This window comes from Streptomyces sp. NPDC058637 (assembly GCF_042717325.1).
GTDB lineage: Bacteria > Actinomycetota > Actinomycetes > Streptomycetales > Streptomycetaceae > Streptomyces.
The window spans coordinates 168,017-268,730 of the sequence record NZ_JBHXRD010000004.1 but is presented as its reverse complement, the minus strand read 5'-3'; the positions used below and the strand labels follow the sequence as shown (position 1 = coordinate 268,730).

The following is a 100,714-nucleotide window of genomic DNA, read 5'->3' as shown; positions in this document are numbered from 1 at the left end:
GGGGGGGGGGGGTGTGCGGTGCTGTTTTTTCTTTCTTCCTGTTAACCCTCTCCCGTGTTTCGGGGGGGGGGGGGCCCCCCCCGGGGGGGGGGGGGGCCCGCCCCCGCTGCCGTGGGTGCCCGCCCCCGATGCCGTGGTGCCCCGCATGCCCCATGGACGCGGATCACCGAGCGCGCGGCAGCACCCACATCGGTCACCGTCCTCGCCGCGTCCCTCGCACACGCCGGCGCCGCGGGGAGGGCACCACCGTCACGACCGTGGCGTACGCCGCGCACACGACGGCCCGTCCCGCGCGCCGCGCACACGACGGGCCGTCCCGCTCCCGGGTGGCCGGTTCTGCGTTCTCCCGCCTCCACGAAGCGTCGCCTCCCACGACCGGGGGACCGGTATCGGCTAGTCAGGGTACTTTTGCGCGTTTTCATGGTGTCACGACGCACTCTTCTGAAGATCCATGCCATTTCTTAGGCGATCAGGTGATCAGTACGACAATCATCTCGGCTTGAAGGAGCCCTTCATGCGCATTTCCGCTTCCACCCGCTCCCGTGGCGTCCGCGCGGGCACCAAGGTGGCTACCGCGGTGGCCGTCGCCGGCGCCGCCCTGACCGCCGGAGCCCCTGCCGCGTTCGCCCTCGGGGAGAGCGGCGACATCGACATCCGCTCGGTCAGCTGGCACTCCCGTGGCGAGCGCGAGGGGGTCGAGGTCTGCAAGTTCGTGCTCGTGGCGAACAACTTCGACGCGTTGCAGTTCGTGACCTGGTCGATCATCGAGCAGCCGCCGACGGTGCCCCCGGGGAACACGCTCACTGCCTCCCTCCCGCTCATCCAGGGCAAGGCCCGCAGCCAGGAATACCTCCTTCCCGAGGGCACCTACCAGCTCACGTGGACGGCCGGGGCGGCCCCCCTGAAGAACAAGAGCTTCGAGGTCGACTGCTCCCGGCCCGCCCGGGGCGGCGGCCAGGACGACAACCGTCAGGACGACAACCGTCAGGACGGCAACCGTCAGGACGCCGGCAGCCAGGACTCGTCCGCGACGAGCGGCGAGGCGGACAAGAGCACCGGGAAGAGCACCGCCGAGATCTACGACAAGCCGTCCGGCGCGGTGCCCGCGGGCGGCGGCGGCGTCCCGGACATGGAGGGCGTCAGCTCCGAGAGCGAGTCGAACCTCGGGACCTCGGCCGCGTTGGTGGCCGGCGCGGCCGGAATCGCCGGGCTGATCATGGTGCGCCGATCCGCACGCCGCCGTGCCCGCAACGAGGCATAGCGCGCGCAGCCGACGGCGACCGAGCCGGGCGTTCCGGCTCACGACGACCCTGTGCGTGACCTTCTCGCTGGTGGCCGGCGTCGTGTGGGCGAGTTCCGACTCGCCCGAGGACGCCTCGTCGGTCACCGCCGCCCGCGGCAGCGACGCCGCGGGCGGCGGGGAGCCGCCCTTCCGGAGGGCACCGCACAAGGCGCAGAAGAAGGTGCCCGCCTCGCACGCGCCGCTGGTGCACTCCCGCCCGGTGAAGGTCGCCATCCCCGCGATCTTCATCGAGGCCCCGGTCACCGGCCTCGCCCTCGACAAGAAGGGCAGGCTCCGTGCCCCTCCGCTGAACAGGCCCGAACTGGTGGGGTGGTACCGCAAGGGCCCGTCCCCCGGCGAGGCAGGAACGTCACTGCTCGTCGGTCATCGTGACACGGCGACCGGACCGGCCATCTTCCTCAACCTCAACGTCCTGCGCCGCGGTGACACCGTGAAGGTCACCCGGGCGGACAAGCGGACCGCGGTCTTCACCGTCGACAAGGTGAAGACCTACACGAAGGAGAAGTTCCCGGACGAGAAGGTGTACGGGGCCACCGGCCGTCCGGAGCTCAGGCTCCTGACGTGCGGCGGACGCTTCGACAAGAAGGGCGGCTACTCGGCCAACGTCGTCGTCTTCGCCCACCTCACGTCACTCGGGAAGAAGGCGGCCTGATTCACGGCACGCCGCACGGAACCGGCCGGTACCTCGGGGGCGAGGTACCGGCCGTTCGTGCTGCAGGACGCCCTCGCCCGACCGGGAAGCGCGTACCGGTCCCTCCCGCGACCGATGAGTTTCCGCCAGGCCGGTGGTCTATCAGTCAGAATTCGCGTACGGCAGCCGCACGAACGGCCGAAACCGGTCGGTGGACCTGCCGGAACCAGCACACGAGTTATCGGGAGATCTTCGATGCGCACCCTGATCAGCACCGCCTTCGTCTCGCTCGACGGGGTCATGGAGGCCCCCGGCGGGGAACCGGGGTACCGGAACTCGGGCTGGACCTTCAAGGACGTGGAGTTCCTCCCCGAGGCGTTCGAGATCAAGGGCCGGGAGCAGCAGGAGGCCACCGCGATGCTGCTGGGCCGGGCCAGCTACGAGGCGTTCAGCCCCGTCTGGCCGGGCATGGAGGACTTCGCCGCGTACAAGGACATGCCGAAGTACGTCGTCTCCACCACCCTCACCGAGGACACCCTGGTCTCGGACTGGGGCCCGACGACGATCCTGCGGTCCCTCGACGAGGTCGCCGCGCTGAAGGAGACCGACGGCGGCCCGATCATCGTCCACGGCAGCACGTCCCTCAACCGGGCCCTCTCGGACGCCGGCCTGATCGACCGTTACCACCTGCTCGTCTTCCCGCTCCTGCTCGGCGCGGGCAAGCGGCTGTTCAGCGACACGGACAAGGACACGCAGAAGCTGAAGCTCGTCGAGCACGAGGCGTACGCCAACGGCCTGCAGAAGAACGTCTTCGACGTCGTCCGCTGACCCCTGGCGCACTCCGGCCGGCGCGCCCGCCGCGGACAGCACGCCGTGGCCGTCGGCGGTCGGCACCCCGGGGCGGGGTGCCGGCCGCTTCACTCACCCCACGACGCAGTCGAGCGCCAGTGCGGGGTCCGGGGCGCCGCCCGCGGTGACGTAACCGAAGTCCGTCGATTCACCAGGGTCCAGCGAACCGTTCCATTCCGCGTTGTGGACCAACGCTGCGCGGGGCACGGGTTCACGCTTACCCGTCCGGGTGACGCGGGCGGATACACGCATACGGGGGCGGGGTAACCCGCTACGTTCCGCACCATGCCGCAGCCCAAGGACCTCGACCCGTACGCGAACCCGCGCATCTTCTACGGCGCGGAGCCGCGCCGCCTGCGGGAGGCGGCGGGACTGTCGCAGAACCACTTGGGCGAGCGGGTGTTCTGCTCCGGCACGTACATCGGCCTGTTCGAGGCGGCGGAGCGGAGGCCGCGGGTGGAGCTGTCCCGCGCGCTGGACGGACTGCTGGGCAGCGGCGAGCATCTGGAACGTCTGAGCTGGCCAGGCAGTCAAAGGTCGCGGACTATGTCGCGGAAGCCGCCGAGCTGGAGGCAAGGGCCACGAGCATCCGCGGGTACGCGCCGATGCTCGTGCCGGGCGTGCTCCAGACACGTGAGTACGCCAAAGCCGTGACCCGCGCTACCCAGCGGCTGGCCTCCGAGGAGACTGTGGAGCGTCAGGTCAGCGCACGTATGGAACGTGCCGGGCTGCTGTTCCGCCACGCTCCGCCGACCTTCTGGGCAATCCTGCACGAGGCCGCCCTACGCGTACCTGTCGGCGGCTCCGACTCCATAACCACGCAACTGACACGCCTGGCCGACGCGGCCCTCGCCTATCCCCACTTGTCATTCAGGTGTTTCCGTTCACCGCGGGGGTTCACCCCTTCATGAACACCATGGTCTCGCTCATGTCTTTCGCGGACGCTCCGCCCGTGGCGTACACGGAGGGCGCGTACTCCGGTCAACTCACGGAAGAATCGGGGTGGGTGGCCGATATCCAAGCCGCATACGATTTCGCTCGGGCCTTGGCTCTGTCGCCGGAAACCTCGCAGGCCAAGCTCGCATCGGAAGCGAAGGAGCACGCAAATCATGGGAACCAACCCTGATCCGCGTGCGGTGGGATGGCGCAAGTCGTCCTACAGCAACGGCGGCAGCTGCGTCGAGATCGCCGACGGCTTCCAGTGCCTCGCCCCCGTCCGCGACAGCAAGAACCCGGACGGTCCCGCGCTCATCTTCACCACCGCACGCTGGACCCCGTTCGTCGACGCCCTCGGGCGCGGCGAACTCGGGCGCGGCGAACTCTGACGGGGCCTGCTCGTCGCTCCTGGCCGGGAGGCCGTCGGTGGACGTTCACCGTGACGTGGGCTCCACCCGCGACGGCCCGCCCCCGCGACCCCGACGGCCGCGGTGGCCTCCGCGTGGCCGGTCAGCGCCAGGACGGCGGCGGCCACGATGGACGGCAGGCCTGTGACGGGTGACTGGTGCTTCTCTCGGCCGTGATCCGGCTGAGGTGCCGCAGGACATGGTGGGGCGAAGTTCCCGCCCCTCCGCGACCGCCCGCCCGCCCTCAGGCGCAGGCCACCCCGTACAGGCTCTCCGGCAGTGCGACGTTCAGCGCCGTGATGACCGGCTTGCCGTGTTCCGTGCCGAGGCGGGAGACCGCGCCCGTGGCCAGCTGGAACAGGGCGCCGCTCGCCGGGGTCAGCCCCAGGTAGCGGGCGACGAGGACGCGCAGGAAGTGCGAGTGCGCCACCAGGACGATGTCGGTGTCGCCGAGGCGTGAGGCCGCTGCCCGGACCTCGGACAGGACCCGGTCGGCGCGCGCGCCGACCTCGGCGGGGTCCTCCCCCGGGTTCGCCTCGGGGCCGAGGGCGACGCCGTCGGTCCAGAGGTTCCAGTCGGGGCGGGTGACGCGGATCTCGACGGTGGTGACGCCCTCGTACGCCCCGTAGTCCCACTCGTGCAGGTCGGGGGTGATGCGGGGGGCGAGCAGCCCGGCCAGTTCCGCGGTGCGTCGGGCACGGAGCAGCGGGCTGACGAGGGTGAGTCCGATGTCGCGTCCGGCCAGGACGGGGGCGAGCGCACGCGCCTGGCGCTCGCCCAGGTCCGTCAGGGGCAGGTCGGTGTGGCTCGTGTGCTGTCCGGACCGGGACCATGCGGTCTCGCCGTGCCGGATCAGGATCAGCTCACCCATGGACTCCACCTTCGCGCCGAGGAGCCGGCCCCCGGGCAGGGGCCGGCTCACAGGGTCTCAGCCTACGACCGTGACCCTGTACGGCCGGTCCGTGTCCGCCGTGACCCGGACCTCACCGCTCTCACGGACCACCTGGTACGTCGCCGCGGGGGCGCCCGTCAGGTCGGGGACCGTCACCGTGCGGGTGAAGTCGCCGGTTCTGGCCGGGGCGAACACGCGGAGTTCCAGGTCGTCGAGCCACTCGCCGTCCGGGCGGGACTCGTCCGCGCCGAGCGCCAGTACGGCACCGGGGCGGACCAGGAGGGGCAGGCTGTCGAAGCCGTGGGTCTCGCGGCGCCAGCCGGGGCCGGTGACGGTGTCGCCGGTCAGGAGATGGGTCCAGGTGCCCTCGGGGACGTAGTACTCGACCTGCCCGTCGTCGGTGAAGACCGGCGCGACCAGGAGGTCCGGGCCCAGCAGGTACTGGCGGTCCGCCGTGCGGGCGGTCGCGTCGTCGGGGAACTCCAGCAGCATGGGTCGCATCGTCGGGACGCCCGTGCGGTGGGCCTCGACCGCCGCCCCGTAGAGGTACGGCATCAGGCGGTGCTTGAGCAGGGTGAACTGCCGGGCCACGTCCACCGCTTCCTCGCCGAACTCCCACGGCACCCGGTAGGACGACGAGCCGTGCAGCCGGCTGTGCGAGGAGAGCAGGCCGAAGGCGAGCCAGCGCTTGAAGACCGCCGGGTCGGGGGTCCCCTCGAAGCCGCCGATGTCGTGGCTCCAGAAGCCGAAGCCGGACAGGGACAGGGACAGCCCGCCGCGCAGGGACTCCGCCATGGCCTCGAACGAGGACCAGCAGTCACCGCCCCAGTGCACCGGGAACTGCTGGCCGCCCGCGGTGGCCGAGCGGGCGAAGAGGACGGCTTCGCCCTGGCCGCGCTCCTTCTCCAGGAGGTCGAAGACGGCCTTGTTGTACAGGTGCGTGTAGTAGTTGTGCATGCGCTCCGGGTCGGAGCCGTCGTGCCAGACGACGTCCGTGGGGATGCGCTCGCCGAAGTCCGTCTTGAAGGCGTCGACGCCCTGGTCGAGCAGTCCCTTGAGCTTCCCCTGGAACCAGGCGGTGGCCTCCGGGTCCGTGAAGTCGACCAGCGCCATGCCGGCCTGCCACTTGTCCCACTGCCAGATGTCGCCGTCGGTGGTCTCGACGAAGTAGCCCTTGCGGGCGCCCTCTTCGTACAGCGCGCCCTTCTGTGCGATGTACGGGTTGATCCAGACGCAGATCCGCAGGCCCTTCTCCTTGAGCCGGGCGATCTGGCCCACCGGGTCGGGGAAGGCGGCCGGGTCCCACTCGAAGTCCGACCACTGGTACTCGCGCATCCAGAAGCAGTCGAAGTGGAAGACGCTGAGCGGGATACCGCGTTCGGCCATCCCGTCGACGAAGGAGTTGACGGTCTTCTCGTCGTAGGAGGTGGTGAACGACGTGGACAGCCAGAGGCCGAACGACCAGGCCGGCGGCAGGGCCGGGCGGCCGGTGAGCGCGGTGTAGCGGGCCAGGACGTCCTTGGGCGTGGGGCCGGCGATGACGAAGTACTCCAGCGTCTGGTCCTCGACGCTGAACTGCACCTGGCCCACGGCCTCGGAGCCCACCTCGAAGGAGACCTTGCCGGGGTGGTTGACGAAGACGCCGTAGCCGCGCGAGGAGAGGTAGAACGGGATGTTCTTGTACGCCTGCTCGCTGCTGGTGCCGCCGTCGGCCTGCCAGATGTCGACGGTCTGGCCGTTCTTGACGTACGGGGTGAACCGCTCGCCGAGGCCGTGGACGGTCTCGCCGACGCCCAGCGCGAGCTGGGCGAACATGTGGTGGCCGCCGCCGTCGACGGTCGCGAACGCGGTGCCCTTGCGCCCGGCGGAGGTGAGGGTGCGGCCTTCGCCGTCGAGGAATTCCAGGCCGAAGGCGCCCTCGGTGGGCAGCCGCAGGGTCAGCGGACCGCTGGTGAGCTCGGCGGTGGTCCCCTCGGTCCGGACCGTGGCCGCGGAGCGCGCCGAGGCGCCCGGGAGCTCGAAGTCGGGGCCCTTGGGCCGCTTGCCGGAGTGGTGGCTGAGGCGCACCGCGATGACACCCTCGGCCGGCGCGTGGGCCTCGACGGTGATCAGCGGCGCGTTCAGTGTGTCGCCGCGCCGCTGGACGCGCTTGACGGCGGCGTAGGCGGCGAGACGGTCCTCGTCGAGCCGGACGTCGCGGACTTCGGTGGCGTACGAGGCGTGCACACCGCTGCGCAACTGCCAGAAGCCGTCGGTGAACTTCATGGGGGTGGTCCTTAGCCGTCTCGGAAGTCGGTGGTGCGGGACGTCAGGGCGCCTGCGACAGACGCGGCGACGGGTCCTCCCGATTTTGATCGTACACAAAACAAATGCCACGAGGCCGGGCGCGTACACGACAGGAGCGACCGGATTGCCCGATTATCCGAACCCCCGACAGGACCGGCAGATCGGCCACATTGACACCGGGTGAACGAAACATCACGGAAACGGTCTGGAAACCAACGCCGGGATGGAGTATTAGTACTGCAAGCAAACAAATTGGTCGGTCGGCGCGCAGCCGTCCGTGACTTCGTCGACAAGAGGCTGATCAATGTCGGACCGCTTCACTCCCACCGCTGCGGACAAGTTCACCTTCGGTCTCTGGACCGTCGGCTGGCGCGGCAACGACCCGTTCGGTGACGCCACCCGCCCCGCGCTCGACCCGGTCGAGTCCGTCGAGCGGCTGGCCGAGCTCGGCGCCCACGGCGTGACGTTCCACGACGACGACCTCATCCCGTTCGGCTCCTCCGAGAGCGAGCGCGCCACGCACATCGCGCGCTTCAAGGAGGCGCTGGAGCGCACCGGGCTGAAGGTCCCGATGGCGACCACCAACCTGTTCACGCACCCCGTGTTCAAGGACGGCGGCTTCACCTCCAACGACCGCGACGTCCGTCGCTACGCGCTGCGCAAGACCATCCGCAACATCGACCTGGCCGTCGAGCTGGGCGCCGAGACCTACGTGGCGTGGGGCGGCCGCGAGGGCGCCGAGTCCGGCGGGGCCAAGGACGTGCCCGTGGCCCTGGACCGCATGAAGGAGGCCTTCGACCTCCTGGGCGACTACGTCACCGAGCAGGGCTACGACCTCCGCTTCGCCATCGAGCCCAAGCCCAACGAGCCGCGCGGCGACATCCTCCTCCCGACCATCGGCCACGCCCTGGCCTTCATCGAGCGCCTGGAGCGCCCCGAGCTCGTCGGCGTCAACCCGGAGACCGGCCACGAGCAGATGGCCGGCCTGAACTTCCCGCACGGCATCGCCCAGGCCATGTGGGCGGGCAAGCTCTTCCACATCGACCTCAACGGCCAGTCCGGCATCAAGTACGACCAGGACTTCCGCTTCGGTGCCGGTGACCTGCGCCAGGCCTTCTGGCTCGTGGACCTGCTGGAGCAGGGCGGCTACGAGGGCCCCCGCCACTTCGACTTCAAGCCGGTGCGCACCGACGGCATCGACGGGGTGTGGGAGTCCGCGAAGAACTGCATGCGGAACTACCTGATCCTCAAGGAGCGCGCCGCGGCCTTCCGTGCCGACCCGGCCGTGCAGGAGGCGCTGCTCGCCTCCCGTCTGGACCAGCTGGCGCAGCCGACCGCCGCCGACGGGCTCAAGGGCCTGCTCGCGGACCGTTCCGCGTTCGAGGAGTTCGACGTGGACGCCGCCGCCGGGCGCTCCATGGCCTTCGAGGCCCTGGACCAGCTCGCGATGGACCACCTGCTCGGCGTCCGCTGATGTCGCGGGTGTCCGGCGGTCCGCCGCGGGACACCCGCCCCTCCCGCGTGCGGCCTCGCCGAATCCGCGCCCGGTCTTGACGAATCCCTCGTGGGAGCGTTCCCATGAGTCGGCCACCCTCTCACGCAAGGGCACCACCGTGACAGAACCTTCCCCGGACGGCCTGGTCCGAGGCCGCAGCCGCCGCACCAGGCGGATCGTCGTTCCTCTCACCGTCGTCTCCGCGATCGTCGCCGGCACCGTTCTGTCCGGGTGCGGGCAGCAGCGGGACGAGGACGTCTACACCGTCATGAACTCCTCGACCGACGAGTCGTACCACCGCTGGGACGGTGACACGCTCGCGCGCTGCAGCAAGGAGCTCGGGGTCACCATCGAGCAGCAGAGCGTGCCGGCCTCGCAGGTGATGACGAAGGCGCTGCGCATGGCGTCGTCGAAGTCGCTGCCGGACGTCCTCCAGCTGGACGCCTCCGAGATGCCGACGTTCGCCGAGGCCGGCGGGCTGATACCGCTCAAGGACCTCGGGCTGACCACGACGGACATTCCCGAGGGCATCGTCGACTTCGGTTCGTACGACGGGACGTACTACGGGGCCGCTCGCACGGTGAACACCCTGGCGCTGTTCTACAACAAGGACACCCTCGACGAGGCCGGGCTGAAGGTGCCCACCACCTGGGCCGAGATGCGGTCGACCGCCGAGAAGCTCACGCAGGGCAAGCGCTACGGCCTGGCACTGAGCGCGGGCGGCGCGGAGGACGGCGTCTTCCAGTTCACCCCGTTCATGTGGTCCAACGGCGGCGACGAGACGAAGCTCGACAGCCCCGAGGTCGCCGGTGCCCTCGACTACTGGAAGGGCCTGCTGAAGGACGGCTCGCTCTCCAAGTCCACGGTCAACTGGACACAGGCGGACGTGAACGACCAGTTCATGGCCGGCAACGCGGCCATGATGATCAACGGCCCGTGGCAGGTCGAGAGCCTGAACGCCAAGAAGGGGCTCAACTGGGGCATCGCCGAGATCCCGGTGCCCGAGGCCGGGGACGACTCGGTCGGGCCGCTGGGCGGCGGTGTGCTGACCGTGCCCAACACCGGTGACAGCGAGCGCGAGAAGATGGCCGCCGAGATCATCGGCTGCATGGCGGGCGAGCAGGAGCAGATCACCTACGCCCTGAACAGCTGGATGGTCCCGGCGAACACCGAGGCCGCCGCCGTGTGGCGCACGAAGGCCCCGGAGCTGGCGGCCCTGGCAGGACAGGTCTCGACGGCCCGTTCCCGTACGGCAAAAGTCGGCGCGCAGTGGTCGTCCGTGTCGCTCGCCCTGCAGAGCGCCTTCCAGTCCGCCCTCACCGGCGAGTCCAGCGAGGCCGCTCTGAAGCGTGCCCAGCAGCAGGTCACGAGCGGGAACTGAGGTACCGAACGATGTCATCCACCACAGCCTCCGCCGCCGCGCTGCGGGCCGACCCGGAGGCCCCCTCGGCCGGTACGGTCGAGAAGCCCGTGAGCCCGCGGCGCGCCGAGCGCCGCAAGCGGCTCGCCCAATGGGGCTTCATCGCCCCCGCCGTGATCTTCATGGCACTGTTCTTCGGCTACCCGCTCGTCCGCAACATCGTGATGAGCTTCCAGGACTACTCGCCGTCCACGTTCTTCACCGGTGAGGCGCCGTTCAACGGCACGGACAACTGGAGCAACGTCTTCAGCGACGGGCTGTTCGGCAAGGCCCTGTGGCAGACGATCCTCTTCACCGTCGGATCGCTCCTGGGCCAGTTCTGCATCGGTCTCGCCCTCGCCGTCTTCTTCACCCGCCGCTTCCCGCTGAACGGGATCCTGCGCTCGCTGATCCTGCTGCCGTGGCTCGTCCCGATGGTCGTCTCCGGCATCGTCTGGCGGCGCATCCTCGACCAGGACACCGGTGTCCTCAACTCCTTCCTGGGCACCATCGGCCTCAGCGGCGACACGCCCTGGCTGACCAGCACGAGCATGGCGCTGGTCTCGGTGATCCTGGTGAACATCTGGATCGGCATCCCGTTCAACATGGTGATCCTCTACGGCGGCCTCCAGGAGGTCCCCAAGGAGCTGCACGAGGCGGCAGCGCTCGACGGTGCCTCCGCCTGGCGTACGTTCCGCTCGGTGACGCTGCCGATGCTCAAGCCCGTCATCACGGTGGTGCTGGTCCTCGGCTTCATGTCGACGGTCAAGATCCTCGACCTGGTGCTCGCCCTCACCGACGGCGGCCCCGCCGACTCCACGCAGACGCTCGGCACGCTCACGTACCAGAACTCGTTCGTCCAGATGGACTTCGGGGCCGGTGCCGTGGTCGGCAACATCCTGATCCTGATCTCCGCCGTCTTCGCGGTGTTCTACCTGCGGGTCAACCGCAACGAGGGGAAGTGACCGGCATGGCGACCACCACCCAGATCCCCGCCGCTCCGGCACCCGCGGCCGTCCACCGGCCGAAGCGCCGCTGGGGTGCGACCGTCTTCGGCGTCGTCATCCTCGCCGTCATGCTGTTCCCGCTGTACTGGATGCTCAACACCGCCCTTCAGCCGGACGCGAGCCTGGTCGACGTGGGCCCGGTACCGACGGGCATCGACTTCTCCGGCTTCACCTCGGCCATCACCGACCAGGGCGCGAACCTGCTGACCTCGCTGGCCGTCGCCCTCGGCGCCGTGGCCATCTGTCTGGCGATCTCGGCCCCGGCGGCCTACGGCCTGGCGCAGTTCAAGCTGCGCGGCAGCAAGACGATCGTCTTCGGCACACTCATCACCCAGATGGTGCCGGGCATCGTCATCGCCAACGCCCTGTACAGCGCGTACGTGGACCTCGGCCTGGTCAACTCCTACTTCGGGCTGATGCTCGCGGACGCCTCGCTGGGCATCCCGTTCGCGATCGTGCTGATGCGCTCCTTCATGGTGTCCATCCCGCGCGAGGTCATCGAGGCCGCCGAGGTCGACGGCGCGGGGCGCATCCGGACGTTCGTCCAGGTCGTCCTGCCGATGAGCCGCAACTCGCTGATCACCGCCGGGCTGTTCTCCTTCCTGTACGCGTGGAGCGACTTCATGTTCGCGCTCACGCTGAACACGACGGACGACGTCAAGCCGATCACGCTCGGCATCTACCAGTACATCGGGGCCCACGTCGGTGACTGGGGCTCGGTCATGGCCGCGTCCGTGCTCTCCGCGGTGCCCGCGGCGGTCCTGCTCGTCCTGTCCCAGAAGTACATCGCCGCCGGGATCTCCGGCGGCTCGGTCAAGTAAGGGTTCACATGAGTGACTTCCCGGTCTTCCCGCCCGGATTCCTGTTCGGCGCGGCCACGGCCTCGTACCAGATCGAAGGCGCCGTACGGGAGGACGGCCGCGGCCCGTCCATCTGGGACACGTACAGCCACACCCCGGGCAGGACGGACGGCGGCGACACCGGCGACGTCGCCTGCGACCACTACCACCGCTATCCGCAGGACGTGGCACTGCTGCGCGACCTGGGGGTGGACTCGTACCGCTTCTCCATCGCCTGGTCCCGCATCCAGGCCGACGGCAGCGGGCCGGTGAACCCCAAGGGGCTGGACTTCTACTCCCGGCTCGTGGACTCGCTCCTGGAGGCGGGCATCGAGCCGGCCGCGACCCTCTACCACTGGGACCTCCCCCAGGCCCTGGAGGACAGGGGCGGGTGGCGGGTACGGGAGACGGCGGAGCGCTTCGGCGAGTACACGGCGATCATGGCCGAGCACCTGGGCGACCGGGTGCCGCGCTGGATCACCCTCAACGAGCCGTGGTGCAGCGCGTTCCTCGGCTACTCCGTGGGCCGGCACGCGCCGGGCGCCAAGGAGGGGCGCGGGGCGCTGGCCGCCGCGCACCACCTGCTGGTCGGTCACGGCCACGCGATGGACGCGCTGCGCGCGGCGGGTGTCCGTGAGGCGGGCATCACGCTGAACCTGGACCGCAACGTCCCGGCCACCGAGTCGGACGCCGACCTCGCCGCCGTCGTCCGGGCGGACACCCAGCACAACCTGGTGTGGACCGAGCCGCTCCTCGCGGGCCGCTACCCGGCCACCGAGGAGGAGACCTGGGGTGAGCTGATCACCGGTCAGGACTTCCGCCGCGAGGGCGACCTGAAGCTGATCTCGCAGCCGATGGACTTCCTTGGCATCAACTACTACCGGCCGATCGTGATCGCCGCCGCCCCGCACCGCGAGGCGGACCCGGCGCTGCGCGTCGCCACGGACAACCGGTACGCGGAGGGCAACTACCCGGACGTCCGCAAGACGGCGATGGGCTGGCCGGTCGTCCCGGAGTCCTTCACCGACCTGCTGACCGTGCTGAAGCAGACGTACGGTGACGCCCTGCCGCCGGTGCACATCACGGAGAACGGCTCGGCCGAGTTCGACAGTGTCGAGGCGGACGGTTCGGTCCGGGACGCGGACCGGGTGGAGTACCTGCGCACCCACCTGACGGCCCTGCGGGCGGCGATGGACGCCGGTGTCGACGTACGCGGCTACTACGTGTGGTCGCTGCTGGACAACTTCGAGTGGGCCCTCGGCTACGCGAAGCGGTTCGGGATCATCCGGGTCGACTACGACACCCTGGAGCGCACGCCGAAGGACAGCTACCGCTGGTACCAGCAGCTGATCGCGGCGCACAAGGCCTGATCGCCGCTCACGGGTGCGGGCCGGCCCGGCCCGCACCCGTTTCCGGCTCCCCCACGCCGCCCCGTCGGATCCGACCAGGCCGAACCGGTTTCCGTTCGGCCGTGGCGGTTACCGGACTCCCATGGCACGGACACCGGAACCACAGGCTCACCCCACCCGCGACGGCCATGACGCCGCCGGCCGCTTCGGAGACGGCGCGGACGACACCACCCGCAAGCCGGACCGCGTCGGGCCGGCCCCGGAGGTGGAGCGCGACGCACCCGACGGACCGGCCGGCATTCCCAGGAGGTCGTGGTGGGCGGTGCTGAGGCGCACCGTGCGGGAGTTCGTGGACGACGAGCTCAGCGACCGGGCGGCGGCCCTGACGTACTACAGCGTGCTCTCGCTCTTCCCGGCCCTGCTGGTGCTGGTCTCGCTGCTCGGTGTCGCGGGGAAGTCCGCCACCCAGAAGGTGATGGACAACCTCCAGGACCTCGCCCCCGGCCCGGTCCGGGACATCCTCTCCGACGCCGTACAGCAGTTGCAGGGCAACGGCGGCACGGGATCGCTGATGGCCGTCGTCGGTCTGCTGCTGGCGGTGTGGTCGGCCTCCGGCTACATCGCGGCGTTCATCCGCTGCTCGAACGCCGTCTACGACATGCCCGAGGGGCGGCCGGTGTGGAAGGTGCTGCCCCTGCGGCTGGGACTGACGGTGACCCTGATGGTGCTGGCGGTCCTCAGCGCCCTGATCGTGGTGTTCACCGGGCCCATCGCTGAGCGGGCCGGTTCCGCCCTCGGGGTCGGCGACCCCGCGATGACGGCCTGGTCGATCGCCAAGTGGCCTGTTCTGGTCCTGCTCGTCACGATCATGATCGCGATCCTGTACTGGGCCGCGCCCAACGCCCGGGGCCGGGGCTTCAGGTGGGTGACGCCCGGCAGTGTCCTCGCCCTGCTGCTCTGGATGGCCGCCTCGGCCGGTTTCGCGCTGTACGTGGCCTACTTCTCCTCGTACAACAAGACCTACGGCGCCCTCGCCGGCGTGATCATCTTCCTGGTGTGGCTGTGGCTCACCAACCTGGCGATCCTGCTCGGCCTCGAATTCGACGCGGAGATGGCCCGCCAGCGGGCCATAGAGGGCGGCCACCCCGCGGCCGAGGAGCCGTACGTGGAACCGCGCGACACCGCCAAGTGGACCGAGGAGGACCGCCGCCACCTCGGCTGAACAGCCTCGGGACGGCCCGTGGGGGCGTACGCGTTCACCGCAGCGCGTACGCCGCCGGGTTGTCCAGCACTTCGTGCACCACCCGGGCCGCCGCGCCCCGCGCCGCGTCACCGGACACGGAGGACGCCCGGAGTCTGCTGCCGTTCTCGTGCCAGCGGCCCGACACCACCCGTGCGGTCAGCTGGGCGTCGGCCGACTCCTCCAGCCAGGGCATCAGGCTGCGGTAGATCCCGCCCAGGACGACGGCCTCCGGGTCGAAGAGGTTCACCGCTCCGGCCAGTACCACGCCCATCCTGTCCCCGGCCTCCCGCAGCGCCGAGACGGCCCGCTCCTGACCGGCAGCGGCGCGCTGCTCCAGCTCGGCGATGCCGCGCACGCCCGTGTCCGGGTCGATGCCCGCCGAGCGCAGCAGAGCGGCCCGCCCGGCGTACTGCTCCAGGCAGCCGTGCGCGCCGCACCGGCAGAGCGGTCCCCGCGGGTCGACGACCACATGTCCGATCTCGCCCGCGAACCCATGGGCGCCCCGCAGCATTTCGCCGTTCACCACGAGCGCGCCGCCCACGCCGATCTCACCTGTGAGATAGAGGAAGGTGCGTACGCCGCCGAGTCCGCCGAACCACAGCTCCGCCAAGGCCGCCAGGTTGGCCTCGTTGTCCGAGCCGACGGCCAGCGCCCTCCCGGCCGGGCGCAGCGTGCTGAGCGCCTGCCCGAAGATGCCCTCGGCCGCGACCCTGCTCCAGCCGAGGTTGGGGGCCTGCCGGACGACGCCGCCGGAGACGAGGCCGGGCAGGGCCAGCTCGACGCCGACGACCCGCAGTTCCTGTTCCCGGGTGGACGTGATGACGCGGTTGGTGAGCCGGGCGGCGTGTGCCAGGACTTCCGCGGGCGGGACGTCCCGGTGGTCGGTGTGCTCGGTGACCCGGACCCGGTCGGTGCCGGTGAGGTCGACGGCGCACACGGAGACGTAGTCGATGTTGATCTCCACCCCGAGACCCGCCGGCCCCGTCCGGGAGAGCTTCAGTACGGTGCCGGGACGCCCGGCGGATCCGCTGGAGGTCTTGCCGGACTCACTGAGGCAGTCGAGCGCGAGCAGCTCCTCGACGAGCGAGGAGACGGCGGCCCTGGTGAGCCCCACGAGGCTCGCCACCCGGGCCCGGGTGACCTCGCCCTCGTCGCGGACGGTCCGCAGGACCAGGCTCAGGTTGTGGCGGCGCACGGACTCGTGTCCGGCCTTGGCCGCGGGCGTGGAGAGGGTGTTCTTCATCAGACCTTCGAGCCTAACGGCGAAGGGCCGCACCCCAGGGGTGCGGCCCTCGCTCACTTCGCGGTGCGCCTACTTGCGGATCAGGCTGCGCAGCACGTACTGGAGGATGCCGCCGTTGCGGTAGTAGTCCGCCTCACCGGGGGTGTCGATGCGGACGACGCCGTCGAACTCCACCCCGGTGTCGGTGGTGACCTTCACGGTGGTCGGCGTGGTGCCGTCGTTCAGCTCGGTCACGCCGGTGAAGGAGAAGGTCTCCTCGCCGGTCAGGCCGAGGGACTCGGCGGTCCGGCCCTCCGGGAACTGGAGCGGCAGGACGCCCATGCCGATGAGGTTCGAGCGGTGGATGCGCTCGTAGGACTCGGCGATGACGGCCTTGACGCCCAGGAGCGCGGTGCCCTTTGCCGCCCAGTCGCGGGACGAGCCGGAGCCGTACTCCTTGCCCGCCAGGATGACGAGCGGGGTGCCCGCGGCCTGGTAGTTCTGCGAGGCGTCGTAGATGAACGACACCGGCGCCTCAGCCTGGGTGAAGTCGCGGGTGAAGCCGCCCTCGGTGCCGGGCGCGATCTGGTTGCGCAGGCGGATGTTGGCGAACGTACCGCGGATCATGACCTCGTGGTTGCCACGGCGCGAGCCGTAGGAGTTGAAGTCACGGCGGTCGATGCCGTGCTCCGTGAGGTACTTGCCGGCCGGGGTGTCGGCCTTGATCGCACCGGCCGGGGAGATGTGGTCGGTGGTGACCGAGTCGCCCAGCTTGGCGAGGACGCGGGCGCCCGTGATGTCGGAGACCGGGGTGGTCTCCATCGTCATGCCCTCGAAGTACGGGGGCTTACGGACGTAGGTGGACTCGGAGTCCCACTCGAAGGTGTTGCCGGTGGGGATCGAGAGCGCCTGCCACTGGGCGTCGCCCGCGAAGACGTCCTGGTAGGACTTGTTGAACATGTCCTCGCCGATGGAGTTGGCGACGACGTCGTTGACCTCGGCCTCGGAGGGCCAGATGTCCTGGAGGAAGACGGGCTCGCCGTCCTGGTCGACGCCGAGGGCGTCCTTGGTGATGTCGACCTTCATCGAGCCGGCGATGGCGTACGCGACGACCAGCGGCGGGGACGCCAGGTAGTTCATCTTGACGTCGGGGTTGATCCGGCCCTCGAAGTTGCGGTTGCCGGAGAGCACCGAGGTGACGGCCAGGTCGTGGTCGTTGACCGCCTTGGAGACCTCTTCCGGCAGCGGGCCGGAGTTGCCGATGCAGGTGGTGCAGCCGTAGCCGACGAGGTTGAAGCCGACCTTGTCGAGGTACGGGGTCAGGCCCGCCTTGTCGAAGTAGTCGGTGACGACCTTGGAGCCCGGGGCGAGGGTGGTCTTGACCCACGGCTTGCGGGTCAGACCCTTCTCGACCGCCTTCTTCGCCACGAGCGCCGCGGCGACCATGACGTACGGGTTCGAGGTGTTGGTGCAGGAGGTGATCGCGGCGACGGTGACGGCGCCGTGGTCGAGCTCGTACGTCGTGCCGTCGGGGGCCGTGACCGTGACCGGGTTCGACGGGACACCGTTGGGCGAGACGGCCGGCGAGTCGGAGGCCGGGAAGGACTCCTTGCTCGCCTCCATGTCGTCGGTGACGTAGTTGCGTACGTCCTCGGCGAACTTGGCCTTGGCGTTCGCCAGGACGATGCGGTCCTGCGGGCGCTTCGGGCCGGCGATGGAGGGGACGACCGTGGAGAGGTCGAGCTCCAGCTTCTCGGAGAAGTCCGGCTCGGCGGCCGGGTCGAGCCAGAGGCCCTGCTCCTTGGCGTACGCCTCGACGAGCGCGACCTGCTGCGCGTCGCGGCCGGTCAGACGGAGGTACTTCAGCGTCTCGTCGTCGATCGGGAAGATCGCGGCGGTGGAGCCGAACTCCGGCGACATGTTGCCGATGGTGGCGCGGTTCGCGAGGGAGGTGGCGGCGACGCCCTCACCGTAGAACTCGACGAACTTGCCGACGACGCCGTGCTTGCGGAGCATCTCGGTGATGGTCAGCACGAGGTCCGTGGCGGTGGTGCCGGCCGGCAGCTCGCCGGTCAGCTTGAAGCCGACGACGCGCGGGATGAGCATGGAGACCGGCTGGCCCAGCATCGCGGCCTCGGCCTCGATGCCGCCGACGCCCCAGCCCAGCACACCGAGGCCGTTGACCATGGTGGTGTGGGAGTCGGTGCCGACGAGGGTGTCGGGGTACGCCTGACCGTTGCGGACCATGACCGTGCGGGCCAGGTGCTCGATGTTGACCTGGTGGACGATGCCGGTGCCCGGGGGGACGACCTTGAACTCGTCGAAGGCGGTCTGGCCCCAGCGCAGGAACTGGTAGCGCTCCTTGTTGCGGCCGTACTCCAGCTCGACGTTCTGCGCGAACGCCTCTTTGGTGCCGAACTTGTCGGCGATGACGGAGTGGTCGATGACCAGCTCGGCCGGGGCCAGCGGGTTGATCTTCGCCGGGTCGCCGCCGAGCTCCTTGACGGCCTCACGCATGGTGGCGAGGTCCACGACACACGGGACGCCCGTGAAGTCCTGCATGATCACGCGGGCCGGCGTGAACTGGATCTCCTGGCTGGGCTGGGCCTGGGAGTCCCACCCGCCCAGCGCACGGATGTGGTCGGCGGTGATGTTCGCGCCGTCCTCCGTGCGGAGCAGGTTCTCCAGCAGCACCTTCAGGCTGTAAGGGAGGCGCGCGGAGCCCTCGACCTTGTCCAGCTTGAAGATCTCGTACGACTCGTCGCCCACGCGCAGCGTGCTGCGGGCGTCGAAGCTGTTCGCCGACACGACAGTCTCCTTCTTCAATGTGCGCGTATCTCCGCGCCGCGCCTCATGGCGGCCTGCGCCGCTCGGTGCCGCCTGCGGCCCCCACCATCCGCTAAGGTAAGAGTTAGTTAGGTAACCCTTACTGAGCGGCGGCTGCGGTATGCCTCGGCAGATATCTCGATGTCGAGATAACTCTAGTACATAGCCGCCGCCCGGTCATGCGCGGGCGCCCCTGTCAGTTCCCGTCCGGCCGGGTGGTTCCCTCGCCGCACCCTCCGTTCCGCCGGGCCACGCCGTCCGTTCCGGCTCGGTACGCCGTCCGTTCCGGTGGACCGGCCGCGCAGGTGATCACACCGGAGGGGCCGGGCGCACCGGCATAGGGTGGCTCCCCGGCACGTCGAGGGGGCAGACCATGGAGATCACCGTCCAGTGGATACGGACGTCGTGGACCAAGCGGTCCCGGGGAGGGCCGGCCGCCACCCTCAGGAACGCCGCCCCGGCCGGCTTCGCCCTCCCGCGGGCAGGGACCGCCTCGGCGCACGTGATCCGCATGCGGGAGGACGACGGCTTCGTACCGCGCGAGAGCCACGAGGACCGTCGCACGGTCGCCGTCCGGCTCCGCGAGTCCGACGGGCGGCTGGGGGTCCTCCCCCGGGTGGAGCCCTTGTACGGCCTGCCGCCCAGGCCGCGACGCCCCCCGACGGTGCGGCTCGCCCCGGGCCAGTGGGTGCGCTGGCAGCTCAACTACCGCTTCAGCAGCATGGCGGGGGTCAGGGACTGGTCGTACTGGCTGGACACCTTCAACATCGCCTACGGGCCGGTGGACGCCGAGGTGTTCCTGTCCACGCCCACCGTGCTCGTCGACGAGCGGGGGCCGGTGCGCTGACCCGTCACACCGGCGTCACGCACTTTCGCCGGCCCCCGGGCTCCACCACGTCACGCCTCTTCGCCGGCCCCCGGGCCCGACACCCCCCGCCCGACCGGGTCACGCGCGTTCGCCGGCCCCCCGGGCCCGAGACCGCCCGGCCCACCGGGTCACGCCTCTTCGCCGGCTCCCCGGGCCGTGCGCTCCAGTCGGTCCCGGTAGGCCGCCCACCAGGCCTGGTCGCCCGGCGGCATGTTGTCGTTTCCTCGGTTCATCCCGACGGCGCCGTCCATGAGCTCCCGGAGGATGTCGGCGTGCCCGGCGTGCCGGTGCGTGTCGGCGATCACGCGCACCACGGCATGGTGCAACGTCAGCTCGTTCCGGCCGGCCGGCCACCACGGCACCCGGGCGCGGGTGTCCAGCGACAGCGCGTCGATCGTCGCGTCCGCGTGCGCCCACGCCCGGCGGTAGAGCGCGACGATGTGCTCGCGTGTCTCGTCGGCGGTGGCCCACATGTCCGCGTTGGGCTCGGCGTCCTCGTCGAGCCAGGGCTGCGGCTCGCCGGACGGCCGTCCGAACACCTCCCCGAGGTAGCCCAGCTCCGTGCCGGCCGCGTGTTTGACCAGTCCCAGGAGGTTGGTGGCGGTCGGCGTCATCGGCCGCCGTACGTCGTACTCCCCGAGCCCGTCGAGTTTCCACAGCAGGGTGTCGCGGGCGGACTGCAGATAGAAGTGGAGGTCGGTCTTCGGATCAGCTGCGCTCATGGCGCCAGTCTGCCGCCCGCGCGATCTTTGTCCACCGGCTTTTCGGGGGCGCCGTGGGGCGACGATCCAGCCCCGCGGCGCCCCCGGCAGTGCCTGGCCGCCCCGAAAGGTCCTGGTCAGGCGCCGACGTAGGCCGCGAGGTGCTCACCGGTGAGGGTCGAGCGGGCGGCGACGAGATCGGCCGGGGTGCCTTCGAAGACGATCTGACCACCGTCATGTCCCGCTCCGGGACCGAGGTCGACGATCCAGTCGGCGTGCGCCATGACCGCCTGGTGGTGCTCGACGACGATGACCGACTTGCCGGAGTCCACGAGCCGGTCGAGCAGGCCGAGCAGTTGCTCGACATCCGCGAGGTGGAGTCCGGTGGTCGGCTCGTCGAGGATGTAGACGCCGCCCTTCTCCCCCATGTGCGTCGCAAGCTTGAGCCGCTGCCGTTCGCCGCCGGACAGCGTGGTGAGCGGCTGGCCGAGACCGAGGTAGCCGAGCCCGACGTCGGCGAGTCGCTCCAGGATGCGGTGGGCGGCGGGCGTACGGGCCTCTCCGTCGCCGAAGAACTCGGCGGCCTCGGTCACCGACATCGCGAGCACCTCGCTGATGTCGCGGCCACCGAGGTGGTGCTCCAGCACCGAGGCGTGGAACCGCTTCCCCTCGCACTCCTCACAGACGGACGCGACACCGGCCATCATCGCGAGGTCCGTGTAGATGACACCGGCGCCGTTGCACGTGGGGCAGGCACCCTCTGAGTTGGCGCTGAAGAGGGCAGGCTTCACGCCGTTGGCCTTCGCGAACGCCTTACGGATCGGGTCGAGCAGTCCGGTGTACGTCGCCGGGTTGCTGCGCCGCGAACCGCGGATCGCCCCCTGGTCGATCGAGACCACGTCCTCGCCCGTGGGGATCGACCCGTGCACCAGCGAGCTCTTGCCGGATCCGGCGACGCCGGTGACGACGACGAGTACCCCGAGCGGGATGTCCACGTCGACGTCGCGCAGGTTGTGCGTCGTCGCGCCGCGGATCTCCAGCGTCCCGGTGGGCTTGCGCACCTCCTCCTTGGGGGCCGCCCGGTCGTCGAAGTGCCGGCCGGTGACCGTGTCGCCCGCCCGCAGTCCCTCGACGGTGCCCTCGAAGCAGACGGTGCCGCCGCCCGTACCGGCCCCGGGGCCGAGGTCGACGACGTGGTCGGCGATCACGATCGTCTCCGGCTTGTGCTCCACGACGAGCACGGTGTTGCCCTTGTCCCGCAGTCGCAGCAGCAGGTTGTTCATCCGCTGGATGTCATGGGGGTGCAGGCCGATGGTGGGCTCGTCGAAGACGTACGTGACGTCCGTGAGCGAGGAGCCGAGGTGCCGGATCATCTTCACGCGCTGCGCCTCGCCGCCCGACAGGGTGCCCGCCGACCGGTCGAGGGAGAGGTAGCCGAGCCCGAGCTCCACGAACGAGTCGAGGGTTCCGAGGAGAGTGGTGAGCAGCGGCGCGACCGAGGGCTCGTCCAGGCCCCGGACCCATTCGGCCAGGTCGCTGATCTGCATCGCGCAGGCGTCGGCGATGCTGATCTTGGCGATCTTCGACGCCCGGGCAGCCTCGCCGAGCCGGGTGCCGTCGCAGTCGGGGCAGGTGGTGAAGGTGACGGCACGGTCCACGAACGCACGGATGTGCGGCTGCATCGCCTCCCGGTCCTTGGACAGGAACGACTTCTGGATCTTGGGGATCAGCCCTTCGTAGGTGAGGTTCACGCCCTCGACCTTCACCTTGACCGGCTCCCGGTAGAGGAAGTCCCGCATCTCCCTCTTGGTGAACTTCCGGATCGGCTTGTCCGGGTCGAGCAGGCCCGACTCGGCGTAGACCCGCACCGTCCAGAAGCTGTCCGACTTCCAGCCGGGGATGGTGAAAGCGCCTTCGGCGAGCGACTTGGAGTCGTCGTAGAGCTGGGTGAGGTCGATGTCGGAGACGTTGCCGCGGCCTTCGCAGCGCGGGCACATGCCGCCGACGATCCGGAAGTCGCGGCGCTCCTTCACGGTCCGCCCGGCGCGCTCCATCGTGACCGCGCCCGCCCCGCTGATCGAGGCGACGTTGAAGGAGTACGCCTTGGGCGAGCCGATGTGCGGTTTCCCGAGCCGGCTGAAGAGGATGCGCAGCATGGCGTTGGCATCGGTGGCGGTGCCGACGGTGGAACGGGGGTCGGCGCCGAGACGCTGCTGGTCGACGATGATCGCTGTCGTCAGCCCTTCGAGTACGTCTACCTCGGGGCGTGCCTGCGACGGCATGAAGCCCTGGACGAAGGCGCTGTAGGTCTCGTTGATCATCCGCTGCGACTCCGCGGCGAGCGTGCCGAACACCAGCGAGCTCTTGCCGGAACCGGAGACACCGGTGAACACCGTCAGCCGGCGCTTCGGGATCTCGACGCTGACGTCCTTGAGGTTGTTCACGCGCGCGCCGTGCACGCGGATCAGATCGTGGCTGTCGGCGGCGTGCGGCGCAGGCGACTGCGGGTCCTTCTTCGTGGCCATGCTCGTCATGTCTCCATCTGTGGGGCGGGGCCGCCGGCGCGGCCTCCGTCGGTGTCGCCCGGCTCGGCCCGACCAGCTTCCGGCATTACGTCCGGCGGTACGTCCGGCACCTCGCGTCTGTGCCGGTGGACGTGTCAGCGGCGCTCGTTGACGCGGACGAGGTTGCCCGCGGGATCACGGAAGACGCAGTCGCGGACACCGTACGGCTGCTCGGTGGGCTCCTGGACGACGTCGGCGCCGCCGGACCGGACCCGCTCGAAGGTGCCGTCGAGGTCGTCGGTGGCCAGGATGATGTGACCGTAGGTGCCCTTGGCCATCATCTCGACGACGGTGCGCCGCTCGTCCTCGGTGATGCCGGGGTCGACGGCCGGCGGGGTCAGGACGATGGACGTGTCGGGCTGACCGGCCGGGCCGACCGTGATCCAGCGCATCTCGCCGTAGGCGACGTCGTTACGGACTTCGAAGCCGAGCGTGTCTCGGTAGAAGGCCAGGGACGCGTCCGGGTCGTCGTGCGGGAGGAATGTCGAGTGAATCGTGAGGTCCATGGGATTCACGCTAGCTTCGGCCCGGTGGCCGCGCTTCTCGATTCCTGACCGGTCTGGTCACCTGTTTCGCCACGCACGACGGCATGCCCGCGGTCGCCCGGGCAGCCTCGCGCCGGTAGGTGCTGGGCGGCATACCGACCAGCTCCGTGAAACGCGTGCTGAAGGTGCCCAGCGACGAACAGCCGACCTCGAAGCAGATTTCGGTGACGCCGAGGTCGCCACGGCGCAGCAGCGTCATCGCGCGCTCGATACGCCGTGTCATCAGATAGCCGTACGGCGACTCGCCGTACGCCCGCCGGAACTCACGGCTGAGGTGCCCGGCCGACATGTGCTCGCCCCGGGCCAGCGCCTCGACGTCCAACGGCTGCGCGTACTCCCGGTCGATGCGGTCACGGATCCGGCGCAGCCGCACGAGGTCGCTCAGGCGCTGCTCCGTGGTGGGTCTGCTGGTCACGTACGAGAGCCTACGACGCACCGGGGCCACCCGGCAGCCCGTTCCACCGAGGTCCTGCCGGGGTCCCACCCTGGCGGGGTCCAACCCCTGGGCCGCCCCGGCACCGACGCCGGGCCTGACGCCCGGACCGACGCCCGGACCGACGCCGAGCCTGACGCCGGGTCTGCACCCCACCGCACCCAACCATCACTCGATCGGCACACCCCGGCGCGGTCTTCATCTCATATCTGAGATAGCGTTCGGGCATGGAAGACGACTACCTCGTACGTATCGGCAAGCTCATCCGTGACGCCCGTCAGCACCGGGGCTGGACACAGACACAGCTTGCCGAGGCGCTCTCGACCAGCCAGAGCGCCGTCAACCGCATCGAGCGCGGCAACCAGAACATCAGCCTTGAGATGATCGCCCGTATCGGCGAGGCCCTCGACAGCGAGATCGTGTCGCTCGGCTACGCCGGGCCGATGCACCTGCGGGTGGTCGGCGGACGTCGGCTGTCCGGCTCCATCGACGTCAAGACGAGCAAGAACGCCTGTGTCGCCCTGCTCTGCGGCTCGCTGCTCAACAAGGGCCGGACCGTGCTGCGCCGGGTGGCCCGCATCGAGGAGGTCTTCCGTCTGCTGGAGGTCCTCAACTCCATCGGTGTGCGCACCCGTTGGATCAACGACGGTGTCGACCTGGAGATCCTCCCGCCCGCCGAGCTCGACCTGGAGTCCATCGACGCGGACGCCGCGCGCCGGACCCGGTCGATCATCATGTTCCTCGGCCCGCTGCTGCACCGCCTGGACCGCTTCACCCTGCCGTACGCGGGCGGCTGCGACCTCGGTACGCGGACCATCGAGCCACACATGATCGCTCTGCGCCGCTTCGGTCTGGAGATCGCGGCGACCGACGGGCTCTACCACGCACAGGTCGACCACGAGGTGCGGCCCGGCCGTCCCATCGTACTGACCGAGCGCGGCGACACCGTGACCGAGAACGCCCTGCTGGCCGCCGCCCGGCACGACGGCACGACCGTCATCCGTAACGCCTCCTCCAACTACATGGTCCAGGACCTGTGCTTCTTCCTGGAGGCGCTCGGCGTCAGGGTCGACGGGGTCGGCACGACGACGCTCACCGTGCACGGCGTCCCGGAGATCGACGTGGACGTCGACTACTCGCCCTCGGAGGACCCGGTCGAGGCGATGAGCCTGCTGGCCGCCGCCGTGGTGACGGAGTCCGAGCTGACGATCCGCCGGGTCCCCATCGAGTTCCTGGAGATCGAGCTCGCGGTGCTGGAGGAGATGGGCGTCGACTGCGACCGCACATCGGAGTACGCCGCCGACAACGGCCGCACCCGGCTGGTGGACCTGACGGTCCGGCCCTCCAAACTGGAGGCGCCCATCGACAAGATCCACCCGATGCCGTTCCCCGGCCTGAACATCGACAACGTGCCGTTCTTCGCGGCCATCGCGGCCGCCGCGCACGGCAAGACCCTGATCCACGACTGGGTCTACGACAACCGCGCCATCTACCTCACCGACCTCAACCGCCTCGGCGGCCGACTGCAACTCCTCGACCCGCACCGCGTCCTGGTCGAGGGCCCGACCCGCTGGCGCGCCGCCGAAATGATGTGCCCGCCCGCACTGCGTCCGGCAGTGGTGGTGCTGCTGGCGATGATGGCGGCCGAGGGCACGTCCGTACTGCGCAACGTGTACGTGATCAACCGGGGGTACGAGGAGCTGGCGGAACGGCTCAACTCGGTCGGCGCGCAGATCGAGATCTTCCGGGACATCTGAACAGCGCCGCGTCGTGCCCCTTGAAGGCAAGGGGCACGACACCTCAACATGCCAGCTGACCTGCGGATACGCACCTTCACAGCCCTCCACTGATCACTGTTGTCTTTCAGCACCTTGTGCAACGCACGTGCAAGATGATCTTGAATAGCTGATGATACGTCAGAGATGCCTGAGTATCTCAGCCATCACGGAGGGTTGTCGCCGAAGTGGCCTCGCAACGTCCGATGTCGGTCGTGCCACGCTGACCGCGTGTGGTCGACGAGGTGAACCGTCATCTGCCCGACGTCTCCGGCCTCGCGACGCAGCCCGGGGTCCGGCCGCGCATCCGAGTCCTCCGGCTGACCACTTCGCCACGCAGAAGAGGACCCGCACCACGTGGGCGCGGGTCCTCTGTCGTAGACGGGCGCCGTGTCACGGGTTGAGCCTGCGCCCACCTCGTGGGAGCGACAGGTCACAGCCTTCCGCTTCCGTGACAGACGCGCTCATACAGTTCCGGTGATCTTGAATGCGGCCCAGAACAGCGGGTTCTCGGCAACCTGTTGGTCCATGTAGCTTCGCCAGTCCGGAAGCACCGAATCAATGGCCGATTCGGCGGAGAGCACCGGCCCTGCCCAGGAGGGAGCTCGCCACTGATGTCGGCCATCTCCTCGAACGCCACGGCTGGGAGTACGAAATCTGGTCGGGCGCCGAGCCGACCCTGCTGGAGAACGCCCGGTTCCTGGCCGCCTACCGCCACCGTGGTGTCGTGCCCGACGCCGATGTGGAACGTGCGTGGCGGGAGATGGTCGACGGCGAGGCCCGGTCCCTCTCTCCGTCACCCGTGCCGGGCCGGTTCCGGCGGATCCCTCGCCGACCGCTGCGCCGATCCCTTACGGTGCCGTGCGAGCCGGGTCCACGCAGCCCCACGGGAAGCGGCTCTGCGGGGGCTCGGCGCACGTCACGTCATGGCCACGGGCCGGGCCCCTCCACACCACCCGGACAGCACGGGCGGGACCCGCCCCGGGCATGCGGTCCGTCTCAACCTCGCGGGCGAGCTGCTCGTGGACGAGGCGCTCAACACGGCCAGTCATCGGCGAGTTACGGCCAACTGTCCCGGACCGGCGTCTTCCGCACGGTGTGGCTGTGATGCTGATCGCGGCCCGCGGAACCGCTGCTCAGCGTCTGTCGCGGGTCATGCTGCTGCGCCCTGAAGGTCTGGTCGCGGCGGTGCACGCAAGGACACGCTCCTGGGGCGGCCTTTGGGATGCTGGGCCCGGATCGAGGGTGTGTCCCTGTTCGACCGCACCGCTGCCGGTCCCTCGGGTCCTTCGGACCCGCCGTCGGGGTGCGGGCCCTTCGAAGGGGAAGTCCCTTGATCCCTGCACCTGTCAGACCCCGCCGCGCGCTGCCCTCGTGGAGACGCCGGCTGACCGCCCTGACTGCCGGGAGCGCTCTGGCGATGAGCGGGTTGGTCGCGCTGGCCGCCCCGTCCGCGCAGGCGCTCGCGCCGGCTCCGGTGGCGTACGTCACCGACCTGATCACGAACAAGGTGTCGGTGCTGGACACCGCCACCAACACCGTCACCGCCACGATCCCCGTCGGCAGAAACCCGATCGGAGTGGTCTCCTCCCCGGACGCCGCACGCGTGTACGTCGCCAACAGCGGCTCCACCACGGTGTCGGTCATCGACACGGCCACCAACACCGTCTCCGCGACCGTTCCGGTCGGCGCCGGACCGATCGGCGTGGCCGTCTCCTCTTCCGGGGACAGCCTCTACACCGCCGACAGCGGCGCGAACACGCTCTCGGTGGTAGACACCGCCTCGAACACCGTCACCGCGAGCGTCCCGGTGGGCAGCCAGCCGTTCGGTGTGGCACTGTCCCCGGACGGGGTACGCGCGTACGTGTCCAACAACGGCGGCGATACAGTTTCGGTGATCGACACCGCCACCGCCACGGTCGTGGCGACCGTCGGCGTCGGACAGAAGCCCAACTTCATCGCGGTGACTCCGGACGGCTCCCGCGCCTACGTCGGCAACCAGAACTCGCACAACGTGTCCGTCATCGACACCGCCACCAACACCGTCACCGCCACGATCGCGGTCGGCATCGGCCCGTTCGGCCTCTCCCTGTCCCCGGACGGGAGCCGCGCCTACGCCAGCAACAACTCCTCCTCCTCGGTGTCGGTGATCGACACCGCCACGAACACGGTCACCGCGACCGTGGGCGTCGGCGACGGCCCGTTCCAGAGCGCTCTCACCTCCGACGGGACCCTCGCCTACGTACCCAACGGCTACGACGGCACCGTGTCGGTCATCGACACCGCCACCAACGCGGTCACCGCGACCCTCCCCCTCGGACCGTTCCCCTACTCGGTCGCCTTCCTCGGGGCAGGGGCCGCCGACCCGGCCGCGGACCTGTCGGTGTCCGTGTCCGACTCCGCCGACCCCGTCGCCCTCGGCGGCACCTACACCTACACCGCCACCGTGACGAACGGCGGCCCCGACGACGCCACCGGCGCCACCGCGACGACGACACTGACCGGCGCGGCCCGTACCATCACCTCCGCCACCAGCTCGCAGGGCACGTGCACCATCAGCGCACCCACCATCACCTGCACGCTGGGCGCTCTCGCTGACGGGGCTTCCGCGACGGTCACGATCGGCGTGGAACCGGCCGCGACCGGCAGCATCACCGCCACCACCACCGCCGCTGCCGACCAGGACGACCCGACGGCCGGTAACGACACCGATGCTGAGACCACCACCGTCAACAACGGCAACGGATGCACGATTACCGGCACCCCGGGCGCGGACACCCTCAACGGCACGAACGCCGCTGACGTGATCTGCGGGCTCGGGGGGAACGACACGATCGACGGGAAGAACGGCGACGACACCCTCTACGGCGGTTCCGGCGACGACATCATGGGCGGCGGGAACGGCGCCGACACCCTGTATGCCGGGGCCGGGAACGACACCAACTACGGTGAGACGCTCCTCGGCTCCCTGCTCTACCTCTTCGACAACGGCCAGGACCACATCTACGGCGGGCCCGGCAACGACGACCTCGACGGGCAGAACGGCAACGACGTCCTCGTCGACACCTCCGGCACCGACACCATGAGCGGCGCCCTGGGCAACGACAACATCAACGTCGCGGACGGCGCCGGAGGCGACACCGCCAACGGCGGCCTCGGCTCCGACACCTGCACCGCCGACACCGGGGACACCCTCACCAGCTGCTGACCCCATTCCACCTGGGGCTGCTGGGCGCCCGCGGAGCCACCGCGGGCGCCCAGCGGCCTCCCGTCAGATCCTGCAACTGAGGGGCGGCGTGGCCCCCGGCCCGGGGGCCACGGTGCCCGCGCCCGTTACAGGCCGCGCATCCGGTTCCAGCGGCTGATGTGCCGGGCGTAGAAGATGTTCCCGACGCCGTAGGTGAACAGGGCCAGCAGCACGTGGACCGTCACCGACTGTCGGCGCCGGTATCCGTATCCGCCGGCCGTCGCTGCGGCCGAGGCCGACGCGGAGGACGCGTTGTTGATCACGATGGTCGGCATCGGCCCATACGGCTGGGCGGGCTGCGGGTCGGCTGGAGTGCTCATGCGGTCCCTTGAGAGTTCGGTGTGCCAAACGCGCACGAACCATAGGGCCACCGCACCAGGGATCGCGCCCGAACCGGCTTCCTCCACCCGGGCGGGTGGTCAGACGTGCGCCCGTCCGAGTGCCTTCTCGACCTCGATGTCGACTTCGATCAACTTCGCTCGCCTCGAGGGAAGATGCGTGACGACCGCCACCGAGCCGCGGACATCATCCCGCGCCGGCCCGGCCGGTCTTTCCTCCCGCCCAGCCGATCCGCCGTGTGATCCGCGTTTTACCCGACCAGGTCTGGCACCCCGCCCGGGACCGGGGCGGCATCTTGCGGAACCTGTCGGAGACCCCGGCCCCGAGCGTCGGGCCCAAGCCATGCCCGCTCAGACGACCAGGGCCGACAGCACCAGTCCCCGCCTCCCGGCTCGACCCTTCGAGGCGGAACGGGGGAGGCTAGTTGTGGTCGCCGCCGCTGTTGCCATGGGGCTGTGCCCCCAGCGGGTTCCAGTCACGGGCGTACTCGGCCAGCTTCCGGAAGAACACCGGCGGCGGGACGACTTTGCCCACGTCCCCGATCGGTGACGGCTCCAGCGGTATCAGCAGGTCGGCATGGGACGAGTGCAACCACAGCGCGTTCTGATACATCGCCGGGATCCGTAGCAGCCGTAGCTCGAATCCGGCATGCGCGAGCTGCGGCAACGCTCGCGCCGCTTTCACCGCCGCCGCGGTGGACGCCACGATTTGTCCCTCGCTGAAGGACGGTGCCCCGGCTCCCTCCGGCTGGTCCGGGCCCTCAGGGCTCTCAGCGCTGGCGATCACTTCGCCCCCGGACTCCACCAGGAAGCGCCAGCCCGTCGGACGCGCCCGGTCCAGACCGCTGCCGGCCTCGGCGGCGTCGGGTCCCATGACGAACACCTGGTGCGGTGTGGACAGTTCCAGGTCCTCCACGCGGGCCGCGTCCAGCTTCTGCAGGCCGGCCCCGCGACCCTTCGCTACTACGCCGAGCGTCGAGCGCGTCTTGTCCCGCGTCCGTGCCGGCGGGTCAGGCATGTTCAGTGGCATGACGGCTCCTTAAGGCTCGGTGGTGTAGCTGTTGACCCATTCTCCGTTGCCGGAGTACCGCACGCAGAAGTCGGCGTAGGTGTAATTCTCGACGCTTCCGCCGTTTCCCGGGTCGTATATGACGACGCGATCCACTCCGCCGACGGACTGGTAGCCGTAGATGAGGACGATGTGGCCCGGCCAGAGAGCGCCGTCCACCCTCCAGTGCAGATCCACGAGGATCGGCCGGTTCTGTGCTACCTGCGCTCTTACCTCGGCGGCTGTCAGCGGGCGATTGAGCACCCGATGCGTGAGACCCATCAATTGCATGGGTCGGTCCGGCCACGATCCCTGGTTGCAGACACCGCCACCGCCTCCCGGCATCGCCGGCGCCGGACAGCATTGGGCACCCGCGTTCCCGCGGTCGATGGCCAGTGCGGTGGCCAGCCTGCACTGAGTCCACTCCGACTGCGGGCGATAGTAGCGCTCGACGCTGACCGAGCACGCGTCCCAGCACCAGTTGGTCCGCTGCTGGTGCTGGCCTTGGAAGCCGACCACCTGTTGGTCGACCTTCGAGAGGAAGAACTTCTCGTAGAGGCCGCCTCCGGTGGTCGTGCCGAACTGGCAGTTGACCGTCCCACCGGGCCCGGCGGCCATCCCGGAACCATCCATGCGCATGAAGGTTTTCGCGAAGGATGTGGATTCGAACGAGAACGAGCCGTCCGGCTGCTGGTGCAGCCGGAACTTCTCGTCCGAGCCGCCTCTGGCGTTGAACTGGCAGTTCACGAGCCCGCCGCCCTGACTGGAGGGGGCGGTGAACCCCGGGGCCGTCATGCGCAGGTAGACATTCGGGAATGCCACCGACTCCACGGAATACGACCCGTCGCCCTGGCGCCATAATCTGAACGCCTCGTAGGATCCCACCCCGGGTGAGCAGTTCACCGTCCCACCACCGTTGCCGGTCTGGGTGGTTACTCCGCTGCCGTCCATGCGCAGGTGAATGTCCTCGAAATGTGCCGACCTGATGATGATCGGCGAATCCCCGAGCGTAGCGAGATCAGCTTCGGTCAGGTTGGTCATCGACGATGCTCCCTCCTCATGATCGATCAAGCCACCGACGCCCGGAAGGCACGTGATGGGTTCTTCATCGTTGTACAGGTGACAAGATCGTCACAAGAGGTCAGAATCCGCCTTAATATGGCAATCAGCGGCCGAAATCCATAACTCCCTGCGCATGGCTCGCTGGTGTGCTGTAAAACGCGCTTTTCGGAAGGTCGATCTATCCTCAACCTTTCGTGACAGTCCGCCAGTGGAGCTGATGGACCGTTTCGTGCAATGGGCTGAGGCTGGGCAGGCCAGGAGCCCGAGCGTCCTCCCGGGGTGGCGCCAGTTTCCACTGCCCCGGGTGTTGAGCTGCTGCCGCAGGGACAAGGAAGCCGGTGGCTATCCGGCGGTTCGGAAGCAGTGCGAGCCGTTATTGACGACCCACCCACGCTGTCGAAGCCTGTCGGGCCGCAGTCGAGGACCGTCTCGCGGAACGCGAGTTGGCCGTCCGGGGTGGCACTCACGGGGCCTCTCCTCCAACCCGAGCCAACCGCGGTCCGGGAGGCGGGCACCGACCAGCACCCCCATCGCATGCACGATCGCTCTGGGGTCGACGCCACACGCGTACCGCATGCGCAAGCCTCGAGCGCCGGCTCCATGTCGGGCCCAGCATGAGCTGGGGTGGGATTCCGGCATTCAGCAGACGAGCAACCCGGCACCCTGACGCCCCATCAGGGCGAGCGTCAAATGAGCGTGTCGCCCTCACCCCTCCGAACCCTCTCCGGTTCACGTGGTGCACTTCGGGAAACAGGTCGAGCAGCACCGGCCACACCTGAAAACCCAAGAAAGTCGCAGGTCAGAGCCTCTTTGTGGCAGGCTCCAAAATCGCCACGCACACAAGTGCGAAGTCATCGGAAACACTTCGACGATTTCCACGGCCTCGCGGCGTAGGAGCCCTCTGTGGCGAGAGGGCTCCTACGCCGCCGACCGCATGCGTCGGGTCGTCCGCTCCACGGTGCTCACATCACAAAGGGCCGGGGTCGCATGTAGCCCGGAGAACGGTCGTGGACTGGAGGCACCCCTGGGACTTCTCTGGGACTTTCGGCCGCGTCAACCTGCACGCGCAGGAAACATCTGAAAGATGATTCACGCAGGTCAACGGCCTACGACCGCGTATCACCGCAGCTCACGAGACTGCGCGGTCTCTTCCGGGACATCTGAAAGCCTGCAAAAATGGCACCGTCACACCCCCTCTGACCTGCACAAATGTGAGTCGAGGCGGGGTGTGACGGAGTCTTTGGGACTTTTCTGGGACTTTGAACCAGGAGCGACGGCTTCCGTGCACCGCGCTCTTCACGTGATGAGCCATCGAAAAGATGTCGGTTCCAGCAGGCCCGGAAAAGCGCTGTTCAGAGCCTATTTAGCGGCCCGCTCTACCGTCTGCGGGCGTCCGGAGCGCCAAACGAGCGTCACGGCCAACAGCCACACCCCCGCTGTGGGAAGGGGACTCGACGTGAGTCACCGGCTCGGGCCGTGCGGTGCGGGGCCCGTTCGCAGGCGTGGGTGTACCCCGGACCCGGCGGCGGGGCAGTGCGTGCCGGATCCGGGGTGGCTTTGGGGTGTTGCGGGTGGGCTACTTGACGGCTCCGGCGGTCATGCCGCGGGTGAGGGAGCGCTGGAATATGAGGAAGAAGACGACCATGGGGACGATGCCGAGGAGGGCTGCGGCGCTCATGGCGGTGGGGTCGCTGGTGTATTGACCTTGCATGACGGACAGGCCGAGAGGGACGGTCTGGTTGTCGTTGGAGATGAGCAGGACAAGTGGGTAGAGGAACTCGTTCCAGCTCCAGACGAAGAAGAAGACGCACATCACCGAGAGGGTGGGCCAGCTCATGGGCAGGACGATGCGCCACAGGATGGTCCAGCGGCCGGCTCCGTCCATGGAGGCGGCTTCGATGAGTTCGCGGGGGAAGCTGGCAAAGACGGAGGAGAGGAGGTAGGTGCCGAAGGCGCTGTAGGTGATGCCGACGAGGATGGTGTAGCCGAGTTTCCCGTCGTAGAGGCCCATCTCCTTGAAGAGGTAGTAGATGGGGTATACGAGGCCCTCTTGCGGCAGGACGTTGACGCCGAGGAAGAAGATGAGGAAGGGGGTGCGCCAGCGGATGCGGCCGATGCCTATGGCGTAGGCGTTGAAGAGGGCGAGCAGGACGGCGATGAGAACGACGCCGAGGCTGATCTGGATGCTGTTGAAGAGTTTCTGGGTGAAGCCGACGCGGTCCCAGACTTCGGCGATGATGCTCCAGTTCCACTGGGCGGGCAGGGACAGCGACCCGTTGGTGCGGAAGTCCGCGCTGGTTTTGAACGAGTTGAGCAGGATGACGATGAAGGGTGCCAGGAACGCGAGGACGAAGACGGCGACGGCTGCCAGGACGGCGTAGGAGCCGGGGCTGCGGCGGTTGCCCGTCGCTTTGGCTTTACCCGCTTCAGCCTTGACCGCTTTGCGCCGGTGGCCGGGGGGTGCCGTGGGGGTGTGCGTGGTCATGGTCATCCGTCCTCGCGGGCCTGGCGGGTGAGCATCGTTCCGGCGATGATCAGCACGAGCAGGGTGATCGTGCTGGAGATCGCGGAGCCGTATCCGACGTCGGCGCGCTCGAAGAAGTTCTGGTAGGCGAAGTACGCGGGGACGAGGGTCGAGTTGCCGGGGCCGCCGCCGGTGAGGACGAAGATCTGGGCGAAGACCTTCAGGCCGGCGATGGTGGTGGTGACAAGGACGACGTAGACCTCGGGCCGCAGGATGGGCACGGTGATGCGGGTGAAGCGCTGCCACCAGGTGGCCCCGTCGAGGGAGGCGGCTTCATACAGTTCGGGGTCGATGCGCTGGAGCCCGGAGAGGAACAGCACCAGGGGGTAGCCGAGCTGCATCCAGACGAGGACGGCGAGGACCATCCATAGGGCGAGGTCGGGGTCTCCGAGCCAGTTCTGGGCGAGGGAGTTCAGGCCGATCTTTTCGAGGACGCTGTTGACGGCGCCTTCGGGGGCGAGGATCCAGCCCCACATCAGCCCGGTGACGGCGACGGGGATGACCTGGGGGAGGTAGAGGCCGGAGCGGAAGAGGCTGACGAAGCCGTCTCCGTGCTTCTTGCCGATGTAGTCGAACAGGAGGGCGGCGAGGAAGAGCCCGAGCAGGGTGGGGACGACGGCGATGCCGACGATGACGAAGGCGATGTTGCGGAACGAGGCCCAGAAGTCGGCGTCGCTGAACAGGCGGGTGTAGTTGTCGAAGCCGATCCAGGTGGGCTCTCCGACGCCCTGCCACCGGGTGAGGCTGTAGTAGAAGGTCATCACCAGCGGGACGACGAGGAAGAGCAGGCTCAGCAGCAGGCCGGGGGCGAGGAAGACGGCGTATCCCGTGGGCCGCGGGTGACGTGTGGTTTTCACTGTTGCTCCAAGAGGGGCGGGACGGCGGCCCTGTGCGGGCGGGCCGCCGTCCCCGGGAAGAAGGGACTGACGCGCGGATTCGGGCGGGTCAGTCTCAGCGCCGGGTGGCGGTGTACTTCTCGTAGGGGGCCTGGAGCTCGTCGAGGACGGCGTGGGGCTTGCCGCCGTTCATGAGGTTCTGGGTGGCGCCCATCCAGGTGTCGTAGTAGCCGGGTGCCGGCCAGTCCGGGTAGAAGGCGAGCCCCTTGCCGTCCTGGTAGGTGTTGAACGCGGTGATGAGCTCGCGGGACTTGGGGTTTTCGATGGAGTCCGGCTTCACAGCGAGCGGGACGTTGCCCTCTTCCCCGAGGATTTTCTGGATCTTGTCCGACATGGTGATGTCGATGAAGTCCTCGGCGAGCTTCTTGTTCTTCGCCTTGGTGGGCACGACCCAGTGGTTGCCGCCGGAGCCGAGGGTCTTCTTGCTGCCGGGGTAGGGGGCGGTGGACCAGGTGAAGTCGGTGATGTCGGTGGTCAGGCCGCCGAACCACCAGTTGCCGCCGACCATGATCGGGCGCTTCTGCGAGACGAACTGCTCTGTCATGTCGCTGCCCTTGAGGCCGACGTCCTTCTTCTCGAAGTAGCCCTTGTCGAGCCAGTCCTTGTACGTTTCGACCGCGTAGGTCCACTCCGGGCCGTGGAAGTCGACCTTGCCCTTGTAGAGCTGGTAGTCGTCGACCCAGGCGTCATTCGCCTTGGCCAGGGCCAAGAGGTAGAGCCAGTGGCCGGCGGGGTGGTCGTTGCCGGCGTTGGCGAGCGGGGTGATCCCGGCGGCCTTGAAGTCGGCCAGGGCCGCCTCGAAGCTCTGGAGGTCGGTGGGCCTGGTGATGTTGTGCTTCTTGAAGAGGTCGTCGTTGTAGTACGCGAGGACGAACTCACCGTAGTTAGGGACGCCGTACCACTTGTTGCCGCCCATTTCGCCGTTGGCGTCGTAGCGGGCGGTGACGGACGCGCTCTCGCTGATCTTCTTGTCCCAGCCGCGTTCCTTCGAGACGGAGGTAAGGTCGGTGAGCAGGCCCTGCTTGGCGAGCAGTCCGGTGGTGGCATTGCCCTTGTTGTACTCCATGACGTCGGGCGCCTTGTCGGAGTTCAGGATCATGCCGGCGTTCTGCTGTATCTGCTCGAACGTCTTGCGTTCGAAGACGACCTTCACGTCGGGGTGGGTCTTCTTGAACTCCGCGATGGCCGAGTCCCAGGCGTTGCTCAGGGCGCCGTCCTCCTGCTCGTAGTGCCACAGGCGCAGAGTCTTGCCGTCTCCCTCGGCGGTGTCCGATCCGCCGCCGCAGGCGGTCAGCGGTGCCACGAGTGCCAGAGCGGACACGGCGAGCAGAGCTCGTCGGGTGGTGCGGCGCGGAGCACGGAAGCGCATGTTCGTCATGAGGATTCCTTGGGTGTGCAGGGTCAGGGCGGTGCGGGGGGAGGCGGTACGGGTGTTCAGGTGGGGCTGGTCAGGTATTGCGGCGGTGGACACGGGCTTCCCAGGGCTGCAGGGTGTGCGGGGCCGTGAGAGGTGTGGAGGCCGGGACGTTGGCGATGAGGGTCTCGCTGTGTTCCCAGCCGTCGGGCAGGTCGACGGTGAGGTCGGCTCCGCTGAAGTTGGCGAGGACCAGCAGTTCGGTGCCGGATGCCGCGTCGTGGCGGGTGAAGGCATAGAGCTGCTCGTGGTCGGGGTGCAGCATGTGGAAGTCACCGTGGGTGAGGGCGGGCTCGGTGTGCCGCAGGGCGATCAGGCGGCGGTAGCAGTGGAAGACGGAGTCGGGGTCGGCGAGCTGGGCCTTGGCGTTGACATGGGTGTGGTCGGGGTTCACCGCGATCCACGGGGTGCCAGCGGTGAAGCCGGCGTGCTGGGAGGTGTCCCACTGCATGGGGGTGCGGGCGTTGTCCCGGCTGCGGTGCCGAAGTCCGGCCAGGACCTGTTCCTCGTCGACACCGTGGGCGGTCTGCTCGCGGTGGTAGTTGAGGGACTCGATGTCGCGGAAGTCATCGATGGAGGCGAAACGGCTATTGGCCATGGCGAGCTCTTCGCCCTGGTACACGTAAGGGGTCCCGCGGTGCAGGTGGAGCACTGTGGCGAGGAGCTTCGCGGAGCGGTCGCGGGAGGCGGGACTGTCGTCGCCGAAGCGGGAGACGGCACGGGGCTGGTCGTGGTTGTTCCAGTACAGGCTGTTCCAGCCGGTCTCGCCCAGGCCGGTCTGCCAGCGGCCGAGGCTGGCCTTGAGGGCGGTCAGCTTCAGCGGGCGGACATCGAACTTCCCGCTGGGTCCCTGGTCGAGGCCGACGTGCTCGAACTGGAACACCATGTCGAGCTCGCGGCGGGAGGGGTCGGTGAACAGCTTGGCGTCCCCGACAGTGACCCCGGGCATTTCGCCGACGGTCAGCAGGCGGCGAGGGTGGCCTTCGAAGACCTCACGGTGCATCTCCGCCAGGTACTCGTGGATGCGGGGGCCGCAGATGTAGTGGGGGCTGCCGTCCCCGTGCAAGGCACCCTCGTGCACGATGCCGTCGGGAAGGCCAGGGGTCTTGGAGATGAGGTTGATGACGTCCATGCGGAAGCCGTCGACGCCCCGGTCGAGCCACCAGCGCATCATGGCGTAGACCGCCTGGCGCACGGTGGGGTTCTCCCAGTTGAGGTCGGGCTGCTTGCGGGAGAACAAGTGCAGGTAGTACTCGCCGCTCTTCTCGTCGTAGGTCCAGGTGGGGCCGGAGAAGAAGGAGCCCCAGTTGTTGGGTTCCGCACCCGGGGTGCCCGGCTCCATGCCCTCGCGGGCGGGGCGCCAGATGTACCAGTCCCGCTTGCCGCCCTGCGGGCCTTCGTTGCGGGAGGCGGTGAACCAGGGGTGTTCGTCGGAGGTGTGGTTGACGACCAGGTCCATGACGAGCTTCATGCCGCGCTCGTGGACGGCGGCCAGGAGCCGGTCGAAGTCGGCGAGGGTTCCGAAGAGCGGGTCGATGTCCTGGTAGTCGCTGATGTCGTACCCGTTGTCGTCGTGCGGGGACGGGTAGACAGGGGACAGCCACAGGACGTCGACGCCCAGCTGGGCCAGGTAGTCGAGCCGTTCGATGATGCCTTGCAGGTCGCCGATGCCGTCCGCGTTCGAGTCTGCGAAGCTGCGGGGGTAGATCTGGTACACCACCGCCTCGCTCCACCAGGCGTCGGCGGGAGTGGCTTCGATTTCGGGCACGTCAAACCTCATAGTGTTCGCATGGTTACTTTTAGTGACTTTGCGGGTGGTGGATTGCCGCAGTATCGGCGGGCGCTGTGGGTCAGGAGATGGCCGCGCCCACGGTGTCGCGGATGACGAGGCAGGCGGCACCCCGGGCCCAGAGGTCGTGGCGGGCTGGGTCGACGTGGATGTCGCAGTCGGTGGCCGCGGTGGAGAACGCCTGGGCTTCCATCGCCTCGCTCATGTGCGGGCCGAACAGGTCGTAGGCGACCGCGCCTTCGCCGGCGATGATGATCTTCTGCAGGTTGAGCAGGTTGCACATGCCGGCCACGCCTCTGCCGAGGGCGGTGCCGGCTTCGGCGAAGGCGGATCGGGCCACGGTGCGGGCCGCCCCGGCTTCGCCTCGCGCGAGCTCGATGGCGTCGGTGATCGTGTCGCAGGGAAATCCGCCGTCTGCGAGGTGACGCAGGATGGCGCGGTCGCCCGCCAGGGCTTCGAGGCAGCCGCGTCGGCCGCAGCTGCACATGGGTCCGGAGGGGTCCAGGGGCAGGTGGCCGAGTTCGCCCGCGAGTCCGGTGGCGCCGGAGAACAGGGCGCCGTCCAGGAGCAGGCCGCAGCCGATGCCGGGGCCGACGGTGACCACGGCGAAGGAGTCGATGTCGCGGCCTTCGCCGAACCAGCGTTCGGCGACGACCAGGGTGTTGACGTCGTTGTTGACGACCACCGACAGCCCGGTCGCTTCCCGCAGGGGCCCGGCCACGTCGACCTTGTTCCAGTCGAGCAGGGCCGAGTAGCGGCAGATCCCGGCTGCCGAATCGACGTGGCCGCTGACCCCGACGCCGAGGCCGAGCACCCTGTCCGCCGCTTCGGGCGCCTCTGCGAGGAGCCTGCCGGTCAGGGAGGCGGCGGCGGACAGGGCGGTCCGGGGGGTGCAGTCGGCCAGGGGCTCCTCGTCCCGGGCCAGGACGTTGGCCGCCATGTCGGTGACGACGCCAAAGACCCGTCCGGGGGCGATCTTCATGCCGACGACCACGTGCTTGTCGGGATTGACGTGCAGCATCTTCTGCGGCCTGCCCCGCCCCTGGGCAACCGGGTCGCTCTCACGCAGGTAGTCATGCTCGAGCAGCGGCGGCAGCATGCGGGTGACAGAGGAGGGCACCAGGCCCAGGCGCTGGGCGAGCTGGGTGCGCGAGATGGGTCCTGCGGTGAGCACGGTCGCGAAGATCTCCGCCCTGGTCTGCTCACTGACAAGCTCCGAGAACCGGATCTTGGACGGGCTCATCACGCGGTGCCTCCAGGTAGTGGTCTGTCAGGGCCGTTGCATCAAGTTCAGCGCCATCGAACCCGATGCGGGTGGCGAGGGCTTCCCGTATGCGCGGGGCCGGTACTGCCAAGCGTTGCAGAGATCGTCATCGCGCCTCCTGCGGCTGGGACGCCATCGACCTGTGGAAGTCGGCGTCGCTACTTATGACGGGAGTGTGTCCCGCAGCCTTTAAGTGCGTCAAGGAAGAAAACATCGCGTTACGCAACCGTGATGGCCCACCCCAACCGGACGCTCGTAGTCGCTTTGCGTCTTTTGTGCATCTTGTTATGCACACGCTGGCCCCGCAGGTCGAAGAATCCTGTTCATTTCATTGACACGAGGAAGAAATGACGGGAAGTTAACCGGCAACCGGGGCGGAGCCAGGGCCTGTTGGGTCACAGGTCGCCGCCACATCTGCAGCCCCTCACCCCTCGGGGCGGGCAGGACCGGTTCGCTCCGCTCGCAGGACCGGTGTCCTGTGCTCCTGGCCCTGCGAATGATCCCCGCGTGGACTCCGTCAGCCGGCTCCCCCAAAGAGAGACGAACCGCCGACCAGGACGAGTGCCGCACCCCGGTCAGCCCCGGCAACGGGCGACCGCATGCACCGATGACTCCGCCACACAGCTGTTCCAGCTGTTCCAGCGGTGTCCGTGCCCGCCCCCGGGCGGGCGCCCTGGGGGCCATGCCCCGAATCATCAAGGAGAGGACATCATCATGCCCGCAGGAAGACTGCGACGGCTCAACCCGCTGGCGGCCATCGCCGCCGGCCTGGCCTTGGCGCTCGCCGGAGCCGTCATGCCGGCCAGCGCTCTGGCTTCGGTCACCCCCCTGCCTTCGGGCCGGCTCGTCCCCGCGGCAGCCCTTGCCGCCGCGGCCTCGGCACCCGCGGCAGGAGCGGCGGGAGAGACCGCGAACAGCGAGCAGCTGCAGACCTGGTGGCACGACAACCACGAGTTCAACACGAGCAGCCCGGTGGGCGGTGACAAGGTGCGGCGGTCCTCCTTCTACGACGTGAAGGTCGCCACGGCCGCGGCGCCGACTACGAAGTACGACTCGTTCGCGTACATGAGCATCCCCCGCAGCGGCAAGGGAAAGATCGGCTACACCAAGGAGGACGGCGCGGAGTTCTCCGCCTCGGCGAACCTCACCATGAGCTGGTCGTCGTTCCAGTACACGGCCGACGTGTGGGTCGACGTGTCACTGCGCACCGACCAGAGCATCTCCTCGGCCGACCAGGTCAAGATCAAGCCGAGCAGCTTGAACTTCGACAAGGCGCTGGTCAACAGCAAGACCGTCCGGGTCAAGGTGCCCTACAGCTCGAAGGGCTACCGGTTCTCGGTCGAGTTCGACCCGCAGCTGTACACGGCCTACAACGACATGTCCGGCCCGGCCAATGACGCCGGGAAGCTGACCACCACCGGCGGCGGCAACAACCGGGCCATCCACACCGAGCCCCGTAACTCGATGATGATCTTTGCCGAGCCGACGCCGACCGGCGCGGAGAAGGAGCGGCTGATCCCCACCGCCGCGTCGGGGAGCATCCACTACCCCGAGCCCGGCCAGGTCACGAACCTGAACAACATCAGCCAGGACATCATCTACTTCCGCCCGGGTACCTACACCATGGGCTCGAAGTACCACGCGGTGCTCCCGGCCAACGTCAAGTGGGTCTACCTGGCACCCGGCGCGTACGTGAAGGGCGCCTTCCGCTTCTTCCATGACACCCAGGGCCTGTACAAGGTGACCGGGTACGGAGTCCTCTCCGGTGAGCAGTACGTCTACGAGGCGGACACCAACAACAACTACGACCACCTCAGCGGGGCGTCGAACTGTCACGCCTCCTGCGTGAAGATGCTCCAGTTCCAGTCCGCCGACGCCCAGCAGTACCTCGATCTGCAGGGCGTGACGATCAACGAACCGCCCTACCACTCGTTCGTCGTCTACGGCAACGAGCAAACCTTCCAGATGCGCGTCGACAACTACAAGCAGGTCGGCTCCTGGTACTGGCAGACCGACGGCATCGAGCTCTACCGCGGCAGCACCATGAAGAACACATTCTTCAACGCCAACGACGACGTCCTGAAGATGTACCACAGCGACGTCAACATCGATAACACCGTCATCTGGAAGAACGAGAACGGCCCCGTCATCCAGTGGGGCTGGACCCCCCGCAACATCGACAACGTCCGGGTGACCAACACCCACGTCATCCACAACCGGATGTACTGGAAGGACGTCAAGTACAACACCTGCATCCTCAACTCCTCCTCCCACTGGGAGGACATGGGGTCCACCACCAAGGGCGACCCCAACACGAAGGTCCAGAACATGACCTTCGAGAACATCACCGTCGAAGGCCAGACCAACTGCGCGATCCGCGTCTTCGCGCTCTCCAGCACCGAGAACATCCACGTCAAGAACCTGAAGATCGACAGCTGGAACGGCCTCGACCCGGGCAGCCAGGTCAGCCTCCTCAAGCGCTACACCAACACCGCCGGCCAGAAGGTCACCCTGGGCAACGAGACGACCCAGAGCAAGGGCCTCAAGCTCGAGAACTACACCGTCGGCGGCACCGTCATCAACAAGGCCGGCACCAACTGGGGAGCGGACCAGCCCGGCCGCCTCGGCTTCGACGCGGAGACCTGGGACAACTGGAACGCCTGGGGCGCCGGCGGCAATCCCGATCCTGGATCCGAACCGACCACGGGCTCCGGCCGGATCGTCAACGGCGGCAACACCAAGTGCATCGACCGTGCCGCAGCCGGTACGGCCAACGGCACCGCGATCCAGCAGTGGACCTGCGCCAACACAGCCTCGATGACGTGGACGCTGGACGGCCAGCAGCTCAAGTCCGGCGGCAAGTGCCTGGACGTCGAGGGCGGCGCCACCGCCAACGGCACCAAGGCGCACCTGTGGGACTGCGGCGGCTGGGACAGCCAGAAGTGGGCCTTCCAGTCCAACGGCACCCTGAAGAACCTCAAGTCCGGCCGCTGCCTCGATGTCGAGGGCCAGAGCACTGCCAACGGTGCCCGCCTCCACCTGTGGGACTGCAGCACCTGGGCCAGCCAGAAGTTCAGCCTCACCTCCTAGCCACCTGATCGCGGGTGGCCACCACCGCAGCGGGCCACCCGCGACCGGGCCCAGCAGCACCCCAACCCCTCCTCCCGCGCAGAAAGGCATGCGGCACATGCCAGCAGCCAGGTTCGAACAGCCCATCCTGAGCCTCTTCCGCATGGTGACCGGCCTGCTCTTCGCCTGCCACGGAGTCGCCACCCTCTTCAACGTCCTGGGCGGCCCGCACGGCGAGATGCCCAGCACCGGGGAGTGGCCCAGCTGGTGGGCCGCGGTGATCCAGCTGACCGGCGGAGTACTCGTACTGATCGGACTGAGCACGCGCACGGCAGCACTTCTGTGCTCCGGATCCATGGCCTACGCCTACTTCGTCAACCACCAGGGCGACGGGCTGCTCCCCATCGAGAACGGCGGCGAGAGCGCCGCGCTGTTCTGCTGGGCCTTCCTGCTCATCGCCGCCCTCGGCCCCGGCCAGTGGTCCCTGGCCGCCCTGCTGAACCGGCTCGCGCGCCGGCGAGAGGAGGTGAGCACCCACCTGAGCAACGCCTGACCGCATCACAAGCTGTCATGTGCACCTAAATCACTGGTCGGGATCGACCTGTGATCTCCACACACACAGAGGAAGAGCACCATGAACCGCATACCCGCAACGCTCTCCCGCGTCGTCGCGCTGAGCTCGGCCTTACTGGCCACCGCACTCCTGGGCGTCATCCAGGCACCGACGGCCTCCGCACACGGCACCGTCATCACCCCCGAGACCCGCAACTACGGCTGCCTGCAGCGCTGGGGATACACCGAGCCCAACGAGTCCCAGGACCCCATGTGCTACCGGACCTACCACGAGAACGCGAACGCCATCGGCGCGTGGAAGGCCGTCTACGCCAACAACACCGGCGACAACTACAAGCAGGTCATCCCCAACGGCCAGATCTGCAGCGCCGGCGGCCAGGGCGAGACGAACTACCGTCCCCTCGACCGCCCCGGACCGTGGAAGATGACCAACATCGGCTCCGACTTCACCATCGACCTCTACGACGAGGCACGACACGGTGCGGACTGGCTCGAGGTCTACGTCACCAAGCAGGGCTTCAACCCGGAGTACCAGCTGATCGGGTGGGACGACCTCGAGCTGGTGAAAAGGACCGGCAGGTACCCCTACCAGCCGCACTACGTCACGGATGTCAGCACCTCCGGCTACAGCGGACGCCACGTCGTGGTGACCGTCTGGAAGGCATCGCACATGGACCAGAAGTACTTCCTGTGCAGCGACGTCAACTTCAGCTGACAGCCGGCTGACCGGGGCCCCGCAGGAGGCACTGCCCTCCGCGGGGCCCTTCCCCGTACGAAGAAGCAGGGGCCGGGCCGGCGGACAACCACCGCAGTCACGAGCCCAGCAGCCAGCACCCGTGATCGTCTCCAGCGGAGGAGATTGTCGATGACCAGCACCTCCCACCACCGTCACCCCGCCGAAAGCCCTGCCCTCGACGACCGGGCACCCGCCCCGGCGCTGGGCCTGCGGCAGACCCTGGGAAGCCGTGCAGCGGGCCACGCCCACCGCTACACGCGGATCAGCACCCTCGTGCTGCGCGTCTGCATCGGACTGGTCTTCTGCTGGTTCGGCGCCCTGAAGTTCTTCCCCGGCGCGAGCGCGGCCGAGGACTTCGCCATCAGCGCCATGACCGAATTGACCATGGGGTTCATCCCCGACCCGCTCTGCCTGCTCCTGCTCGCGGTTCTGGAGACGGGCATCGGGCTCGCGCTCCTGACCGGTTTCCTGCTCCGCTGGGCCCTGGCAGCATTCTTCCTCCACATGGCCGGAGTCTTTCTCTCGCTGCTCGTACTGCCGGACGCCGCCTGGCACACCGCGGCTGTTCCCACCCTCGAAGGCCAGTACGTCATCAAGAACATCGTCCTGGTCGCCGCCAGCCTCCACATCGCCGCCGACGAACTCACCCCCTGACCGGCCCTCTCTTCTCCCGCCAAGCGCGACTCGCACCAGGAGCACCCGTGGGCAGCACCATCACCCTGCACAACCTCGCCAAGACCTACCCCAACGGACAGAGGGCCGTGCACCAGCTCTCCCTGACCGTCCAGGACGGGGAGTTCCTCGTACTGCTCGGCCCCTCCGGATGCGGCAAGTCCACCCTGCTGCGCATGATCGCCGGCCTGGAAACCATCAGCGGGGGCGAGCTGCACCTCGGCGGAAGGATCGCCAACGATCTCCAGCCGAGCGAACGAGACATCGCGATGATCTTCCATAGCTTCGCGCTCTACCCCAACATGACCACAGCGCAGAACATCGGCTTTCCCCTCGCGGTCCAGAAAAAGGACCCCGACCAGGTGAGGGCACACGTGCAGTCCGTCGCCCAGACCCTGGGCATCGACCACCTCCTGAACCAGATCCCCGGCCGGCTCTCCGGCGGAGAGCGCCAGCGCGTCGCCATGGGCCGCGCAGTAGTCCGGCGCCCCTCGGTCTTCCTGATGGACGAGCCGCTCTCCAGCCTCGACGCCCGGCTACGTGCCCGCCTGCGCACCGAAATGCTCGCGGTCACCCGCAGCACCGGTGCGACGACCATCTACGTCACCCACGACCAGGCCGAAGCCATGGCGCTCGGCGACCGGGTGGCAGTCATGCGCGACGGAGTCCTTCAACAGGTCGACACCCCCCGCACCCTCTACGCACTGCCCGCCAACGCCTTCGTCGCCTCGTTCGTCGGCACACCGAGGATCAACCTGCTGCACGGCACGGTGTACGCCCCCGTCGACGGCGTCATGGCGCTCAACTTGGGGGCCCAAAAAATCACCCTCTCCTACCCGCTCACGCATGACCACCAGATGCTCCGCGTCGTCCAGGGACAGCCGCTCCTCATCGGACTGCGTCCCGAAGCCATCCGCATAGCCGACAAGACACACGCCACCGCCTCCGAACGAGCCATGACCGGGGTCGTCGAGCACACCGAGTTCCAGGGCCACGAAGCGCTGCTCCACCTCTCACTCGGCGGACAGCAGGCCGACGTACCTGCCCAGCTCTCCGACCACATACCCCACCACCAGGCCCGCACAAGCGCCGCCGACGTCCTGCGGCAACTCCGCCGCCGAATCAGCGTCTTCGGCCGCCACCCCGCGCTCCCCGGCGCCACAGAGCCTCCGGCGCAGTCCCCTACCCGCAAGGGCATCGGAGAACTCGTCATCCGCGATGAACCGGGCGCCCGTCATCGAAGAGGCCAGCACATCCCCCTCCTCATCGACGTACGCAACCTGCTCGTCTTCAATGCACGCGGCGAACGCATCAGCCCCGACCCCACCCAAGTGCCGCAACTCTGACTACAGCTAAAACACCCCACTCCAGCCCTGACCAGCCAGCCTTCCCCCGCCCGGGAGCAGGAACTCCTCTAAGCCGAGCGGCGGCGCCGGTGGCACGCGGCTATCGCACAGGCATGTGAGCAACAGATTGGAACCTGCGCGCCTTCGGATGTGAGACGGCGAAGTTGAACCGACGCGCCCAGGTAGGCCAGCAGACGTGCTTCTCCGCGCTAGCGGAGGTGAGCTGCCCATCGCGGCGGAGGAACAAAGGCCGACCTCCGCCCACAGCCCCGGCCCCGGCCCGCCACGCTGCCCCACGTCGAGTGAAGCCGAAAGAGCCTCCGTCAGCCGTGGGAGCGATCTGGGACTTTTCTGGGACTTTCGGTTCCATCAACTGGCACGAGCATGAAACAACTGAAAGACCATTCCCCCAGGTCAGCGACCGAATCCCTCTCATCGTCGCAGGCCACCTCGCTGGCTGGTTTCTTCCGGGACATTTGATACACGAGTGCCGCCGCACCCCATCCTGACCTGCTGCTTAGCCGGTCAGGATGGGGTGCGGCGGCACCTCTGGGACTTCTCTGGGACTTTGGGCCCGCAGCGGGCTACGGGCCACGCTTCACGGGCTCTGCCGACCGGCCGCGGCTACACGAAGATCGCGTCGATGGCGGCGCTGCCCCGGGCACCGGCTCGGGGCAGGAAGTGGGAGTACTTCCGCAGCGTGAACCCGGGGTCGGAGTGCGCCAGCCAGCGTGCCAGGGAGACGACCGATTCGCCAGCCTCCAGTTCCTCGGAGGCGTAGAAGTGGCGCAGGGCGTGGAAGCCGTGCTCCCGGGATGGCTCCCAAACTCGGGACCCACTCCGGTTGCCTTCTTGCAGCTGTGCGATCACGCCCGCTCCGGCCAGGGCTGGCTTCCAGACGTAGGAGTTGAAGAAGTTCCGGTTGATCGCCTTCCTCTCGCGTCCCGTCGCCAAGAGGTTGTACGTCCTCGGCCGCCGGTGTTTGGCTTCCACAGGCGTCTCAGGGGGAGTCGGGTCATCCCAGGGCAGAGTGACCGGTACTGGGGCGAAGAGTTCCATGTGCCGCTGGATGGTCAGGGCCACGCTCTTGGGCACGGCACGTCTCGGACCTTTCGGCCCTTGGGAAGCGCGAAGCACAGCTTTGTCCGCACCATCTTGACCTGGCGCCGGACATGGACGACTTCCTTGGCGAAGTCGATGTCCTCCGCGCTCAGCCCGAGCGCCTCTCCTTGTCGGAGGCCAAGGCCCGCTCCAATCTCGACGAGGACCCGATACCGTTCCGGCATCGCGGCACGCACGGCCAGCACGCGTTCGGGCGGCCACGCCTCGACCCTGCCGGGTGCGGCAGCCGGCGGACCGACCGTGCTGGAACGGCACGGGTTGCGTGCAAGGCGGCGATCCTCAACGGCAGCCTGGAGGACGCTGGACAGCGTTGCCCAGACAAGGCGGATCGAGGTTGGACCAAGGTCCTTCTCCAACCGCTTCTTCCAGTTGCGCAGCGCCTCGCTCTATGCCATTCAGCGGCTGGGCACCGAGATGCGGAAGGATGTGCCGGCGCACACGCTGCTCGATACGCTCGATGGTGGACGGGTCTCCGCTCTGGGTGGGCCACCAGTGCGTCTCGATGTAGTCCTTGAGGGAGATGGCCCCGTCGCGCGGATCGACGAACTCGCCACGCCGTGCGTCGGTCTGGGCCTGGGCGAGCCAGGTCTTGGCGTCCTGGAGTGCGTCGAACGAGCGGTCCTTGACGCCGGGGATGCCCTTGACGCGGTAGCGGGTGCATTTGCCGTACATGGCCGTGCGTTCGCGCTTACCGGTCTTCGGGCTGGGGCGCTTCTTGAGCCATCGGTCTTCTATGTAGCCGGCCAGGAGAATCTCCTCGGTGTAGCGGGGGGACGGCGGTCTACGGCTCTTGGGTCTCAGGCGCCGGCGAGGCGGAGGGACCGGTCCTGACGAGGAGCGTTCAGCGGGTCGAGGGCCGCGTTGGAGCGTGAGTCGGCCCGCTCCTGCTCACGGACCCAGACATCGAGGGCTTCCAGTCGGTACATGACGCGGCCTCGCGGGCCCATACGGAAACTCGGGGGTCCCTGCCGACGGTGGCGCCACACATAGAGCGTGTGGGGCGAGAGCCCGAGGTACTCGGCGGCGTCCTTCACGGTCAGGAATGCCGTCGCTACGGCGCCAGAGGAGGTGGTGTGAGTAAGCGCAGATCGGGCAGGCATCGGTGGTCTCTCTGTGAGGTACAAATCGCACGGCGACCGAACTTCTCCAATGCTCCGGAAAATCGCCGGTTTGGGTAACCGGCGATCCCGTGCTATGTTCCGCCGCTCACGCACACTCCTCCGCGAGCTGATCTAGGTTCGCTTGCTGCGCCGCACGATTCCAGTCCCTTCCGGGATCAATGTGTCTGCCATCGGCGAACCGCCAAGGAGCGTGGCGATTTGCTTCGGGTTCCGCAGCAAGCGCTTGTCGACGGCCTGATCAACCTGGGATGTGCCACCTCACTGCCCCTTGGCAGGGGGCAGACCCGACAGGAGCAAGCATGAGGGTCCCTGTCATAGGCAGCGGGCAGGCTGGCCACGTTCTACAAACCAGCGGCGCAGCGAAATCCTGTGTCGTTGTCCCTTATCGACGCAGCGGCGGCGTTCAGCAGGGACGGCGCTGCCCGTTCGACCGAAGACGTGAACGCGGAGCCCTTCAGGTGGTATCGCCCGCTGCCAAGCTCTTCCTCGGTGGAGCACCATTCCCAGACGTTGCCGCACATGTCGAAGATGCCGAACGGGCTGGCGCCGGACTGGTAGCGGGAGACGGAGGTGGTCGTGTCGATGCCAGCCTCGGCCGTGTTCGCCTTCGCTGCCGTCGGTTCGTTGCCCCAGGGGTAGATGCGTCCGCGCGGCCCACGAGCCGCCTTCTCCCACTGCCGGGCGGTGGGGAGGGACTTGCCAGCCCAGGTGGCGTATGCTGCCGCATCGTGCCACGTCACCCACACCACGGGATGGGTGGCTAAGTGGTCGAGTTCGGAAGTCCTTCGGGGGTTGACGCTGAGGACGCTCCCGTGCCAGATGGTGGCGTGAAACGCGGCCGAAGGGCGAGTTGACCTTCAAGTTGGATGAACGTCAACAATCGGGTTCATGGACGGCACCACGGAACTGAGTATCAGCGCCTTCGCGCGGCGAGTGGGTCTCGCTCCGAGCGCCCTGCGTTTCTACGACGACTGCCGCGTTTTGCGGCCGGCGCGGGTTGACGGGACAACCGGATATCGCTTCTACAGCCCTGCTCAGGAGGCCCGTGCCGCTCTCCTGCGCAGTCTGCGAGAGGCGGGGCTGCCGCTGGCCGAGGTCACCGTGGTACTCGACGGGCCCGAGCATGAGGGCCGAGAAGTGCTGGAGCGGCACCTGGAGAGGATGCGGGACCAGACTCAGACCGCCAAGGCCGCCATCGCGGTGGCTCTGCGTTCCCTCTCGACTGCCGACAGTACGACGGAAGCGCGAATCGGCGGCGTGGAGTTGGCCAGTGCAGTACGCCAGGTGGTGCCAGCTGCATCCTCCGACGTGGAACACCCTGCGCTGGGTTGCGTCCTCATCGAGATCGAGGACGGCGAGGTCCGTCTGGTGGCTACCGATCGCTATCGCCTGTCGATGCGCGTCCTGAGGCCGGAGGCTCTCGACGGCGGGCCTTGCCGCCTGTTAGTGCACGCGGCTGACCTGATCGAGTTCGGGCAATGGTCCGCGCGAGTCCGCCAGGTCACTATCCAGGTCGGGCCGGACGGGGCCCGAGCACGCAGTACGTCAGAGTCCCGTGTCCTGGTGACGACCGACGCCCTGTTCCCTGCCTACCGCGAGATGCTCTCGGCTCTGGCCCCATCCGAATACCGCGTGATCGTGGATCGCCTGGCCCTTCGTGACGCGGTCGACAGCCACGGAGACGCTACACACATCGCTCTGAGCTTCGCCGGCGACGAGCTGGTCGTCGCTCTCGCCGATCACTCCAACGCCATCACCCTGCCTGCGGTCTGCCATGAAGCCCTGCCCCAGCGGATCGGTTTCGACCCTGCCGTCCTGGCTCCCGCTCTGGAAGCCAGTGTCGGGCCCGACGTTCTACTGGAAATCTCCGCCGTAGATCGGCCTGTCGTCGTGCGTTCCGCAGACCAGGGCAGCTTCACCACGCTGATCATGCCCGTCGCCCTCAACACCTCCAGCTGACTCTTCCTCACCGCCGCACCCCCATCACCTCAGGAGAGCCGTGACCGACCCCGAGAACATCGTCGTGCAGCTATGCGTGCAGGGTATGCAGGCCGAGGCCGAAGGCCGAGATGACCGAGCACGGGACCTGTTCCTTCAAGCGTGGGAAGCGGCCGAGGACGACTACGACGCCTGCATCGCCGCGCACTACCTCGCCCGGCACCAGCCGACCCCGCAGGAGACCCTGCACTGGAACCAGGAGTGCCTGACCCGGGCCGACAAGGTCGGCGACGACCGTGTCCGCGGCTTCTACGCCTCACTGCACGGCAACATGGCCCGAGCCCACCGGGACCTGGGCCACATCGAGCAGGCCCGCGAACACGTCGAGGCCGCGGCCAAGCACATCGACGACGTCCCAGCCGGACCCCACCAGCAATGGCTCCGCTACCGCATCGCCGCAGGACTGCGTGCCACCGCCCGATCCGCGCCACAGCAGCACGAAGGCCCGGTCGGTGAACTCCTCGCCAAGCTCTGCGCACGCACGGACCTCGAAGCCCTGAGCCTGCTGTTGCCTCCGTACATGGGCAGCCTCGGCACACCTGAGGACGAGGAGAGCATCACCACCGCCCTACGCATGCTCCATGCCGAGCATCGCCTTCCCGACGAAGAGCAGACCGCCCTCAGCCACGCGATCAAGGTCCGGTCTGCCGTCTGAGCGCCCCCGCACCTCGGTGACATGAGCGTAGGCAACCGGCCGCCGTCCGGTGCCGACGGACCTTCAACGAAATCGCTCACGCTTATCAGCCTGCCGCAGGATCCAGGGGGACAGGTAATTGTCCATACGCGCTGCCGTGGCAGTGGTGCTGACCGCCGCCGAGCGCCACCGACTGAAGAAGATGGCTTACGGTCACAAGACTCCACACCAAGCCCGGCAGCGTGCCGCAGTCGTCCTCCTGGCGGCACGTGGCCGGGGTAATGCCAGGATCGCCGCCGAAACCCACCTGCACGTGGACACGGTCCGGACCTGGCGCGGCCGGTTCGCCCACGGCGGGCTGCCGGCCCTGGCCGACCGCAAGCGCTCCGGGCGCCCCGCCCGTTTCACTCCTGTGCAGGTCGCCGAGGCCAAGGCACTGGCCTGCCAGTTACCCGCCGAGACCGGCGTACCGCTGTCGCGCTGGTCCTGCCCTGAGCTGGCCGCCGAGCTGACCGCGCGCGGGATTACGAACACCGTGTCCGCGTCCACGGTGCGCCGCTGGCTGCGCGAGGACGCGCTCAAGCCCTGGCAGTACCGGTCCTGGATCTTCATCCGTGACCCGGAGTTCCGTGCCAAGGCCCAGCGTGTCCTGGACCTGTACGCCCGTACGTTCGACAGTGTCCCGCTGGGCGAGGACGAGTACGTCGTCTCCAGCGACGAGAAGACCTCCGTCCAGGCCCGCTGCCGCTGCCATCCGACCCTGGCCCCGGGCCGGGCCCGGGCGATGCGCGTCAACCACGAGTACGGTCGCGGCGGCGCCCTGGCCTACCTGGCCGCCTACGACGTCCACCGCGCGAAAGTCTTCGGCCGCTGCGAGCCGAAGACCGGAATCGTCCCCTTCATGAACCTGGTCACCCAGGTCATGACCACCGAGCCCTACGCGAGCGCCAGACGCGTCTTCTGGATCGTCGACAACGGCTCCTCCCACCGGGGGAAGAAGGCCATCGGCCGTCTGACCAAGGCGTTTCCGAATGCGGTCATGGTCCACACCCCCGTACACGCCTCCTGGACAAACCAGATCGAGATCTTCTTCTCGATAGTCCAGCGCAAGGCCGTCCAACCCAACGACTTCACGGACCTGACCCAGGTCCGGGACCGGCTCCGAGCGTTCGAAGACCGCTACAACGCCACGGCACAGCCGTTCCAGTGGAAGTTCACCACCTCCGACCTGGACGATCTGCTGGCCCGGCTCGACCGACACACACCCACCGACCGACAAGAAGAATCCTCCGTCGCCCTGGCAGCCTGATCAACCCCCGAAGGACTTCCGGAGCCGACCACTAAGGTAGTAGTCGGCGAGACCTTCCGGCTTTCAGTGAGCGGTTGTCAGGGCCGGAGAGATAAATGCCCGCTTCGACGAAGGCCATGAGTGTAGCTACCGACCCCTCCACCACATACGGCATCCTGCTCGTTGAGGCGACGCGGCTCATGAAGGAATTCAGGTACACCTCCGATGTCCTCCCCCGATGCCGCGAGGGACCCTGGCTGAGCTTCGGCGCCCAGCCGGAGGCCACGGAGCACCCCCGTTGAGGGCAGGGTCGCAGAGATGCGCTGGTCACGAAGGGCACAGCGCGGGGTGGTGGGGATAACGCCTGCTCGACGTCACTGGCCAGTTCGTGGGTGAGAGGCTGGTTGCCGTCCATTGCATGGGAAGCATGAAGATCATGGGCTGGGTAACCCGGTCGGCTGAGAGGCGAGGACGCCTGTTGCTGACGTGGAGGGTCCCAGCGGTGCGCATGATGAGAGCCGTCCGGCGGCAGTCGGGGTACGAGGTGGCAGCCGTGCGAAGGAGTGCGAGCCGGGCTCTGCGCTATTCCGGACCAGAGCGTGCCGCCGCCGTTCAGGCGCTCAAGGCAGCCGGGGCGGCGATGCTTGCCTGGGCACTGGCAGCGTTCTGGATCGAGAGCCCCATGGCTCTGATGGCTCCGTGGACCGCGCTGGTCCTCGTCGATTCGACGGTCTACAGGTCGTTACGTGCCGGCGCGCGGCAGCTGGGCATCATCTCCGTCGGCGCGGTCTTGGCCTCGGTGGCGATGTTTCTCACGCGTGGCAGCACGTTGCCGGCCATGGCCATGTCACTTCCTCCTTTGATGCTCATAGCGGGCTACCGAAGACTTGGCGCGCACGGCATCTATGGGGCAACGACCGCTCTGTTCATGATCGCCTACGGCGCCTACCAACCGTGGCAGGTCGGCCATCGTCTCCTGGAGACGCCGATCGGAGCACTGATCGGCCTGTCCATCAACGCCTTCGTCCTGCCGCCCGTACGCTTCGACGGCGTACGGGCCAATCTCCACGCCCTGGCCGTGGAATGCGGCGAACTCCTGCAGGCAATCGGCGACGGCCTCAAGCGGCCATGGGGCTCAGCTCAGGCCGGCGCGTGGGAGGACCAGGCGCGCAGACTCCACCGCGGTGTCCAGGCTGTCGCTCAAGCCCGGCAACGGGCCACGGAGAGCACGCGCCTCAATCCGGGGCGGCGTATGCGGCGCGGTCACCGCACCCCCCCCCACCGCAGCTGGACCGACAGTGGGAGGAAGTCGTCCACCACCTGACCGCGCTCACACACACTCTGGCCGGCACCGCAGCTCGGTCGCATGCGCTTTCCTCCCCTACCGACACATTCACACACGACTACGCAGCTCTGGCCCACGACCTTTCCGGCCTATGCGCGGGCCAGGCCGAGACTCTCACGCAGCACCACGAGGGCAGGACCAGGCAGCAAGAGCGGGCGGCTGCATCCTGGAAACGCTACAAGCAGTTGTTGGGCAAGGTGCACAGCCAGAACGACACTTCGGCAATCGCGGTCAGCGGTGGCCTCCTCATCTCGATCCGCCAACTGCTCCTCACCCTCGCACCAGAGAATGCGGACGCAGTCTGACTTGCGCCACAAAGTCACAACTCCCCAGTCCTTGACCGGGCATCGGGTGCTTCTCGCTGAAATGCCCCACCGCTCTCGCGTGGCCCCGCTCAGTCACGCTGCGGCCGCTCGTCCCCCTCACCGCGCTCTGCGGAGGGGTCGGTGTGCCCCGCGGAGCGGTGGTCTTCTTCGGTCCACTTCTTTGTGTCTCGTGGCTCGGCGTAGGGTTCCTTGTCGCTTGGGTGGCCGCTGACGATGGCTCGTTCGCGTGCCATCTCCGCGTCGAACTCGAGGCCCAGCAGGGCTGCCAGGTTCGTGATCCACAGCCAGACGAGGGAGATGATGACGCCGGCGAGGGCCCCTTATGTCTTGTTGTAGGAGCCGAAGTTCGCGACGTAGACGGCGAAGCCGGCCGAGGCGACCATCCAGATCAGCAAGGCCAACAGGCTGCCCAGGGAGATGAACTTGAAGCCGCGGCCCTTGGCGTTCGGTGCGGCCCAGTACAGGATCGCCAGCATGATGGCCACCAGCACCACGAGGACGGGCCACTTGGCGATGGACCAGACGGTCATGGCCGTGTCCCCCACTCCCAACGCCGTGCCGATCTGGCGAGCCAGGCCCCGCGAGAGCACGACGATCGGCGCGCTGACGCAGGCCAGGATCATCAGTACGAGCGTCAGGCCCACGCGCACGGGGAGGATCTTCCACGGGGGGCGGCCCTCTGGTACGTCGTAGACGACGTTGGACGCGCGGATGAACGCGGCGATGTATCCGGAGGCTGACCACAGGGCGCCGAGCAGGCCGACGATGGCCAGCGCCGTGCTGGTCCCTCCGCTGGCCTGCAGTTGCGTGACCGCGTTGGTGATCACGTCGCGTGCCGAGCCCGGCGCGAGCTTCTGGATGTTCTCAAGCACCGTTTTGGTGGCGGAGTCGCCTGCGATGCCAAGCAGGGCCACCAGCACCAGCAGGGCGGGAAACAGGGCCAGGATGCCGTAATACGTCAGCCCGGCCGCCCTGTCGGTGAGCTCGTCCCGCTTGAACTCCTTGGCCGTGCGTTTGAGCACCTGCGCCCAAGAGCTCTTGCTGACCTGCGTCGGTGACTCGGGAGGTTTGCCGGACTGATGCATGACTTGTACCCCTGTCCGAAGCGGTGCATTACGGGGCTCCGCCCAGTAGGGGGCCGGCAGGGGGCCGGCCTGATCCCAGATGTCTGGGTGGCCCGCCGCCCGCGGAATCAGCCCTGGCTCGTTTGGTCGCGGGCTTGGTGGGCGGCATCCTTGCCCACATCGCGCAGTCCGGTCGCCGCCTCGAAGGTGGAGGTCTGAGCCTGCTCCTTGGTGGCTTCGGTGGCGTCTTGCGCCGTGCTCTTCACCGATTCCACGGCGTCCGTTGCCGGCTGGCGCATCCCCTCCTTCAACTCCTGGGCAACGTCCTGCGCTGTCTCCTTGGCGGGCTTGAGCAGTTCGTCGGAGTGCTCGCGCAGCTGAGAACCGATCCGCTCCTCTACCTCCGTCGCCGGGAGCAGGGCTGCGGCGAGCATGCCGGCGCCGAACGCGATGATCCCAGCGGCCAGGGGGCTGCCTTGTGTCTGCTTGGTTACCTCGCCTGGAGCTTCCTTCACGGACTGGCCGACCTGATCCGCGGTGTGGCGGACGGTGTCTTGGGCCTGACCGGCGACATCACCGGCGCTCTGGGCGAGATCCTGCGCCTTCTGCCCGGGCTGTGCGCCCGTCAAGTGGTCGGCCGAGCCCATCACACGCTCCTTCACTCCAGTCAGCCGGTGCTGCGCGGCATGCGCCTTGCGTCGGGCTACCTTTTTCGGCGCCACCCTGTCGGCGAGGCGGTCCACGTCATGTGCCAGGCGCGCCCGGGTAACGTCCACGTCGGTCTTCAGTTCGTCCGGGTGCGTGCCCATCGGGCATCCTCCTTCAGCGTTTCCGCGGTCCTCTCCGGCTTCATCTGCACCGCGCGCATCCGTTTGCGGCCCATCACGAACAGGGCGCCGGCCACCATTGCCCAGATCCCGGTCACGATGAGTGCGGCCCAGGCGAGATCGACCACGTGCGCCAAGCCGAAGATCGCGGCCAGGCTGCCCATCAACAGCGCCAGGTGTCCGGCGTATCCGGAGCCGGCGAGCATGCCGCCGGCCTTGCCCGCCCGGGTTGCCTCCTGCTTGATCTCAGCCTTCGCCAGTTCGATCTCCCCACGAACCAGCTGGGTCAGGTCGTCACTGATGTCGCCCACCAGTTCCCCGATGGACGGGTCCGTTGACGGGGCCCGGTGAGAACCGGACAGGGCGCCGTTGTGTGAGGCGTTGGCTTTGTGCGGGGTAAAGATGGCCACGAGATCACCCCCTTACGGCTGTCGCGGATCGGGGTTCGGATACGGGTCCGTGACCGGAAGCGGTCCTGGCGGCGAAATCGACCCGCCATAGGACGGCGTAGGCTGCGCCCGCTCGAAGGGGTCGGCCGACGTGCCCGCACCGCTTGTGTAGCCATCCGCGACAGCGGCGGACCGGTCATTGTCGCCCGCTGCCCCCGCGGAGCGGCCACCCTGGTTTGCATCTGCGCCGTTGCTCGCGGACTTCACACCTTTGCCGAGTCGAGCCGCCGCGAAACCAGCAAGAGCGGCACCCGCAAGGAAAACGCCGGGACGCCGGCGCGCGAAATCCTGGAGGTCACTGATGAGCCCTTGCGGACCCCGATCCTCCAGCCTCGCCGCCATATCCTGGCCGCGACCCGCTATCTGCCGCACTGCCCTCGTAGCCGGTGAACTTGGCTCACCGCTCTCCCCCATGGTGCCCAGCTCGTCCGAGAACTGGCGGACGCTCCCTGCCAGGCGCCGCGTCTGAGTCTCCGCCTGACCCTGAAGCTGGTCACGCAGCTCACCCGCCACATTCCGGACCTGCGACGAAGCCTCGCCCGCCACCTCACCCGCTCGCTCCTGTGCCACACCTGCAACATCGGTGGCCTTGTCACCCACCAGCCCGACACCCTCACCGGCCTTCTCCTGGACCGCCTGCTTCACCGCGGCCGTATCACTGTCCGCACTGTTCGTACCGCTGACGTCACTCAACACTCCTCCTCGAATAGCATGCACCTGACAGCTACTTCTCAGGTCTTCCGCCATCACTTCCATCATGACCAGCAGCCCACGATGCGCCACTGGTGGCGTTTTTTATGCGCACGCCACCCAACCCAATTGTGCATTCAATAAACGCACCTTCCTTATTTCCTGGGAATTCCCGCCTGTTTGACACTAAAGGCAGAAGCCAAACGGCCCTGAGCGCATAGCTGGGCCCTCCGGCTCGAGGGCAGGGCACAACGGGAAGGACGGACGGCGCACGAGCTTGTTGTCAAGGCAAGCGGCCTGCATCGGCCGTTGCATCTGCTCCAAGCCGCACCACCGGGACATGCGTATGACTGTTCAGTCACTCCTGGGAGCGGCTGTGTCTGCGAAAGCGCGAGGCTACTCCGGCTCCCGGCGGGTACCCGTGGCGGAGGCGCGTCGTCAGGGACTCGCCAAGGGTGCGAGCCCTCCGAGGCAGAGGGAGTAGAAATGAGGCTGCGCGACTTCGCTCAAGCCCCAACTTCCCGGGGTTCAGCAGAGGTGCTGAGTGGCCGGTACCGTCTGGATGGCCGCCTCGGCTCGGGCGGCGCCGCGGACGTGCACCGCGGGTTCGATCTGCGGCTGAGACGACCGGTCGCGGTCAAGATCTTCCGGCCCGACGCGTGTATCGGCGGGAAGGAGGGACTGGACAGCGAAGCGCTGATCTTGGCCCGGCTCCACCACCCCGGACTTGTTGCCGCCTTCGACGCCGGGCAGCACGACGGACGCGCCTTCCTGGTCATGCAACTGATCGAAGGCATCACGCTGAAGGAGCGCATAGCCCAGGGCCCGCTTACACCCGCGGTCACTGCCTCACTGGGGGCCGCTGTCGCTCTTGCTCTGGGTCACGCACACGAAGCCGGGATCGTCCACCGCGACGTGAAACCCTCCAATATCCTTCTGGACCACGCCGACCGTCCCTCCCTGGCTGACTTCGGCATCTCGCGTCTTCTGGACACCACCAGCCACACGGCCACCGGCACGCTCATCGGCACGCCTGCCTACCTTTCTCCCGAGCAGGTCCTCGGCCAGACCGTCGGCCGGCCTGCCGACATCTACGCCCTCGGCCTGGTACTCCTCGAATGCCTCACGGGAACGCTCGAGTACGACGGCGTCCCTCTGGAGGCCGCGATCGCACGACTGCACCGTCCCCCCGTCCTGCCTCCTGAGCTCCCCGAACAACTGAGCCGCCTGCTGCGCAAGATGACGGCCCTGGACGAGCAGGACCGGCCACCGGCCCGCGACTGCGCCCGCGAACTGCTCGCAGTGGCCGACACAGCCGCCCCCCGTCCCCCCGTTCCATTGCCCCCCACCACGAGCCTCGTCGCTACACGACCGTCATCACAAACGGGCGGCCATACGCACCCCAATCCCGGTCTCGGCAAAAGGCACAACACCAGCCCACCCGCACGGAAGCGCACCGTCGTAGCCGGCACGGCTGTCGCACTCACCGCTGTCGTGGTGACCGCACTCGGCGTCACCGGCACTTCCGCACCGCAAGACAATGACCGGACCGTAACCAGGGCCACCGGTACCCCCAGCGGCACGACGGACACACCCGGCAACACAGGAAACAAGAGGGCGCCCGCTGCCCCACCAACGGCGTCGTCCCCTGACCACAGTGCCTCTGCCAACAAGCGCCCCGACGCATCCGCAGGCAACTCAGCACGACCCGCACCAAGGAACAAGGACAATCCAGGAATGCCAACGGCAAGTGACACGGCAACCCAAAACCTCCCCCAACCACCCGGTCAGGCAAAGAAGGCCGATTCGGACGAGAGCAAGGCCCGAAAGAAGAACAAATCGGCGGCCCCGAAACGCTGAGGCACACGCAACGCCGACCGCGAAGGAGCATCACGACGAATCCCTAAAAGGGAGGGCCGCCCGCCTGCTCTGCCCCCTTGGCCGGCAGGGACCTTCCGAGTGCCCCGTCGGCGGGCAAGGCGCTCCGACATAGGCCGACGTTTACCTTTCCCCAGGATCTACGTCATGCTCAGATCGCCCTTCAGTAGGCCCGTGCCGCCCTGGAGCGTTACGCCGCCGGCCTGCCGTGGTCGGTAGAGCTGTTGCCCGGCTGGAAGGCTGATAAGCAGTTGCACAGCGATTACCGACCCGAGAAGCCCGAGAGTCTGGGCTACGCGCCGGAGGAGCAGGACGAGGTCGCCCGACTCCGCAAGGACGTTCTCGTCTTCAGCACCACGGCCTTCATGAATCGGTTCTGGGGAGCGATGGGCGGACGGCTGGACCGGTCGGCGGCCTTTGCGCGCCGCCGGGCGACCACCGGCGCATCCGAGGATTCTCGCTCATGGTGGTGTCTCTCAGCTGTCGTAAGAGCTGGAGCGGCCTTTCGGCGGTAGCCAGAACACAGTTCAGGTTGGCCACCCCTTTCAGGTCCCGGACCGCGCTCGGCTCGCCGTCCCTACGATCTGCCCGATGCTCCGGTGGGAGCCGCCGAGCCGATTTCACAGCAGAACGGCTCGCGCCCGAGCGGCAGGCGACCCAAGTCATTTACTTGATCGTGCAACTATGGACCGGCGTGGCTGACAAGAAGATCTGCGGTCGTCGGAGCCACGGGCCGACAGGGCAGCAGTCTGGTCCGCGCGATACTGGACGATCCCGACGGCCCGTTCGCAGCGCACGCTGACGAGGGAAGCCGGGTCACCGAGGTCCAAGAATCTGGCCGCGCAGGGGGTCGAGGCCGGCCTGGAGGACGAAGACAACCCTGACTCTCGAAGGGGCGTACGGCGTTTTAGAGGAGACGTTGCGCGCCCTCAACGCTTGAACGCGCGGCTGATGGCCGTCCGTGTGGCTGGGGGTTGGTGAAGTAGTCGGCATCTTTGGGGCGAGTGCGCGCTAGTCCCAAGGGGCGGGGGGCCGGCTCGAGGTGAGGGATGTTTTTGGAGCAGTGGACGTACGCCTCGTGAAGGGTGACGAGCGTCCAGAGCACGGGTTGGCGCCCTGGGGCGGAGTCGGCGGGTATCCAGGGGTGGGCGGCGCGTAGTTCATGGTCGCTGACGAGCTGGGCGTGGCCGTTGACGTGCAGTCCGATGTGGTCGCGGGTGAAGTCCATGAAAAGCAGGCCGATGTGCGGGTTTTCGGTGATGTTGCCGGCGCTGGCGAGGACGCCGTTCCCGCGGTATTCGGGGTAGCCCAGAGTGCGGTCGTCCAGCACTGAGACGAACCCGGGCGGGCCGGCGCGAAAGGTGGCGTCACAGTGGCCGCGGGTGTCAGCGGTGGAGAGGAAGACCATTGACTGGCGACCTATGAAGTCGCGCATGGCCTCGGTGAGGTACGGGTGGACCTGGCGGTCGTAGAAGGCGTCGGCGCGCTCGCTGGTGCCCAAGTGGGTCTGCAGAAGGCGCTCTCCCTGTGAGGGGGTGGCGTCGATGTGGCTCACAGCTGGTCGATCTCCTGACCGGTCTGGTGCGGTGTGAGGGGGGCGGTGAGAACGGGTGTGTCGAGCGGGTCGTGATGGATGTGGGCCCGGGGGGCACCTTGGTGCAAGAGGGTGTGCACGGCTGTGGTGACCATGTCGGGCGGACCGCACACGAATGCCTCGTGCCGGTACCAGGGACCGAACTCGCGCAAGACCTGCGGGAGTGTGCCTTGCCGGCCGGGAATGTTCTCGTGGGAGACGGCCGCCCGGACGGTCAGCCAGTGGTGACGTTGCGACAAGCGCAGCATGTCATCCAGACCATAGAGTTCCTCGGCGGTGCGTGCTCCGACGAACAGGTCCACGTAGCGGTCCATCCCAGAGGCACCCGCTTCCTCCAGCAGAGCGCGGATCGGCGCGAGGCCGGTCCCGCCGGCCACCATCAGCAGATCGCGGTCCCCCGCCGCCGCAAGGGTCATTTCGCCCAGCGGCGGCCCGAGCCGCACCCGGTGCCCGGGGGCGGCCTGCTGGACCAGCGCGTTGCTGACCTGACCTTGGTGGACCGCCCGGACATGGAACGTAAGGGTGTTGTCCGCTCGCGGCGGGTGGGCTGGGGAATAGTGCCGCCAGGTACGTGGGTACCAGGGGGTTTCCATGCTTACGTACTGTCCGGCGACATATCGGTAGGGCAGGTCGGGCTTGACGGTGATTTCCGCAATGCCGTGCCCGCGATATTCGTTACGGATGATCTGAGCTTCCCAGGAAGCCGGGCGCAGGCGGGTGTCATCGGCCGCGGCCGCGGTCATCACCTGCGCGGCAACGGTGTAGGCGTGGGTCCAAGCGGCGGCGACCTCGGAATTCCACGCGGTCCCCGCGTAGCGTGCCAGCGAGGCGACCAGGCATTCACCCACAGCCGGGTAGTGGGCATCCAGGGCACCGAACTTGCGGTGATCCCGACCGAGCCGAGAGCAGAATTGCACGAGGTTGTCGACGTCGTCGACGAGATCGATGATGCGCAGCAGTCCGCGCAGCAGCCGGTCACGCTGTACGTCCATGTTCTCGGGGAACAATCCACGCACTTCGGGATACCGGGCGAAGAGGATGGCGTAGAAGTAGACGGTCATCTCGGTGGCCTGCGGTGCCACCACCGTCAGACTCGTACGGATCAGGGCGATTTCCCGATCCGTCAAGGGGGCAGGGATCGGCGTCATCTGCGGCGCCCCTGCAGGGGACTGTGGTACGTGCCCGCATGAGCAGTATCCGTGGGCGTGGGTGAAGTTGTGGCGCCCAGTGACGGGATCAGTGGGCGTGCCGGATGTGCGGACAAGAAGAGAGTCGCAATCTATGTGGTTGGTCGGTGTGCTCAGGCTGTGGGGGAAAGTGTGACTAGCGGCCGAATTTTTTCATGCCGCAAGAGGCTAGAGCGCACCCACTGGTCCCTCGCTGTTGCTGGCGGGGTGACACCTGGGCACTGGCTCAGGGGCCTTGTTCAAATGCTCACCCAAGCGCTGCAGTATGCGCACCCAATCTCCTCATCACATCAGGGTTCGGAGGGTCTGCTGCACAACCAGCGACTACGGTCGTGCCCGCTGAAGGAGCGGTAGTCGCGGGTTCAGCGGTGCGTGGCCGGGCTGTTGGGGCCGTTCGCCGCGGATTGCCGTGCCAGTCCAGGATCAGGACGGTGGCGTCGTCCTTGAGGTTGCCGTAGCAGGCGTCGAGCACCGCGGCGGTAAGGCTTCGGACGGCTTCTCGGGGGTGCAGCGCGCGGGTGTCGAGGATGATTGAGGGCAGGTCGACGGCCGCCGCGCCGCGATCCTGCATGCCGTCGGTGAGCAGAGCCAAGCGGTCTCCGGGCTGCAGTTCGAGTTTCTGCAGGCGATAGGTGCTGGGGGCCGCTACGCCGAAAGGCAGGTTCACGGCGAGCTCGACCTCTTCGACGGTTCCCTCGCGCAGCAGGAGGGGGCGGGGATGGCCGGCGTTGACCAGTTCGCACAGGCCCGTCTCAAGGTCGACGCAGAACAACTGCCCGGTAGCGAGGCCACGGCTGTGTCCCAGCAGGGCCTGGTGGGCGTGGTTCGCCTGTTTGAGGGCGTCACAGCCGCTTCGGCGGGACTGTCTCAGCGCTCCGACCAGCAGAGTGGCGAGCAGGGCGGAGTTCGTGTCGTGGCCCATGGCGTCGGTGATGGACAGGTGTAGTTTGTCGCGGTCCAGGGTGTAGTCGTAGGTGTCGCCGCCGATGTCGTCGGCGGGGATCAGCCCGGCGGCGAGGGTGAACTCGTTGGCCTCGCAGCAGGGTGCCGAGGGCAGCAGTTGGTGCTGGATCTCCGCGGCCAAGCTGGTCTGGGTGGTGCGGCGGCCGAGGTGGTACAGGTCGGTGAAGCGACGGTCCGTGACAATGATGTAGGCCAGTGCGTGGGCCGCGTCGCGGACCTGCCGCAGCACGGTGTCGTCACCCGCCTGCAAGGTCAGCTCCAGGATGCCGATGCGATCGCCCCGGTTGCTAACCGGGGTGATGACGCGCTGTCCGCCCTGCCCGCTGGGTTCCACATGCTGGCGCTGGCTCTGCAGGACACGGTCATAGACACTGCCCTGCAACTGGATCGGCGCGTCCGCGTCTTCGACGCTTTCGCCGACCGCGGCAAGCCGCACCAGCCGCTCGCCGATGAGGTCGACGAACAGGAAGGACACGCACTCCGCACCGAACCGCTTCTGCAGGTCGTGCGCCACCACGTCAACGGACTCACCAGGCGGGGCCGCTTCCGCAGCGGCCAGCAGCTCGCCCAGCTCCAGATCTCCACCATTCACGACAACCTCCCATTGGCTGCCGGACCTTCTTCCCCAGATCCCCTAAACCTCACCTCCTGGGCCCGTCATGCCTGGTCAGGTGACTTCGTTCACAAGAATCGAGGCTCCTGAACAACGCCGGTCAGGGCAGAGGGGCCGGGGGCACGGGCCCGGGCCAACTGCTTACGCACTGGATTAGGAGAAACGTGCGCCCGCCCGGACCTGGACAAGGGGTCGGGCGCCGGTGTGCACGGGACGGCATGACAAGGGGTTGCAGAAGGTTCCCTCGGGCGTCCGACCGCTGTGAATCGACATCACGAACACCCTTGCCGCGCACGTGCCGGAAGAGGTGTATGAGCGACGATGCGAGCAGCACCCCTCGGGCTGCCCTAACCAGCTTCGCCTATTGCTGCCGAGCCGACGCAAACCACACGACTGCTCTTACTACTCGCAAGGCAGCTACCTCGTCGTCGATCTCGAAACCCACCGACAAGCGCTCTCTACTGGTGCCTACGCGGCCAATGTGTCTGCCCGGGACTACCCGAGTGGATCCGGCACACGGCCGCAGATGAATTCCGCCGAGGCGAAGAGCTCAAGTTAGTGCTGCTCATCTTGGTGCGGGTGACCTCGGCGGAGCGGTTCCTGTCAGCGGCGTGGGAGCCGGTAAGGTCTGTCCGGCAGAGAGGGGCAGCGGGACCCATATTCTCGGCGTTGTCCCGCCCGACTGCGTCAGGTGTGCTCTGCTCCGGGGCGGCCATGCCATTTAGCCTCGATCCACCGATTTGATGTCTGTGGATAACTCCTCGTGAAACGAGGAAGTGCCTTGTGACCTGCGATGATGGGAGTTCTTGAGGCTTCCAGCACGCACAATCAGCAAGGCACTTCCGAGGCAAGTTTCCCATACACCGGCGGCGGTCTCCGCTGCGTTCGATGATCCGAATCTGATCGCGCAGGCCGGGCTGGTCCCGGTGCTGCGGCTGGCCGAGCGGTGCGGGCTGTCGCGGCTGGTGACGGAGAAGGTGAAGCTGACCGGGGTGAAGAACGGGGCGGGCGCGGCAGCGGACGCCAAGGTCACCAGCATCGTCGCGGGCATGGCCGTGGGTGCGGACAGCATCGACGACCTGGCGATGTTGCGCCACGGGGCGATGCCAGCGTTGTTCGGCGGTATTCGCGCCCCGTCCACGCTGGGCACGTTCCTGCGCGGGTTCACCCACGGGCACGCTCTTCAACTCCATGCCGTGCACCGCAGGTTCCTCGCCGCACTGGCCGCGCACACCCCGCTGCTGCCGGGCGCGGGTGAAGTGGCATTCGTCAACGTCGACTCCACCCCCAAGCGGGTCTACGGCCGGGCGAAACAGGGTGCCGGGCAGGGCCGGTTCAGGGGCATCCGCACCCTGCACCCGCTCCTCGCCACGGTCTGCACCCCCCACTTCCGGCCGGTGGCACAGGGCGCTGGCCCGGTTCTGTTCTGCACCCTCGACAAACAGCTCGTCCGGATCAGCGTTCCGGCACGCTGCTTCAAGGCCCCATGCGATGTCGTCCTCGGCCACCTCGCCCCCGCCCCTCTCCCTCTTGACCCCTGCCACCCTCCTCGAGGAGGCATGCTCGATCAGCACGGTAGGACGAGGTGCACACCGCGAGACACCCCCCTCCTGTGTCTGCGCCTTTCGAGTGAACCGGCCTTGACGAACGCGCTGCATGCACACAGTCGATTCCGTGGTGCCGTTCGAACCGGCATGGTCTCTCTCGCCTTCTGGACGACGTCGGCGCAATGGTCCGGCCACTGCCGAGCCGACTGCCGCGAGGTACAGGACAGGCGGTGAAGCGGGCGCGGGCCGGTGCGTGGGTGACGCGATCCCGGTCGGCATCGGAAGAGCGAAGCGAGACCATCAGCCGAAAGCGGAGAAAGGTGCGGGTTTCCCGCTCCGGGGCTGGACGGGTCGCGCACGGCTCCAGTCCACAGCCTCGCGCGCCTGACGCAGAACTTCCTCGGCCGCGTCCCGTGTCTCTGACAGGACGTCGCCACGCTCCTGCACAAGTCGGCTGTAGATGGGCGGGTGATCAGGTATGTCGGTGCTCATAGCGCCTGATCTTCCCCGTTCGTCGATGATCTGTCAGGCCCCGGCCCCCGAAGAGCATCGCGGGCGATGCCCGGAGCCCCGCAGACAATGCTGTTCCGTGCGGCGTGCCCGGGCGCACCAAAGCCCCGGCTGGTCAGGCAGGCCAACCGGGGCCGTAGACCTGGACGCGAAGGGCGGTCGCCTCTCAGCGGAGAGCTCCACCAGCCGCGGCAGAACGATCCTGCGCAACGCCGACATCTTCCACCGCTGGCTGCTGGGGATGGTGGCCGATGACCGACTGGCTCGACGCGTTCGCAGACCGCGGACTGATCCGCTGGAACCCATCCGCCGCGTGTTGGGAACGCACCCCACCCACCGGAAGAAACGACCACGACGAACCCGAGGCTGCGCCGGGCATGACGGAGCGCATCATGCAAGAGTCCATCACCGCCGTCGTGAGAGGCGAACCTCGGATGCTTCCACGGGCGTACAAGCACACCCATGTGGTCCCCGGGCCCGTGGCTGTCGGCATCTTTCCCACGGAATGAGGAACACGCACTGCATGGACGCACACAGCACCTCCGCCTCGCAGCCGCTTCCGGGCCAGGATGAGTCGTACTGGATGGCCACGAGCCCGCCGACATCACTCCCCCCGCTTCCTGCGGACACGGAGACGGATGTGGTGGTCGTGGGAGGCGGCATCGCCGGGCTCAGCACCGCCTGGGAACTCGTCCGCACCGGGCTTCGTGTGGTCGTCTTGGAGGCCGACCGCATCGCCGCCGGCGTCACCGGACACACCACCGCCAAGGTCTCCGCCCTGCACGGCCTGGTCTACGGCCGGCTCCTGCGTACCCGTGGGCTCGACGCCGCCCGCATGTACGCCCGTTCACAACAAGGTGCCGTCGAACGGATCTCCGCTGTCCGCGACGAGCTGGACATTGACTGCGCGTGGGAGCGACGCCCAGCCTTCACCTACACCACCCAGCCCGAGAACCGTTCCGCACTGCAGGCAGAGGCATCCGCAGCCCAGGATGCGGGGCTGGACGCCCGGTACGTCGAACAGACCGGGCTGCCCTTCGACGTGGCGGGAGCGGTGCAGGTCGAGGGACAGGCCCAGTTCCACCCCCGGGCCTATCTCCTCGCTCTGGCCGATGACTTCCGGGCGCACGGCGGGGTGATCCATGAGCGGAGCCGGGTGACGGGCCTGCACGAGGGGACCCCGTGCCGGGTCACTACCGAGCCCGGGCACACGGTGACCGCGCGGGACGTCGTCGTCGCCACCCACTATCCCGTCTTCGACCGGGCCCTGTTGTTCGCCCGTCTCTCTCCGCGCCGGGAGCTCGTCGTCGCCGCGCCCCTTGCCGCTGGCCAGGATCCGGCCGGCATGTACCTCACGCAGGACGACGGCAAACGGTCCGTACGCACCGCCCCCTACGGCGACGACGGACAGCGGCTGCTGATCGTGACCGGTGAGAGTTTCACCCCGGGTGAGGGCGACCCGGCCGCCGGCTTCGCGCGCCTCGACGCGTGGATGCACGCTCACTTCCCCGTGGGCGACACCGCCTACCGTTGGGCGGCCCAGGACAACGACGTCAGCGACACCGTGCCGATGATCGGCCGCTACCACCCGGGCGCCCGGCACACCTACGTCGCCACGGGCTTCGGTGGGTGGGGTATGAGTGGCGGGGTGCTGGCCGGCCAGCTCCTCACTCGACTCATCCACGATGAGGAGCCGGTGTGGGCGGGGCTGTATGACCCGCGAAGGCTCTGGAGCGCGGTGCGCGAGGCCCCCGCGCTGCTGAAGCAACAGGCCGACGTGGCACGTCATTTCGTGGGTGACCGCCTCGCCACCACCCACGTCGACTCGGTCGCCGAGATCGCCCCGGGTACGGGAGCGGTGGTACGGATCGACGGCAGCCGTTGCGCCGTCTACCGTGACGAGTCCGGTACTGCGCACGCCGTCTCGGCCCGCTGCACCCACCTCGGCTGCCTGGTCGCCTTCAACGCGGCCGAGACAGCCTGGGAGTGCCCGTGTCACGGCTCCCGTTTCGCCACGGACGGATCGGTCCTCCAGGGCCCCGCCACCAAACCGCTCGCGCCTCGCAAACCGACCCAGTAGTAGCGCCCTGCTCTGGCAGCCGATGCATCGCCTACGTGAGCGGGCTGGGCGGCGTCCACCTGCATTGGAGCCGGGCCCAATCGGGCGCTGTCCCTCGACGGCGAAACCGACGTCCCGGGTGAACCTGTCGCGCCCAGGGGGCTCTGAGCCTCGGCGTTCGCCTGTCCCTTCGACGCAGTGCACGGCGCGCCAGCGGCCAATGGCCGCCCGCGTCGCACTGCGCGCCCTCAGCCCCCTCTGTGCCTTACTCATCCGTTCGGTCGCTGTCTGCTCGCACACCTACCAGGACTCCGCGTCAGATGGGACCACTCCGGAACCTGGATGAGAGGCCCACCGGAGGGTACGCGGAAGGTCGTCGGGCAGCCCGCCCGATGGACCGCGCCCGGTCTGGAAGGAGTACGTCATGCCGCAGGGGTCCAGCAAGAAGCGTGAGCGCCAGTACGAGCACATCAAGGAAGGCGCGGAGAAGCGCGGCACCTCCGAGGGCCGTGCGAAGGAGATCGCGGCGCGCACCGTGAACAAGGAGCGAGCCCGTTCCGGCGAGTCGAAAACGGCCAGCAAGACTTCCACGCGGGACAAAAAATCCGCCTCGCAGCGCGGCGGCGAGCGCTCACACACCGGCTCTCAAGGGCCGACAAAGGATCAGCTGTACGCGGAGGCCAAGAAGCGCAACATCGACGGCCGGTCGTCCATGAACAAACAACAACTGGCCAAGGCCCTCGGCCGCTGACCGACAACTGCAGCGCCCTCAGGGACCGGGGCCGGGCCCGCCGCCCCGGTCGGTGGACGCCACGTGATCAAGGAGACCCATGAGCACTCACCATCCCAAGCACGAGCCCGCACAGGACGAAGATCGCCCCGCCACGGCCGGCGACGAGCTTCTGCACGAGGCGGAAGAGGCCGAGACGAGCGTGGCGGACGACGGGGAGCGGGGCAGCAATGACGGCGAAGCGTCTGATGCGCTGTCCCCGAACGAGGACGCGCAGGAAGACGTCCACCATCGCGGCGCCTGACCGCTGTGCTCGCAAGATCCATCCGCAGCCCATGCGCGTACACGTGTACATCTCAACGCCCCGTGCATGGCAAGTTCACAGCGGACGGAGGCTCTACGTGGTCGACAGCACCTTGGCATTGATGGCCCAGGGATACGCGTGGTTGCCCGATCGCCGTCAACGCAGCGGCGACAAGCCGGTGCACTGTCGTCTCATGGGCAAGAACCCTTTGACTTCGTGTCAGGGAAGCCAGCTGGCTCAGGGAACGTTCCAGGGCGTTCAGCACCGTCTCGTATCCCTCGAAACTCAGATGCCACGATGACGCCTCAGCGGCCGTCGAGGGTGGTAGTGGATGCCTTCCTTGGCAGTGTGCAATCCGGCCCTGGTCTGCGCGCTCGCGCCACCGGGCGGTGGTGCCGGATCCGGTGCGCCCCCGCGTAGGACGGGGTGTGTGTCGGCGGTGAGGTCGTAGAGCGCTCGGGCCAGGATGCGGACGCTGTACTCGGCGCTTCGGTAGCGCAGCGGCGGGGCGATGGTGACGTTGACCGCCGTACCGATGGTGACGTTGAACCGCCGTACCGATGGCGCAGCCGATGAGGACCGGCAGCACGATCTGCCCCAGCTGCGTGATGCGGGTCATGTTGTCGGTGGCGCTGCTGTAGGTGGAGAACGCGAAAAACGCTGCGGTGGCCACCTGTGGCCCCTGTACCCCCAGCACCGTGAGCACCCGATCGACAGGGCGATGACCGCCACCAGCACGAAGGTCAGCAGATCTGGGCCAGCCAGGAAACCGAGCGTGGCCTGCACAGCCACCCCTGCCGCAACCGCGACGTAGCTCGTCGGCATGGTCGCGCTCGCGGACACCGCCTCAAGACGAATGTCGCGCGTACTTCCACCTAGTGATGGCAGCCGTCCCGCATATGTCCCAAGGTGACTCGATCATCGCGACGGCCTCGGAAGATGCCCGAGGGAAGCGACTTGATGATGGACTACGCCGCGTCCAAGGCGGCCGCCCTGGCCTTCACCAAGTCCATCGCCCCGCACCTGGTGAAGGAGGGCATACGGGCCAACGTCGTCGCTCTGGCACCTACTTGGAGCGCGCCCAATCTGGCCGGTCTGCGCTTCACCGACGACTACCTGACGGACCTGCACGCCCAGACGGCCCTGGGGCGGGTGGCCCAGCCCGAAGAGGTCGCGCCAGCCTACGTCTACCTCGCCGGCGACGCGGACTCCAGCTACACCATCGGCGAGACCATCGCGGCCACCGGCGGATACACGGACTCCCGCTGAGGACGGCGCACGGCATCTGGCGAGACCCTCCTGCGAGTCGCCGGGAGCCCAGCGCGGGGGCCCGCCCGCGGATCCCGACGGAACCGCCCTGGTGACCGCGTGTCCGCGGCCAACCGATGGGCGGATCCCGACGGAACCGCCCTGGTGACCGCGTGTCCGCGGCCAACCGATGGGCCGACCCGGACTCAGGGCTTGAGCAGCGTCTTGATCATTCCGTCTTCCTTGTCCTGGAACATCTGGTACGCCTTGGGGCCGTCTTCCAGCGTCATGTGGTGGGTGGCGAAGGCGTCGACGCCGAGCGGGTCCTCGTCGGTGAGTAGCGGCAGGAGGTCATCCACCCAGTGCTTCACATTGGCCTGCCCCATGCGGAGCTGGATCTGCTTGTCGAACATGGTCAGCAGCGGCATGGGGTCGACCGCGCCGCCATAGACGCCGACCACCGAGACGGTGCCCCCCCGCCGGACGATGTCGATCGCCGCGTAGAGGGCGTTGAGCCGGTCGATGCCGACGCGGTCCATGAGTTTCTCGGCCACGGCACCGGGCAACAGCCCCACGCCCCATTGCGCCGCCTTGGCCAGAGGCGCCCCGTGCGCCTCCATTCCCACGGCGTCGATGACGGCGTCCGTGCCGCGCCCGTCGGTCAGGTCGCGGACTTTGTCGCCCAGATCCTTGCCGTACCGGCGCAGGTCGAGTGCCTTGACGCCGTCCGCGTGTGCGCGGCTCAGCCGCTCGGGTACCAGGTCCACCCCCACGACGAGGCTCGCGCCCCTGTGCAGCGCTATCCGGGCGGCCATGGCCCCGATGGGTCCGAGCCCCAGGACGGTCACCGTCCCTCCCGGCGGAATGTCGGCGTACTCCACGGCCTGCCAGGCGGTGGGCAGGACGTCGGAGAGGAAAACGAAACGATCGTCCGCTGGGCCTTCCGGCACCTTGATGGGCAAGGTGTTGCCGAACGGCACCCGCAGGAACTCTGCCTGTCCCCCGGGCACTTGGCCGTAGAGCTTGCTGAACCCGAAGAGCGCCGCACCCGTACCGCGCTCCTTGACCTGGGTGGTCTCGCATTGCGAATGCAGTCCACGGTCACACATGAAGCAATGCCCGCAGGAGACGTTGAACGGCACCACCACACGGTCGCCCGCCGACAGTTCGGTGACCTCTCGGCCGACCTCCTCGACGATTCCCATCGGTTCGTGCCCCAGGATGTCACCGGGATCGAGGTAGGGCCCCAGGACCTCATACAGATGCAGATCGGATCCACAGACACCCGTGGACGTCACCCGCACGATGACGTCGGTCGGATCCTTGAGCACAGGGTCGGGGACTGTCTCCACACGGACATCACGCTTGCCCTGCCAGGTGAGTGCACGCATCAAATTTCCTCCGGTAGCAGTGACGCTTGGTCTCCTGCGGGTCTCCCGTGAGGGCGACGTTATGCGTATGCACGGCCTGTGCCAGCGGTCGATCCACAAGCGCAAGAGGGCCACCACAAGCCCCGTGCTCGCACCACGATCAACCCTAGGCAGAGCCTGGCGTAACCGCACCCGCGCGACTCTCGTGCTGTCCGCGTCGCCGTACATGGAGGCTTTGCGGCTCCCAGTCGTGTCCATGGCCGGGCGGTGCTCACATCAGGTAGCTCGGTCGAGGCGCAGCTGGCGAGGGCCGTGCGCCCGTTCGCCCACCGCTCCGAGCAGCGCCCAGGCGGCGGCTTGGTTCGCGCTGACGACGGGTTTCGGGTTTGCCGAGGCGTTCTTCGAGGCGGGGAAGCGCGTCGTAGGTGGGAAGCGTGGTGCAGCTGATGAACACGGAGCCGGCCCACGGATGATTTCTTCTGATGACGGTGTCCACCACCTATTGTTCCTCCACGGCGTAGACGGCCTGGACCGTATCGAGCCCCAGTCCTGTGAGGGCCACGATGTCGAAGCCGGAGGTTGTGAAGACATAGGGGGCGCGACCCCGATGTGTCGCCTTGCGCAGTACGAGGGCTTCGCTGACGTATGTCCTCGACGCTGACGCGACAGCAGTGGTTCGTCCTCGACCAGGGTCCGTGATGCCACCGCCAAGCGCCGCGCCGCCGACAGGAGTGATGCGCGGAGCCTTCTCCTGATGGCGCCGGGCGATCGCTGCTCGCCGCCATTAACAGCTTGACCTGATCCACGTTCATGAGATCCGCGCCCATGTTGCGCTCCATCATCTGGAGCGCCGCGTTCGCCAGGTCGTCGTGGATAGCCGCGACAGCATCCTGGACGACGATCACGTCCAGGTGCCTGATGTGGGCATCAAGTGCGGAGTACAGCACGCACTGCTCGGTGACCTGACCGGAGAGGATTACCTCTTGCACGCCCAGTTGGGAAAGGAGATACGACAGGGGCGTCTCGTAGAAGATCGAGTGCCGGGCCTTGACCACGAAGAGTGATTCCTCATCTGGTCGAAGCGGCTCGACCAGCTCGGCATGCTGACCGGCGAGTGCGGTTTCGACGATCTCTCCGTGGTGGGAGCGCCATTCGCCGAAGTTGTCGTTGGCGTAGATCACTGGAACGCCCGCGGCCCTGGCCCGCTCCAACAGCCGGACGATGGCGGGCACGGCCTTGCGGACCCCGGGAAGGAGCAAGTCTGCGTCGGGGTGCTCGTACGTATTGATCATGTCGATGACGATGACCGCGCTCCTACTCATGGACTGACCGCCGCCCCGTGCGTGGAACGGTCATGACGGCACGCCCCCGACCCGACCCGCTGCCCGTCACTTCGCACCACCCCCGCTCTGTGCCAGTCCTCGCAGGCGCCGGTTCGCCGCAGTCACGCTGCGGCCGCGGCGCGCGAGCCCTTCCCATGGGTCCTTCTCGAGGCGGTCACCGAGGTCAGTCACCGTCCACCGGCGGGCGGTCAGTTCGGGGTCGTCCAGTTCGGGGTCGTCCAGTTCGTCCCAGTCCAGCGGCACGGCCACGGGCGCGCCCGGCCTTGACCGGACGCCGAACGGCGCGACCACGGTCTGGGCGTAGCCGTTGCGCGCGACATCCAGATACAGGCGTCCCTTGCGCGCGTCCTTGCGGGGCTCGGTCGTCAGCTCCTGCTCGTACCGGGAGACCAGCGTCCGGGCCGATGCGCGGGCGAGCGCCAGCACGTCGTCGGCGTCATCGCGCCGGTTCAGCGGTACGACGACGTGCAGCCCGCGTGAGCCCGTGGTCATCAGGCCCGAGGGAAGGTCCAGCTCCTCGAGCAACTCGTGCAGGCGGTGCGCCGCTCGGCGTACTGGTTCGAAGTCGTCAGCGGGCGGGTCGAGGTCGAAGACCAGGCGGTCGGGGCGACGCGGTTCGTCAGCGCGGCTCAGCCAGCGGTGCGGGGTGATGCACGCCTGGCCCGCAAGATAGACCAAGGTCGCGGTGTCGTCACAGACCACATGCGTGACTTCGCCGTCTTCCTTGTCGACCGTGGCACGACGAATCCAGTCGGGGAAGTAGCCGGAGACCTCCTTCTGATAGAAGCGGTCTCCGTCGATGCCATCCGGCATCCGCTCGAGCATCAGGGGCCTGCCGCGCAGCTCTGGCAGCATCCGTGGCGCCACACGCCGATAGTGCTCGGCGAGATCGGCCTTTGTGATGCCGTCCTGCGGGAACAACTTCTTGTCGGCCCGCTTGACGTTGACCTTACGTCGCCCAACCCGTAGCTCGACGTCTGGACTCACGCCACCGCCTCCTCCTTCGCACCGGTGCTCATACTGTCCCAATTCCCTGCTCCCCTAGCCGGCTCAAGGGAGCGGAGTGCCTCCGGTGGCGTTCATGATCTCCGCGGTGATGAAGCTCGCGTGCTCCGAAGCCAGGAACACATACGCGGGCGCCATCTCCGCGGGCTGAGCCGGCCGACCCATCGGCGCCTGCTTGCCGAACTCCTTGGTGTCCGGCAACGTCGCCGGGATCAGCGGCGTCCACACCGGCCCCGGAGCAACAGCGTTGACCCGGATGCCGTCCTCGACCAGCATCTGCGCGAGACCCTGTGTGAACGTCACGATGGCGCCCTTGGTCATGGCGTAGTCGAGAAGGTGCGGGCTCGGCTTGTACGCCTGCACCGACGTGGTGTTGATGATCGACCCGCCCGAAGGAATATGCGGCACGGCCATCTTGCACAGCCAGAACATGCCGTAGAGGTTCGTGCGCACCACCCGATCGAACTGCTCCGTGGTGATGTCCCCGATGCCCTCAGGCTGGGACATCTGATACGCCGCGTTGTTCACCAGCACATCGATGCGCCCGAACTCCGCCACGGCCCGCTCGACGAGGCGACGGCACTGCTCCTCTTCCCGGATGTCGCACGGCACGGCCAGACCGCGGCGCCCCGCCTCCTCGACGAGGCGGGCTGTCTCCTTGGCATCCTCCGCCTCCTCGGGCAGGTACGTGAACAGCACGTCCGCACCCTCGCGTGCGTAGGCCAGAGCGACTGCCCGCCCGATACCGGAGTCACCGCCGGTCACCACCGCCGCACGGTTCTGCAGCAGCCCGCTCCCCCGGTAGGAATCCTCGCCGTGGTCAGGACGAGGGTCCATCGGACCGGTCCAGCCCGGCGGCTCCTGGTCCTGCTTAGCGAACTCCGGCTGCGGATGCTTGGCCGTCGGGTCCTGCGGGGTCTCACCCATCAGTACTGTTCCTTCCTCGGGTCCACTGTTTCCAGCTTGCGCCGCACCTGGCGGAGGCGCGAACGCCCACGCTCGCGGTGAACGAACGGCGTGGACGCACGTCTCCGCAGCATCGCGTTTCCCGTGATCCGCGGTTCCACACATGCGGGGCGAGGCATTCCACTCCGTCGATCCCCTCCATGAGCACGTCGACACACACAGCCGTCAGCGGCGTTGGAGTGAGGCACGAGTCCCGAGAACGGGGTGCCTGCCACTCTCGCAGTGGGTCCCCGTCCCGATGGGCCACGGCTGTGCCGGCTTGGCCGCCGACCGGACGGCGTCTCCTTCGGCTTCTGGGAAGGCCCTGACCTCGACGCCCGGCGAAGGACGGCGTGCTCCACTGCAGACCCGTGAGTGTTCGACGCGGCAAAGTTCCACGGGGAAGACTCGACTGGGCCACCAGAAGGGAGATCGACGTCACCTACCGTAATCAGCACGTCCTCGTCGAACATGGCAGCGTAGCGCCCCACGACCGTGGCCGCCCCGTATCCCAATCCACATCCACACCAGTCATGAGCCCCCACCGCCCAGATTGTGCGCGCGCTCTCCGCAGGAGGCTGCCCCGTCGCGGCCATCTGTCAGAGAACCCCTCGCGCGAAAGCGGCATATCTCCCTATTATCGATCGCTGCATGCCGACATTCGCAACGCAGGTGGCGGCTGGACAATTCAGGCCGACCGTCACGATCTAGTGCGCCAGCTGGAGGCTCATCACCTCACGGCACGCGAACGACCTGGAAACGTTCGTACGGGAAATCGATGCGGCGCTCGCCATCCCGGGCCTGCCGGCCCCCTTCGCACTAGGATTCCGGTCCATGGCTCATCGCCCCTTAACCTCTTCTCCCTTCTCTCCCGCGCAGGCGCTGGCCGCCCGGGTACGCGCCCTTCGCGAGGAGCGCGGATGGACGTCCGAGCACCTGGCGAAAGAGGCCGGCATCGCGCCCGGGACCCTGGTACGCGTCGAGGGCGGGGGTGCGATCCAGCCAAGTTTCTTCACCGTGGGCGCACTGGCCGAGGTACTCGGGGTCTCGCTCGATGAGCTGTTCCGGCAGGCACAGCGACCTGAGGCCGGCCTGTGGTCCGCCGCGGCAGTGGTCACGTCGCCGTGGTGACTGCGGACGGCCGCTACTACCTCAAGCACGGCAAGCATCCCCGGCAGGTCCAGGCGGAGAAGGAGCGGCTGGCGGGTGACAGCGCTCAAGCTGCGCTCGCCCCGGCCGGCGGAACTGAACTGGTCTCCCGACTGCAATCAGCATCAGGGATGATCACGGTTGCTGATCCCGCGCCTCGGACCCGGGGGCGGTGGCGGTGGCGGGCCGCCTTTTACGACGCACTCCACCACGGGCACGTTCCGGTAGGTCACAAGGTGCGGTGGAACGGTCGCCAACGTGGCGACTGTGTCTTCACCCTGGTCAACGAAGAGGCCGAGAAGGCTGCACAGCCTCCTCCGGTGCCGAGCATCGACATGCCGGAAGTTCTGGCTCGGCCTCACCCTCTCGTCCGTGCAACGCGTAGAGCCATGGGCCGCTCCCAGGGCTCGCGTACCGGATTCTGGGCAGCGTGGGCGAGGCGGAGGACGCGGTGCAGGACCGGTGGCGGCCAGTGCACCAGGACTGGCGCGATGTCGAGCACCGGCACCTGCTCGGTTCACGGAAGTTGCCGATCCACTCGCCGCGCCGGCTCCGCCGGGGCGAGAGGACCACGATCACGGGCGACCTGATCTACCTCTGCCTGGCGGCATTCGTGGTGTGGGGCCGTTTCGGCCCCGAGTTTTTCACGGGCTGACCACCCACCGCTCCCTCAGGCGAACCACCATCGAGAAGACAGCGCACGGACCTCGCCAGCACACCACCTGCCCACCGGCCAGCATCTTCAAGATGGCGCAGGCTCAATGTTCAAAGCCGGTGACCGTACTGCCGTATTAAGCCGAAAGGCGCCCGTCAGCTCTGGGAGTCCCCTGGGACTTTTCTGGGACTTCCGGCCCCATCAAGCGGCACGAACGTGAAATAGCCGAAAGGTCATTCGCGCAGGTCAGCGACCGCCAGCCGCTCATCGCGGCAGGTCACAGCGCTGGCTGGTCTCTTCCGGGACATCTGAAAGCCTGCCATTGGCACCGCCACACCCCTTCTGACCTGCACAAATGCGAGTCGAGACGGGGTGTGACGGAGTCCCTGGGACTTTTCTGGGACTTCGAACCAGGAGCGATGGCCTCCGTGCACCGCGCTCTTCACGTGATGAGTCATCGGAAAGATGTCAGCTATGAACGAGGCTGCGGTTGAGCGCACTTTCGGGGCGACCGGACAGTTCCTCCCAAGTGCCTTCCTCGGTGACCCGTCCGGCGTCAAGGACCGCGATGCGGTCACACCGGCGGATGGTGGCGCGGCGATGGGCGATGACAACGGTCGTGCGCCCCTCCTGATGCAGCGCCGTGGCGAGTTCGGCGTCACTGGCGTTGTCCAGGTGGGCGGTGGACTCGTCCAGTATCAGGACTCTCGGCTGTGTCAGGAGCGCGCGAGCGAGGGCGATTCGGGCCCGCTGGCCTCCGGAGAGGGTGGCGCCGCGCTCTCCGACCAGGGTGTCCATCGGGGCGATTCGGTCGATGCCGCACAGACGGGCCGTTTCGGCGAGGAGGTCGTCGTCGGCCTCGGGAGCGGTGAGGCGAAGGTTGTCGGCGAGGGTGCCGTGAAAGAGAGGTGTCTCCTGCCCCACCAGCGCGACGGACCGGCGGAGTTCGGCGTCGTCCACCTCCCGTACGTCGATGGGCGCCCCGTCCGCGGGTATCAGCTGTACCGCTCCGGCGGCCGGGTCCCAGAAGCGCGCCAGGATATGGGCGCACGTCGACTTCCCGGCGCCCGAGGCGCCGACCAGGGCAAGCGTCTGCCCGGCTGGAACGGTCAGGTCGACGCCGTCCAGCACGGGACCGCCGCCGTAGTCGAACCTCACCCCGTGCAGCCGGACGCCCAGGGGGCCCGGGGGAAGAGATCGGGGCGAGAGCGGCGGCGGAGCGAGGGCTGGAGCCTTGACCGCAGCACCCACGCGGGAGGCGGCAGCACGCAGGGACACGGCCTGGCTCAGGGACCGGGCCGACTCCGCGACGGGGCCGAGGACGGCGAGGGCGAGGGCCATCGCCGCCGGCGCCCACGCCCCGTGCAGCCGCCCCGAGGTCACGGACTGTGCCACCGCGGCCACGACACCGAGGACGGCCACCACGATGAGAAGGTCACGGGCCGCGGCGGCCAGGGCCTCCCAGGTGGCTTCGACGCGTTGGGCGTCGCCCACCCGCCGTCCGCGTTCCGCCAGTCGGCTTCGTCGGTCGTCGAGGGCGCCGAAGGCGAGCAGTTCACGCAGTCCGTCGACGGTCTCGACGGCGTCGGCCGACAGCTCGGCGCCGGCCTGCCGCGTGCGGGCACCACGCCTCGCGCGCCCACGTGCCTCGGCGAACGGAGCCGCGGTGAGCAGCGCTGCGATCGGCAGCACGGCAGCCAGCAGCCACGGCTCCACCGTGGCGAGGACCGCCGTGCCGGCGGTGAAGACCGTTCCCGAAGCGAGGAGCTGGGCGGTGGTGTGGGCGTAGAAGAACTCCAGTGCCTCCACGTCGGCCATGGCGGTGGCGGCGAGATCCCCGCTGCGTCGGCCCGCGACACGGGCGGGCGCACTGCGGGCCAACCCGTCGAAGACGCGTACGCGCAGCGCGGCGAGGACCCTGTAGGCCAGGTCGTGCGAGAGGTCCATCTCACGCCAGGTCATCAGGGTGCGTACGAGGACCAGGGCCACGATCACGCCGACGATGCCGGAGGACGGGGCTCTGCCTTCGGTCACGGCCGTCCCCACGGTGTGCGCCGCCAGCGTCAGCAGCGCGACGATGGAGCCCTGTTCGAGGAGAGCGGCGGCACACGTGCGGACCGTCATGGCCCGGTGCCCGGCAAGGGCGGGAAGCAGCGCGCGGAGCGAACCGCGCTCGGGCACGAAGGTGCCGGTGGTCGGGGTGCCCATGGCGTTGCTCATGCGGCGAGTTCCTCAGGGTGGGTGCGGCCGGCCTCGACGAGTCGCGCGTAGACGCCCCCGGCGTCTGCGAGCCCGGCGTGTTCGCCGATGGCTTCGACACGTCCCGCGTCGAGGACGACGATGTGGTCGGCGTGTTGGACGGCGGCCAGCCGGTGGGCGATCACGAGAACGGTCCGGTCGTTTGCGGCATTCATCAGTTCGCGGACGATGTCCGCTTCGCGGCGCTCGTCGACCGAGCTCGTCGCCTCGTCGAGGACGAGCACCCTGGCGTCCGTGAGCAGGGCACGGGCGAGTGCGAGCCGCTGTCGCTGTCCGCCGGAGAGGGTGGCGCCGCGTTCGCCGAGGACGGTGGCGTAGCCGTCGGGAAGGGCTTCGATCTCGTCGTGGATGCCTGCGGTACGCGCCGCCGACATCACCTCGTCGTACGTGGCGTCCGGCCGGGCCAGGCGCAGGTTGTCGGCGATGGTGGCGTGGAAGAGGTACGTCTCCTGCGACACCACGGCGATGCCCTGCCGGAGTACTTCGAGGGAGTACTGGGTGGCGCTGCGCCCGTCGAGGGTGATCCGGCCTTCGCCGGGGTCGTGGTGACGCAGGAGCAGGGCGAGGAGCGTGGACTTGCCGGCACCGGACGGGCCGACGATCGCGGTGGTGCGTCCCGCCGGTGCGGTGAAGGAGACACCGTGGAGGGCGGGCTCCGGTGCCCCGTCGTAGGTGAACCGCACGTCCTCGAAGCACACTTCCGGGGGTGTCGGCCAGCACGCGGATGCCGTTCCGGTGTCCCGGACCTCCGGTTCGGCGGTGCGCAGCGCCGCGATCCCGTCCGCGGCCGAGGCGCCCAGGTATCCGGCGTGCCATTCGCGGGCGAGGTCGCGGACCGGCCGAAAGCACTCGGAGGCCAGCAGCAGCACCAGATAGGTGCCGGTTGCCGTGGTGGACCCGCTGGCGGCCGACCAGCACGCGAGGAGTGCTGCTGCGGCGGTACCGCCCTGAATGGCGAGGTCGGTGATGCCGGTGTCGACCAGGGAGACGCGCAGTTTCGCGACGGTCGCCCTGTGCAGCGCCGCCGAGCGCTTCTCCAGGCGTGCGCGGGTGCGGCCGACCGCACCCGCGGCCCGCAGTGCGGGCATGCCCTGCAAGGCTTCCAGATAGTCGGCGCCCAGTCCTTCGTACGTGTCCCAGTGCTCCTTGCCGCGGGTGGCCAGGAGCCGGTCCCAGGCGCGCGGCCCGAACAGGGCCAGCAGCAGAGCCGGTACGAGACCGAGCAACGCCATCGGTTCCACCACGGCCAGTACGGCGAGCACCAGGGGCGGCACGGTCAGGGTGATCAGAAGCTGGGGCAGGTAGCGCGAGACATAGGCGTCGACGCCCTCCACGCCGTCGACGAGGGTGGTGCGGACTGCTCCGGCGCGCGCGGTGGTCAGATGCGCGGGCCCCAGCCGCCCCAGGTGGGCGAGGAGTTCGTCCCGTAGCGCCACTCTCGCCTCCGCTCCGGCGCGGGTGGCGGTGCGCCGCTGCCAGGTGCCGAGTCCGGCCCGGGCGGCCACGACGAACACCACGGTGGTGAGCAGCCACGGAAGCTGTCCCGTGTGGCCGCGGGCCAGCCCGGCCAACGCGACGGCCAGCAGCACGGCCTGTGCCAGGTGGGTGAGGGTGACGGCCCCCTGCAGGAGACCGGCGGCGAGCAGAGGCCGCCGCACGCGGCGGGCGGCACGGCGCAGTTCGGGGTGGACGATCATGTGGTGTTCTCCTCGTCGGCGTGGAGGGTGCCGAGGACCAGTCCATGGACGATCCAGTCCCGGCCGGGTGTGTCACCGAGCGCGGCGCCGAGGTCCGCCTGCTGCCAGGAGCCGACGGGCCGGGCAGCCACACCGTGGCGTCGGGCGGTGACGTGGGCCAACTGGACAGCGAAGCCGGCTCGCAGGTGGGTGCGGCGGATGTGCCGCTCGTCGGCGTCCTGGGGACAACCGCGGGCGAGCAGGACGGCACCCGCGTCGGCGATCCATGCCTGGCCGGCGGCCCAGGCCGCGAGCGTCGGGCGGGCCTCCCCCGCGGCGAACCGCCGCAGTGTCGTGCCGTCGGCGCCCAGCTCCATCAGCCCGGGCCGAGGGGGGCCGACGGCCACGCACCAGCGCAGATCGCTGCCACCGGCGCGGGTGGCGGTGGCGAGGACCGCCCTCAGCGCGTCTGGGGTCGGCGTGCCGGGTAGCGGCGGCGGTGCGCTGCGTCGGGCCAGCAGTTCCTCGGGGGTGGGTACCCTCACCGACGGCGGAGGACACACAGGGTCCCCGGGCCCGGGGGCTGGGAGGGAAGGCGCGATCCGCACGAAGGCGAGCGGTGTCTCCGCGTCTCCGTCCAGGCTGAGTTCGGGCACGGTCATGCCCAGGGCGTGGGCCGCGAGGAACAGCGCGGCGGTGGCGTGCCCGGTGTCGAGGAGCAGCAGCGGCCAGGCGCGATGGCCGTAGTGGGAAATCGTCCGGCGTGCGGTGACGGAGAGTTCGACCCTGATGCCCGGCGGCTCGGTGTCGGGTCGCCCGCCGAGACGGTGCGCGTGGTCGCGCAGTGGGTCGTAGCCGTAGCGACCGGGCGGGAGAGGGCATCCCGTGCCCAGGACGAGTTCGGTGTCCACCGGGTGCAGTGCGCCGGCGGAGGCCGCAGGCCGCATCCGGCCGGAGTCGTCCGAGGCGCGCAGGGAGAGGCGCAGCATGGCCCGCAGGTCGAGATCCGCAGGGCCCGCTTCCGGGATCGTGTGCGGCTGTCCCGGCCAGGCCGGGACAGGTGGTCCCGCAGGTGTGTCGGGGCAGGGGCGTCTCGGGGAGCGGGCGCGGACGAGAGCAGCGGCGAGATCGAGGTGTTGCACGGGTTCCTCACATGTGGGGCGGGGGCGCCAGCGTGAAGTCGTCCGGTGCGCCCGGCGCGCTCGTCCGCCAGCCCCGGCGCACAGCTGCTTCGGCGAGCCGCGGGCAGCCGAAGTAACCGAAGGCCGCCGGGGCGTTGGGGAGGAGCCCGGACACGAGGACCCGGGCCACCCTCAGAGACGTCTCGGCCACGTCCTCGGTGGTCAGGTCGAAGGTCATGACGCGATGACCGCCTGCGTGCAGCGCCTTCTCGAGCCGCTCGCGGCTGCCGGGCTCGATCGCGTCGACGGACACGGTCCGGTGGGCGGGTTCGGTGAACCGCCGGGTCTCGGTCGTCATCCGTTCGTCCAGCCAGACCTGCACGTGTGCCCCCAGGTCCCGCACGTGTTCGAAGTGCTCGCCGCACGCGTCGAGGTAGCGGCCGTCGGCGCGGTGTTCCAGGTAGAGCCCACGGGCGAGCAGGCCGGCCTCGACGGCCTGGAAGACCCAGCCGTCGGGGTCGGTCAGCCCCTGTGTGAACACCCATGTGTGAACCGCTTCCAGCACCGCTTTGCGGGCGGCCTCGGCGGGGTCGTACTTGCAGGCGAACCCGGCTGCGTACAGGCCGAGAGCCGGGTCGTGGACGAGCGCGGCGACGCACGGGGCGAACTCCGACGGCATCTCGACGAGATGGACGTCCAGCGCGGATCCGGCCAGATCGTCCATGAGGCCGGGCACGCTGGCAGGGTCGATGCCGCGAGCCGGCCCGTCGAGGTGCCACCACAGTTCCAGGGCGTCGCGTTCGACCACCTCCAACAGTCCGCGCTCGACGGCGTCGTCGAATCCTTGCCCGGTGGCTATGCCCGCGTAGTTGAGGTGGTGGGTACGCGGCAGCTCCCGCAGGTCGCCCTGGCGCCAGTTGAGGTGGGTGAGGGCGACCGGCGCCCAGACCTCCGTCGTCCGTCCGTCCGGCAGCCGCTCGGTGCCGCGGGTCCACAGGGACGGGGTGTCCTCGGCGAGGCGGCGGTAGGGGAACTTCGCCCTCGTGTACTGCCACGACGCGTACGCGGGCAGGTCATCAGGGCCGTAGAGCCGCAGACCCTGCTGAGCCAGCTCGGCGGCGGTGGCACGCAGGGGGGCGTCGGGGTGGCCGGGCGGCGGCACACGATTGCCGCAGTACCGCTCGATCCCCTCCGCTATCGCAGCGATTCTCGCTTGCTCCGGGTCTCCGAAGGTGGTCCCTAGGGAGACCCGGTCAGCGGGCCACAGGCCCAGCTTTCGGGCGTCGGCTATCTCGGCCGTGAGTGCCGTGTAGCGGGGAGGGGCACCCGCGGGGTGCTCGACGGGCTTGACCTTGCGGACGATGCCGCAGACGGGGTCGACGAGAGCTTCCAGCGGCAGCGCCGTCATCGCAGGATCTCCTCGGTGGGATCGACGGAGGGGGGATGGGACGAAAGAACGTGCAGACTCAGCGTCACACTCGCCGGGTCGACTTCTCGCCGGGAGGCGAACAGCCTGTCAGCCGTGATCGGGTCGCCCCCGGTGTGAGGGTTGCGAGCATGAGCCGGGAAATGGTGTCCGGCGATTTCGAGCCGCAGCCGCGTGCCGACCGTCAGCCGACGCGCGAGACGTCCGGGTTCGATGGTGAACTCGCCGCTGCGGCGCGCCGACTCCGCCCGCCGCAGGATGCCTGCGACGAGTGGCTCGGCGGTCCCTTCCGGTGTGAGGGCGACGAGACGGGCGGCCCAGTCGGCGGACGGAGTGTCGGCGGTGGCCCGCAGGTGGATGCGCACGGGCCCGACGGCGTCGAGCGGGCGCGGTAGCGGCGGGGTGACCAGCACACAACGGTCGGGGAAGTCCCCGGTGGGCACGGTGAGGTCGTCGGAGCGGACGGGACGGTCGGGGTCGGCGGTGAAGAGGGAGCCGTGGAGCAGCCGCAGCCGCTGCGTGGTCGGCTCGCCGTCGGTGCCGGCGGGCAGCCACAGGTCTCCGCCGCCCAGCGCCACCGCGCCGTGGTGCCCGGGAGCGAGACCGCCGGCCAGGGCGCGGCGGGCCCAACGCACGTACAGCTCACCGAGGCCGACCCGGTGCGCGGGGCCTGCGTCGGGTCCGGGCGCGGTGACGAGGCCGTGACCCCACGGGCCCAGCAGCAGGCGGGCCGAAGGCCCGCCCCAGGTGCGCCACAGCTCGACGGTGTCCTCGGTGAAGTGGTCGTGGTGGCCTCCGACCGCGAGCAGAGGCATGTCGGCATGGGCAGCCCGCGAGGTGAGACGACCGCGATCAGCACGCCGCCACAGCCCCGCCCAGGAAGGCAGGTTCCGGCCCAGCCGCCGGGGGAGATCGGTGAGCGGCAGGTGGCCGAGCAGGCCGGGGTCCGCTGCCAGGGCCCTTTCCAGCGCGCGTTCGTCGGAGTCCCGCCGGTCCCCGTGGGCGGCCCACCACCCGGCTCGGGTCAGCAGCCGTTCGGCGCCGGAGGGTTCGCGGGCCGTCTCCGCGGCGCCGAGTGCGGGCACGGCGGCGATAACGGCATTCGGCCGGTCCTCCCTGTGTGCTTCGAGGGCGAGGGAGAGGGCGCAGTAGGCGGCGTAGGAGGCTCCGACGGCGATGTAGCGTCCGTCGCTCCAGGACTGTCGGCGGATCCAACGGGCTGCCGCCACTCCGTCGGCGGCCTCGTTCTCGTACGGGCGCCACTCCCCCGGCGACGCGAATCTGCCCCGCACGTCCTGGACGACGGCGCCGAACCCTCTGCGGGCCCAGCCTCGCGCCTCGGCCAGGTGTCGGGCACGGTCGTAAGGAGTACGGATGAGGACGGTGGGAAAGGGACCGGCACCGTCGGGCAGACACACGTCAGTGGCGAGGCCATCGACAGTCGGACGGAAGACCGTCATCTGTCCTTCTTCGGCATGCGTGCGACGTCGGGCACCGGCATGACGGGGTGCTCGGTGACGGTCAGCGTGCGCAGATCCACCTGCCGCAGTCGACGCCGTGCCGGGAAGCCGGCCGTTTCGGGGGTGCCGGTGGCCCACCGGTCGAGGTCGTCGGCGAGCAGGGCCGCGAGCAGTGCGGCGGCGGGCACGGTCAGCCGGACCGGCACACCGGAAGCTCGGGGTCCGCTCCAGTAGGCGGACAGCTCGCGGTGGGCAGGGGTGGCGGCGAGCCGCCGGGCACGGACATGGGCCGCCGTGACATCTCCTGGGCCGATGGCGAGGGGTTCGACGTACGCCTGCCAGCCCTCGTGGTGGCACCGCGACCAGGCCACCCCGTGCTCGGGCAGCCGGTCGGCGGCGTCCCACAGCCCGTCGGGTACGGGCCCGTCGAGACACCACACGACGGCGGCGGGGTCTCCGTCGAGCAGATCCTCGATATCCATGGGTGAGAGGTCGGCAGCGGTCGCGGCAGTGGCCGTCGTCCGCGGCTCGGCACCCAGGGAGGCGAGGTGCGCGGCCAGCGGTCCGGTCAGAGCCGCGGCGCCGAGTAGCCGTACGTGCCGCCGGGCAACGGGCCACTTCGGGCGCTCGGGCTCCTCCACGAGATACCCGGCCTCCGCGAAAGCGCGCACGACGCGCCCCAGTTCGGCACCTTCCGGGACTGCGTTGTTACCGGAGAGCAGGGAGAGCAGGGCGTCTTGGTGCACGTCTCGCGTCCGGACACTGAGGAACTCCCCGTCAGCGGTGCGCACGGCGAGATTCCGCCCTGGCACGGCGACAACCTCGACACCGGGTGCGAGCTGGTTGCGGGACACGATGTTCCTCCTGACGACTGAGCACGGGAAGGGGCGTGGGCCCGCCCGGAAGGCAACGGGCGGGCCCACGGTCGAGGGTGGTCGACCTCGGTTACTCCTCGGTGTCCTCGAAGGGGTTCTCGACGAGCGCGTTGGAGTGGGAAGCCGAGTCGTGGGCCAGCTGGCCCGGGTCGGCGATCGGCGCGAAGATCTGCTCGTTGTCCATGAACTCTCCTTGTTTATCGGGGAGATACGCCGTTCGGGTGAACGTCGTGATGGAGACACTAATGGAACTGATTTTCATTTTCTAGAGCCGGGAGAGGGTGATCTGGGTAACACACCGGCCAGCCGCCCTCGGGGTCCCGGCCGACCCGGCCGGCCACGTTCAGCACGTCCGCCAGCAGTCCCGGCGTGACGACTTCCTTCGGCGTTCCGTCGGCCACCACGCGCCCGACCCGCAGGGCGACTATGCGCTCGGCGAACCGAGCGGCGTGGGCCAGGTCGTGCAGCACCATCACCACCGTGAGCTCGCGTTCCTCCCGCAGCCGGACCACCGTCTGCATCACATCCAGCTGGTGGTGCAGGTCCAGATAGGTGGTCGGCTCGTCGAGCAGCAGGACTCGGGTGTCCTGGGCGAGTGCCATGGCCAGCCGCACCCGCTGCCGCTCACCCCCGGACAGCGCGTCCACGTCACGGTCAGCCCACTGCTCCACACCGACGTCACGCAGCGCCCGACGCACGACGGGATCGTCCCCCTCGCGCAGCATGCCCAGCGGGCCACGCGCCGCGTACCGCCCCTGCCGCACGAGGTGGCGGACCGTCATGCCCGGTACGGCAGGCGCGGACTGGTGCAGCAGCGCCACCCTGGCCGCCGTGGCCCGCCGGGAGAGCCCGGCGAGGTCGTCCCCGCCGAGCAGAACGCGCCCCTGGTTCGGTTGCAGCAACCCGGCGGCCAGCCGCAGGAGGGTCGATTTGCCGCAGCCGTTCAGGCCGATGAGGGCTGTCAGCTCGCCTGGCCGTACGGTTACATCGACGCCCTGCAGCACGGGGCGTGCGGGGTAGCCGAAGTGGACGTCCTCGATGTGGATGCCCATGGACTTGGTCATGCTCGGTCCTCCGTCGATGTCAGAAGGCGCGGCTCGGCGTACGGCGTACGACGACCAGCAGCAGCGCGGCGCCGAGGCACGCGGTGAGCGCCCCGACCGGAAGCGTGAGCCGCCCGGAGTCCAGCGTCGCGGCGAGCAGCCGCGAGGACAGTTGCGCCGCGGCATCCGCTCCGCACACCACGACCGCGCCCAGCAGGGCGGCGCCGGGGAGACCCGCCCGCAGGTCCGCACCGAAGACGGCCATGGCCAGATGCGGGACGAGCAGTCCCACGAAGCCCAGCGCTCCGACCGCGGCCACGGCCCCCGCTGTCAGCGCTACAGCGCACATCAGGGCGAGGGTCCGCGCCCGCCGGACCGAGAGGCCGGCGGACATGGCGATGTCGTCACCGCAGCGCAGCAGGGTCAGCGGCCCGGTCAGCAGCCACGCCGCAGCCCCCCAGACCAGGGCCCAGGGCCACAGAAGGTGCCAGTGCTCCCACACCCGGCCCTCCGTGGTCCCCACCAACCACTGCACAACGCTCCCGAGCTCCCCCGGCTCCACAAGCAGCACCATGGCGGTGAGCCCGCCGAGCACCGCGGAAACCAGCACTCCGTGCACGGCGGTCTGGGCGGGATCCCCGCCTCCCCGGCCGACGAGCAGCCAGAGCAGCAGCGCTCCGGCGCATCCGCCCGCACACGCGGCGAGGACAACGGCCAGGGGTGACTCCCACCCTGCGAGCCCCAAGGCCGTGGCGGTGACCGCACCGAGGACTGCCCCCGGCGTCACGCCTGTCACTTCCGGCCCGGCCAAAGGGTTGCGCAGCGCGGACTGCAGGATCAGCCCTGCCATGGCGAGGCACGCCCCCGCGCCGAGGGCCACCAGCATTCGCGGAAGCCGCAGCTGGAGGAAGATATGACGTTCCGTCGCGTCACCACCACCGCCCAGCACGTCCCAGACGGCGCCGGGGGACATACCGCGTCCGGCCACCAGTTCCAGCCCGGCGCACAAAACCGCCAAGGCCGACAGTGCTACGAAACGCCACCTCACCGTGCTTCCTCCGTACCAGTCGTCTCGCCGGGCGGTGGCACGGTGCCGCGGGCGCCGGGCTCCTCCTGGCCACCGTTCCCCCGCCTTCCGGCAGGAGGTTCCCCGACGTCCGGGCAAGGGGTGTCGGTACGCGGTCCAGGCACCGGCGTGCGCACCGCGGCCGCACCGGTTCGACTGCCCTCGGTCGTCCGGTCGCGGCGACGGGAACGCATCAGGGCGATCCCCGCGGGCACTCCCAGCAGGGCCGTCCAGGCACCGGCCGGCGTCTCCACCGGCGCCAGTGCCAGACGCGCCGGGACGTCGGCGACCGTCACGACCACGGCACCCCACGCGGCGGACCAGGGAAGCCAACGCACCGCACCCGCGTAAGGGTTGAACCATCGCGCCAGGTGCGGGGCGAGGAATCCCACCCATGCGACAGGTCCGCATACGGCCGTCACGGGTGCGATCAGCACGACGGCGATGGCCAGCGCGGCCAGCCGCGCCCGCTGGGCACGCACACCCAGCGCCTCGGCATCCTCGTCGCCCAGGCGCATGACCGAGAGCACAGGCGCACAGAGCACGAGGGCGGGAGCCGCGACGAGCAGCCACGGCCACAGCCCCGTGACGTCCTCCCAGGTCCGGGCGGAGAGGGACCCCAGCAGATACCGGTAGATGAGCTGAAGGTCCAACTGATCCGCCATGACCATCAGGACGAGCAGCGCGGCCTGCAACGCGGCGGCCACCGCGGCGCCGGTCAGCAGCACTGCGGACGGGCTGCGCCCCAGCCCGGCGGCGAGCAGGGTCAGCCCACCACCGAGCGCGGCCCCGCCGAGTGCGAGCAAGGGCTGGACTGCGGCAGGCAGTGACAGAGCCAGCACCAGCGGGGCGGCCACCCCCAGCGCCGCCCCGGACGAGACGCCCAGCATTTCGGGTACGGCCAGAGGATTGCGGAGCGCCTCCTGGAGGACGAGCCCCGCCGCTCCCAGACAGGCTCCTGCGATCAGCGCCAGCACCAGGCGTGGGACGCGGAGTTCGTTGACGACGACCCCGGCCAGCGTGGTGTCTCCGTCCAGTACCGCACCGACGAGCCGGTGCGGTGGGACGTACGGGGTGCCGAGGCAGAGTGCACAGACCGAGGCGACGGTCAGCACCGCGATCACCAGGTGAGGTTGCCACGCCCCTGCTGCCCGTGCGCTTCGGCCGGCCCTGCCTGTCCCATGACCCGCCGCAGTGGGTGTCGGGAGGGTGGCACTCACCGCAGCGCGGCCGTGGCCTCGTCGAGCACAATGCCCAGCGAGCGGGTACCGCGCCCCTTGGCCCACGCTTCTGAGTTCACCTCATGAACGGCGCCGTTCCTCACCGCCGGGATCTTGCTCCAGAGGGGGTTCTTCGCCAGCTTCTCCGACAATTTGCCGTCCGCCCCGCCGAAGCTCATCGTCTCGACGAACAGCACGTCGACGTCCCGGGCGAGGATCTCCTCAAGGCTGTAACTGCCCTCCACACCGCGAGACTTCCAGGGGTAGTCGGCGATCTTGGGGAACAGACTCGCGGCCACGTCACCTTCCGGGGTCGCGACGCCGAAGTTCTCGTCGCTGCCGTAGATGATGAGGGCGGTCTTGTCGCTGGGCGCTTCCTCGGCCTTGGCGAGCTTGGCCCGGAAGACTCTCTCCGCCTTCTCTCCTTCGGCGGTGCGGCCGGTGAGGGCGGCGGTGTCGCGCAGGTATCCCACACTGTCCTCCCACGTCTCGGGCTGCATGGCCCAGAACGTGGTCACGCCCTTCAGCGCGGGGGTGAGCTTGCCGTGGGTGTCCCCGAGGCCGATCACGAGGTCCGGCTTGTGGGAGAGAATCGCCTCCACCTCCGGGGCGATGAATCCACCGGGGATGACGTCGACCTCCTTGGCCTTGGCCTCCCCCAGGAAGCGGGGGTGAGGGAGCAGCGCACTGTTGGTGGCCGTCGGGACGATGCCGAGTTCGGTCAGGATGTCGTCGCAGAGCGCGAACAGGCAGACGATCCGCTCCGGCTTCTTCTCCAGGGAGATCTTGACGCCGTTCACGTCGGTCAGCTCCGTCGCTGCCTTGATGGGTTCGACAGTGACCTCGGTCTTGGGGGCGGGCTCTGCCTTGTCACTCACGGACCCGTCGGAGGACGAGCCGCAGCCGACCAGGACGGAACCCGCGACTAGTGCGGTGAGCCAACTACGAACGGATCTGGACGGTGCGCGCAGCATCGAAGCCCTCACTTCTCCTCAGGAACCTGGAACGCACTGAAGATACATGATAATCATTTTCAATCGACCGGAATGCTGGAGGACACATGACCACCGCCGCGCTACTAGTCTCCGACCACGTGGACGGCTCGGTCAGTGTGCTGACCGTGCCGGACGGCACCGTCACGGGGCGCCTCACCGGGCGCCACCTCTCCGAGCACGCCGGGTTCCTGGCCCTACCCGAAGGGCGGGTGGCCTGCGTCGACGAACGCCGGGGAGAACTGCTGGTCCTCAACCCTTTCGACGATGAGCTCATAGAACTCACCGTCCCGGTCTCCGTGCCGGCGGAGCATCTGGCGTGCGATCCCTCCGGACGCCGACTGGCCATCACGACCGGCCTGGGCAGGAACATCGAGCCTTGGTCGGACCTGTTGACAGTCGTCGACCTCGCGACCGGAGAGGTAGCACGGGTACGCACACGCGCCGGGGAACCGGGGGTGACGGTCCTTGGCGGTGATGACCCGCTCGTCGTACTGCGGCACCGGCAACCCGGCGCGCTGGCCGTACACCGGTTCGCGGATCTCCTCGCGGCTCGGCCCGGCTGCCCCACCCTCACGCCCGACATGGTCCTGCCGCTGCCTGACGACGGCCACGGTGACGCCCAGGACCCCGACTCAGGCCGCGTGTTCGCCGCCACGAGCGAGGGAGTACATCCAGCACGCAGGACGGCTGACGGATTGGCGGCCGAGGCGGTAATTCCGTGGGAGTCACCCGCCCGAGGCTGGTACCTGCGCCTCGACACCCACCGACGGGCGTTGTGGAGCACGCTACGCGGCGGCCACCCGGAGCCGTTGCGGTGGCCGGACTGGACGAACCAGGCGTGGCGCCACGACTTGGTGACGGGGCGCACGCACCTCACGGACCTCGGTCCGGGCCTGGTCTTCCGGCTGGCCCTCGCCCGTGATCACACGGCCTTCACCCGCATCCACCCCGATGGTGACGAACTGGTTCTCCTGTGCGCCGACGACACCCTGCGCCGCGTCCCCCTCCCCGCCATGGACGGTGCGCCGTCTCGCGGCGGCACTCCCTGGGAAGGCGTCCAACGCCGAGCGGTGGCCGCCTCGCCCGGCTCCGACTGGATCGCCGTCACACGGGGCGGCCACGGAGAGGTGCACATCTTCGACGCGCGGACGGGTCACGAAGCGACCCGCCTGAAGACGAGTACACCCCTGCATCATGGAGGCCACGCGATGTTGCGTAGCTGGAACGACAGCGCCGACGGCGACCCCGTGGGGCGTTGAAGGGCACTCAAGGTGGCGCACCCCCGTCGGCACGGATCACGCTTCACCGGCCGCGGGAGACAGCGGGAGCAGTGTCACCCGCACCACCGGTGCCACGTGCCGCCGTGCCGGCGCCGGACACCCAGCGCAGGGTGCAAGACAGGGGAGCAACCGCCCCCGCCCGCACGGCTGCAAGACCCCCGGTTCCGGTCGTCCACCCTTTCGCCCATGGTGCAACGGGAACGGTGTGCGCAATGAAGAACCTCAACCGCGAGAGGACGCCGGAGGGGGCGACCGCGAGTCTGCGAGGAGTACGCCGCCCCAGGGAGGAATCACGGGCGGAGAAACGGCTTCATGCCTACCGAGCCATTTGGCACTGACTATCATTTTCATATAGCGTTCGCCGCCTACGCCGACCCAGGAGGTCTCCATGGCAGTCCCGAAGCGGAAGATGTCCCGCAGCAACACCCGTCACCGCCGCGCGCAGTGGAAGGCCACGACGCCTCAGCTCGTGCCGGTCACAGTCGACGGCTCCGTCTACCAGGTGCCGCAGCGGCTGGTGAAGGCGTACGAGCGCGGTCTCCTGCACCCCGAGGGCTGATCCTTCATGGCGCAGGACCTGCTGCCCGTCACCGTGCTCTCCGGCTTTCTGGGGGCGGGCAAGACCACGCTGCTCAACCATGTCCTCGGCAACCGCGAGGGCCTGCGAGTCGCGGTGATCGTCAACGACATGAGCGAGATCAACATCGATGCGGCGTTGGTGCGCGGGGGCGAGGCGGCACTCTCACGCACCGAGGAACGCCTGGTCGAGATGACCAACGGATGCATCTGCTGCACCCTGCGCGACGATCTCCTCGAGGAAGTGGACCGGCTCGCCCGTGAAGGGCGCTACGACTACCTGCTGATCGAGTCCAGCGGCATCTCGGAACCGATGCCGGTGGCCGCCACCTTCTCCTTCCCCCGCGACGACGGAGCGACGCTGGGCGACCTCGCACGGCTCGACACCATGGTCACCGTGGTCGACGCGGCCAACTTCCTGCCGGAACTGGCCGGGGGCGACGGCCTCGCCGAGCGTGGACTCGACCAGTACGAGGATGACGAGCGCACGGTCAGCGACCTGCTCATGGACCAGATCGAGTTCGCCGACGTCATCGTGCTCAACAAGCTGGACCTTGTGGACGAGCGAGAGCGTGAGCGGCTCGACGCCGCGCTCAGCCGCCTCAACCCTGCGGCCCGGATCGTGCCCGTCACCCGTGGGCGCGTGGAACTGTCCGAGGTACTCGGTACCGGCCTCTTCGACCTGGATCGGGCCCAGCAGGCTCCCGGATGGGTGCGGGAGCTGAACGGGGACCACATGCCGGAGACCGAGGAGTACGGAATCTCCAGCACGGTCTTCCGTTCGGACCTCCCCTTCCATCCCGACCGTCTGTGGACGTTCGTCACCGACGGGCTCGACAGCGGCCGGTACGGACAGGTTCTGCGCTCCAAGGGCTTCTTCTGGCTGTCCAGTCGCCCGAATGTGACCGGTCTCTGGTCGCAGGCAGGCTCCGTGGCCCGCTTCGAGCCGTCCGGCGCACGTGACTCCGGGACCACGCAGGGTCAGGAACTGGTCTTCATCGGTACGGATCTGCGCGCGGAGACACTCCACGAAGCGCTGTCCGCTTGCCTGATGTCCGAGGGAGAGGCGCGGCCCGCGGCCGACCTCTTCCCTCGGTGGGACACGTACGGCATCGACGACGCGTGTGAGCACGACCACCCGGAACCGGTGACGTCCCACCTCTGAACTCCGGGCCGGGCGGTGGTCGCAGCCACGGCATCGTCCGGTCCGGTCCGTACCGCATACGAGTGGGCCCCGCCGACCATGACATCGGTCGACGGGGTCCATTTGCGCCTGACCGCAGGACTCCCCTCCATCAGGGGGCCGTCACCCGAGCAACGGGTCGGGCACCGCCGCCCACGCGTCCCTGCCCTGCGCCAGCTCACGGTCGGTCAGCAGAACCTCGTCGAGTGCCAGTCGGGTGGCCCGCTCATCGAGATCCACTCCGGTGAGGACAATCTCGTTGCGCCGCTCCCCGTAACAGTCGTGCCAGAACCACGACGCGAGGGTGCGTCTCTGAGGTGTGGCGGCCTGCCAAGCGCGCGTTTCCTCCGGCTCCAGCCACCTGCCCGCCTCTCGCAGGTCCAGGTGTGCGCCTGCGGAGCGCCAGGTGACCACGGAATCAGGACGGCTGGAAAGCCACAGGTGGCCTCGGCTGCGTACGACTCCCCTCATGACGTTGGCGAGGGCGTCGGCCAGGCGTTGCGGGTGGGCGGGACGACGGGCGCGCCACAGCACAGACTCGACGGAGGGCGCGAGGTGGGGGGATCCGCGCCGGATGCCGGGGATCACCATGGGATCCAGGCGCGCCAGCCACTGTTCACCGAAGTCGGCCGGCAGTGGACGCACAAGGTGCTCCTCGTCGGCGGATGGGTCCAGAAGCGGAGCGGTACCGTTGATCTGCTCGACCAGGGACGCCACACCCGATGCGTACCGGCTGTCGGCGTCTTTCCCCGCGGGCACGTAGAGCACATCGGCGGACTCGACCTGCCGTGCAGCAGCCTCGGCCTGCGTGAGCGGAGCCGTGCGTTCCCAGCCGTTCCACAGGCGAACGGCCTCGTGTACGCAACCGATGTCGGCCATGAACGGCGGCGGGTCGACACCCACCAGGACCGGCGCCGCTGCGTAGTGGTCCCCGAGGGAGGTCGCCCCGCTTCGGGTTCGCCACAACTCCACGAGGAAGGCCAGGATGTCCAGGTTTTCCGGGAGGGCGAGAATGACGTGGTCGCTTCCCGCGGTCCGGCGGAGCGACAACAGGTCCTGCCGAATGATCACGGCCGGGCTCCCCGTGGCAGCCTTGGGAGCGATCGACTCGATACGCGGATCGCCTCCGGAGAGGAAGCGCTGGACCGAGGGACGTTCTTCATGCCGTCCATGGACTGACACCGCCAGGGTGACTGCGTCCGGTGACAGTCGCACGAGTCTGTCAACGGCTTCCCCTCGGACGGCAGGCGTGTTGCCGGTGACAACACTGAGCAGCCCCTTGGACACGTGGGTTCCCATCGAGTGAGGTGGTGCGACGGCAGGTCGATGTCCCTTTGAAGGGTGGCGCGATCAGGGCCGGGCAGGCATACATGAGTCCTTCTCAGCCCGCATCGTCCAACGCGCAACCGGGGCAGGTGCCCGTCGCGGCGACAGCGTGCCGCACGTCCTCGAACCCGTGTCGAGGCCCGAGCTGCGCGACCCAGTCCTCCAGCGCCTGGCAGAAGAACGCAACGCCGGCTCCGCAGACCCGGCACGTCAAGTGGTGCTCATGGACCGGCGGTAGATACCGGTACGCCTTCGCCCCGCCGCGCGCGTGTACCGCCTCGAGCCTCTCCTCCGCGTCTGCGGCAGCCAGCGCCCGGTACACCGTGGTGAGGCCGATACGGATTCCCTGCTGCGTCATCGACGCGTGGAGGCCCTGAGCACTTACAAACCCTCCGTTTCTTCGGAGGGCGTCCAACACTTCAGGCCGTCGATCTGCCGCGCGGCGAGGTCTGGGTCGATCGGGGACGGCAGCCGACGAAACGCTGGCCATCGTCGCCTCCTTACGTACGGGTAGGTGCAGCTGCTGGTCACGTCAGTCTCGGGAGTCGGCCCACGCACGGGCCGCCTCAAAAGGAGGGCCGGCACCAGGGAGGAGAAGCCCGGCACCAGCCCCCGGCGAGTGCCTGGGGCTCCCGGTAAACCGCCTGGCGCTCCTTTTGGCCAGTTGGCCCGCTCCCGCCGACGGTGGGTCTCGGGCATCCGCCGTCGGCGGGGCGGTCGGGCCGTCCACCCCTCACACTATCCGAGATGGTAATCATTTCCAATTAGTTCGGGAAGGTATTGGCAGAGCCGACGGAGGACCCGAATGCCCCCCCCGCTGCCCTGCGAAACACCGGCACGCTCACTACGGCGCGTCATCGGCCGTGGCGGCATGCGGGCAGGGAACAATGACGGGGGGCGTCACGGCGCACCACCCCCATCCCGCGCACGCGTTGGGATGCGGTCACGTGGCGATCCCGCACAACGACCCCATCGATTACGCGCACGACAACCACCTGCACCGTGTCCACGAGGACCATGTGGACGAGTGCGCGAATCCGGCACACTCGGCGCACGAAGGACACGAGCACCGGCACGGACAGGACTGCGGTCACGTCGCCGTGCCGCACGAAGACCATGTCGACTACGTCCATGACGGCCATCGGCACGCCTCCCACGACGGGCATTGGGACGACCACTGACAGGTCACTGCCGGTCGGCCCCGGCGAGATACGCGCATTTGACAGGCGCCGACGCGGACTCCGCACCGGCGCCTGTCGCCTTTTTTGTTCCTGCACGGAGCAGGCATAGAGGCCGTTCGGCCTGGACATTATGAATACGACAATCATCCCGCTGAGCTGATCCATCACTTGCGGCGGCGCGTCGACCGGTGCCCTCGGCAGTCGAGCTGTCGCTGCCCCACTGAGAGGCGAGTGCCGCTGTTGGCTGTCCCGTTGTTCCTGGATCCGAAGCTCGAACCACCCCTCACGCCCTTACTGGCCTCCTCACGCTTCCTGCACGATCTCGTCGACGGGCTGGGGTCGCCCCTCAATGTGGTGGTTCCGGACCGGATCGCCGAAAACGTCGCAGGATTCCGGTCCGTGTACCGGAGCCACCATCTGGAGGGCGACATCTCCTTCGCCCACAAGGCCAACCGGTCGAGCGCCCTGGTACGCCGTCTAGCGGCCACGGGCGCGGCCATGGACGTGGCCTCGCTCGGCGAACTGCAGCACGCACTGGCCTGCGGTTTCACCCCTGACCGGATCGGCGTGACAGGCCCGAAGGAACCGGAGTTATTCTGGCTCGCCGCACGTACCGGCGTCACGGTCCACATCGAGGGACATGCTGAGCTGGAGTTTCTCGCCTCGCTGGTGCGCCGCCACGAGCTGCCTCGGGTGCGGGTGTTGCTCAGACTGTCGGAGTTCTCGGGCACCGCGGTCAAGGTCCTCAGCCGACGCAGCCGATTCGGCGTGCCCGCAGCGGAGTTGGCCGGTCTCTTGGATGTCTGCGAGCGGCACCACGAGGCCGTCGAGGTCATTGGTGTCTCCTATCACCTCGACACCACCAGTCTCGACGAGAAGGCCCTGGCCCTGGAGGGCTGCGTACGGGCCATGGACGAGTGCCGGGCCCGGGGGATGCGTCCGCGGGTGATCGACATCGGCGGCGGTTTCGGCGTCAACTACCTGGCCGACGGGGCCCAGTGGGAGCACTACACCAGTCAGCTGACTCTGGCGGCGATGGGCAGGCGCGAGCCTCTGGCGTGGCGCAACCACTCGTACGGGCTGAGCAGCGAAGGGGGCACTCTCCGCGGAAGCCTGGAGCTCTACCCTTCCTATCGCCCGGTCGCCGGGGCCGACTACCTGGACGAACTCCTACGCACTCCCGCCCCGACACTCGGCCGCCCACTGGCGACGCTGCTCCTGGAGAACCTCTATGACCTGTGCGTCGAGCCCGGCCGTGCTCTGCTCGACCAGTGCGGGCTGACCTTGGCACGTGTGCTGGAGACGCGGCGCGAGCCGGACGGCACACACTCGATACGCCTGGCGATGAATGCCGATGACTGCGCTCTCGAGGAGCACGGCATCCTCATGGATCCGGTCGTTCTCCACCGGGGCAAGCCGTGGCGGGCCACGGAGAACGCCACGGACTCCTTCGGGGTCTACCTGCACGGGAACCTGTGCCTCGAGTCCGACCTCATCACACGCAGGCTGGTCCTCCTGCCGCGCCTGCCGGTCCCGGGTGACCTTCTGGCGTTCGTCAACACAGCCGGATACTGCATGGATTTCAACGCCCAGCACGCCCAGCAGCGCCCACTCGCCCGCAAGGTGGCGGCTTACCAGGGAACCGGCGGCTGGCAGTGGCGCCTCGACGACCAGTACTGGCCCATACACTCCGCAGAGGACGCGCATGAGGTATGACAGCATCATCGACACAGTCGGCGACACGCCTTTGGTCCGTATCGACCCTCACGTCCACGGTCTGCAGAACATCGACCTCTACGCGAAGCTCGAGTTCTGCAATCCCTTCGGATCGCTGAAGGACCGGGCAGCCTGGAACATGGTCCAGCCGGGGCTGTCCTCGGCGATCGAACAGGGCAGCAGGATCGTCGAGTTGTCCAGCGGAAACACGGCAAAGGCCCTTGCCGCCATAGCGGGGATGCACGGGATCGGATTCAAGAGCGTCACCAACCGGATGAAGATTCCGGAGATCAAGGAGATGCTCCTCCTCCTCGGAGCCGAGATCGAGGAACTGCCGGGGCAGACCGAGTGCCTCGATCCCACGAACTCCGAGGACCCCCTCACCCTTTTCCACCGTAGTCTCGACGACCCCGGAAGCACCTATCTCCACACCGATCAGTACTACAACGCACGCAATCCGGAGGCCCATGAGACGGGCACCGGACCGGAGATCGTGGCGGACCTCGACGGCCGTGCTCCGGACTGGTTCATCTCCGGTATCGGCACCGCCGGCTCCTCCACGGGTGTGGCGCGCGCGTTACGGGATCGGAATCCGAAGGTCGGCGTGGTCGGGCTCGTCGCGGACAAGTCGGATTTCATTCCGGGGATCAGGAACATCGACGAGGTACAGGAAGTCGGGATCTTCGATCCCCTCACGTACGACACCATCGAGAAGGTCACGTCCTCGGAGGCCATCGACGGAATGCTGACGCTGGTCCGACAGTGCGGGATTCTGGCCGGACCGACCGGCGGAGCCGCCTATTTCGGAGCGGTCCGGCATCTCAGGGACATCGGACCAGAGCTCACCGAACCCGCTACCGCCGTATTCATCGTGTGCGACCGCGTCGAGAGTTACCTGAGTTACATCAGGAAGCGCCGGCCGGAACTCCTGGGTCAGCGACCGGGGAGCAACTCAGCCGCGTCCGTCTCGCCCGAGGAGCTGCGCGAGACCGCCTCTGTAGGGGTCGCCGAGGCGCAGAAATGGATAGCCACGGAAAAGCCCCTGGTCGTGGACATGCGCAGCCCCTACGCCTTCACGGCCCTGCACATCGAAGGGTCGATCAACATCGTCGACGAGTTGTTCGAGGACTTGGTGCGTGGTGGACTGCCGTTCAGCAAGTCCCAGTCGGTGCTCCTCGCCTGTCCCGTCGGTGAGAAGTCCCTGCGGTACGCGGCCCTGCTCACCCGCATGGGCCATCCGGACGTACGCAGCCTCACCGGAGGCGTCATCGCCTGGCGTGATGCCGGCGCACCGTTGGTGCGGGAGTGACGCCCGTGCCCGGCGACGCGGCGGAGAGGGAGGCGGAGGACCTGGTGGCCTGGAGCAGCGCCGTCCGCGCGCAGTTCCCGATCGTGGCGGGGAACCCTGATCTGGCCTATCTGGACAGTGCCGCGACCGCGCAGAAGCCGCAGGCGGTCCTGGACGCCGTCCAGCAGTATCTGACGACCTCCAACGCGAACGCGGGCCGGGGCACCTACCCGTGGGCCAACAGGACGACTGACCTGATCGAGGAGACCAGAGGGCGGGTCAAGGCGTTCCTGGACGACCCGGATCCGGACACCTCGGCCGTGCACTTCGTCAGCGGCACCACCGAGGGTCTGCGCCTGGTGGCCCAGGACTGGCTGGCGCACGAACTCCGTGACGGCGACGAGATCATCGTCCCGTTCGCTGATCACCAGGCCAACGTCTCGCCCTGGCTGGAGACTGTCGCGTCACTGGCCCGCCAGGGCACACGCGTCACAGTCCTGGAAATGCCTTACCAGGTCTCCTCAGGCGACTACGACACGGACCGGCTCACCGAACTCGTCTCCCCGCGCACACGGTTCGTGGCGGTCACCCACGTCCATCACGTCTACGGCGCGGACATGAACGTGCACCGGATCCGCCGGGCGGCGGGACCCGACGCGGTCATCTGCATGGACGCCGCCCAGAGCGTCGGCCATCTTCCTGTCTCCATGGCAGCGTTGGACGTCGACTTCGCCGTCTTCTCCGGACACAAGGCACTGGCGCTGCCAGGCTCCGGAGCCGTCTGGTCCCGTGCCGCACGCGGGGCCCCATTCGTTCCGCGCGGCTGGAGCGGTACACCGAACACCGTGGGCATCGCCAGCCTGGGAGCCGCACTGGACTGGCTCGACCGGGCCGGAACGGAACGGATCGAACGCTGGACCGTGGATCTGGCCGCCCGGTTGACGGACGGGTTGCGGACGCTGGCGCCGTACGACGTGGTGGGGTGCCAACGGAGTCTGGCCGCGAACTCCCCCTCGCAGCAGCGGCACGGCATCGTGACGTTCAGGCACCGGGACATCGATGCGGCCGACCTCGGGTTCATCCTCTTCAGCCACGGTTTCATGGTGCGGGCGGACGGCCTCTGCCAGGGCCGGGCCGGTGAGAACCGCGGCTCCGTACGGGTCAGTCTGCATGCCTACAACAGCCGGCACGAGGTAGACCGGCTACTGGAGGTACTCACCGCGCTGAGCTGAGCCGAGCTGAGCCGGGTCCAGCTAGTGCCGATGACAATCGTTTTCACCTGTAGATTCGGGGTCACCTAGCGGAACCGAGCGCGTAGAGGTGGTACAGCAAGATGAGCGTGAGCATGTCGACGGCCCAGCTGTGGGTGGACCGCTGGGAGCAACAGCAGCAGCGTTACGCGATTGACCGGGAAGAACGCTTCACCGTGGTCGCGGACGTCGTGGAACACGTGACGGCCGGTCACGAGACCCCCTGCGTGCTGGATCTGGGTTGCGGGCCCGGCTCGCTGCCCGCCCGGCTGATCGAACGCCTGCCGCGGGCCGAGATCGTCGCCGTCGACATGGACCCGCTGCTGCTGGCACTGGCCCGCGCCCGTCATCCGGACGCCGCACGGTACGTCGAAGCGGTGATCGGCGAGGAGGGCTGGACGGGCGCCCTCGGACTTCAGGGGCCGATCGACGCGGTGGTGTCCACCACCGCGCTTCACTACCTACCCGAAGGCATACTGCGGAGCACCTACGCCGAGCTGAGAACCCTCCTGCGGCCCGGCGGGGTACTGATCAACGCGGACCACCTGTCGCAGGACGGGGCCGGGTTCGCAGAGATCGCAGAGTTCGTCGGCGTCCGCCGGGCCGAACGCCGTCATGCCTTCGACCACGAGGACTGGGAGACATGGTGGTCCGCCGTCGAGAACGAGCCCGAGCTGACGGAGCTGTGCGCCGAGCGCCGTAAGCCAGGCTTCGTCCACGCCGACTGCGCCGTCACGCTCGGTCGGCACGTCGAGTTGCTGGCCGAAGCGGGCTTCGGCCATGCCAGTCCTGTCTGGCAGGTGGGCAACAGCTACGTCCTCGTCGCCATCCGGCAGTAGCCGCGCGGAGGGCAGGGGCAATACTGCCTCTGCCCTCCGGCAATGTGCGGTACGGCCGTCACCCCTCGGCGTACCTGAGATGGGGAGCTACGCTGCGCAGCTTCTCGCACGTCTCCTCGATCTCCCGTGCGGGAACGGACTGGCCGGTGACGCCGGCGCCCGCGCGGAGCCAGGCCCTGTCCCCCTCACCCAGCAGCGTCCGGAGGACCAGGGCCGCATCGAGTGAACCGTCCGTGCCCCCTCGGAAGACCGCGCCGCCGTACAGTCCCCGGGGGCCCTCCTCGTAGCGCACCAGTGCGCTCAGCGCAGCCCTCTTCCGTGAGCCCGTGGCGGTGATCGCGGGAAAGAGCGAGGCGAAGGCCGCCCATGGACCGGTGCCGGGACGGAGCCGTCCCGTGACACGCGAGGCGAGATGCTGCACCGAGCCACGTGGCCTGACGGCCATGAATTCCTCGACCACGACGGACCCGGGGCGGCAGACCGCCTCCATCTCGTCACACGCGAGGCGCACGGAGACGGCGTGCTCGTGGATCTCCTTCGGGTCCGTGAGCAGTTCGTCCCGCCGTCGGTCGTTCTCCTCCGGGTCAGGTCCCAGAGCGCGGGTGCCCGCGAGCGGCTGCGTGCTGACCCGGCCGTCCTGCCGGACCTCCAGCACCGTTTCGGGGCTGAATCCGGTGGCTTTGCGCCCGCCGAGGTCGATGAGGAACGAACGGGCGGGAGTGTTGGCCCGTCGGCCGGCGAGATAGGTCGCCGCGAAATCCGCAACCGGCCCGGCGGGCAGCGCAACCGCACGCGAGACCACGGCCTTCTCCAGCAGTCCCGCCCGGATGTCCGCGACGGTGCGGGCGACCGCTTCTCCGTAGGCTGCGGTGCCGTCGGTGATGAGCTGTTCGGTCCGGTCCGGTGCCACCCCGACTGAGGCGGGCCGGGTGGCGGAAGCAGGGGACTCAGCGAGCAGTTCGCCGACTTTCCGGGCCCATGCCTCGTCGACGGCCCGTATCTCGGCCCGGCCAGGCGTGAGGGACACCTCGACACAGGGGACCAGCGCGTGCAGCAGGGGGCGTGTACCGGCCGCCGCCGGGTCGCCGTGCAGGATGTGCGCGAGCTCGAAGGCGGACCAGCCGTAGAAGCGGCGGTCCTGGTGGCCGGTGTCGCCCAGGGCGTCGAGTGCGGCGGCGAACACCTCCAGCGGTCGCCTGCCCGCCTCGGCGGTCCAGGTCCGTCCGTCCGCCCTGGCGGTGGGGGGGGCGCGGGGCCGCCGGGGGGGGGCCCCCGGCGGCCCGCCCGGGCCCGGGCGGGGGGGGGGGCCCGGGCCGGGGGGGGGGGTGGGGGGGGGGGGGGGGGGGGGGGGTGGGGGGGGGGGGGCGGGGGGGGGGGGGGGGGGGGGGGGGGGGGGGGGGGGGGGGGCCTGGGTGCCGGCGG

85 protein-coding genes and 4 pseudogenes are annotated in these 100,714 nt (G+C 68.6%); 42 read left to right on the top strand and 47 right to left on the bottom strand.

The window, feature by feature from the left end; genetic code table 11:
• Window positions 1-514 precede the first annotated feature (514 nt).
• From ACFWVP_RS06155 to ACFWVP_RS06145, 3 genes are all read left to right on the top strand, one after another.
• Window positions 515-1,261, top strand: a complete 747-nt coding sequence (locus ACFWVP_RS06155; RefSeq protein ID WP_384494000.1) for a hypothetical protein — start codon at window positions 515-517, stop codon at window positions 1,259-1,261.
• A 55-nt stretch (window positions 1,262-1,316) separates the two neighbouring features.
• A complete protein-coding gene (locus ACFWVP_RS06150) occupies window positions 1,317-1,955 on the top strand; it encodes a class F sortase (protein ID WP_384493998.1) in 639 nt (212 codons plus the stop codon).
• A 234-nt stretch (window positions 1,956-2,189) separates the two neighbouring features.
• Window positions 2,190-2,762 (top strand): dihydrofolate reductase family protein, encoded by a 573-nt coding sequence (locus ACFWVP_RS06145; RefSeq protein ID WP_384493997.1) that lies wholly within the window; start codon window positions 2,190-2,192, stop codon window positions 2,760-2,762.
• Window positions 2,763-2,855: 93 nt separating this feature from the next.
• Here ACFWVP_RS06145 and ACFWVP_RS06140 read toward each other — a convergent pair whose 3' ends face one another.
• On the bottom strand, window positions 2,856-2,990 hold the full coding sequence (locus tag ACFWVP_RS06140; RefSeq protein WP_384493995.1) for a hypothetical protein: 135 nt from the start codon (window positions 2,988-2,990) through the stop codon (window positions 2,856-2,858).
• 78 nt (window positions 2,991-3,068) lie between these two features.
• Between ACFWVP_RS06140 and ACFWVP_RS06135 the strand changes: the two genes are divergently transcribed.
• Genes ACFWVP_RS06135 through ACFWVP_RS06120 form a run of 4 tightly spaced genes read left to right on the top strand, consistent with a single transcriptional unit; the run spans window position 3,069 to window position 4,108 of the window.
• Complete coding sequence (locus ACFWVP_RS06135; protein WP_384493994.1) at window positions 3,069-3,437, top strand: multiprotein-bridging factor 1 family protein; 369 nt, start codon at window positions 3,069-3,071, stop codon at window positions 3,435-3,437.
• Window positions 3,389-3,694, top strand: coding sequence for a Scr1 family TA system antitoxin-like transcriptional regulator (locus tag ACFWVP_RS06130; RefSeq protein WP_384493993.1), 306 nt, complete (start codon window positions 3,389-3,391; stop codon window positions 3,692-3,694). The genes ACFWVP_RS06135 and ACFWVP_RS06130 overlap by 49 nt, the downstream gene beginning before the upstream one ends.
• Window positions 3,691-3,909, top strand: coding sequence for a Scr1 family TA system antitoxin-like transcriptional regulator (locus ACFWVP_RS06125; protein ID WP_384493991.1), 219 nt, complete (start codon window positions 3,691-3,693; stop codon window positions 3,907-3,909). The genes ACFWVP_RS06130 and ACFWVP_RS06125 overlap by 4 nt, the downstream gene beginning before the upstream one ends.
• On the top strand, window positions 3,893-4,108 hold the full coding sequence (locus ACFWVP_RS06120; RefSeq protein ID WP_384493989.1) for a DUF397 domain-containing protein: 216 nt from the start codon (window positions 3,893-3,895) through the stop codon (window positions 4,106-4,108). The genes ACFWVP_RS06125 and ACFWVP_RS06120 overlap by 17 nt, the downstream gene beginning before the upstream one ends.
• 262 nt (window positions 4,109-4,370) lie before the next feature.
• Here the strand turns inward: ACFWVP_RS06120 and ACFWVP_RS06115 are convergent, their stop codons facing one another.
• Both ACFWVP_RS06115 and yicI read right to left on the bottom strand, forming a co-directional pair.
• On the bottom strand, window positions 4,371-4,997 hold the full coding sequence (locus tag ACFWVP_RS06115) for a histidine phosphatase family protein (protein ID WP_384494009.1): 627 nt from the start codon (window positions 4,995-4,997) through the stop codon (window positions 4,371-4,373).
• Between the two features lie 57 nt (window positions 4,998-5,054).
• Window positions 5,055-7,283: an alpha-xylosidase gene (yicI, locus tag ACFWVP_RS06110; RefSeq protein ID WP_384493987.1), complete on the bottom strand. Its 2,229-nt coding sequence runs from the start codon at window positions 7,281-7,283 to the stop codon at window positions 5,055-5,057.
• Window positions 7,284-7,608: 325 nt separating this feature from the next.
• Here yicI and xylA point away from each other — a divergent pair, with 325 nt between their 5' ends.
• From xylA to ACFWVP_RS06080, 6 genes are all read left to right on the top strand, one after another.
• Window positions 7,609-8,778, top strand: coding sequence for a xylose isomerase (gene xylA, locus ACFWVP_RS06105; RefSeq protein ID WP_384493985.1), 1,170 nt, complete (start codon window positions 7,609-7,611; stop codon window positions 8,776-8,778).
• Between the two features lie 139 nt (window positions 8,779-8,917).
• A complete protein-coding gene (locus ACFWVP_RS06100) occupies window positions 8,918-10,180 on the top strand; it encodes an ABC transporter substrate-binding protein (protein WP_384493984.1) in 1,263 nt (420 codons plus the stop codon).
• Window positions 10,181-10,191: 11 nt separating this feature from the next.
• Window positions 10,192-11,163, top strand: a complete 972-nt coding sequence (locus ACFWVP_RS06095) for a carbohydrate ABC transporter permease (protein WP_384493983.1) — start codon at window positions 10,192-10,194, stop codon at window positions 11,161-11,163.
• Between the two features lie 5 nt (window positions 11,164-11,168).
• On the top strand, window positions 11,169-12,026 hold the full coding sequence (locus ACFWVP_RS06090) for a carbohydrate ABC transporter permease (protein WP_384493981.1): 858 nt from the start codon (window positions 11,169-11,171) through the stop codon (window positions 12,024-12,026).
• An 8-nt stretch (window positions 12,027-12,034) separates the two neighbouring features.
• A complete protein-coding gene (locus ACFWVP_RS06085) occupies window positions 12,035-13,414 on the top strand; it encodes a GH1 family beta-glucosidase (RefSeq protein ID WP_384493980.1) in 1,380 nt (459 codons plus the stop codon).
• A gap of 121 nt (window positions 13,415-13,535) precedes the next feature.
• On the top strand, window positions 13,536-14,615 hold the full coding sequence (locus ACFWVP_RS06080) for a YihY/virulence factor BrkB family protein (RefSeq protein ID WP_384493978.1): 1,080 nt from the start codon (window positions 13,536-13,538) through the stop codon (window positions 14,613-14,615).
• 34 nt (window positions 14,616-14,649) lie between these two features.
• Here the strand turns inward: ACFWVP_RS06080 and ACFWVP_RS06075 are convergent, their stop codons facing one another.
• The gene (locus ACFWVP_RS06075) at window positions 14,650-15,879 is read right to left on the bottom strand and encodes an ROK family protein (RefSeq protein ID WP_384493977.1); all 1,230 of its coding nucleotides are present in this window, start codon (window positions 15,877-15,879) and stop codon (window positions 14,650-14,652) included.
• Between the two features lie 69 nt (window positions 15,880-15,948).
• The gene (gene acnA / locus ACFWVP_RS06070) at window positions 15,949-18,666 is read right to left on the bottom strand and encodes an aconitate hydratase AcnA (RefSeq protein WP_384493975.1); all 2,718 of its coding nucleotides are present in this window, start codon (window positions 18,664-18,666) and stop codon (window positions 15,949-15,951) included.
• Window positions 18,667-19,057: 391 nt separating this feature from the next.
• Here acnA and ACFWVP_RS06065 point away from each other — a divergent pair, with 391 nt between their 5' ends.
• Window positions 19,058-19,531: a hypothetical protein gene (locus tag ACFWVP_RS06065; protein WP_384493973.1), complete on the top strand. Its 474-nt coding sequence runs from the start codon at window positions 19,058-19,060 to the stop codon at window positions 19,529-19,531.
• 149 nt (window positions 19,532-19,680) lie between these two features.
• Here ACFWVP_RS06065 and ACFWVP_RS06060 read toward each other — a convergent pair whose 3' ends face one another.
• From ACFWVP_RS06060 to ACFWVP_RS06045, 4 genes are all read right to left on the bottom strand, one after another.
• Complete coding sequence (locus ACFWVP_RS06060) at window positions 19,681-20,274, bottom strand: DinB family protein (protein WP_384493971.1); 594 nt, start codon at window positions 20,272-20,274, stop codon at window positions 19,681-19,683.
• Window positions 20,275-20,390: 116 nt separating this feature from the next.
• Complete coding sequence (locus ACFWVP_RS06055) at window positions 20,391-22,787, bottom strand: ATP-binding cassette domain-containing protein (protein ID WP_384493969.1); 2,397 nt, start codon at window positions 22,785-22,787, stop codon at window positions 20,391-20,393.
• A gap of 125 nt (window positions 22,788-22,912) precedes the next feature.
• Window positions 22,913-23,323, bottom strand: a complete 411-nt coding sequence (locus tag ACFWVP_RS06050; RefSeq protein WP_384493967.1) for a VOC family protein — start codon at window positions 23,321-23,323, stop codon at window positions 22,913-22,915.
• A gap of 10 nt (window positions 23,324-23,333) precedes the next feature.
• Window positions 23,334-23,777, bottom strand: coding sequence for a helix-turn-helix transcriptional regulator (locus ACFWVP_RS06045; protein WP_384493965.1), 444 nt, complete (start codon window positions 23,775-23,777; stop codon window positions 23,334-23,336).
• A 245-nt stretch (window positions 23,778-24,022) separates the two neighbouring features.
• On the opposite strand from ACFWVP_RS06045, the gene ACFWVP_RS06040 reads away from it, so the two are divergent.
• Entirely contained in the window at window positions 24,023-25,552 is a 1,530-nt protein-coding gene (locus ACFWVP_RS06040; protein ID WP_384493963.1) for a helix-turn-helix domain-containing protein, read from the top strand.
• A gap of 1,438 nt (window positions 25,553-26,990) precedes the next feature.
• Window positions 26,991-28,778 carry a beta-propeller fold lactonase family protein gene (locus ACFWVP_RS06035; protein ID WP_384493962.1) on the top strand — a complete coding sequence of 596 codons (1,788 nt, stop codon included), beginning with the start codon at window positions 26,991-26,993 and terminating at the stop codon, window positions 28,776-28,778.
• A 125-nt stretch (window positions 28,779-28,903) separates the two neighbouring features.
• Here ACFWVP_RS06035 and ACFWVP_RS06030 read toward each other — a convergent pair whose 3' ends face one another.
• The 8 genes from ACFWVP_RS06030 to ACFWVP_RS05995 all read right to left on the bottom strand — a co-directional run bounded on the left by ACFWVP_RS06030 (window position 28,904) and on the right by ACFWVP_RS05995 (window position 39,131).
• Window positions 28,904-29,137 (bottom strand): hypothetical protein, encoded by a 234-nt coding sequence (locus tag ACFWVP_RS06030; RefSeq protein WP_384493961.1) that lies wholly within the window; start codon window positions 29,135-29,137, stop codon window positions 28,904-28,906.
• Between the two features lie 439 nt (window positions 29,138-29,576).
• Window positions 29,577-30,185 (bottom strand): hypothetical protein, encoded by a 609-nt coding sequence (locus tag ACFWVP_RS06025; RefSeq protein WP_384493960.1) that lies wholly within the window; start codon window positions 30,183-30,185, stop codon window positions 29,577-29,579.
• 9 nt (window positions 30,186-30,194) lie between these two features.
• A complete protein-coding gene (locus ACFWVP_RS06020) occupies window positions 30,195-31,244 on the bottom strand; it encodes a papain-like cysteine protease family protein (protein WP_384493959.1) in 1,050 nt (349 codons plus the stop codon).
• 1,597 nt (window positions 31,245-32,841) lie between these two features.
• On the bottom strand, window positions 32,842-33,750 hold the full coding sequence (locus tag ACFWVP_RS06015) for a carbohydrate ABC transporter permease (RefSeq protein WP_384493958.1): 909 nt from the start codon (window positions 33,748-33,750) through the stop codon (window positions 32,842-32,844).
• A 2-nt stretch (window positions 33,751-33,752) separates the two neighbouring features.
• Window positions 33,753-34,646 carry a carbohydrate ABC transporter permease gene (locus ACFWVP_RS06010; RefSeq protein ID WP_384493957.1) on the bottom strand — a complete coding sequence of 298 codons (894 nt, stop codon included), beginning with the start codon at window positions 34,644-34,646 and terminating at the stop codon, window positions 33,753-33,755.
• A 94-nt stretch (window positions 34,647-34,740) separates the two neighbouring features.
• Window positions 34,741-36,063: an ABC transporter substrate-binding protein gene (locus ACFWVP_RS06005; RefSeq protein WP_384493956.1), complete on the bottom strand. Its 1,323-nt coding sequence runs from the start codon at window positions 36,061-36,063 to the stop codon at window positions 34,741-34,743.
• A gap of 70 nt (window positions 36,064-36,133) precedes the next feature.
• Window positions 36,134-37,867, bottom strand: a complete 1,734-nt coding sequence (locus tag ACFWVP_RS06000) for an alpha-glucosidase (protein ID WP_384493955.1) — start codon at window positions 37,865-37,867, stop codon at window positions 36,134-36,136.
• Window positions 37,868-37,949: 82 nt separating this feature from the next.
• Entirely contained in the window at window positions 37,950-39,131 is a 1,182-nt protein-coding gene (locus tag ACFWVP_RS05995) for an ROK family protein (RefSeq protein ID WP_384493953.1), read from the bottom strand.
• Between the two features lie 735 nt (window positions 39,132-39,866).
• Here ACFWVP_RS05995 and ACFWVP_RS05990 point away from each other — a divergent pair.
• From ACFWVP_RS05990 to ACFWVP_RS05970, 5 genes are all read left to right on the top strand, one after another.
• Entirely contained in the window at window positions 39,867-42,242 is a 2,376-nt protein-coding gene (locus ACFWVP_RS05990) for a family 49 glycosyl hydrolase (RefSeq protein WP_384493952.1), read from the top strand.
• Between the two features lie 97 nt (window positions 42,243-42,339).
• Window positions 42,340-42,774 carry a DoxX family protein gene (locus ACFWVP_RS05985; RefSeq protein WP_384493950.1) on the top strand — a complete coding sequence of 145 codons (435 nt, stop codon included), beginning with the start codon at window positions 42,340-42,342 and terminating at the stop codon, window positions 42,772-42,774.
• A gap of 81 nt (window positions 42,775-42,855) precedes the next feature.
• Window positions 42,856-43,509 carry a lytic polysaccharide monooxygenase gene (locus ACFWVP_RS05980; RefSeq protein WP_384493949.1) on the top strand — a complete coding sequence of 218 codons (654 nt, stop codon included), beginning with the start codon at window positions 42,856-42,858 and terminating at the stop codon, window positions 43,507-43,509.
• A gap of 150 nt (window positions 43,510-43,659) precedes the next feature.
• Window positions 43,660-44,184 carry a DoxX family membrane protein gene (locus tag ACFWVP_RS05975; RefSeq protein WP_384493947.1) on the top strand — a complete coding sequence of 175 codons (525 nt, stop codon included), beginning with the start codon at window positions 43,660-43,662 and terminating at the stop codon, window positions 44,182-44,184.
• Window positions 44,185-44,231: 47 nt separating this feature from the next.
• Window positions 44,232-45,548 (top strand): ABC transporter ATP-binding protein, encoded by a 1,317-nt coding sequence (locus ACFWVP_RS05970; protein ID WP_384493945.1) that lies wholly within the window; start codon window positions 44,232-44,234, stop codon window positions 45,546-45,548.
• A gap of 624 nt (window positions 45,549-46,172) precedes the next feature.
• Here ACFWVP_RS05970 and ACFWVP_RS05965 read toward each other — a convergent pair.
• The 4 genes from ACFWVP_RS05965 to ACFWVP_RS05950 all read right to left on the bottom strand — a co-directional run bounded on the left by ACFWVP_RS05965 (window position 46,173) and on the right by ACFWVP_RS05950 (window position 48,612).
• Window positions 46,173-46,502 carry an integrase gene (locus ACFWVP_RS05965; protein ID WP_384493943.1) on the bottom strand — a complete coding sequence of 110 codons (330 nt, stop codon included), beginning with the start codon at window positions 46,500-46,502 and terminating at the stop codon, window positions 46,173-46,175.
• Window positions 46,503-46,949: 447 nt separating this feature from the next.
• Window positions 46,950-47,342: a hypothetical protein gene (locus tag ACFWVP_RS05960; RefSeq protein WP_384493942.1), complete on the bottom strand. Its 393-nt coding sequence runs from the start codon at window positions 47,340-47,342 to the stop codon at window positions 46,950-46,952.
• 125 nt (window positions 47,343-47,467) lie between these two features.
• Window positions 47,468-47,770, bottom strand: a complete 303-nt coding sequence (locus tag ACFWVP_RS05955; RefSeq protein ID WP_384493941.1) for a helix-turn-helix transcriptional regulator — start codon at window positions 47,768-47,770, stop codon at window positions 47,468-47,470.
• A 362-nt stretch (window positions 47,771-48,132) separates the two neighbouring features.
• Complete coding sequence (locus ACFWVP_RS05950; protein ID WP_384494007.1) at window positions 48,133-48,612, bottom strand: formylglycine-generating enzyme family protein; 480 nt, start codon at window positions 48,610-48,612, stop codon at window positions 48,133-48,135.
• Window positions 48,613-48,679: 67 nt separating this feature from the next.
• Between ACFWVP_RS05950 and ACFWVP_RS05945 the strand changes: the two genes are divergently transcribed.
• The 5 genes from ACFWVP_RS05945 (at window position 48,680) to ACFWVP_RS05925 (ending at window position 53,035) form a co-directional block, all read left to right on the top strand.
• Window positions 48,680-49,750 carry a MerR family transcriptional regulator gene (locus ACFWVP_RS05945; RefSeq protein ID WP_384493939.1) on the top strand — a complete coding sequence of 357 codons (1,071 nt, stop codon included), beginning with the start codon at window positions 48,680-48,682 and terminating at the stop codon, window positions 49,748-49,750.
• A 40-nt stretch (window positions 49,751-49,790) separates the two neighbouring features.
• Window positions 49,791-50,444, top strand: coding sequence for a hypothetical protein (locus ACFWVP_RS05940; protein WP_384493937.1), 654 nt, complete (start codon window positions 49,791-49,793; stop codon window positions 50,442-50,444).
• Between the two features lie 136 nt (window positions 50,445-50,580).
• A complete protein-coding gene (locus ACFWVP_RS05935) occupies window positions 50,581-51,732 on the top strand; it encodes an IS630 family transposase (RefSeq protein ID WP_384493935.1) in 1,152 nt (383 codons plus the stop codon).
• A 116-nt stretch (window positions 51,733-51,848) separates the two neighbouring features.
• The gene (locus tag ACFWVP_RS05930) at window positions 51,849-52,013 is read left to right on the top strand and encodes a hypothetical protein (RefSeq protein WP_384493934.1); all 165 of its coding nucleotides are present in this window, start codon (window positions 51,849-51,851) and stop codon (window positions 52,011-52,013) included.
• Window positions 52,014-52,264: 251 nt separating this feature from the next.
• Entirely contained in the window at window positions 52,265-53,035 is a 771-nt protein-coding gene (locus tag ACFWVP_RS05925; RefSeq protein ID WP_384493932.1) for an aromatic acid exporter family protein, read from the top strand.
• Window positions 53,036-53,450: 415 nt separating this feature from the next.
• Here the strand turns inward: ACFWVP_RS05925 and ACFWVP_RS05920 are convergent.
• The 4 genes and pseudogenes from ACFWVP_RS05920 to ACFWVP_RS05905 form a co-directional block, all read right to left on the bottom strand.
• Window positions 53,451-54,467 (bottom strand): annotated as a pseudogene (locus tag ACFWVP_RS05920) (YihY/virulence factor BrkB family protein).
• A 107-nt stretch (window positions 54,468-54,574) separates the two neighbouring features.
• The gene (locus tag ACFWVP_RS05915) at window positions 54,575-55,255 is read right to left on the bottom strand and encodes a DUF3618 domain-containing protein (protein WP_384493931.1); all 681 of its coding nucleotides are present in this window, start codon (window positions 55,253-55,255) and stop codon (window positions 54,575-54,577) included.
• A complete protein-coding gene (locus ACFWVP_RS05910) occupies window positions 55,231-55,584 on the bottom strand; it encodes a phage holin family protein (protein ID WP_384493929.1) in 354 nt (117 codons plus the stop codon). The genes ACFWVP_RS05915 and ACFWVP_RS05910 overlap by 25 nt, the downstream gene beginning before the upstream one ends.
• 111 nt (window positions 55,585-55,695) lie before the next feature.
• Window positions 55,696-56,481 (bottom strand): hypothetical protein, encoded by a 786-nt coding sequence (locus ACFWVP_RS05905; protein ID WP_384493928.1) that lies wholly within the window; start codon window positions 56,479-56,481, stop codon window positions 55,696-55,698.
• Between the two features lie 417 nt (window positions 56,482-56,898).
• Between ACFWVP_RS05905 and ACFWVP_RS05900 the strand changes: the two genes are divergently transcribed.
• Window positions 56,899-58,272 (top strand): protein kinase, encoded by a 1,374-nt coding sequence (locus ACFWVP_RS05900; protein ID WP_384493926.1) that lies wholly within the window; start codon window positions 56,899-56,901, stop codon window positions 58,270-58,272.
• Window positions 58,273-59,197: 925 nt separating this feature from the next.
• On the opposite strand, the gene ACFWVP_RS05895 is transcribed toward ACFWVP_RS05900, so the two are convergent.
• The 4 genes and pseudogenes from ACFWVP_RS05895 to ACFWVP_RS05880 form a co-directional block, all read right to left on the bottom strand.
• Window positions 59,198-59,845: a pyridoxamine 5'-phosphate oxidase family protein gene (locus ACFWVP_RS05895; RefSeq protein ID WP_384493925.1), complete on the bottom strand. Its 648-nt coding sequence runs from the start codon at window positions 59,843-59,845 to the stop codon at window positions 59,198-59,200.
• Window positions 59,842-61,032 (bottom strand): globin domain-containing protein, encoded by a 1,191-nt coding sequence (locus ACFWVP_RS05890; protein ID WP_384493924.1) that lies wholly within the window; start codon window positions 61,030-61,032, stop codon window positions 59,842-59,844. The genes ACFWVP_RS05895 and ACFWVP_RS05890 overlap by 4 nt, the downstream gene beginning before the upstream one ends.
• Before the next feature lie 286 nt (window positions 61,033-61,318).
• The gene (locus ACFWVP_RS05885; protein ID WP_384493923.1) at window positions 61,319-62,626 is read right to left on the bottom strand and encodes a PP2C family protein-serine/threonine phosphatase; all 1,308 of its coding nucleotides are present in this window, start codon (window positions 62,624-62,626) and stop codon (window positions 61,319-61,321) included.
• Window positions 62,627-64,047: 1,421 nt separating this feature from the next.
• A pseudogene (locus tag ACFWVP_RS05880) lies at window positions 64,048-64,140 on the bottom strand (WhiB family transcriptional regulator); the annotation flags it as partial.
• Window positions 64,141-64,955: 815 nt separating this feature from the next.
• Between ACFWVP_RS05880 and ACFWVP_RS05875 the strand changes: the two are divergent.
• The 5 genes from ACFWVP_RS05875 to ACFWVP_RS05855 all read left to right on the top strand — a co-directional run bounded on the left by ACFWVP_RS05875 (window position 64,956) and on the right by ACFWVP_RS05855 (window position 69,066).
• A complete protein-coding gene (locus ACFWVP_RS05875) occupies window positions 64,956-65,213 on the top strand; it encodes a hypothetical protein (RefSeq protein WP_384493921.1) in 258 nt (85 codons plus the stop codon).
• A gap of 14 nt (window positions 65,214-65,227) precedes the next feature.
• Window positions 65,228-66,784 carry an FAD-dependent oxidoreductase gene (locus tag ACFWVP_RS05870; protein ID WP_384493919.1) on the top strand — a complete coding sequence of 519 codons (1,557 nt, stop codon included), beginning with the start codon at window positions 65,228-65,230 and terminating at the stop codon, window positions 66,782-66,784.
• A gap of 403 nt (window positions 66,785-67,187) precedes the next feature.
• Window positions 67,188-67,514: a plasmid stabilization protein gene (locus ACFWVP_RS05865; RefSeq protein ID WP_383733456.1), complete on the top strand. Its 327-nt coding sequence runs from the start codon at window positions 67,188-67,190 to the stop codon at window positions 67,512-67,514.
• Window positions 67,515-67,593: 79 nt separating this feature from the next.
• The gene (locus ACFWVP_RS05860; protein ID WP_384493918.1) at window positions 67,594-67,797 is read left to right on the top strand and encodes a hypothetical protein; all 204 of its coding nucleotides are present in this window, start codon (window positions 67,594-67,596) and stop codon (window positions 67,795-67,797) included.
• A 960-nt stretch (window positions 67,798-68,757) separates the two neighbouring features.
• The gene (locus tag ACFWVP_RS05855; RefSeq protein ID WP_384493917.1) at window positions 68,758-69,066 is read left to right on the top strand and encodes an SDR family oxidoreductase; all 309 of its coding nucleotides are present in this window, start codon (window positions 68,758-68,760) and stop codon (window positions 69,064-69,066) included.
• Between the two features lie 185 nt (window positions 69,067-69,251).
• Here ACFWVP_RS05855 and ACFWVP_RS05850 read toward each other — a convergent pair whose 3' ends face one another.
• The 4 genes and pseudogenes from ACFWVP_RS05850 to ACFWVP_RS05835 form a co-directional block, all read right to left on the bottom strand.
• The gene (locus tag ACFWVP_RS05850; RefSeq protein WP_384493916.1) at window positions 69,252-70,436 is read right to left on the bottom strand and encodes a zinc-dependent alcohol dehydrogenase; all 1,185 of its coding nucleotides are present in this window, start codon (window positions 70,434-70,436) and stop codon (window positions 69,252-69,254) included.
• A 773-nt stretch (window positions 70,437-71,209) separates the two neighbouring features.
• Window positions 71,210-71,737, bottom strand: a pseudogene (locus ACFWVP_RS05845) (cysteine hydrolase family protein); the annotation flags it as partial.
• Between the two features lie 66 nt (window positions 71,738-71,803).
• Window positions 71,804-72,745: a non-homologous end-joining DNA ligase gene (gene ligD / locus ACFWVP_RS05840; RefSeq protein WP_384493915.1), complete on the bottom strand. Its 942-nt coding sequence runs from the start codon at window positions 72,743-72,745 to the stop codon at window positions 71,804-71,806.
• 63 nt (window positions 72,746-72,808) lie between these two features.
• Complete coding sequence (locus ACFWVP_RS05835) at window positions 72,809-73,690, bottom strand: SDR family oxidoreductase (RefSeq protein WP_384493913.1); 882 nt, start codon at window positions 73,688-73,690, stop codon at window positions 72,809-72,811.
• A gap of 852 nt (window positions 73,691-74,542) precedes the next feature.
• On the opposite strand from ACFWVP_RS05835, the gene ACFWVP_RS05830 reads away from it, so the two are divergent.
• Together ACFWVP_RS05830 and ACFWVP_RS05825 are read left to right on the top strand one after the other, a co-directional pair.
• Window positions 74,543-74,839 (top strand): helix-turn-helix domain-containing protein, encoded by a 297-nt coding sequence (locus ACFWVP_RS05830; RefSeq protein WP_384493911.1) that lies wholly within the window; start codon window positions 74,543-74,545, stop codon window positions 74,837-74,839.
• Between the two features lie 448 nt (window positions 74,840-75,287).
• Window positions 75,288-75,512 carry a hypothetical protein gene (locus ACFWVP_RS05825; protein WP_384493910.1) on the top strand — a complete coding sequence of 75 codons (225 nt, stop codon included), beginning with the start codon at window positions 75,288-75,290 and terminating at the stop codon, window positions 75,510-75,512.
• A 468-nt stretch (window positions 75,513-75,980) separates the two neighbouring features.
• Here ACFWVP_RS05825 and ACFWVP_RS05820 read toward each other — a convergent pair whose 3' ends face one another.
• The 11 genes from ACFWVP_RS05820 to ACFWVP_RS05770 all read right to left on the bottom strand — a co-directional run bounded on the left by ACFWVP_RS05820 (window position 75,981) and on the right by ACFWVP_RS05770 (window position 88,632).
• Window positions 75,981-77,732: an ABC transporter ATP-binding protein gene (locus tag ACFWVP_RS05820; RefSeq protein ID WP_384493908.1), complete on the bottom strand. Its 1,752-nt coding sequence runs from the start codon at window positions 77,730-77,732 to the stop codon at window positions 75,981-75,983.
• Complete coding sequence (locus tag ACFWVP_RS05815; protein ID WP_384493906.1) at window positions 77,729-79,468, bottom strand: ABC transporter ATP-binding protein/permease; 1,740 nt, start codon at window positions 79,466-79,468, stop codon at window positions 77,729-77,731. Before ACFWVP_RS05815 ends, ACFWVP_RS05820 begins: the two co-directional genes overlap by 4 nt.
• Entirely contained in the window at window positions 79,465-80,589 is a 1,125-nt protein-coding gene (locus ACFWVP_RS05810; protein ID WP_384493904.1) for a SagB/ThcOx family dehydrogenase, read from the bottom strand. Before ACFWVP_RS05810 ends, ACFWVP_RS05815 begins: the two co-directional genes overlap by 4 nt.
• Window positions 80,590-80,596: 7 nt before the next feature.
• Window positions 80,597-81,976, bottom strand: a complete 1,380-nt coding sequence (locus ACFWVP_RS05805) for a YcaO-like family protein (RefSeq protein WP_384493902.1) — start codon at window positions 81,974-81,976, stop codon at window positions 80,597-80,599.
• Window positions 81,973-83,454, bottom strand: coding sequence for a CocE/NonD family hydrolase (locus ACFWVP_RS05800; RefSeq protein WP_384493901.1), 1,482 nt, complete (start codon window positions 83,452-83,454; stop codon window positions 81,973-81,975). Before ACFWVP_RS05800 ends, ACFWVP_RS05805 begins: the two co-directional genes overlap by 4 nt.
• Window positions 83,451-84,308, bottom strand: a complete 858-nt coding sequence (locus ACFWVP_RS05795) for a hypothetical protein (RefSeq protein WP_384493900.1) — start codon at window positions 84,306-84,308, stop codon at window positions 83,451-83,453. Before ACFWVP_RS05795 ends, ACFWVP_RS05800 begins: the two co-directional genes overlap by 4 nt.
• 91 nt (window positions 84,309-84,399) lie before the next feature.
• The gene (gene amiA / locus ACFWVP_RS05790) at window positions 84,400-84,513 is read right to left on the bottom strand and encodes a streptamidine family RiPP (RefSeq protein WP_243900507.1); all 114 of its coding nucleotides are present in this window, start codon (window positions 84,511-84,513) and stop codon (window positions 84,400-84,402) included.
• 58 nt (window positions 84,514-84,571) lie between these two features.
• The gene (locus ACFWVP_RS05785; protein ID WP_384493899.1) at window positions 84,572-85,393 is read right to left on the bottom strand and encodes an ABC transporter ATP-binding protein; all 822 of its coding nucleotides are present in this window, start codon (window positions 85,391-85,393) and stop codon (window positions 84,572-84,574) included.
• Window positions 85,394-85,412: 19 nt separating this feature from the next.
• Window positions 85,413-86,420, bottom strand: coding sequence for a FecCD family ABC transporter permease (locus ACFWVP_RS05780; RefSeq protein WP_384493897.1), 1,008 nt, complete (start codon window positions 86,418-86,420; stop codon window positions 85,413-85,415).
• Window positions 86,417-87,562, bottom strand: a complete 1,146-nt coding sequence (locus ACFWVP_RS05775) for a FecCD family ABC transporter permease (protein ID WP_384493896.1) — start codon at window positions 87,560-87,562, stop codon at window positions 86,417-86,419. Before ACFWVP_RS05775 ends, ACFWVP_RS05780 begins: the two co-directional genes overlap by 4 nt.
• A gap of 92 nt (window positions 87,563-87,654) precedes the next feature.
• Window positions 87,655-88,632 (bottom strand): ABC transporter substrate-binding protein, encoded by a 978-nt coding sequence (locus tag ACFWVP_RS05770; protein WP_384493895.1) that lies wholly within the window; start codon window positions 88,630-88,632, stop codon window positions 87,655-87,657.
• An 86-nt stretch (window positions 88,633-88,718) separates the two neighbouring features.
• Between ACFWVP_RS05770 and ACFWVP_RS05765 the strand changes: the two genes are divergently transcribed.
• The 3 genes from ACFWVP_RS05765 (at window position 88,719) to ACFWVP_RS05755 (ending at window position 91,674) form a co-directional block, all read left to right on the top strand.
• Window positions 88,719-89,912, top strand: coding sequence for a YncE family protein (locus tag ACFWVP_RS05765; protein WP_384493894.1), 1,194 nt, complete (start codon window positions 88,719-88,721; stop codon window positions 89,910-89,912).
• Between the two features lie 409 nt (window positions 89,913-90,321).
• The gene (gene rpmF / locus ACFWVP_RS05760; protein WP_384493893.1) at window positions 90,322-90,492 is read left to right on the top strand and encodes a 50S ribosomal protein L32; all 171 of its coding nucleotides are present in this window, start codon (window positions 90,322-90,324) and stop codon (window positions 90,490-90,492) included.
• A gap of 6 nt (window positions 90,493-90,498) precedes the next feature.
• Window positions 90,499-91,674, top strand: coding sequence for a GTP-binding protein (locus ACFWVP_RS05755; protein WP_384493892.1), 1,176 nt, complete (start codon window positions 90,499-90,501; stop codon window positions 91,672-91,674).
• Between the two features lie 141 nt (window positions 91,675-91,815).
• Here the strand turns inward: ACFWVP_RS05755 and ACFWVP_RS05750 are convergent, their stop codons facing one another.
• Window positions 91,816-92,763: a GTP-binding protein gene (locus tag ACFWVP_RS05750; protein ID WP_384493890.1), complete on the bottom strand. Its 948-nt coding sequence runs from the start codon at window positions 92,761-92,763 to the stop codon at window positions 91,816-91,818.
• Between the two features lie 310 nt (window positions 92,764-93,073).
• Window positions 93,074-93,508 (bottom strand): Fur family transcriptional regulator, encoded by a 435-nt coding sequence (locus tag ACFWVP_RS05745; RefSeq protein ID WP_384493888.1) that lies wholly within the window; start codon window positions 93,506-93,508, stop codon window positions 93,074-93,076.
• A gap of 397 nt (window positions 93,509-93,905) precedes the next feature.
• Between ACFWVP_RS05745 and ACFWVP_RS05740 the strand changes: the two genes are divergently transcribed.
• From ACFWVP_RS05740 to ACFWVP_RS05720, 5 genes are all read left to right on the top strand, one after another.
• Window positions 93,906-94,199: a hypothetical protein gene (locus ACFWVP_RS05740; RefSeq protein WP_384493886.1), complete on the top strand. Its 294-nt coding sequence runs from the start codon at window positions 93,906-93,908 to the stop codon at window positions 94,197-94,199.
• 240 nt (window positions 94,200-94,439) lie between these two features.
• Window positions 94,440-95,915, top strand: coding sequence for a Y4yA family PLP-dependent enzyme (locus tag ACFWVP_RS05735; protein ID WP_384493884.1), 1,476 nt, complete (start codon window positions 94,440-94,442; stop codon window positions 95,913-95,915).
• Window positions 95,905-97,224: a pyridoxal-phosphate dependent enzyme gene (locus ACFWVP_RS05730; RefSeq protein ID WP_384493883.1), complete on the top strand. Its 1,320-nt coding sequence runs from the start codon at window positions 95,905-95,907 to the stop codon at window positions 97,222-97,224. The genes ACFWVP_RS05735 and ACFWVP_RS05730 overlap by 11 nt, the downstream gene beginning before the upstream one ends.
• 5 nt (window positions 97,225-97,229) lie before the next feature.
• The gene (locus ACFWVP_RS05725) at window positions 97,230-98,435 is read left to right on the top strand and encodes an aminotransferase class V-fold PLP-dependent enzyme (protein WP_384493881.1); all 1,206 of its coding nucleotides are present in this window, start codon (window positions 97,230-97,232) and stop codon (window positions 98,433-98,435) included.
• A gap of 101 nt (window positions 98,436-98,536) precedes the next feature.
• Window positions 98,537-99,292 carry a class I SAM-dependent methyltransferase gene (locus ACFWVP_RS05720; RefSeq protein ID WP_384493879.1) on the top strand — a complete coding sequence of 252 codons (756 nt, stop codon included), beginning with the start codon at window positions 98,537-98,539 and terminating at the stop codon, window positions 99,290-99,292.
• A 58-nt stretch (window positions 99,293-99,350) separates the two neighbouring features.
• Here the strand turns inward: ACFWVP_RS05720 and ACFWVP_RS05715 are convergent.
• Window positions 99,351-100,532, bottom strand: a pseudogene (locus ACFWVP_RS05715) (salicylate synthase); the annotation flags it as partial.
• Window positions 100,533-100,714 lie beyond the last annotated feature (182 nt).

Bases quoted from the DNA above. Each gene is read 5' to 3' on its own strand.
- ACFWVP_RS06155 (WP_384494000.1), top strand. From the start codon at position 515: ATGCGCATTTCCGCTTCCACCCGCTCCCGTGGCGTCCGCGCGGGCACC.
- ACFWVP_RS06145 (WP_384493997.1), top strand. From the start codon at position 2,190: ATGCGCACCCTGATCAGCACCGCCTTCGTCTCGCTCGACGGGGTCATG.
- ACFWVP_RS06135 (WP_384493994.1), top strand. From the start codon at position 3,069: ATGCCGCAGCCCAAGGACCTCGACCCGTACGCGAACCCGCGCATCTTC.
- ACFWVP_RS06130 (WP_384493993.1), top strand. From the start codon at position 3,389: ATGCTCGTGCCGGGCGTGCTCCAGACACGTGAGTACGCCAAAGCCGTG.
- ACFWVP_RS06125 (WP_384493991.1), top strand. From the start codon at position 3,691: ATGAACACCATGGTCTCGCTCATGTCTTTCGCGGACGCTCCGCCCGTG.
- ACFWVP_RS06120 (WP_384493989.1), top strand. From the start codon at position 3,893: ATGGGAACCAACCCTGATCCGCGTGCGGTGGGATGGCGCAAGTCGTCC.
- ACFWVP_RS06115 (WP_384494009.1), bottom strand. From the start codon at position 4,997: ATGGGTGAGCTGATCCTGATCCGGCACGGCGAGACCGCATGGTCCCGG.
- yicI (WP_384493987.1), bottom strand. From the start codon at position 7,283: ATGAAGTTCACCGACGGCTTCTGGCAGTTGCGCAGCGGTGTGCACGCC.
- xylA (WP_384493985.1), top strand. From the start codon at position 7,609: ATGTCGGACCGCTTCACTCCCACCGCTGCGGACAAGTTCACCTTCGGT.
- ACFWVP_RS06095 (WP_384493983.1), top strand. From the start codon at position 10,192: ATGTCATCCACCACAGCCTCCGCCGCCGCGCTGCGGGCCGACCCGGAG.
- ACFWVP_RS06090 (WP_384493981.1), top strand. From the start codon at position 11,169: ATGGCGACCACCACCCAGATCCCCGCCGCTCCGGCACCCGCGGCCGTC.
- ACFWVP_RS06085 (WP_384493980.1), top strand. From the start codon at position 12,035: ATGAGTGACTTCCCGGTCTTCCCGCCCGGATTCCTGTTCGGCGCGGCC.
- ACFWVP_RS06080 (WP_384493978.1), top strand. From the start codon at position 13,536: ATGGCACGGACACCGGAACCACAGGCTCACCCCACCCGCGACGGCCAT.
- ACFWVP_RS06075 (WP_384493977.1), bottom strand. From the start codon at position 15,879: ATGAAGAACACCCTCTCCACGCCCGCGGCCAAGGCCGGACACGAGTCC.
- ACFWVP_RS06065 (WP_384493973.1), top strand. From the start codon at position 19,058: ATGGAGATCACCGTCCAGTGGATACGGACGTCGTGGACCAAGCGGTCC.
- ACFWVP_RS06060 (WP_384493971.1), bottom strand. From the start codon at position 20,274: ATGAGCGCAGCTGATCCGAAGACCGACCTCCACTTCTATCTGCAGTCC.
- ACFWVP_RS06055 (WP_384493969.1), bottom strand. From the start codon at position 22,787: ATGACGAGCATGGCCACGAAGAAGGACCCGCAGTCGCCTGCGCCGCAC.
- ACFWVP_RS06050 (WP_384493967.1), bottom strand. From the start codon at position 23,323: ATGGACCTCACGATTCACTCGACATTCCTCCCGCACGACGACCCGGAC.
- ACFWVP_RS06040 (WP_384493963.1), top strand. From the start codon at position 24,023: ATGGAAGACGACTACCTCGTACGTATCGGCAAGCTCATCCGTGACGCC.
- ACFWVP_RS06035 (WP_384493962.1), top strand. From the start codon at position 26,991: ATGAGCGGGTTGGTCGCGCTGGCCGCCCCGTCCGCGCAGGCGCTCGCG.
- ACFWVP_RS06030 (WP_384493961.1), bottom strand. From the start codon at position 29,137: ATGAGCACTCCAGCCGACCCGCAGCCCGCCCAGCCGTATGGGCCGATG.
- ACFWVP_RS06025 (WP_384493960.1), bottom strand. From the start codon at position 30,185: ATGCCACTGAACATGCCTGACCCGCCGGCACGGACGCGGGACAAGACG.
- ACFWVP_RS06020 (WP_384493959.1), bottom strand. From the start codon at position 31,244: ATGACCAACCTGACCGAAGCTGATCTCGCTACGCTCGGGGATTCGCCG.
- ACFWVP_RS06015 (WP_384493958.1), bottom strand. From the start codon at position 33,750: ATGACCACGCACACCCCCACGGCACCCCCCGGCCACCGGCGCAAAGCG.
- ACFWVP_RS06005 (WP_384493956.1), bottom strand. From the start codon at position 36,063: ATGACGAACATGCGCTTCCGTGCTCCGCGCCGCACCACCCGACGAGCT.
- ACFWVP_RS05995 (WP_384493953.1), bottom strand. From the start codon at position 39,131: ATGAGCCCGTCCAAGATCCGGTTCTCGGAGCTTGTCAGTGAGCAGACC.
- ACFWVP_RS05990 (WP_384493952.1), top strand. From the start codon at position 39,867: ATGCCCGCAGGAAGACTGCGACGGCTCAACCCGCTGGCGGCCATCGCC.
- ACFWVP_RS05985 (WP_384493950.1), top strand. From the start codon at position 42,340: ATGCCAGCAGCCAGGTTCGAACAGCCCATCCTGAGCCTCTTCCGCATG.
- ACFWVP_RS05980 (WP_384493949.1), top strand. From the start codon at position 42,856: ATGAACCGCATACCCGCAACGCTCTCCCGCGTCGTCGCGCTGAGCTCG.
- ACFWVP_RS05975 (WP_384493947.1), top strand. From the start codon at position 43,660: ATGACCAGCACCTCCCACCACCGTCACCCCGCCGAAAGCCCTGCCCTC.
- ACFWVP_RS05960 (WP_384493942.1), bottom strand. From the start codon at position 47,342: ATGTACGGCAAATGCACCCGCTACCGCGTCAAGGGCATCCCCGGCGTC.
- ACFWVP_RS05955 (WP_384493941.1), bottom strand. From the start codon at position 47,770: ATGCCTGCCCGATCTGCGCTTACTCACACCACCTCCTCTGGCGCCGTA.
- ACFWVP_RS05945 (WP_384493939.1), top strand. From the start codon at position 48,680: ATGGACGGCACCACGGAACTGAGTATCAGCGCCTTCGCGCGGCGAGTG.
- ACFWVP_RS05930 (WP_384493934.1), top strand. From the start codon at position 51,849: ATGAGTGTAGCTACCGACCCCTCCACCACATACGGCATCCTGCTCGTT.
- ACFWVP_RS05915 (WP_384493931.1), bottom strand. From the start codon at position 55,255: ATGGGCACGCACCCGGACGAACTGAAGACCGACGTGGACGTTACCCGG.
- ACFWVP_RS05905 (WP_384493928.1), bottom strand. From the start codon at position 56,481: ATGATGGAAGTGATGGCGGAAGACCTGAGAAGTAGCTGTCAGGTGCAT.
- ACFWVP_RS05900 (WP_384493926.1), top strand. From the start codon at position 56,899: ATGAGGCTGCGCGACTTCGCTCAAGCCCCAACTTCCCGGGGTTCAGCA.
- ACFWVP_RS05890 (WP_384493924.1), bottom strand. From the start codon at position 61,032: ATGACGCCGATCCCTGCCCCCTTGACGGATCGGGAAATCGCCCTGATC.
- ACFWVP_RS05875 (WP_384493921.1), top strand. From the start codon at position 64,956: ATGACCGACTGGCTCGACGCGTTCGCAGACCGCGGACTGATCCGCTGG.
- ACFWVP_RS05870 (WP_384493919.1), top strand. From the start codon at position 65,228: ATGGACGCACACAGCACCTCCGCCTCGCAGCCGCTTCCGGGCCAGGAT.
- ACFWVP_RS05865 (WP_383733456.1), top strand. From the start codon at position 67,188: ATGCCGCAGGGGTCCAGCAAGAAGCGTGAGCGCCAGTACGAGCACATC.
- ACFWVP_RS05860 (WP_384493918.1), top strand. From the start codon at position 67,594: ATGAGCACTCACCATCCCAAGCACGAGCCCGCACAGGACGAAGATCGC.
- ACFWVP_RS05855 (WP_384493917.1), top strand. From the start codon at position 68,758: ATGATGGACTACGCCGCGTCCAAGGCGGCCGCCCTGGCCTTCACCAAG.
- ACFWVP_RS05850 (WP_384493916.1), bottom strand. From the start codon at position 70,436: ATGCGTGCACTCACCTGGCAGGGCAAGCGTGATGTCCGTGTGGAGACA.
- ACFWVP_RS05835 (WP_384493913.1), bottom strand. From the start codon at position 73,690: ATGGGTGAGACCCCGCAGGACCCGACGGCCAAGCATCCGCAGCCGGAG.
- ACFWVP_RS05830 (WP_384493911.1), top strand. From the start codon at position 74,543: ATGGCTCATCGCCCCTTAACCTCTTCTCCCTTCTCTCCCGCGCAGGCG.
- ACFWVP_RS05820 (WP_384493908.1), bottom strand. From the start codon at position 77,732: ATGAGCAACGCCATGGGCACCCCGACCACCGGCACCTTCGTGCCCGAG.
- ACFWVP_RS05815 (WP_384493906.1), bottom strand. From the start codon at position 79,468: ATGATCGTCCACCCCGAACTGCGCCGTGCCGCCCGCCGCGTGCGGCGG.
- ACFWVP_RS05805 (WP_384493902.1), bottom strand. From the start codon at position 81,976: ATGACGGCGCTGCCGCTGGAAGCTCTCGTCGACCCCGTCTGCGGCATC.
- ACFWVP_RS05800 (WP_384493901.1), bottom strand. From the start codon at position 83,454: ATGACGGTCTTCCGTCCGACTGTCGATGGCCTCGCCACTGACGTGTGT.
- amiA (WP_243900507.1), bottom strand. From the start codon at position 84,513: ATGGACAACGAGCAGATCTTCGCGCCGATCGCCGACCCGGGCCAGCTG.
- ACFWVP_RS05785 (WP_384493899.1), bottom strand. From the start codon at position 85,393: ATGACCAAGTCCATGGGCATCCACATCGAGGACGTCCACTTCGGCTAC.
- ACFWVP_RS05770 (WP_384493895.1), bottom strand. From the start codon at position 88,632: ATGCTGCGCGCACCGTCCAGATCCGTTCGTAGTTGGCTCACCGCACTA.
- ACFWVP_RS05765 (WP_384493894.1), top strand. From the start codon at position 88,719: ATGACCACCGCCGCGCTACTAGTCTCCGACCACGTGGACGGCTCGGTC.
- rpmF (WP_384493893.1), top strand. From the start codon at position 90,322: ATGGCAGTCCCGAAGCGGAAGATGTCCCGCAGCAACACCCGTCACCGC.
- ACFWVP_RS05755 (WP_384493892.1), top strand. From the start codon at position 90,499: ATGGCGCAGGACCTGCTGCCCGTCACCGTGCTCTCCGGCTTTCTGGGG.
- ACFWVP_RS05745 (WP_384493888.1), bottom strand. From the start codon at position 93,508: ATGGCCAGCGTTTCGTCGGCTGCCGTCCCCGATCGACCCAGACCTCGC.
- ACFWVP_RS05740 (WP_384493886.1), top strand. From the start codon at position 93,906: ATGACGGGGGGCGTCACGGCGCACCACCCCCATCCCGCGCACGCGTTG.
- ACFWVP_RS05730 (WP_384493883.1), top strand. From the start codon at position 95,905: ATGAGGTATGACAGCATCATCGACACAGTCGGCGACACGCCTTTGGTC.
- ACFWVP_RS05720 (WP_384493879.1), top strand. From the start codon at position 98,537: ATGAGCGTGAGCATGTCGACGGCCCAGCTGTGGGTGGACCGCTGGGAG.